This is a genomic window from Massilia brevitalea (genome assembly GCF_030711405.1).
In the GTDB taxonomy this organism is placed as follows: Bacteria; Pseudomonadota; Gammaproteobacteria; order Burkholderiales; family Burkholderiaceae_D; genus Telluria; species Telluria brevitalea.
Genome location: NZ_JAULSI010000015.1, coordinates 1 through 114,274 on the forward strand (window position 1 = coordinate 1; position 114,274 = coordinate 114,274).

Annotated in this window: 100 protein-coding genes, 1 tRNA gene, 1 pseudogene and 2 riboswitches (1 of these 104 cut by a window edge); of the genes and pseudogenes, 36 read left to right on the forward strand and 66 right to left on the reverse strand. The window is 65.9% G+C overall.

What is annotated here, in order from left to right:
• Positions 1-298: 298 nt before the first annotated feature.
• The 3 genes from QWL29_RS11240 to QWL29_RS11250 all read right to left on the reverse strand — a co-directional run bounded on the left by QWL29_RS11240 (position 299) and on the right by QWL29_RS11250 (position 3,434).
• Positions 299-772, reverse strand: coding sequence for a chemotaxis protein CheW (locus QWL29_RS11240; RefSeq protein WP_305822982.1), 474 nt, complete (start codon positions 770-772; stop codon positions 299-301).
• Positions 773-870: 98 nt separating this feature from the next.
• Positions 871-2,763, reverse strand: a complete 1,893-nt coding sequence (locus tag QWL29_RS11245) for a flagellar assembly protein A (protein ID WP_305822983.1) — start codon at positions 2,761-2,763, stop codon at positions 871-873.
• Between the two features lie 251 nt (positions 2,764-3,014).
• Complete coding sequence (locus QWL29_RS11250; protein WP_305822984.1) at positions 3,015-3,434, reverse strand: hypothetical protein; 420 nt, start codon at positions 3,432-3,434, stop codon at positions 3,015-3,017.
• A 189-nt stretch (positions 3,435-3,623) separates the two neighbouring features.
• Between QWL29_RS11250 and ompR the strand changes: the two genes are divergently transcribed.
• The 4 genes from ompR to QWL29_RS11270 all read left to right on the forward strand — a co-directional run bounded on the left by ompR (position 3,624) and on the right by QWL29_RS11270 (position 7,350).
• On the forward strand, positions 3,624-4,391 hold the full coding sequence (ompR, locus tag QWL29_RS11255; RefSeq protein WP_305822985.1) for an osmolarity response regulator transcription factor OmpR: 768 nt from the start codon (positions 3,624-3,626) through the stop codon (positions 4,389-4,391).
• 35 nt (positions 4,392-4,426) lie between these two features.
• Positions 4,427-5,761, forward strand: a complete 1,335-nt coding sequence (locus QWL29_RS11260; protein WP_305823095.1) for a sensor histidine kinase family protein — start codon at positions 4,427-4,429, stop codon at positions 5,759-5,761.
• 22 nt (positions 5,762-5,783) lie between these two features.
• Positions 5,784-6,761: a threo-3-hydroxy-L-aspartate ammonia-lyase gene (locus tag QWL29_RS11265; RefSeq protein WP_305822986.1), complete on the forward strand. Its 978-nt coding sequence runs from the start codon at positions 5,784-5,786 to the stop codon at positions 6,759-6,761.
• A 148-nt stretch (positions 6,762-6,909) separates the two neighbouring features.
• Entirely contained in the window at positions 6,910-7,350 is a 441-nt protein-coding gene (locus tag QWL29_RS11270) for a DUF4124 domain-containing protein (protein WP_305822987.1), read from the forward strand.
• A 39-nt stretch (positions 7,351-7,389) separates the two neighbouring features.
• Here QWL29_RS11270 and QWL29_RS11275 read toward each other — a convergent pair whose 3' ends face one another.
• The 4 genes from QWL29_RS11275 to QWL29_RS11290 form a co-directional block, all read right to left on the reverse strand.
• Complete coding sequence (locus tag QWL29_RS11275; RefSeq protein WP_305822988.1) at positions 7,390-10,377, reverse strand: EAL domain-containing protein; 2,988 nt, start codon at positions 10,375-10,377, stop codon at positions 7,390-7,392.
• Positions 10,378-10,475: 98 nt separating this feature from the next.
• Complete coding sequence (locus QWL29_RS11280) at positions 10,476-11,246, reverse strand: GNAT family N-acetyltransferase (RefSeq protein ID WP_305822989.1); 771 nt, start codon at positions 11,244-11,246, stop codon at positions 10,476-10,478.
• 177 nt (positions 11,247-11,423) lie between these two features.
• Positions 11,424-12,362: a PhzF family phenazine biosynthesis protein gene (locus QWL29_RS11285; RefSeq protein ID WP_305822990.1), complete on the reverse strand. Its 939-nt coding sequence runs from the start codon at positions 12,360-12,362 to the stop codon at positions 11,424-11,426.
• A 58-nt stretch (positions 12,363-12,420) separates the two neighbouring features.
• Entirely contained in the window at positions 12,421-13,326 is a 906-nt protein-coding gene (locus tag QWL29_RS11290; RefSeq protein ID WP_305823096.1) for a pirin family protein, read from the reverse strand.
• Between the two features lie 207 nt (positions 13,327-13,533).
• Positions 13,534-13,724, forward strand: a riboswitch (yybP-ykoY riboswitch).
• 31 nt (positions 13,725-13,755) lie between these two features.
• On the opposite strand from QWL29_RS11290, the gene mntP reads away from it, so the two are divergent.
• Positions 13,756-14,328: a manganese efflux pump MntP gene (gene mntP, locus QWL29_RS11295; RefSeq protein ID WP_305822991.1), complete on the forward strand. Its 573-nt coding sequence runs from the start codon at positions 13,756-13,758 to the stop codon at positions 14,326-14,328.
• Between the two features lie 13 nt (positions 14,329-14,341).
• Here mntP and QWL29_RS11300 read toward each other — a convergent pair whose 3' ends face one another.
• Positions 14,342-14,818, reverse strand: a complete 477-nt coding sequence (locus QWL29_RS11300) for a VOC family protein (protein WP_305822992.1) — start codon at positions 14,816-14,818, stop codon at positions 14,342-14,344.
• 167 nt (positions 14,819-14,985) lie between these two features.
• The gene (locus tag QWL29_RS11305; protein ID WP_305822993.1) at positions 14,986-15,882 is read right to left on the reverse strand and encodes a LysR family transcriptional regulator; all 897 of its coding nucleotides are present in this window, start codon (positions 15,880-15,882) and stop codon (positions 14,986-14,988) included.
• Between the two features lie 104 nt (positions 15,883-15,986).
• Between QWL29_RS11305 and QWL29_RS11310 the strand changes: the two genes are divergently transcribed.
• Together QWL29_RS11310 and dkgB are read left to right on the forward strand one after the other, a co-directional pair.
• Entirely contained in the window at positions 15,987-17,198 is a 1,212-nt protein-coding gene (locus QWL29_RS11310) for an MFS transporter (protein WP_305822994.1), read from the forward strand.
• A gap of 21 nt (positions 17,199-17,219) precedes the next feature.
• The gene (dkgB, locus tag QWL29_RS11315) at positions 17,220-18,020 is read left to right on the forward strand and encodes a 2,5-didehydrogluconate reductase DkgB (protein WP_305822995.1); all 801 of its coding nucleotides are present in this window, start codon (positions 17,220-17,222) and stop codon (positions 18,018-18,020) included.
• A 6-nt stretch (positions 18,021-18,026) separates the two neighbouring features.
• Here the strand turns inward: dkgB and QWL29_RS11320 are convergent, their stop codons facing one another.
• Entirely contained in the window at positions 18,027-18,725 is a 699-nt protein-coding gene (locus QWL29_RS11320) for a glutathione S-transferase (protein ID WP_305822996.1), read from the reverse strand.
• Between the two features lie 260 nt (positions 18,726-18,985).
• On the opposite strand from QWL29_RS11320, the gene QWL29_RS11325 reads away from it, so the two are divergent.
• Both QWL29_RS11325 and QWL29_RS11330 read left to right on the forward strand, forming a co-directional pair.
• Positions 18,986-19,957: a DUF535 family protein gene (locus QWL29_RS11325; RefSeq protein ID WP_305822997.1), complete on the forward strand. Its 972-nt coding sequence runs from the start codon at positions 18,986-18,988 to the stop codon at positions 19,955-19,957.
• 210 nt (positions 19,958-20,167) lie between these two features.
• A riboswitch (TPP riboswitch) is annotated at positions 20,168-20,266 on the forward strand.
• Between the two features lie 79 nt (positions 20,267-20,345).
• The gene (locus QWL29_RS11330; RefSeq protein WP_305822998.1) at positions 20,346-22,478 is read left to right on the forward strand and encodes a TonB-dependent siderophore receptor; all 2,133 of its coding nucleotides are present in this window, start codon (positions 20,346-20,348) and stop codon (positions 22,476-22,478) included.
• On the opposite strand, the gene QWL29_RS11335 is transcribed toward QWL29_RS11330, so the two are convergent.
• Positions 22,475-22,984: an AAA family ATPase gene (locus QWL29_RS11335; protein WP_305822999.1), complete on the reverse strand. Its 510-nt coding sequence runs from the start codon at positions 22,982-22,984 to the stop codon at positions 22,475-22,477. The two genes, QWL29_RS11330 and QWL29_RS11335, sit on opposite strands and share 4 nt — an antisense overlap.
• Entirely contained in the window at positions 22,981-23,574 is a 594-nt protein-coding gene (gene pnuC, locus QWL29_RS11340) for a nicotinamide riboside transporter PnuC (protein WP_305823000.1), read from the reverse strand. The genes QWL29_RS11335 and pnuC overlap by 4 nt, the downstream gene beginning before the upstream one ends.
• 240 nt (positions 23,575-23,814) lie before the next feature.
• On the opposite strand from pnuC, the gene QWL29_RS11345 reads away from it, so the two are divergent.
• Genes QWL29_RS11345 through QWL29_RS11375 form a run of 7 tightly spaced genes read left to right on the forward strand, consistent with a single transcriptional unit; the run spans position 23,815 to position 31,029 of the window.
• Positions 23,815-25,062 carry an efflux RND transporter periplasmic adaptor subunit gene (locus QWL29_RS11345; protein ID WP_305823001.1) on the forward strand — a complete coding sequence of 416 codons (1,248 nt, stop codon included), beginning with the start codon at positions 23,815-23,817 and terminating at the stop codon, positions 25,060-25,062.
• Positions 25,063-25,097: 35 nt separating this feature from the next.
• Positions 25,098-25,760 carry an ABC transporter ATP-binding protein gene (locus tag QWL29_RS11350; RefSeq protein WP_305823002.1) on the forward strand — a complete coding sequence of 221 codons (663 nt, stop codon included), beginning with the start codon at positions 25,098-25,100 and terminating at the stop codon, positions 25,758-25,760.
• Between the two features lie 9 nt (positions 25,761-25,769).
• Entirely contained in the window at positions 25,770-27,017 is a 1,248-nt protein-coding gene (locus QWL29_RS11355; RefSeq protein WP_305823003.1) for an ABC transporter permease, read from the forward strand.
• Positions 27,017-28,216 (forward strand): ABC transporter permease, encoded by a 1,200-nt coding sequence (locus QWL29_RS11360; protein WP_305823004.1) that lies wholly within the window; start codon positions 27,017-27,019, stop codon positions 28,214-28,216. The genes QWL29_RS11355 and QWL29_RS11360 overlap by 1 nt, the downstream gene beginning before the upstream one ends.
• Before the next feature lie 30 nt (positions 28,217-28,246).
• The gene (locus tag QWL29_RS11365; RefSeq protein ID WP_305823005.1) at positions 28,247-29,317 is read left to right on the forward strand and encodes a sigma-54-dependent transcriptional regulator; all 1,071 of its coding nucleotides are present in this window, start codon (positions 28,247-28,249) and stop codon (positions 29,315-29,317) included.
• Positions 29,318-29,638, forward strand: a complete 321-nt coding sequence (locus tag QWL29_RS11370; RefSeq protein ID WP_502572776.1) for a helix-turn-helix domain-containing protein — start codon at positions 29,318-29,320, stop codon at positions 29,636-29,638.
• A complete protein-coding gene (locus QWL29_RS11375) occupies positions 29,635-31,029 on the forward strand; it encodes a sensor histidine kinase (RefSeq protein ID WP_305823007.1) in 1,395 nt (464 codons plus the stop codon). Before QWL29_RS11370 ends, QWL29_RS11375 begins: the two co-directional genes overlap by 4 nt.
• Before the next feature lie 823 nt (positions 31,030-31,852).
• Here QWL29_RS11375 and QWL29_RS11380 read toward each other — a convergent pair.
• Together QWL29_RS11380 and QWL29_RS11385 are read right to left on the reverse strand one after the other, a co-directional pair.
• Positions 31,853-33,988, reverse strand: coding sequence for a S46 family peptidase (locus QWL29_RS11380; protein ID WP_305823008.1), 2,136 nt, complete (start codon positions 33,986-33,988; stop codon positions 31,853-31,855).
• 150 nt (positions 33,989-34,138) lie between these two features.
• On the reverse strand, positions 34,139-34,942 hold the full coding sequence (locus tag QWL29_RS11385; protein WP_305823009.1) for a PEP-CTERM sorting domain-containing protein: 804 nt from the start codon (positions 34,940-34,942) through the stop codon (positions 34,139-34,141).
• A 164-nt stretch (positions 34,943-35,106) separates the two neighbouring features.
• Here QWL29_RS11385 and QWL29_RS11390 point away from each other — a divergent pair, with 164 nt between their 5' ends.
• Both QWL29_RS11390 and QWL29_RS11395 read left to right on the forward strand, forming a co-directional pair.
• Positions 35,107-36,129 (forward strand): bile acid:sodium symporter family protein, encoded by a 1,023-nt coding sequence (locus QWL29_RS11390; protein ID WP_370663691.1) that lies wholly within the window; start codon positions 35,107-35,109, stop codon positions 36,127-36,129.
• Positions 36,130-36,287: 158 nt separating this feature from the next.
• Entirely contained in the window at positions 36,288-36,959 is a 672-nt protein-coding gene (locus QWL29_RS11395; protein ID WP_305823010.1) for a hypothetical protein, read from the forward strand.
• A gap of 15 nt (positions 36,960-36,974) precedes the next feature.
• On the opposite strand, the gene QWL29_RS11400 is transcribed toward QWL29_RS11395, so the two are convergent.
• Positions 36,975-37,346, reverse strand: a complete 372-nt coding sequence (locus QWL29_RS11400; protein WP_305823011.1) for a hypothetical protein — start codon at positions 37,344-37,346, stop codon at positions 36,975-36,977.
• 160 nt (positions 37,347-37,506) lie between these two features.
• Here QWL29_RS11400 and QWL29_RS11405 point away from each other — a divergent pair, with 160 nt between their 5' ends.
• Positions 37,507-38,112 carry a hypothetical protein gene (locus tag QWL29_RS11405; RefSeq protein WP_305823012.1) on the forward strand — a complete coding sequence of 202 codons (606 nt, stop codon included), beginning with the start codon at positions 37,507-37,509 and terminating at the stop codon, positions 38,110-38,112.
• Positions 38,113-38,265: 153 nt separating this feature from the next.
• Here the strand turns inward: QWL29_RS11405 and QWL29_RS11410 are convergent, their stop codons facing one another.
• Together QWL29_RS11410 and QWL29_RS11415 are read right to left on the reverse strand one after the other, a co-directional pair.
• Positions 38,266-41,847 carry a M1 family aminopeptidase gene (locus tag QWL29_RS11410; RefSeq protein ID WP_305823013.1) on the reverse strand — a complete coding sequence of 1,194 codons (3,582 nt, stop codon included), beginning with the start codon at positions 41,845-41,847 and terminating at the stop codon, positions 38,266-38,268.
• Positions 41,848-41,856: 9 nt separating this feature from the next.
• Complete coding sequence (locus tag QWL29_RS11415) at positions 41,857-42,780, reverse strand: ABC transporter ATP-binding protein (protein ID WP_305823014.1); 924 nt, start codon at positions 42,778-42,780, stop codon at positions 41,857-41,859.
• A 304-nt stretch (positions 42,781-43,084) separates the two neighbouring features.
• Here QWL29_RS11415 and QWL29_RS11420 point away from each other — a divergent pair, with 304 nt between their 5' ends.
• Positions 43,085-43,951, forward strand: coding sequence for an SPFH domain-containing protein (locus QWL29_RS11420; protein ID WP_305823015.1), 867 nt, complete (start codon positions 43,085-43,087; stop codon positions 43,949-43,951).
• A 27-nt stretch (positions 43,952-43,978) separates the two neighbouring features.
• Complete coding sequence (locus QWL29_RS11425; protein ID WP_305823016.1) at positions 43,979-44,164, forward strand: type II toxin-antitoxin system antitoxin; 186 nt, start codon at positions 43,979-43,981, stop codon at positions 44,162-44,164.
• A 143-nt stretch (positions 44,165-44,307) separates the two neighbouring features.
• Here QWL29_RS11425 and QWL29_RS11430 read toward each other — a convergent pair whose 3' ends face one another.
• Together QWL29_RS11430 and QWL29_RS11435 are read right to left on the reverse strand one after the other, a co-directional pair.
• The gene (locus QWL29_RS11430) at positions 44,308-45,150 is read right to left on the reverse strand and encodes an autotransporter domain-containing protein (RefSeq protein WP_305823017.1); all 843 of its coding nucleotides are present in this window, start codon (positions 45,148-45,150) and stop codon (positions 44,308-44,310) included.
• Positions 45,151-45,268: 118 nt separating this feature from the next.
• Positions 45,269-46,261: an ATP-binding protein gene (locus QWL29_RS11435; RefSeq protein ID WP_305823018.1), complete on the reverse strand. Its 993-nt coding sequence runs from the start codon at positions 46,259-46,261 to the stop codon at positions 45,269-45,271.
• Positions 46,262-46,463: 202 nt separating this feature from the next.
• Between QWL29_RS11435 and QWL29_RS11440 the strand changes: the two genes are divergently transcribed.
• Positions 46,464-47,426: an SDR family oxidoreductase gene (locus QWL29_RS11440; protein WP_305823019.1), complete on the forward strand. Its 963-nt coding sequence runs from the start codon at positions 46,464-46,466 to the stop codon at positions 47,424-47,426.
• A 1-nt stretch (position 47,427) separates the two neighbouring features.
• Here QWL29_RS11440 and QWL29_RS11445 read toward each other — a convergent pair whose 3' ends face one another.
• The 9 genes from QWL29_RS11445 to QWL29_RS11485 all read right to left on the reverse strand — a co-directional run bounded on the left by QWL29_RS11445 (position 47,428) and on the right by QWL29_RS11485 (position 62,959).
• Positions 47,428-47,601, reverse strand: a complete 174-nt coding sequence (locus QWL29_RS11445) for a hypothetical protein (protein WP_305823020.1) — start codon at positions 47,599-47,601, stop codon at positions 47,428-47,430.
• A 195-nt stretch (positions 47,602-47,796) separates the two neighbouring features.
• Positions 47,797-49,197: an efflux transporter outer membrane subunit gene (locus tag QWL29_RS11450; RefSeq protein WP_305823021.1), complete on the reverse strand. Its 1,401-nt coding sequence runs from the start codon at positions 49,195-49,197 to the stop codon at positions 47,797-47,799.
• 8 nt (positions 49,198-49,205) lie between these two features.
• Positions 49,206-52,496, reverse strand: coding sequence for an efflux RND transporter permease subunit (locus tag QWL29_RS11455; RefSeq protein ID WP_305823022.1), 3,291 nt, complete (start codon positions 52,494-52,496; stop codon positions 49,206-49,208).
• A complete protein-coding gene (locus QWL29_RS11460; protein WP_305823023.1) occupies positions 52,493-55,591 on the reverse strand; it encodes an efflux RND transporter permease subunit in 3,099 nt (1,032 codons plus the stop codon). Before QWL29_RS11460 ends, QWL29_RS11455 begins: the two co-directional genes overlap by 4 nt.
• A 25-nt stretch (positions 55,592-55,616) precedes the next feature.
• Entirely contained in the window at positions 55,617-56,963 is a 1,347-nt protein-coding gene (locus tag QWL29_RS11465) for an efflux RND transporter periplasmic adaptor subunit (protein WP_305823024.1), read from the reverse strand.
• Positions 56,964-57,244: 281 nt separating this feature from the next.
• Positions 57,245-59,101 (reverse strand): signal peptide peptidase SppA, encoded by a 1,857-nt coding sequence (gene sppA / locus QWL29_RS11470; RefSeq protein WP_305823025.1) that lies wholly within the window; start codon positions 59,099-59,101, stop codon positions 57,245-57,247.
• Between the two features lie 53 nt (positions 59,102-59,154).
• Entirely contained in the window at positions 59,155-60,624 is a 1,470-nt protein-coding gene (locus QWL29_RS11475) for a sodium:solute symporter (protein ID WP_305823026.1), read from the reverse strand.
• Between the two features lie 240 nt (positions 60,625-60,864).
• Entirely contained in the window at positions 60,865-61,308 is a 444-nt protein-coding gene (locus QWL29_RS11480) for a hypothetical protein (protein ID WP_305823027.1), read from the reverse strand.
• 97 nt (positions 61,309-61,405) lie between these two features.
• Entirely contained in the window at positions 61,406-62,959 is a 1,554-nt protein-coding gene (locus QWL29_RS11485) for an NYN domain-containing protein (RefSeq protein ID WP_305823028.1), read from the reverse strand.
• Between the two features lie 193 nt (positions 62,960-63,152).
• Between QWL29_RS11485 and QWL29_RS11490 the strand changes: the two genes are divergently transcribed.
• Positions 63,153-64,832 carry a phosphoethanolamine transferase family protein gene (locus tag QWL29_RS11490; protein ID WP_305823029.1) on the forward strand — a complete coding sequence of 560 codons (1,680 nt, stop codon included), beginning with the start codon at positions 63,153-63,155 and terminating at the stop codon, positions 64,830-64,832.
• Between the two features lie 4 nt (positions 64,833-64,836).
• Here QWL29_RS11490 and QWL29_RS11495 read toward each other — a convergent pair whose 3' ends face one another.
• Entirely contained in the window at positions 64,837-65,256 is a 420-nt protein-coding gene (locus QWL29_RS11495; protein WP_305823030.1) for a DUF1810 domain-containing protein, read from the reverse strand.
• 61 nt (positions 65,257-65,317) lie between these two features.
• Here QWL29_RS11495 and QWL29_RS11500 point away from each other — a divergent pair, with 61 nt between their 5' ends.
• Both QWL29_RS11500 and QWL29_RS11505 read left to right on the forward strand, forming a co-directional pair.
• A complete protein-coding gene (locus QWL29_RS11500) occupies positions 65,318-65,539 on the forward strand; it encodes a DUF3820 family protein (RefSeq protein ID WP_305823031.1) in 222 nt (73 codons plus the stop codon).
• An 86-nt stretch (positions 65,540-65,625) separates the two neighbouring features.
• On the forward strand, positions 65,626-66,018 hold the full coding sequence (locus QWL29_RS11505) for a response regulator transcription factor (protein ID WP_305823032.1): 393 nt from the start codon (positions 65,626-65,628) through the stop codon (positions 66,016-66,018).
• On the opposite strand, the gene QWL29_RS11510 is transcribed toward QWL29_RS11505, so the two are convergent.
• The gene (locus tag QWL29_RS11510; RefSeq protein WP_305823033.1) at positions 65,954-66,499 is read right to left on the reverse strand and encodes a hypothetical protein; all 546 of its coding nucleotides are present in this window, start codon (positions 66,497-66,499) and stop codon (positions 65,954-65,956) included. The two genes, QWL29_RS11505 and QWL29_RS11510, sit on opposite strands and share 65 nt — an antisense overlap.
• Here QWL29_RS11510 and QWL29_RS11515 point away from each other — a divergent pair.
• From QWL29_RS11515 to QWL29_RS11525, 3 genes are read left to right on the forward strand one after another with little or no spacing between them, the layout of a single operon-like run.
• The gene (locus QWL29_RS11515; protein ID WP_305823034.1) at positions 66,498-67,079 is read left to right on the forward strand and encodes a HEAT repeat domain-containing protein; all 582 of its coding nucleotides are present in this window, start codon (positions 66,498-66,500) and stop codon (positions 67,077-67,079) included. The two genes, QWL29_RS11510 and QWL29_RS11515, sit on opposite strands and share 2 nt — an antisense overlap.
• The gene (locus QWL29_RS11520) at positions 67,076-68,569 is read left to right on the forward strand and encodes a glycosyltransferase family 2 protein (protein WP_305823035.1); all 1,494 of its coding nucleotides are present in this window, start codon (positions 67,076-67,078) and stop codon (positions 68,567-68,569) included. The genes QWL29_RS11515 and QWL29_RS11520 overlap by 4 nt, the downstream gene beginning before the upstream one ends.
• Positions 68,566-70,257 (forward strand): hypothetical protein, encoded by a 1,692-nt coding sequence (locus tag QWL29_RS11525; RefSeq protein WP_305823036.1) that lies wholly within the window; start codon positions 68,566-68,568, stop codon positions 70,255-70,257. Before QWL29_RS11520 ends, QWL29_RS11525 begins: the two co-directional genes overlap by 4 nt.
• Positions 70,258-70,275: 18 nt before the next feature.
• Here the strand turns inward: QWL29_RS11525 and QWL29_RS11530 are convergent, their stop codons facing one another.
• Positions 70,276-70,917 (reverse strand): TetR/AcrR family transcriptional regulator, encoded by a 642-nt coding sequence (locus QWL29_RS11530; protein WP_305823037.1) that lies wholly within the window; start codon positions 70,915-70,917, stop codon positions 70,276-70,278.
• A gap of 73 nt (positions 70,918-70,990) precedes the next feature.
• On the opposite strand from QWL29_RS11530, the gene bdcA reads away from it, so the two are divergent.
• Positions 70,991-71,704, forward strand: a complete 714-nt coding sequence (gene bdcA / locus QWL29_RS11535; protein ID WP_305823038.1) for an SDR family oxidoreductase — start codon at positions 70,991-70,993, stop codon at positions 71,702-71,704.
• 96 nt (positions 71,705-71,800) lie between these two features.
• On the opposite strand, the gene QWL29_RS11540 is transcribed toward bdcA, so the two are convergent.
• Positions 71,801-74,110, reverse strand: coding sequence for a sensor histidine kinase (locus QWL29_RS11540; RefSeq protein ID WP_305823039.1), 2,310 nt, complete (start codon positions 74,108-74,110; stop codon positions 71,801-71,803).
• Between the two features lie 139 nt (positions 74,111-74,249).
• Between QWL29_RS11540 and ribA the strand changes: the two genes are divergently transcribed.
• From ribA to QWL29_RS11555, 3 genes are all read left to right on the forward strand, one after another.
• Positions 74,250-74,900, forward strand: coding sequence for a GTP cyclohydrolase II (gene ribA / locus QWL29_RS11545; RefSeq protein WP_305823040.1), 651 nt, complete (start codon positions 74,250-74,252; stop codon positions 74,898-74,900).
• 108 nt (positions 74,901-75,008) lie between these two features.
• A complete protein-coding gene (locus QWL29_RS11550) occupies positions 75,009-76,454 on the forward strand; it encodes a S1 family peptidase (protein WP_305823041.1) in 1,446 nt (481 codons plus the stop codon).
• The gene (locus QWL29_RS11555) at positions 76,451-77,422 is read left to right on the forward strand and encodes an FHA domain-containing protein (protein WP_305823042.1); all 972 of its coding nucleotides are present in this window, start codon (positions 76,451-76,453) and stop codon (positions 77,420-77,422) included. The genes QWL29_RS11550 and QWL29_RS11555 overlap by 4 nt, the downstream gene beginning before the upstream one ends.
• A 138-nt stretch (positions 77,423-77,560) precedes the next feature.
• Here the strand turns inward: QWL29_RS11555 and QWL29_RS11560 are convergent, their stop codons facing one another.
• The 27 genes from QWL29_RS11560 to QWL29_RS11690 all read right to left on the reverse strand — a co-directional run bounded on the left by QWL29_RS11560 (position 77,561) and on the right by QWL29_RS11690 (position 101,406).
• Positions 77,561-78,184 carry a phasin family protein gene (locus QWL29_RS11560; protein WP_305823043.1) on the reverse strand — a complete coding sequence of 208 codons (624 nt, stop codon included), beginning with the start codon at positions 78,182-78,184 and terminating at the stop codon, positions 77,561-77,563.
• A gap of 249 nt (positions 78,185-78,433) precedes the next feature.
• Entirely contained in the window at positions 78,434-78,988 is a 555-nt protein-coding gene (locus QWL29_RS11565; RefSeq protein WP_305823044.1) for an NADPH-dependent FMN reductase, read from the reverse strand.
• 82 nt (positions 78,989-79,070) lie between these two features.
• Positions 79,071-79,379: a hypothetical protein gene (locus QWL29_RS11570; protein ID WP_305823045.1), complete on the reverse strand. Its 309-nt coding sequence runs from the start codon at positions 79,377-79,379 to the stop codon at positions 79,071-79,073.
• A 2-nt stretch (positions 79,380-79,381) separates the two neighbouring features.
• Positions 79,382-80,626 (reverse strand): MFS transporter, encoded by a 1,245-nt coding sequence (locus QWL29_RS11575; protein WP_305823046.1) that lies wholly within the window; start codon positions 80,624-80,626, stop codon positions 79,382-79,384.
• Positions 80,627-80,945: 319 nt separating this feature from the next.
• Positions 80,946-81,458 carry a 2-C-methyl-D-erythritol 2,4-cyclodiphosphate synthase gene (gene ispF / locus QWL29_RS11580; protein ID WP_305823047.1) on the reverse strand — a complete coding sequence of 171 codons (513 nt, stop codon included), beginning with the start codon at positions 81,456-81,458 and terminating at the stop codon, positions 80,946-80,948.
• A gap of 7 nt (positions 81,459-81,465) precedes the next feature.
• Positions 81,466-82,170, reverse strand: a complete 705-nt coding sequence (gene ispD / locus QWL29_RS11585) for a 2-C-methyl-D-erythritol 4-phosphate cytidylyltransferase (RefSeq protein WP_305823048.1) — start codon at positions 82,168-82,170, stop codon at positions 81,466-81,468.
• Positions 82,167-82,859 (reverse strand): hypothetical protein, encoded by a 693-nt coding sequence (locus QWL29_RS11590; protein WP_305823049.1) that lies wholly within the window; start codon positions 82,857-82,859, stop codon positions 82,167-82,169. The genes ispD and QWL29_RS11590 overlap by 4 nt, the downstream gene beginning before the upstream one ends.
• A gap of 15 nt (positions 82,860-82,874) precedes the next feature.
• Positions 82,875-83,441, reverse strand: coding sequence for an NUDIX domain-containing protein (locus QWL29_RS11595; protein WP_305823050.1), 567 nt, complete (start codon positions 83,439-83,441; stop codon positions 82,875-82,877).
• Positions 83,442-83,471: 30 nt separating this feature from the next.
• Positions 83,472-83,774, reverse strand: a complete 303-nt coding sequence (locus tag QWL29_RS11600; RefSeq protein WP_305823051.1) for a DUF2818 family protein — start codon at positions 83,772-83,774, stop codon at positions 83,472-83,474.
• On the reverse strand, positions 83,775-85,274 hold the full coding sequence (gene nuoN / locus QWL29_RS11605) for an NADH-quinone oxidoreductase subunit NuoN (protein WP_305823052.1): 1,500 nt from the start codon (positions 85,272-85,274) through the stop codon (positions 83,775-83,777). It abuts the gene before it with no gap.
• A 15-nt stretch (positions 85,275-85,289) separates the two neighbouring features.
• Positions 85,290-86,780: an NADH-quinone oxidoreductase subunit M gene (locus QWL29_RS11610; RefSeq protein WP_305823053.1), complete on the reverse strand. Its 1,491-nt coding sequence runs from the start codon at positions 86,778-86,780 to the stop codon at positions 85,290-85,292.
• A 22-nt stretch (positions 86,781-86,802) separates the two neighbouring features.
• Positions 86,803-88,920 (reverse strand): NADH-quinone oxidoreductase subunit L, encoded by a 2,118-nt coding sequence (gene nuoL / locus QWL29_RS11615; RefSeq protein WP_305823054.1) that lies wholly within the window; start codon positions 88,918-88,920, stop codon positions 86,803-86,805.
• 40 nt (positions 88,921-88,960) lie between these two features.
• A complete protein-coding gene (nuoK, locus tag QWL29_RS11620; protein WP_056333562.1) occupies positions 88,961-89,269 on the reverse strand; it encodes an NADH-quinone oxidoreductase subunit NuoK in 309 nt (102 codons plus the stop codon).
• Complete coding sequence (locus QWL29_RS11625; protein ID WP_305823055.1) at positions 89,266-89,937, reverse strand: NADH-quinone oxidoreductase subunit J; 672 nt, start codon at positions 89,935-89,937, stop codon at positions 89,266-89,268. Before QWL29_RS11625 ends, nuoK begins: the two co-directional genes overlap by 4 nt.
• A gap of 23 nt (positions 89,938-89,960) precedes the next feature.
• On the reverse strand, positions 89,961-90,449 hold the full coding sequence (nuoI, locus tag QWL29_RS11630) for an NADH-quinone oxidoreductase subunit NuoI (protein ID WP_305823056.1): 489 nt from the start codon (positions 90,447-90,449) through the stop codon (positions 89,961-89,963).
• A 14-nt stretch (positions 90,450-90,463) separates the two neighbouring features.
• Positions 90,464-91,549, reverse strand: a complete 1,086-nt coding sequence (nuoH, locus tag QWL29_RS11635) for an NADH-quinone oxidoreductase subunit NuoH (protein ID WP_305823057.1) — start codon at positions 91,547-91,549, stop codon at positions 90,464-90,466.
• Positions 91,549-93,885 (reverse strand): NADH-quinone oxidoreductase subunit NuoG, encoded by a 2,337-nt coding sequence (nuoG, locus tag QWL29_RS11640; RefSeq protein WP_305823058.1) that lies wholly within the window; start codon positions 93,883-93,885, stop codon positions 91,549-91,551. The genes nuoH and nuoG overlap by 1 nt, the downstream gene beginning before the upstream one ends.
• Positions 93,886-93,906: 21 nt before the next feature.
• A complete protein-coding gene (nuoF, locus tag QWL29_RS11645) occupies positions 93,907-95,202 on the reverse strand; it encodes an NADH-quinone oxidoreductase subunit NuoF (protein WP_305823059.1) in 1,296 nt (431 codons plus the stop codon).
• Complete coding sequence (nuoE, locus tag QWL29_RS11650; RefSeq protein WP_305823060.1) at positions 95,199-95,687, reverse strand: NADH-quinone oxidoreductase subunit NuoE; 489 nt, start codon at positions 95,685-95,687, stop codon at positions 95,199-95,201. Before nuoE ends, nuoF begins: the two co-directional genes overlap by 4 nt.
• 35 nt (positions 95,688-95,722) lie before the next feature.
• Complete coding sequence (locus QWL29_RS11655; RefSeq protein ID WP_305823061.1) at positions 95,723-96,976, reverse strand: NADH-quinone oxidoreductase subunit D; 1,254 nt, start codon at positions 96,974-96,976, stop codon at positions 95,723-95,725.
• Positions 96,976-97,569, reverse strand: coding sequence for an NADH-quinone oxidoreductase subunit C (locus tag QWL29_RS11660; RefSeq protein WP_305823062.1), 594 nt, complete (start codon positions 97,567-97,569; stop codon positions 96,976-96,978). Before QWL29_RS11660 ends, QWL29_RS11655 begins: the two co-directional genes overlap by 1 nt.
• Before the next feature lie 16 nt (positions 97,570-97,585).
• Positions 97,586-98,062: a NuoB/complex I 20 kDa subunit family protein gene (locus tag QWL29_RS11665; protein WP_020654624.1), complete on the reverse strand. Its 477-nt coding sequence runs from the start codon at positions 98,060-98,062 to the stop codon at positions 97,586-97,588.
• A 3-nt stretch (positions 98,063-98,065) separates the two neighbouring features.
• Positions 98,066-98,425, reverse strand: a complete 360-nt coding sequence (locus QWL29_RS11670; protein ID WP_305823063.1) for an NADH-quinone oxidoreductase subunit A — start codon at positions 98,423-98,425, stop codon at positions 98,066-98,068.
• Between the two features lie 174 nt (positions 98,426-98,599).
• Positions 98,600-98,684: transfer RNA gene (locus QWL29_RS11675), tRNA-Leu, on the reverse strand.
• 188 nt (positions 98,685-98,872) lie between these two features.
• Positions 98,873-99,364, reverse strand: coding sequence for a preprotein translocase subunit SecG (gene secG / locus QWL29_RS11680; RefSeq protein ID WP_305823064.1), 492 nt, complete (start codon positions 99,362-99,364; stop codon positions 98,873-98,875).
• A 58-nt stretch (positions 99,365-99,422) separates the two neighbouring features.
• Positions 99,423-100,172 carry a triose-phosphate isomerase gene (tpiA, locus tag QWL29_RS11685; protein WP_305823065.1) on the reverse strand — a complete coding sequence of 250 codons (750 nt, stop codon included), beginning with the start codon at positions 100,170-100,172 and terminating at the stop codon, positions 99,423-99,425.
• Positions 100,173-100,425: 253 nt separating this feature from the next.
• A complete protein-coding gene (locus tag QWL29_RS11690) occupies positions 100,426-101,406 on the reverse strand; it encodes an NAD(P)H-quinone oxidoreductase (protein ID WP_305823066.1) in 981 nt (326 codons plus the stop codon).
• Between the two features lie 285 nt (positions 101,407-101,691).
• Between QWL29_RS11690 and QWL29_RS11695 the strand changes: the two genes are divergently transcribed.
• Together QWL29_RS11695 and QWL29_RS11700 are read left to right on the forward strand one after the other, a co-directional pair.
• Complete coding sequence (locus QWL29_RS11695; RefSeq protein ID WP_305823067.1) at positions 101,692-103,074, forward strand: SGNH/GDSL hydrolase family protein; 1,383 nt, start codon at positions 101,692-101,694, stop codon at positions 103,072-103,074.
• Positions 103,075-103,547: 473 nt separating this feature from the next.
• A complete protein-coding gene (locus tag QWL29_RS11700) occupies positions 103,548-104,012 on the forward strand; it encodes a hypothetical protein (protein ID WP_305823068.1) in 465 nt (154 codons plus the stop codon).
• Positions 104,013-104,042: 30 nt separating this feature from the next.
• Here QWL29_RS11700 and QWL29_RS11705 read toward each other — a convergent pair whose 3' ends face one another.
• Positions 104,043-104,651, reverse strand: coding sequence for a tetratricopeptide repeat protein (locus QWL29_RS11705; RefSeq protein ID WP_305823069.1), 609 nt, complete (start codon positions 104,649-104,651; stop codon positions 104,043-104,045).
• 87 nt (positions 104,652-104,738) lie between these two features.
• A complete protein-coding gene (locus QWL29_RS11710) occupies positions 104,739-105,506 on the reverse strand; it encodes a GIN domain-containing protein (RefSeq protein WP_305823070.1) in 768 nt (255 codons plus the stop codon).
• Between the two features lie 260 nt (positions 105,507-105,766).
• Between QWL29_RS11710 and QWL29_RS11715 the strand changes: the two genes are divergently transcribed.
• A complete protein-coding gene (locus tag QWL29_RS11715) occupies positions 105,767-107,134 on the forward strand; it encodes a M16 family metallopeptidase (protein ID WP_305823071.1) in 1,368 nt (455 codons plus the stop codon).
• 11 nt (positions 107,135-107,145) lie between these two features.
• A complete protein-coding gene (locus tag QWL29_RS11720) occupies positions 107,146-108,564 on the forward strand; it encodes a M16 family metallopeptidase (protein WP_305823072.1) in 1,419 nt (472 codons plus the stop codon).
• Between the two features lie 210 nt (positions 108,565-108,774).
• Here the strand turns inward: QWL29_RS11720 and QWL29_RS11725 are convergent.
• The 5 genes and pseudogenes from QWL29_RS11725 to QWL29_RS11745 form a co-directional block, all read right to left on the reverse strand.
• Positions 108,775-110,129: pseudogene (locus tag QWL29_RS11725) on the reverse strand (BCCT family transporter).
• 117 nt (positions 110,130-110,246) lie between these two features.
• Complete coding sequence (locus QWL29_RS11730; protein WP_305823073.1) at positions 110,247-111,209, reverse strand: hypothetical protein; 963 nt, start codon at positions 111,207-111,209, stop codon at positions 110,247-110,249.
• A 324-nt stretch (positions 111,210-111,533) separates the two neighbouring features.
• Positions 111,534-112,988, reverse strand: a complete 1,455-nt coding sequence (locus QWL29_RS11735; protein WP_305823074.1) for a cytochrome P450 — start codon at positions 112,986-112,988, stop codon at positions 111,534-111,536.
• Positions 112,954-113,841, reverse strand: a complete 888-nt coding sequence (locus QWL29_RS11740; protein ID WP_305823075.1) for a helix-turn-helix domain-containing protein — start codon at positions 113,839-113,841, stop codon at positions 112,954-112,956. The genes QWL29_RS11735 and QWL29_RS11740 overlap by 35 nt, the downstream gene beginning before the upstream one ends.
• Positions 113,842-114,100: 259 nt before the next feature.
• Positions 114,101-114,274, reverse strand: partial view of a hybrid sensor histidine kinase/response regulator gene (locus QWL29_RS11745; protein WP_305823076.1) — the final stretch only. The gene runs 1,716 nt beyond the window's last position; 174 of the gene's 1,890 nt are visible here — the last part of the coding sequence; the start codon falls outside the window, past its right edge; the stop codon is at positions 114,101-114,103.

The window sequence follows — 114,274 nt, forward strand, 5'->3', positions numbered from 1 at the left end:
TCAATCTTCTTCTTGCAAAACGGGTGGAGTCCATAGATACGGTTCTCTATTTCTGCATGATGTTCGAATGATTTTGCGCTGTACCGCGTGGGCTCGAGAGCCCACCCTACGTAAAATCTATCTGTGCATGATGTTCGAATGATCTTGCGCTGTACCGCGTGGGCTCGAGAGCCCACCCTACAGAATCCCGATTGACGTAGGGTGGGTATTCATACCCACCAGGTTTCACCGCCGAATCGGTAGGGTGGGCACTTGTGCCCACGCGGTACCACCGGATGATCAAGGGCAAAGCCGGCAATCAAGCCACCTGCCGCCGCGCTCCGTTATTAATCGACATCAGCCTGTCGATATCCACCAGTATCAGCCGCCGCCCATTCGTCACCCCCAGCCCGATCAGGTAATCGATCGCGCCGCCGTCCGCGCCGGGGATCGGCGAAATCTGTTCCGCCCCCAGGGTAACGACATCGGTCACGCCATCGACCACCATCCCCATGACGCAGGTCGAGAGTTTCAGGATAATGACGTCGGTCGTCGGCGTGGTGGCCACCGGGTGGCCGCAGAAGGCGGCGCGCATGTCGACGATCGGCATGATGACGCCGCGCGATACCGCCACGCCTTCGACGATCTCGCGGCCTTCGGCGAAGCGCTCGAGCGACTTGAGCACGCGCAGTTCCTGCACCTTGCCGAAATCGAGCCCGTATTCCAGGCCGCCGAGGGTGAAGCTGAGGAAGTCCTTGCCCGTTGGGCGGTGCAGCATGATGTCCTTGTGCATGATGGTCCCCTGTCGATCCAGCCACCATGCTACGTCGCGCCGGCTGCTCCCTTGTTGAGAGCAGTCAACATTTCCAAGCATCATTTTTTACTGCAACATCAAGTTGCCTGCACAGCCTCGCCATTGTTCCATTGGTAGCCGCTGCCGACGCCGGCATGCAGGCGCGTGCCCTCGGCCCCGCGCAGGCGCAGCTTGATCTCGCGCGGCGCCAGGTGGTAGAAGCAGGCGCCGTCCGGATCGTAGGGCAGCATGCGCACCTGCGTGTCGCCGGCCAGGTGGCCGATGTGCACGCGCGTAAAGGCGGCGCGTTCGGAGCGCTGGGCCTCGAAGCGTCCCAGCAGGGCCTGCCCTTCGGTCTGCTCGGCCTCGGCGGCCTTGCGCGCGTTCGAGACTTCGCCGATCTTCTGCAGGTCCGGCGCCACCACCTGCCCCATCTGGCGGAACTGGGCGTTCTGCGCCGGGTTCAGGCTCATCTCGCCGCTGCGCACCTTGCCGGCGATCTCCAGGTACTTGCGCACCTCGGGGCGGGCGCACAGGTGCGCCAGTTCGGTCTTGTGGTGGTGCACGACGCCGGCAATCTGCGCCAGGCGCGCGCGCACCTGGCCCAGCACCTCGTCGATGCGGCCGCAGTCGGCGGCCATGGCGTAGACCAGCATCTCGCTGTCGCGCCACGGCGCGGTGGCGTCGATGCGGATGTTGCGCGCGGCCAGTGCGCAGCCTTCGGCGCGGCCGAGGTGCAGTTCGTCGGCGATGATCTCGCAATTTACCGCATGCTCGATGCGCACCCGGGTAGCGGAGATCACACAGTTCTCGGCGCGCTGCAGGGTGACCGTGCCGGCCAGGGTCGCGATCTGCGCCGACGACGCCACGCCGTCGACCACGATGTCGCCGGCCTTGCTGGTGGCGCGTCCGCCGACCAGGTTGGCGCGCAGGCGCACGGTGCCGCCGCGCGAGACCAGTTCGCCGTACACGTCGCCGTGCACCGTGATGCTGGTGCCTTCGATGACGCGCTTTTCCTGGACGTCGCCGAATTCCTCGTAGTCGCCGGTCAGTTGCAGGTTGCCGGTGGTCCTGGCGCTGACACCGTCGCGGCTGACGATCTTGTCGCCCACCGAGATCTGGCGCGTCTTCGCGTCCACGTTCAGGAAACCGGTGCGGGTGGCGACCAGGTATTCGCCGTCGCGCCCCTTGTCGATGCTGGTGCCGTCGCCGGCGTAGGTCGAAAAATCGAGGTCGCGCGGGACGGCCGGCTCGATGCGCGCGCCGGACAGCTCGAAGCCCGCCGTGCCGACCTTGGGCGGCAGTTTTTGCAGCAGGCGCGTGCCGCCCTTTACCTGCGGGAAGCGGTTCTGGAAGCACATCAGGTCGAGCTTGCCGTTGGCCAGCTGGCGCGGCGCATTGCTGCGGTGGATATCCTCGGAGACCTCGATCACGGTAGCATCGTCGCCCGGCACCGGCTCCAGGCGCCGCGCAACCACGACGCGGCCGGCATTGCCGCTGGCGATGGCGCTGCGCACGGCGCCGATGTCGATGCCGAAGCGGATGCCCTTGACCCACATGTCGGCCACGAATTCGTCGATGTCCAGGCGCACCGGCACTTCGGGCTGGCCGTCGGCGCCGCCCAGGTGCACCGGTTCGAACATGTACTCGGCCTCGGCACCGGCAATGCGCACTGAGCGATACAAGGGGCGGCGCTGCAGGTTGAAGGGCACGATGTCGTCGGCCAGGCGCACCAGCGGCACGCCGTCGGGGCCGAGCGGCAGATTGGGTCCGGTATCGAACAGGGCTTTCAGCAGGACCGGGTAGTTCAGGCCGGTGAAGTAGCGGCCGGAGCGCAGCACGCTGTCGACTGCGGCCAGGACGGTGGTGCCGAGCACGGCGGGATCGGCAAAGACGCCGTCGGGGCGGCGCTCGAGGCAGTGTTCGGGACCGCTGGATGCAAAGCGCGTCACCGGCGCGGCGGGAGAAGTGGCAACAGCAGAATCGGACACGTTCGCGCTCCAGGTGAATGACCTGCCCTTAACAAAGCGTCAAGGGTTAAACGCAAAGCCTACCATGTTGTTAGTCATTAATGAATAACAAACGGCAATCTTTTGGATAACGAACGGCAATGTTTCGCCTAAACACAACATCGGGTTCGGCGTCAATACGTAGTGACCGCAATCGACAGGCCAGGCGAGCCGTTTGGCGCTACCAATGAAAAAGCCGGGCAAGCCCGGCTTTCTGTCCAACGCAAGCAGCCTCAGCGGCGGCGCGCATTCGGGTAGATGTCCGCCCCGGCCTCGTTGATCTGGCGCCGCAGGTCGCGCCGCTCGTCGGGCGTCAGGCGCCCTTCGCGCCGGCCTTCGCGCGACGACTGTTCCTGCATCTGCTGGCGCCGCTGCTGCTGGTCGTCCATCATGCGCTGCTGCTCGCGCTGCTGGTCACGCATGTGATCATATCCGCGCTGTTCGCGCCCGTCGATTTGCGGCGCCGGATAACGGTCGGCACGTGCCGGCGGCGGTGGCTGAATGTCGTCGCGGCGGCCTTGGCCCTGTGCATGCGCGGCGCCGAGGCCGACGCAGGCAAGCATGCAGACGGCGAGACCACGGCGCGCCAGGCGGGCGAACCGGGAGCCTTGGCCCCGGGCTGCTGCATTGGTTTTAGTGAGCGCGTTTGTCATGGTGTTCCTCTTCCGCGATGCCGGATAAACAGATAAGCTTCGATGGGTCCCAGTGTATGTGGAATGCCCGATGGGTATAAGACCAATTGGGTAAAGTTTGTAACACAATGTAATGCCCTGCCCGTAACACCTACCTCGAAGCGGCAGTGAAGTTACCATAGCGATACGAATCTGACAAATTGACAGCATATGAATACATCGTCCAACCCGAACCCGGCCACCCCGGTCAGCACCGGCAGCCATAGCGCAAAGATCATGGTCGTCGACGACGACGTGCGCCTGCGCGACCTGCTGCGCCGCTACCTCACCGAACAAGGCTTCCAGGTCGTCACCGCCGAAAGCGCGCCGGCCATGAACAAGCTCTGGCTGCGCGAGCGCTACGACCTGCTGGTGCTCGATTTGATGCTGCCGGGCGAAGACGGCCTGTCGATCTGCCGCCGCCTGCGCGGCGCCGGCGACCAGACCCCGATCATCATGCTCACTGCAAAGGGCGAGGACGTCGACCGCATCGTCGGCCTGGAAATGGGCGCCGACGACTACCTGCCGAAACCCTTCAACCCGCGCGAGCTGGTGGCGCGCATCGGCGCCGTCCTGCGCCGCAAGGGCCCGGACGAAATCCCGGGTGCGCCGTCGGAAACCCCGCAGACCTTCGAGTTCGGCCAGTTCGTGCTCGACCTCGGCACCCGCACCCTGAAAAAGAACGGCGAAACCGTGCCCCTGACCACCGGCGAATTCTCGGTGCTGAAGGTGTTCGCGCGCCACGCGCGCCAGCCGCTCTCGCGCGAAAAGCTGATGGAACTCGCCAGAGGCCGCGAATACGAAGTCTTCGACCGTTCGCTCGACGTGCAGATCTCGCGCCTGCGTAAACTCATCGAACCCGATCCATCGAGCCCGCTCTACATCCAGACCGTCTGGGGCCTGGGCTACGTGTTCATCCCTGAAGGACAGCCGCGCTAGTGTTCGCATCGCCTTCTTCGTCGCGTCCGGGCCGCATGCCCTGGACGCGCAGCGGCCTGTTCTGGCGCACCTTCTTCCTGATGTCCCTGCTCACGGCGCTGTCGATGGGCTCGTGGATCGGCATGCTGAACGTGTTCCAGCGCGGGCCGCAGGTGCAGCAGACCGCCGAACTGGTGGTTTCGGTGGTCACCATCACCAAGGCGGCGCTGACCCACTCGGCGCCCGAGCTGCGCCGCGAACTACTGCTGGAGCTGGTGTCGAACGAAGGCATCCGCATCTTTACGCTGGAGGACACCGACCAGGTCGACCCGCCGCCGGCGAACGCGCTGATGCCCGACATTGCCGCCGCCGTGCGCGAAAAACTCGGCCAGCAGACGCGCTTTTCCAGCCGCGTGAACGGCTCGGCCGGCTTCTGGATCAGTTTTAATATCGACGACGACCAGTACTGGCTGATGCTCGAACGCGAGCGCCTGGCCGGTCTGACGCGCGTGCAGTGGCTGGGCTGGGCCAGCGTGGTGGGCCTGCTGTCGCTGCTCGGTGCGGCGCTGATCTCGAGCCTGATCAACCTGCCGCTGGCGCGCCTGACTGCCGCCACGCGCGCCTTTGCCAAGGGCGAGCGCCCGGCGCCGCTGCCGGAAAAGGGCCCGCAGGAGATCATCGAGGCCAACCGAAGCTTCAACCAGATGGTCGAGGATCTGGCCCAGGTGGAGAAAGACCGCGCCGTGATTTTGGCCGGCATTTCGCACGATTTGCGCACGCCGCTGGCGCGCATGCAGCTCGAACTGGAGATGGCGAACCTGTCGCAGGATGCGCGCGAAGGCATGCAGTCCGACATCGCCCAGATGGACGCCATCATCGGCCAGTTCCTCGACTACGCCAAGCCGACCGAAGCCGCCAGCTTCGTCGCCATCGATCTCTCCGGCCTGCTGGCCGACAGCGCCATGCACGCGGCGCGCATGCCCGACGTGCGCACCCATACCGACATCGAAGAAGGCGTCGTCGTGCTCGGCAACGAGACCGACTTGCGGCGCGTGTTCAACAACGTGGTCGAGAATGCGCGCCGCTACGCCCGCACGCCGGACCAGGACCATACCGATATCGACTTCGCCTGCCACATCCGCAGCACGCCGCAGGGCCGGCGCGCGGTGGTCGAGATCGGCGACCATGGCCCCGGCGTCCCCGAGGACCAGATCAACCAGCTGCTGAAGCCCTTCACGCGCCTGGACACGGCGCGCGGCCAGGCGAACGGCGCCGGCCTCGGCCTGGCGATCGTCGAGCGCGTGGTCAGCCGCCACAATGCCGAACTCACGGTGCGCAACCGCGAAGGCGGCGGCCTGCTGGTGCAGCTGGCCCTGCCGCTGGCTTCCTGATGTTCTTTTTCCCTTACCTGACATGACCACTTCCCTGCAGTACAGCGACGTCGAACAGGCCGCCGCACGCCTCGAAGGCGCCGCCCACCGCACGCCGGTGCTCACTTCGACCACCTTCGACGCGCGCGCGAATGCGACCGTGTTCTTCAAGTGCGAAAACTACCAGCGCATGGGCGCCTTCAAGTTCCGCGGCGCCTTTAACGCCATCGCGCGCTTCACCGATGCCCAGCGCGCGGCCGGCGTGCTGACCTTCTCGTCGGGGAACCACGCCCAGGCCATCGCCCTGTCGGCGCGCCTGGCCGGCATCCGCGCCACCATCATCATGCCGAAGGATGCGCCGGCCCTGAAGGTGCAGGCGACGAAGGAATACGGCGGCGAAGTGATCTTCTACGACCGCTATACCGAAAACCGCGAAGAGATCGGCCGCCGCCTGGCCGAAGAACGCGGAATGACCCTGATCCCGCCCTACGACCACCCGGACGTGATCTGCGGCCAGGGCACGGCGGCGAAGGAACTGTTCGAAGAAGCCGGTCCGCTCGACGTGCTGCTGGTGCCGCTCGGCGGCGGCGGGCTGCTGGCGGGCAGTGCGCTGGCCGCGTCCGGCCTGGCGCCGGATTGCAAGGTGATCGGCGTCGAGCCGGAAGCCGGCAACGACGGCCAGCAATCGCTGCGCAAGGGAGAAATCGTGCACATCGGCGTGCCGGATACGATTGCCGACGGCGCCATGGTCACCCACATCGGCGCGCACAATTTCGAGGTCATTCGCCGCCGTGTGGACGACATCGTCACCGTCAGCGATGCGCAGCTGGTGGAGACCATGAAGTTCTTCGCCGAGCGCATGAAGATGGTGGTCGAGCCGACCGGCTGCCTGGGGGCGGCGGCGGCCCTGCACGGCGTGTACCCCGCGGCCGGCGCTCCCGTAGCCGGCAAGCGCGTGGGCGTCCTGATCAGCGGCGGGAATGTGGACCTGTCGCGCTTTGCCCAGCTGGTAGGCGCCTGACGGCGTTGATCCAGCCAGCCGGGCTGCCGGCGCCGGCCGGGCTAACTCATCCGTGGTTTTTTTGACAATTTTCCACCCACGGTGAGTCACCTAACAGAGACAGGCGGCCTCGGCCGGGAGAATGGCTCCATCGAACAAGGAGCCAATCATGAAACACCTGGCCACGCTGAGCTTGACCCTTGCCGCCCTGGCGGCCGCCCCTGCCGCGCTGGCAGGATCCGAGATCCTGAAGTGCGTCGACCGCGCGGGCAACGTCACGCTGACCGACCAGCCATGCGAAAGCGGCGCCCGCGCCACGCGCATGGTCAGCACCGCCGCATCCGCTCCTGGCGCCGTTTCCACTGCGTCACCCGCTGCTGTCCAGGATGCCGCCTACGACATGCAGGCAGCCCCGAGCGCCGAGCAGCCGCAAGCCGAGCCGGTCCAGCGCTTCGCTGCGTCGCCGCGCATGCAGCAGCAGCACGACTGGCGCCCGCGCATGCCGCAACGCGACCGTCCGCTGGCGCGCGACGTCGCCACCCTGAAGGCGGCGCGCGCGCAATTGTTGCTGAGCGACGCCGACCGCACCCAGCTGGTGACCAGCCGCTAGCGTAAGCAGTTCTACCGGGCATGCATTGATGCAGCCGCGCTAGCCCATGCGCATGAATCCGCGCAAGTCCAGCGCCCCGCCCGCCCCCAGCGTCGGCAACATCTCCAGCAACTCCTCGTCCTGGATGAAACTGGCCGAGGACGGCGCCCCCAGCATGCGTTCCGGCGCCAGCGAGCGCGACACGGCCCAGCCCTGCACGTAGTCGACGCCGATCTCGGCCAGGGTCTGCACCGTGGCCGCGTCTTCGGCCCATTCGGCAATCGTCTTCATGCCCAGGTTCACCGCCAGGTTGACGATGGCCTCGACGATGGCCACGTTGGCCGGATGGGCGTTAATGTTGACAATGAAATTGCCGTCGATTTTCAGCACGTCGGCCGGCAATTCCTTCAGGTAAGAGAACGAGGTATAGCCGGCGCCGAAGTCGTCCAGCGCCACCTTCACGCCGAAGTTGCGCACCTGGTCGATGAAGCGGCGCGTGTTGTCGAGGTCGTGCAGGGCCACGCTTTCGGTGATCTCCATGCACAGGCGGCTGGTTACATGCACGTGGCGCGCCAAAATCTCCAGCGTGTCCTGCACGAAGCGCTCGTCGTTGAGCGAGGCGCCCGACAGATTCATGCACACGAAGCGGGTATGCGGCAGTTTCTGCACGTTTTCGGCAATCCAGGCCAGGGTGCTGGACAGCACCCAGCGGTCGATCACGCCGGCGCGCCCGCACTTCTCGGCCGCGCCGATCAGCGGGCCGGCCGGCAGCACGCTGCCGTCAGGACCGCGCATGCGCAACAGCACCTCGAAGTTGAGCGAATCGTGCGGGTTCTTCAGGGACATGATCGGCTGCATCTCGAGGAACAGCCCTTCGGTCGCCTGCGGTCCCTGCAGCTTGGCCACCAGGTTCAGCTCGGCCTCGCGCTCGTGGAAGGCGCGCGCGTTGCGCTCGTACACCACCAGGCCGTCGCTCGATTCCTTGGCTTCGCGGCAGGCGCGGTCGGCAGTGGAGATGGCGTCCTTCATCGGCATGCCGTGCGACACCTCGATCAGGCCGACCGAGCCGCGCACATGGAAAGCCTTGTCGCCGACGCGGTAAGGCGTGCCGCCGATGCGCTCGACGATGCCGCTGCAGATCAGGGACGCCAGCGGAATGGCCGTGTCCGGCATGACGATCACGAATTCGTCGCCGCCAACGCGGCCGATCTGCTGGCCGCCGGCCAGCATCATCGCCATCCGTTCGCAGACCTGCTTCAGGACTTCGTCGCCGGCCGCGTGGCCGAACAGATCGTTGATCAGCTTGAAGCGGTCGAGGTCGATGTAGGCCACCGACAGGGGCTTGCCCGAGGCCAGCGACGACGCCGCCCCCTCGAACGTCTTTTCGATGCCGCGCCGGTTGAAGACCTTGGTCAGCGGATCGTTGTTGGCCATGAAGCGCAGTTGCTCGGTGGCCTTGGTCTTTTCGGTGATGTCTTCCAGCACGCCTTCGATTCGGCCATGGGCCAGGGTCGCGCGCACCAGGAAGCGGCGCTCGCCGTCGCGGCTGGCAAGTTCCATCTCGATATTCGTCTGCAGGTGCACCTGTTCGCGCAGGTGGAACCAGGACTGGTCGTCGAAGAACTGCTGCCACAGGATACGGCTGCGATCGGCCTGCGGACCGGACTCGAACCCGGACGCCGAGGCCGAGGCCGACCCGGGCAGCGCGCAATCGAGCATGCGGCACAGGGCAGGATTGGCCGACAGGAAGCTGCCGTACAGATCGAGCGTGAACAGGCCCACCGGCATCGCCTCGTAGGCGTGTTCCAGCTCGGCCTGGACCGCAATCCGTTTTTGCGTCTCGAGACGCATTTGTTCGGCCACCGCCAGCGCCGCCAGCAGGCTCGACGCCAGGGCGGCAGTGACGCTGTTGACCACGCCCAGCATTTCGCGCAGGCCGACGGCGGCGGAAATCACCTCGGCCAGGGTCGACATGAAGGTGACGGCGAACGATGCCGCGAACCACATCGCCACCCGCGCCTGGGCATTGCGCATGATGCCGAACAGGCCGACCGTCATCAGGGCCAGGCCGGGGGCGACCAGCACCCACATCGCCGGCAAGTAAATGCTGAAAGGCAGCAGCAGCGCCATCGGCAGCAGGCACAGGCACAGGCCCTGCGCCACCCGCAACGGCACGGCCACGCGGCTGCGCGCGAGTTCCTCGCCGAACAGCTTGAAGTACAGGGCCATGGTGGCGATCCCGTACAGGGCCGTGGTCACGGCGCGGCTCGGCGCCAGCCAGGCTTGCGGCAATTCCTGGCCCAGCCACTGGATATCCCAGCCGGCGGAGATGGCGCCGACGCGCAGGTTCAGGATCAGCCAGACCGCAAATTGCAGGTACAGCAGCTGGCGGTTGATCAGGGCCGTGATCAGGATGAACAGGCTCAACACGATCATGCCGCCGTCGAGCAGGCCGGACTTGCGGTGGAATTGCTGGACCGAGAGGGTCATCTCGGCGGCCGGCCATTGCACGGCGCTGACGCGCGCCGGGCCGGTGAAGCGGGCGCGGCAGACGATGTCGGCCGGCATGGCCTGGGGCCTGAGCACGAAGCCGGCCTTGGCCGGGCTCATGGCGCCGCTCGAGGCTTCATGCGAGGCAAAGCCCAGGGCTTGCCCGCTGGCGCCGTCCCAGCAGCGGATATCGATGGCGTGGCGCGAAGGAAATTCGATGACTTGCGGTCCCTCGCCCTGGACCTGCGGGCGCAGGGCGAACCAGAGCGGGGCTTCGGAAAGGTGGGTGTCGTAGCGCTCGACCGCATGGCGGTGGGCCAGTTGGCGCAGGGCTTCTTCGGGGGACAGCGCCGGACCGCGCTCGGCCAGCACGCGCAGCGGCAGCACCACATCACCCCTGGCGACGTAATGGCTGTTCCAGGAAGCCAGGGCCAGGATCGACACCAGGGCCACGCCGATCGGCACCAGGTAGACCGACAGCAAGTGCATGCCCGCCGTGAACAGGCGGTCGAGATACACGGATAAAGAAGGTCGTGCGGGCGTGGACGGCTGGGGCATAGGCTGGACGAATCGGACGGACAAGCGCCAGCCGGCTGCCAGCGCGCTTCACCTGGTCAGGATACAGCCTGGACTACATGCCGTCATGCAATATTTGCTCAGGCAGCGGCCAGCTGGCCCAGCGAAGCCGAAATCGGCGCCTGCGGCACGGCAGGTGTCGCCTGCACGCCACGCCCCGGGTTGACCCCACTTGCAACGCCGACATGAATATCTGGGTGATGCGTATGGCGGAAGAACTTCAGCAACGGGTGCCTGGCGGCGCTCCAGCGCGCTTCGCCACTGGCGATCTCGAAGGCCATCACGCGGTGCGGCATGTTGCCGGCATGGCGCAGCGGCACCATTTCCTTGTCGCCAAAGACGTCGGTGAACAGCAGCTGCTCGTAGTGGCGGTCGACCGGAGCGCGGCCGGCGATCACGGCGTATTCGATGCCGGTCTTCTCGAAGTACTCGAAGAAGGCTTTCACCAATGCCACCTTCACCATGTGGCCGATGCGGCCCTCGCCCACGCCGAGGCGCTCGACCTCGCCCAGGCTGCGGCCCTGCAGCCACTCCGGCAGCACCACCGATTCCTCGATGTGCAGAGGGTGGTGGATGTTGGTGCGGATGCGCGCCGTGCCCAGCGGCGTGCCGTCGAGGCGGGACTCGGCCAGCAGGACCACGGTGTCTTCTTCATAGTCGCAGGCTTCCGGCAGGGCCAGCGAACGCGCGAACTCGGGCACGTGGCGCGCATAGGCGGCGTGGCGGATGGCAACGGCTTTCTTCAGGCTGTCCTCGTTCTCGACCCGGCGGATCGTAAACGGCAGGCGCTCGGTCGGCATTTCCGGGCGCGAGGGAGTTGCGGAAAACATTGCTGGGGTACGCATTTCCATGACAGGACATTCCTTGAGAAGTGATGTTGGCTAACGGCTGTTATTGACCATTATCAATCTTCCGAATGTAAGCAAAACGTCAATAAGAAGCACTTTTTGCCTTCTATTCAATATTCTTGGAATGTCTGTGCTAACTACCTGCTAATACCCACGCTCGTCAATACTCGGGTATACGTCTCACATGGAACGTGCCGTGCCGGACACGCGAATCGATCCGCCCGGGGTGTTATCGAAACCGGCGCGCAGGCGCGAGCGCATGCCCATGTCTTCGCCCTGCACCACGTCGATCTGGCCGCCGTGCGGCCACCCCAGGTCGCGCAGGTAGCCGGCCAGGGCCGCGGTGCCGGCGCCGGTGGCCGGGTCTTCATACACGCCGCCGGCGGCGAAGGGATTACGCGTGTGAAACAGCGTGTCGGTCTCGGCCCAGGCCAGCACCACGGTCACGATGCCGAGTTCGCGCATGAAGATACGGCCCGCATCCAGCTCGTACTGCATCGCCGCCAGCAGCGCACGGCTGCGCAGGGCCAGCACCAGGTGGCCGGCGCCGGCGTGGGCCAGGGCCGGCGGGATGCGCGGATCGAGGTCGTCCTGGCGGTAGCCGAACAGGGCCAGGGCGCGTTTGACGACGTGTTGCGGCGCCGGCGCGCTGCGCGTGGGCGGCGACTGCAGGGCGGCCGAGACCAGGCCGGATGCACCCTGCCCCTCCCCGCCCGCGCCACTTTCGCCACTGTGCCCGGCGTGGCGCCGGCCTTCGACGGTGATGCGGGCGTCGTTCAGCGCCAGCGGATACACGCCGTCGCCACGCGCGGCTGCCAGCGCGGCGCCGAGGGCGATGGTGGCGTGGCCGCAGAACGGCACCTCGGCTTCGGGCGAGAAATAGCGGACCCGGTAGCCGCCCTCTGCTGATGCAGTGTCCAGCGGCGCGGCAAAGGCGGTTTCGGAAAAGCCGATGGCGTGGGCGATACGCTGCATTTCGGCCTCGGGCGGCAGCGCGGCGCCGATCCAGACGCCGGCCGGGTTGCCGCCTTCGAGACCGTCGGAAAAGGCGGCGATGCGCAGAACCTGCGACGTATCGGCAGGCTCTTGGCCTTGGGCGGAGTGTGCGGAAAGTTGCATGATTGACTTGTGTGGTCCGGTAAGGGTGCTGCCTTGATGTCAAGGTCAGTGGTTTGGGTCAGGGATAGTGCACCGGCTTGCCCACTGTATCCGGCAGCGGGATGAATTCGGCTTCGCCCGGTACCTGCGGAAAGGCGCCGTTGCGCCAGTCTTCGCGCGCCTGTTCGATGCGCTCGGCGGAACTGGCGACGAAGTTCCAGGACAGGTAGCGCGGGCCGTCCATCGGTTCGCCGCCGAGCAGCATGGCGCGCGTACGCCCCGGCCCCGGTGCGCGCAGGATGACTTCGGTTTCGGGTTTGAGCACCACCAACTGCCCGGCCTCGAACACGCCATCGCGGCCGAGATCGATGCTGCCCTCGACGATGTACAGGGCCTGCTCGTGGTACTCGGCCGGCATGGCGATGCGTGCACCGGGCTGCAGGGTCAGGTCGACGTAGAACATGTCGGAATGGGTCGGTACCGGCGCCTTCTTGCCCCAGTAGCTGCCGGCGACCACGCGCGCGCTGACGCCGCCGTCCTCGATGAAAGGCAGCTCGCCCTTGCCGATGTGGGCAAAGGCGGGATCGCTTTCCTCGACAGCGCGCGGCAGCGCCACCCAGCATTGCAGGCCGAACAGGTCGGAACCCGCCTGGCGGCGCTCGGCCGCGGTGCGCTCGGAGTGGACGATGCCGCGCCCGGCCGTCATCCAGTTGACCGCGCCAGGCTGGATTGCCTGCACGCTGCCCAGGCTGTCGCGGTGCAGGATTTCTCCGCTGAACAGGTAAGTGACGGTGGCCAGGCAGACGTGCGGGTGCGGACGCACGTCCAGGCCCTGGCCGGGCGTGAACACGTGCGGGCCCATCTGGTCGAGGAAGACGAAGGGACCGACCATGCGCCGCTGGCGGCTGGGCAGCGCGCGGCGTACCTTGAAGCCGTCGCCGAGGTCGTGCGTGGGCGGAACGATGACGATGTCGATGTCGTGCATGCCGCTGTCGTGGTCAATGGTGTCCAAACTGCCTCCTGTGCATCGGTGAGTGGCGCTGCAGTTACCGCGTTTGCCGCGTTTGCCGCGTTTGCCGCATGAGCTGCATGTGCGACGGCGACCGGCGGCCGCCTGCCCCATAGTTTAGCTGCTTGTGCAAATGTTCACATCGGACGCGCTGATGGATGAGCTTGGGGCTCGGTTATAATGTCGGCTCCCATTGGGGAGTAGCCTGCTTCCTCTCAGGAAGTTCCTGTATCAACATACTCGGCCAGCAAACACACAGGGCCGTGGTACAGGCAGCCAAGCGCGCGTGTTCACCATCTTGTCCATGAGCCCGTGCCCTGTCGGTTGGCAAGACCTTTGGCAAGCCTGCGTGCGTGTTCGGGCCGCGCGGGCCTGCCTTTGCGTTCGCCCGACAGAAAGCTTTCCATGAATGTCGCCGCCACCGCCTCGCTCGCCCTGGCCATGTCCACCGATGCCTTTGCCGCCGCTGTCGGCAAGGGTGCTGCACTGCAGCGTCCGCAGCTGCGCGAAGCCTTGCGCACCGGCCTGATCTTCGGCGTGATCGAGGGCCTGACGCCGCTTCTTGGCTGGGTGCTCGGCAATGCGGCGGCGCCCTACGTCCAGGCCTGGGACCACTGGATCGCCTTTGTCCTGCTCGGCCTGCTCGGTTTGCGCATGATCCGCGAAGGCTTCAGCGCGCCCGACATCGACGACGACAAGCCGTCGAGCCACGGCTTCTGGCGCCTGGCCCTCACCGGCGTGGCGACCAGTATCGACGCCCTGATCGTCGGCGCCGGCCTCGCCTTCGTCGACGCCAACATCGTCGTTACCGCGGCCGCCATCGGCTTCGCCACCTTCGTGATGGTGACGATTGGCGTGATGCTGGGCCGTGGACTCGGCGCACTGGTCGGCAAGCGCGCCGAGATCATGGGCGGCGTGGTGCTGATCGTGATCGGCAGCCTGATCCTGTACGACCACCTGAGCGCGGCAGCGGCGTGACGGCGTCAGGCCATCAGGCGCACATGTTTTTCATGGCCTCCTGGATTTCTTCTTCCGATACGTCGCGGATGTGCTGGGCCAGCGACCAGCGGTGGCCGAACGGGTCCTCGATCTGGCCGTAGCGGTCGCCCCAGAACTGGTCGGCCAGTTCCATCTTGACGGTGGCGCCGGCGGCCACGGCCTGCTCCCATACCGCGTCGACATTCGGCAAGGCCAGGTGGATGTTGACGGACGAGCCTTTCAGCGCCAGCGGGCCGAAGGCGCCGTAGTCGGGAAACTCGTCCGCCAGGAACAGCGGCGAGTCGCCGATGCGCAGCATGGCGTGGCCAATTTTCCCGTCGGGCATGAGCGAGCGCATGACTTCGCGTGCGCCAAAGGCCTTTTTGTAGAACTCGATGGCCTCGTGACAGTTGGCGCAGGTCAGGTGGGGGGTGATGGTGTGCATGCCGTCTTCGACGGGTTGAACGGTCGAACTCGATTCCGAACTCATGTTGCGCGCTCCTTTCAGGATGGGTGACCACTGGGGTGGGTTCTTGTACTACGCCGCTCGCTGTTTCTTTCCACTGCTGTTCGAGCGTAGCGCCAGCTTGAAGTTCGTGCAACAAGCGGCTGTGCTGCGTTGCGCCAAACGAACGCGGCATTCTTCTCGCTCCCCCGCTAGTTTTCCAGCACCGGCGCCAGTTCGCGCGCCAAAAAATCCACCAGCGCCGTCACCCGCGGCGCCAGCGCACCCTGCTTGTAGAACACGGCCCACACCGGCTGGTCCCAGGGCAATGCCGCTTCAGGCAGCACCGGCACCAGGCTGCCGGCCGCGATGTCGGCGCGGGTGAGGAAATCCGACAGCGACGCAATGCCGGCGCCGGCCAGCGCCAGGTGGCGCACCGTCTCGCCACTGGACGCGGTGACGGCGGGCGTGATCGTATAGCCCTCGGCCCCCTCGTGCGCCAGCGGCCAGGTATTCAGCGTCGCCGGCCTGGTAAATCCCAGCAGGCGGTGATGCGCCAGCTCGGCCACATTCAACGGCGTGCCGTGGCGCTCCAGGTAGCCTGGCGCCGCCAGCACGCGGATGCGGCTGCTGCCGAGGCGGCGCGCGTTCAGCGTCGAGTCCGGCAACTGGCCGATACGGATCGCCAGGTCGGCGCGCTCCTCGATCAGATCGACCACGGTTTCGCCGCTGGTCAGTTCCAGCTGTACCAGCGGGTAGGCGTCGAGAAAGGCCGGCACCAGCGGCGCCAGCAGATGGTCGAGCGCGGGCGTGGCTGCGTTCACGCGCACCAGGCCGGACGGTTGCGAGCGGCGTGCTGCGGCCTCCAGTTCGGTGTGCTCGAGGTCGGCCAGGATGGCGCGCGCACGCTCGAGCAGCCAGGCGCCCTCGTCGGTGAGCTGCAGGCGGCGCGTGGTCCGGTGCAGCAGCGTCATGCCAAGGTGCTTTTCCAGGCGCGCAATAGTGCGCGAGACACCCGACGGCGTCTGCCCCAGCCGCTCGGCGGCGCCCGAAAACGAGCCCACATCCATGACTGCGGAGAATGCAATCAATGCCTCTACGTCGATCATTCGTGACTCCCAGTCAAAAGTGTATTGTAGGGCAAAGGATTTTTCTCCGCGTCCGTAACGCTCACACTGCAGCCTATTCACAAACACTGGCTACAGGAGAACATATGCCACTCGCTTTATGGGCGCTAACGCTCAGCGCCTTTGCCATCGGGACAACCGAATTCGTCATCGTCGGCCTGATTCCCGACGTTGCCGCCAGCCTCGGCGTCTCGCTGCCCTCGGCCGGCCTCTTGGTCAGCCTGTACGCATTGGGCGTGGCCATTGGCGCCCCGGTGCTGACCGCCCTCACCGCGCGCGTGCCGCGCAAGCGCCTCTTGATCGGCCTGATGCTGCTGTTCACGGCCGGTAACCTGGTTGCCTCGGTCGCGCCCGGCTATGCCGCGCTGATGGCGGCACGCGTGCTGACCGGTCTCGCGCACGGGGTCTTCTTCTCGATCGGTTCGACCATCGCCACCAGCCTGGTCCCAAAAGACAAGGCGGCGCGGGCGATTGCCCTGATGTTCACCGGCCTCACGGTTGCCCTGGTCACCGGCGTGCCGCTCGGCACCTGGATCGGCCAGCAATTCGGCTGGCAGTCGACCTTCCTGGCCGTTGCCCTGCTCGGCGTGATCGCCATGGTCGGCAGCATGCTGCTGGTGCCGGCCTCGATCGGCGCCGGCAAGCCGGTCAGCCTGGCGGCGCAGTTTGCGGTCTTGAAGAAGCCGCGCCTGCTGCTGGTGTATGCGATTACCACGCTCGGCTATGGCGGCTCGTTCACTGCCTTCACTTACCTGGCGCCGATCCTGCAGGACGTCGCCGGCTTCGCAGCCTCGAGCGTGGGCCTGGTGATGCTGGTGTATGGCGTGTCGGTGGCGGCCGGGAATATCTGGGGCGGGCGCCTGGCCGACCGCAAGGGGCCGGTGCGCGCGCTGCAGGTCGTGTTCGCGCTGCTGGCCATCGTGCTGGGCGTGCTCACCTTCACTGCGCCGCACCCGGTGCTGGTGGTGGTCACCGTGCTGGCCTGGGGCGCCGTCGCCTTCGGCAACGTGCCGGGCTTGCAGCTGTACGTGGTGCAGCGCGCCGAACGCGATGCGCCGCAGGCGCTGGACATGGCCTCCGGCCTGAACATCGCCGCCTTCAACCTCGGCATTGCACTGGGCGCCTGGGGCGGCGGGCTGATCGTCGAACACGTGGGCCTGATGGCGACGCCGCCGATCGGCGCAGCGGTCGTGCTCGGCGCCCTGGCCCTGACCACGCTGGCCGGCCGCCTCGACCGGCGCGATGCGCAAGCGGCAGCAGCAGCAACACATCCGCAACGTGCAGCAGAACTCGTTTAACCCATCCAAAAGGAGCATCACATGAACATGCCCAACATCGGCGCCGGCACCTTCCGCCTGGGAGGCCAGCAAGCGGTCGACAGCGTCGCCAACGCCCTCGACCTCGGCTACCGCCACATCGACACCGCCCAGATCTACGGCAACGAAGACGAAGTCGGCCAGGCGCTGGCAGCCAGCGGCGTGCCGCGCGGCGAGGTCTTCGTCACCACCAAGATCTGGACCGAGCATCTGTCGCGCGAGGCCCTGCTCACCAGCCTGGAAGCGAGCCTGCGCAAACTGCGCACGGATACGGTCGACCTGACCCTGATCCACTGGCCTTCGCCCGGCGCCGCCGTCCCAGTGGCCGAGTCGATGGAAGCGCTGATGGCAGCACGCGAACGCGGCCTGACCCGCGCCATCGGCATCTCGAATTTCACGATCCCGCTGATGCGCGAAGCCATTGCCGCGGTCGGCGCGCAGAACATCGCCACCAACCAGGTCGAGCTGCATCCGTATTTGCAGAACCGCGCGGTGGCGGCCTTTGCCCGCGAACACGGCATCCACGTCACCGCCTACATGCCGCTAGCGTATGGCAAGGCGATCGACGATCCGGTCATCCGCGCGATTGCCGCGCGTGTGGACGCGACGCCGGCCCAGGTGACCCTGGCCTGGCTGCTGGCCAAGGGCTACGCCGTGATCCCGTCCTCGACCCGGCGCGCCAACCTTGCCGGTAACCTGGCCGCTGCAGGTCTCGTGCTGGACGCGACGGACGTCGCCGCCATCGACGCCCTCGAACGCGGCGAGCGCCTGGTCAGCCCGGACTTCGGGCCGCAGTGGGATTGAACGGACTTACGTGTCCAGCTCCGGATAATGCCGGAAGATGCCTTCCTCGTTGAAGGGAATGCGCCGCTCGGACCCGAGGTAGGCAGCGATGCGCGGGCGCTCGGCCACGCGGCGGCGCAGCGCCTCCAGTTGCGGATGCTCGGCCAGCACGCGCGCCGTCGCTTTCGGGAAGGCGTAGTTCAAGCCTTCCAGCAGTTGGAACAGCGACAAGTCGGCGTAGGTGACGTCCTGCCCCAGCAGGTACTCCTTCTCGTCCAGCACGCGCGCGAAATAGCCGAGGAACTTCGGAATGCGCGCGGACGTGAATTCCTGCGCGCGGCGCAAAGCCTCGGGCTTCTGGTCCTCGTAATACAGGTTCATGCCGGCCGGATGGTGGGTCTCGTGGGCCTCGGCCACCACGTCGGCAATCGTCAGCTGCAATTGCTGGGTCCAGAGCCGCCCGGCCGCATCCTGCGGCGCCAGTCCGTGGCGCTCGCCGAGGAACATCAGGATCGTCGAGGTCTGGCCGATCGTCAGGTCGCCGGCGCGCAGGAAAGGCGGCGCGAACGGGGGCGTCGGACCTTCCTTCAGCGCCGCCATCAGCTTGTCGACGCCGTGCGGGCCGCGCGCCACATCGGCATAATCGATGCCCGCTTCTTCCAGCGCCAGCCGGACGAATTCGCCGCGGCCCTGCAGGCTGGGCCAGTAATGCAGTTCGTAAGCCATGGTTCTCTCCGAGGATAAACCGGCAGTATCGAGCAAAAACCGGAGGGAGCGCGCGCGGCTCATGTTATTCTTGTAAGAAACATGTCATTACGTTTGACAAGAATCAGAGCCGAAGGAGCATAAACGTGTTCGCTATTTCCCGTCATGGCGCCGGAAAGATTGCACCAAAGAATTTATTTCCCTTGAGCAATCTCACCGCCCGCAGAAGGCAGCTGAGCCACCATGAGTTTGCCTGACACCGCCACCTATGGAATGCGACCATGATCTTCGCCCACCTCGCCAAGCATTGGACGGCCCCTCGTGGCCAGGTTTCCTTCACCTCGCGCCTGATGGCGGTGCTGCGCAGCGCGCGCGTGCTGCGCTACTGGCGCGACCATGCCTCGCTGTGCCAGCTCGACGTGGTGCGCAACTACGTGGCGGCGCCCGCCAACACCGACCTGTTCCATCACCTGAGCCACCGGCATTACCTGGCCAAGGGCCTGTCGGCGCGCCAGCGCGTGCAGTGCGTGCTGTCGCACTACCGTTTCGAGGAAACCAGTTTCAATGCCGCCTACAAGCAGGCCGTGTACGCCAGCGGCGGGCTGGCGCTGTGGCAGCATGAGGCAGGCGGCAGCCAGTTCCTGATCCGCCTGGAGATGGCATCGCGCATGAACGCCGAGGGCGACCTGACGCTTGCCCTGGTGGCCGACCGCAAGGTGCTGCACCGCTTGTCGTTCTCCTGGGTCGACGGCGCGGTGGCCGGCCTGCCGCCGGGGCTGGTGCCCGAGTTGATACCATTCGTGACCCGCAACCAGGGCCGCTGGACCGATTCGGGCGACGCCTTCGAGGCCTTCGAGAACGCTTTCCCGAACAACTCGCCGAGCTTCTTCTGCTTCGCCGCGATGCAGGGCGTGGCCCAGGCGGTGGGCATGGAGCAGGTGGCGGGCGTGAAGTGCACCGCGCACCCGGCCTACGATTCGCAGGACGCCAAGCATTTCGCGAATGCCTACGACGGTTTCTGGAAGATCCTGGGTGGGGTCGAGCTGCCCGGGGATACGTGGCTGATTTCGCTGCCCTTTTATCTCAAGCCGCTGGCCGACATGCCATCCAAGCACCGCAAGCGCGCGGCGCAGCGGCGCGACTACTGGCGCGCGATCGAGACCTCGGCGAAATCGACCTTGCAGCGCCACCTGCTGCATGCGCGTGCGCACCATGAGCATGCCGCGCCGGTGCGCGAAGCCGCCGAAGTTTGATTTGTTTTTCGTAGGGTGGGCACAAGTGCCCACGCGGTCGTACCCATGAACACCGCACCGTTTCACGCATCGCGTCCGATCACACGGTGAGACCGCGTGGGCACAAGTGCCCACCCTACAAACCCTCCACACGTCGGAGCCGACATCCGGTGGGTTCGAGAACCCACCCTACAACGTCGTTGACAAACCAACCACTGCGCCATACACTCGCGCCTTCGCTAGGGGTCCTGGAATTCGCGTTCCGGGTGAGAGATACCCTTCGTACCTGATCTGGATAATGCCAGCGAAGGAAAGCGCAACGCAGTTCCCCATTTGTTTGCCCTTCCCCCACGTTGGCTCCGGTTTTTTCAAAAGCGGCGCCCGTGCGCCGCTCGAATCCGAGCACACAATGAAACCAGTTTTGCAGCACTCCCTCCTCGCCTGCGCCGTGGCCCAGGCGTTCGCCGTTCCTGCCTTTGCACAAACTGCACAAACGAACGACGCCATCCCCTCGGTCGTCGTCAGCGGCAGCAAATGGACCACGAGCGACCGCGCCAGCGTCGGCGGCTTTGCCGACATGGCCATCGTCGACACCCCGGTTTCGATCAGCGCCTTCAGCCGCGAGCAGATGCAGGATTTGTCGATCCGCAGCGCCAGCGACGCCCTCGCCTACGACGCCTCGGTCGGCGACGCCTACAACGCGGTCGGCTATGCCGAGCAGTTCTCGGTGCGCGGCTTCATGCTGAACAATAACTCGGGCTACCGCAAGGACGGCATCGCGATTCCCGCCGACGCCCAGATCCCGCTGGAGAACAAGGAGCGCCTGGAACTGCTGAAAGGCGTGGCCGGAATGCAGGCGGGCCTGGCGGCGCCTGGCGGCATCCTGAACTTCGTCACGGAGCGCCCGACGAATACCGATCTGCGTTCCGTCACGGTCGAGGCGCGCGAGCGCGGCACCCTGTACGGCGCCGTCGACCTCGGCGGACGCTTCGACGACAAGCGCTTCGGCTACCGCGTGAACGCCGCCGCCGAGCGCCTGCGCTCCTACATCGACGGCGCCGATGGCAAGCGCCAGTTCGTATCCGGCGCCTTCGACTGGCAGATCAGCCCCGACGCCCTGCTGCAACTGGACGCCGACTTCCAGCACAAGGAACAGGTCACCGCCCCTGGCTACCAATTGATCCGCGGCGTGGAACTGCCGCGCGGCGTCAACCCGAAGACCCTGCTCAACGCCCAGCCCTGGACCAAGCCGGTCGACACCGACAACGCCAATTTTGGTGCGCGCTTCGACTACCGTTTGAACAGCGACTGGCGCGCCACCATTACCGCCAACAAGCACTGGTTCAAGCGCGACGACTACACCGCCTTCCCTTACGGCTGCAGCAACGAAGGCGACGGCTACTATCCGGGCTACTGCACGAACGGCGACTACGACGTGTACGACTACCAGAGCGTGGGCGAGCGCAAGACGCCGTTCGGCGTGCAGGCGCAGGTGCAGGGCCGCTTCGCCACCGGCGCCCTGCGCCACGTGCTCACCGCCGGCATCGGCTACGCCGAGCGCCACAACAGCTACGGCGACTACGTCTACGACTACGCCGGCTACAGCAACATCTACAACAACCTGGTCGTCGATCCGGCGCCGGGCAATCCGGCGACCGGCCCGGTCAGCGAGCGCTACACCGAGCGCGAACGTTCGCTGTTCGTGCAGGACATCGTCACGCTCACGCCGGAACTCGCCCTGCACGCCGGCCTGCGCTACACGAAGATCGACAGCACGCAAACGCCGGAACTGGAACTCGGCCCAACCGCGAACAAGGGCAACTGGCTGCTGCCGAGCGCCTCGCTGGTCTACAGCGTGACGCCGGGCTGGAACGTCTACGGCACCGTGGCCCATGGCCTGCAGTCGGGCGGCGTGGCGGAGATGGAAACCACCAACCAGAACCAGGACCTGGGCCCGAACCGCTCGAAGCAGTTCGAGCTCGGCGCCAAGGGCCGCATCGGCGACATCGGCCTGACGGCGGCGCTGTTCCAGATCAGTACTGGCCTGGAGTACGTCAACGAAGCGAACACCTTTGTCCGCAACGGCGAGCAGATGCACCGCGGCGTCGAGCTGGCGGCCCAGCGCAGCAGCGGCGCCCTGACCTACGGCGCGACGCTGATGGCGCTGCGCGCAAAGCAGCAGGACACCGGCGACGCCCTGTACGACGGCAAGCGCGCCACCAACGTGCCGGAACTGAAGACCACGCTGTGGGCCGACTACGCAGTGCCGGCCGTGCCGGGCCTGAAGGTGAGCGGCCAGTGGCAGTACGCAGGCAAGAAGGCCTTCGATCCGGAGAACACGGTGTATGTGCCGGGCTACCACGTGTTCGGCCTGGGCGCGGCGTATGGCCTGAAGACGGGTGCGACGAACGTGACGCTGCGTGCGCGCGTCGACAACCTGTTCGACAAGTTCTACTGGCGCGACGTCACCCAGCAACTGGGCGGCTACCTGCTGCCGGGCGCACCGCGCACCTTCCGCGTGTCGGCGCAGTTCGACTTCTAAAGCGCAGCCAGCGCATTCTCCACCTGGAGGATGCGCTGCGGCAGGTCGCCTTTCACCAGCAGGAACGGGATCCCTCGTTCCTGCAATTCCGTCAGCACCATCCGGTGCACCATGTCACGCACTTCTTCCGACTCTCGCTGCAGGCCGTCCGGCGTCCACGGCGTGTCGGTGGCCGCCACCAGCGTCAGGGCGTAGTCATGGGTGCGCGCCAGCTCCGTCAACTGGGCGTCGACGCGGCCCCAGTAGACGCGGCTGTACAGGGCCGTCATCAGCGGCGTGGTGTCGCAGAACAGGAAGTCACGCGCCAGAACCGCGGCCGCATCTTCGCGCGCACGCTGGGTGCGGGCAATGCCGAACTGGTCTTCCTCGAAGGGCACGCGCCCCATCGTGTCGACGAACTCGCGCAGGTATTCCGGCACCCACACGGTGCCATGGCGCCGCGCCAGCGCCTCGCACAGGGTCGACTTGCCCGAGGATTCCGCGCCGAGGATGGCGATGCGCTTCATCGGTCCACTCGCGCGATGTTGCCCCAGGCGCGCAGCCCGCGTGCGGCCAGCAGCACGAAGATCGCATACAGCACCGCCGTCACGTGCAGGTCTTTGAACAAATACAGGCCCACGTACAGCACGTCGACCACGATCCAGACCACCCAGTTCTCGACCTTCTTGCGCGCCAGCAGCAGCTGGCCGACCAGGCTGCCGGCGGTGAGGAAGGCATCCATGTGCGGGACGTCGGTGTTGGTGTAGGTCTTCAGGAACCACGACAGCAGCAGGAAGCCGAGCGCCCAGCCGGCAAGCGCCCAGGCCCAGCCGGCGCCATGCAAACGCGTGACCACCAGGCGCGTCTCCCCTGCCCCGCGCAGCCACTGGTACCAGCCCCACACCGACGCCGCGATGAAGACCAGCTGCAAGCCGCTGTCGCCGTACAGGCGCGCGTCGAAGAAGACCACGGCATAGGTAGCCGACGAGGTGATCGAGAACAGCCAGGCCCAGTGGTTCTGGCGCACGTTCAGCAGCACGGTGGTGACCGCAAGGGCAAACGAGATCAGTTCGAGGGGCGTGGTCGGGAAGCCGAAGATGGCAAGGGTATCGTTCATTGGGGCGGTTCTGCGCAAGCGGCGCACATGGGGTACTCGAAGCGGCGCGCTCGACAGCCGCCATCAGGTCAGCAGGCGATTATGCGAGTTGTGGCAGGAATGCGCAAGGCTGACTGTCCGGAACCGGACACCAGTGTTCGCAGGCGGTCAGCCAGCGCTGCCAAAGCTCCTTTCGTACGGGGCAAACCGGGCTGGCACGGCCCTTGCAACAAGGAAGACAAGAACAAGCACACACCGACCATGGACCAGGCCCTCGCTCCCGATTTCATCCGCCGCCGCCAGCGCATCCGCATCGCCCTCGGCATCCTGCTGTTCGCCGTCATCGTGGCCGCCTGCTGGGGCATCAACCGCCTGCTGCGGCCCAGCGTGGCCGCCGCCGACATCATCGTTTCCACCGTGCGCAAGGGCGACGTCGCCAGCACCGTGAATGCCGCGGGCGTCGTGATTCCCGTGCACGAGGAAGTGGTGGCCAGCCCGGCAGCCAGCCGCGTGGCCAAGGTCCATGCGAAACCAGGCCAGCAAGTCAAGGCCGGCGAGCTGCTGCTCGAACTCGACGACCGCGAAGTGCGCCTCGCACTCGATGCCCTGCAGGAGCAGCTGGCGCAGCAGGAAAACCGCGTCGCCCTGCTCAAGGTGGAGCTCGACCAGAAACACAAGGCGCTCGCCAGCAGCATCGAACTGCTGGAACTCGATTTGCTGTCGGCCAGGGCGCGCCAGGAGCGCAACCAGAAGCTGCGCCAGAGCGGCCTGGTGTCGGGCGAGGACTTATTGGCCTCGGAACTGAACGTGAAGCGCACCGAAATCCAGCTGCGCCAGCAGCGCGAGCAGATCGCCGACAGCCGCCGCGCCACCGCCGGCAGCATCGACGCCGCGAATTTGCAAAAGGCGATCCTGGCCAAGCAGATCGCCCAGCAGGAACGCCTGCTGGCACAGACGAAAGTGGCCGCGCCCTGGGCCGGCATGCTGACTTCGCTGGTGCAGGAAGAAGGCGCCAGCGTGGCCGCCGGCCAGCTGCTGGCGCGGGTATCGGAGATGAACAACTACCGCGTCGAGGCGACCCTGTCCGACTTCCATGCGCGCCTGCTGGTGCCCGGGCAGAAGGTGCGCGTCGAGCAGAACGGCGAGGTGCTGGCGGGGCGCGTGCACACCGTCCTGCCCGAAATCCAGAACGGCACCGTCAAGCTGCTGGTCGACCTCGATCAGCCGCACAACCCGCTGCTGCGCAACAAGATGCGGGTCGACGTCAACATCGTCACCGAACAAAGGACCGGCACCCTGGTGCTCGACGCCGGCGCCGCCTTCAACGGCAGCGGCCCCCAGCCCGCCTTTGCGGTGCTGGACGGCGTGGCGCGCAAGACCACGCTGCAGCTGGGCGGCGGCGACGGCAAGCTGGTCGAAGTGCTGTCCGGCGCGCGGCCGGGCGAGCGCTTCATCGTGTCCGACACCCGGGCCTTCAAGGACCTCGACAGCATCCGCATCATTGAATAACACGAGCGAACAACGCATACAACAAGGGGAAGACCATGATCCGACTGAACAAAGTCAGCAAGACCTACCGCACCGACAAGGTGGAAACCCTGGCCGTGAAGGAGATCGACCTGCACGTAAAGAAAGGCGAATTCGTCGCCATGATGGGCCCCAGCGGCTGCGGCAAGAGCACCCTGCTCAACCTGATCGGCCTGCTGGACCGGCCGGGCGAAGGCAGCATCGAGGTCGAAGGCATCCCGATCACGCGCTACCGCGACAAGCAGGTGGCCACACTGCGCAACAGCACCTTCGGCTTCATCTTCCAGAGCTTCCACCTGATCCCCGATTTGCGCGTGATCGACAACGTCGAGCTGCCGCTGCTGTACCGCGCGATGCCTGCCGGCGAACGGCGCCGCCTTGCACGCGAGGCGCTGGAAAAGGTCGGCCTCGGCGCACGCATGGACCACTTCCCGAACCAGCTCTCGGGCGGCCAGCAGCAGCGCGTGGCGATCGCGCGCGCCATCGTCGGCCAGCCGCAGGTGCTGCTCGCCGACGAGCCGACCGGCAACCTCGACAGCAAGATGGGCGCCGAAGTCATGGACATCCTGCTCGGGCTGAACGCCGAGGGCACGACCGTGGTCATGGTCACCCACGACGAGCACGAGGCGCGCCGCACCAGCCGCATCGTGCGCGTGTTCGACGGCCAGCTGGTCGCGTAAGGAGACGCCATGCTTCGCAACTACCTGCTCACCGCGTGGAAGGTCTTCATGCGCCGCAAGCTCTTCACTGCGATTAACCTGGTCTGCATCGTGCTCACCCTGGTGGTGCTGATGGTCGTGACCTCGCTGCTGGAAACCGCCTTCCGCCCGTCCGGGGTCGAGGGCAAGAGCGAGCGCTTCCTGCAGATCGTCATGATGCGCATGGACAGCCACGACGGCAATAGTGTCAGTACCACGCCGCTCGGCTACAAGCTGATCGAGAAATTCCTGAAGCCCATGCCTGGCGTCGAACGCGTTGCTGCCGCCACCCTGCCGAGCGGCGCTGCCGTCTATCAGGGCGAACGCGTGAGCGAGATGCAGATGCGCCGCGTCGATGCGGATTATTGGAAGATCCTCGACTTCACGCTGCTGGCGGGGCGCCTGCCGAACGCCGCCGACGACGCGGCCGGCCGCATGATCGCCGTGCTGAACGCCACCACGGCGCAGCGCCTGTTTCCCGGCCAGCCCGCCGCAGCCGTCGGCCAGCATATCGACGTCGGCGGCCAGAACTTCGAGGTCGTGGGCGTGGTCGAGGATGCGATGCACGTGAATGCGTTTGCCGACATCTGGGCGCCGATCAGCACCTTTGCCTCCTCGGACTACCGCAACGAACTGACCGGCATGTTCGTCGCCCTGATCCTGGCCGAACGCAGCGCCGACCTGCCGCGCATCCAGCGCCAGGTAGAGCAGATCGCAAAAGGCGTGGTGCAGGCAGATCCGAAGAAGTGGAAGACGACACGCTTCTGGGCCGACTCCAAACTCGACCTGTTTGCCCGCATGACGGTGGGCGGCAACGAGAAGCTCGACTCGGGCGCCGGCCTGCTGCTTGCGCTGATCGCCGCGGCGATGCTGCTCTTCATGCTGCTGCCGGCCCTGAACCTGGTGAACCTGAACACCGGCCGTATCATGGAGCGGCGCGTCGAGATCGGCGTGCGCAAGGCGTTTGGCGCCACCAGTTCCCAGCTGGCGATCCAGCTGGTAGTGGAAAACGTGCTGCTCTGCCTGGCCGGCGGCCTGATCGCCCTGGCCGCGACCGCCGGCTTGCTGGCCTGGCTCAAGCACATCCAGCTGATCGACTACATGCGCTACGACCTGAACCTGGCCGTGTTCGGCTGGGGCATGCTGATCGCCACCGTCTTCGGCCTGCTCTCCGGCGTACTGCCCGCCTGGAAGATGTCGCGCCTCGATCCTGTCCACGCCCTGAAGGGAGCCGCCTGATGTTCCGCCATTTGCTGAAACTGACCTGGAAGCGCAAGTCCAGGAACCTGATGCTGAGCCTCGAGATCCTGCTCGCCTTTGCCATCGTGTTCGGCGTCGCCGCCTTTGCTGCGCGCTACGCCCAGCTGTACCGCATGCCGCTCGGCTTCGATTCGAACGACGCCTGGTCGGTGACGATCCAGGCCGGCGACAATGGCAAGACGCGCTTCGACGCCGGCGTCTACGACAGCCTGCGGCGCGGCCTGGCCGAGCTGCCGGAAGTCAGTCGTATCGCCTTTGCCAGCTTCGAACCCTATGCGTTTTCTACGTATGCCTCGGACATGCGGCGCGACGCCAAGGCGCCGCAAGTGCACACGGAAATGATCGAAGCCGACGACGCCCTGGCCGGCGTGCTCGGGCTGAACCTGGTCGAGGGACGCTGGTTCTCCGCGCTCGACAACGGCAGCGCGGCGCGCCCGGTCGTGATCAACCGGCGCATGGCCGAGGCCATGTTCCCAGGCGTGCGCGCGGTCGGCCAGCAGTTCATCGACGGCGAAGGCGGCAAGACGACCGTTGCCTACCGCGTGGTCGGCGTGGTCGACGAATTTCGCGCCAAGGGCGAGTTCGAGGCGCCGGTCAACTTCGCCTTCCAGCGCTTTGAAGTGGGCAGACACGACGGCGACATCCGTACCATCCTGCTGAAGGTGAAGCCCGGCACCGCGCGCGACTTCGAACGGCGCCTGAATGCGCGCCTGAAGCTGATCCGCAACGACTGGGCGTACCAGATCACGCCGCTGTCCACACTGCGCAAGACCATGCTGCACACGCGCGCCACGCCGCTGGTGCTGGTGTCGGTGATCGCCGCCTTCATGCTGGTGATGGTCGCCTTTGGCCTGTTCGGCGCGCTGTGGCAGAACACCACCGCGCGCATTCCCGAGATCGGCCTGCGCCGCGCGATCGGCGCCAGCGCCGCAAGCATCTACCGCCAGATCGTGCTCGAACAGTTCATGCTCAGCTCGATTGCGATCGGGCTCGGCCTGGTCCTGCTGGTGCAGCTGCCGCTGACCGGCGTGTTCGGCGAGAGCCTGAACTGGGCGGTCTTCGCGGCGGCAGCGGGCCTGTCGATGGCGGTCATCTATCTGCTATCCTTGGTCTGCGCCCTGTACCCGGGCTGGCGCGCCAGCCGTCTGAGCCCGACCGAAGCGCTGCACTACGAGTAACAGAAAACGACAAGAAAGAGACTCACCGAGATGGAAGCATCACGCACTCCGCGCATCCTGGTCGTCGACGACGACGGCGCGGTCCAGGTGTCGCTGGCCCTGCTGCTCAAGCAATCCGGTTTCGACGCCGCCTGCTGCGACGGGCCGGCGCAAGCCCTGGCCCTGCTGGCGCGCGAACCCTTTGACCTGGTCCTGCAGGACATGAACTTTTCGCTGCAGACCAGCGGCGCCGAGGGCCTGGCGCTGCTGGACGCCATCCGCAAGCAGCATCCGCAGCTGCCGGTGCTCCTGATGACGGCCTGGGGCTCGATTGGGCTGGCGGTGAATGGCATCAAGGCCGGCGCCGCCAATTTCTTCACCAAGCCCTGGGACAACGCCCAGCTGGTGGAACTGGTGCGCGCCACGCTGGACCTGGCCGGTGCACCGGCCGGCGGCCTCACGCGCGGGGCGCTCGACAGCGGCTTCGACTTTTCCGCCATCGTCGGCGAGCACCCCAAGCTGCTGCGCGTGCTGGCGACGGTAGCCCAGGTGGCGAAGACGCGGGCGCCGGTGCTGATCCTCGGTGAAAGCGGCACCGGCAAGGAGCTGGTGGCCGACGCCATCCACCGCAACAGCCCGCGCGCGGGCGCACCCATCGTCAAGATCAACACGGGTGCGATCACGCCGACGCTGTTCGAAAGCGAGATGTTCGGCCACGTGCGCGGCGCCTTCACCGATGCGCGCAGCGATCGCAAGGGCCACATCGCCACGGCCGAAGGCGGCACCCTGTTCCTGGACGAGATCGGGGAGCTGAACCGCGGCGACCAGGTGAAACTCCTGCGCGTGCTGCAGGACGGCCGCTACCAGCCGGTCGGCGCCAGCCGCAGCGAGCAGGCCGACGTGCGTGTGGTGTCGGCCACGAACCGCGAACTGGCCGAGCTGGTGGCCGCCGGCGAATTCCGCGAAGACCTGTTCTACCGCCTGAACCTGATCACCATCCGCCTGCCGCCGCTGCGCGAGCGGCGCAGCGACATCCCCCTGCTGGCGAGGCACATCGCGGCAAGCGTGGCCGCCAGCTATGGCCTGGGCGAGGTCGGCCTGAGCGCCAGCGCGCTGGAGTAGCTGGGCGCCCAGCCCTGGCCCGGCAACATCCGCCAGCTCAAGCAAACGCTGGAACGCACCCTGCTCCTGGCCGGCAAGGCGCAATTGACAGGCGCCGACTTCGCCGCCGGCCAGCATGACGAGGCAGGAGGCGCACCGCGCCTGGGCGTGGACGGCATGACGCTGGAACAGGTGGAGCGCCACATGATCGAGCAGGCGCTCGACCAGCACGGCGGCAACATCACACGCGTGGCCAAGGCGCTCGGCCTGTCGCGCACGGCCCTGTACCGGAGACTGGAACGCCACGGCCTGGCCGAACCCGGCGCCGAGGACGGCGCGTGACGCTGCGCCTGCGCCTGGGCGCCTACCTGCTGGCGCTGCACCTGCTGCTGTTCGGCGCCGCGGCCTGGCTGCTGATCGACCGTCCGGTGTGGTTCGTCGCCGCCGAAGCGCTGCTGCTGGGCAGCCTGGTGCTGGGCTTCGCGCTGCTGCGGCGTGCGCTCGAACCGCTCGGCTACACGCGCCGCTTCCACGATCTGCTGCAGGACGGGCATTACGCGAACCGCCTTGCGGCGCCGGCCTCGCGCGAGCTGGAAGAACTGGTCGCCATGTTCAACACCATGCTGGCCGCCCTGCACCGCGAGCGCCTGGCCGCCGGCGAGCAGCAGGGTTTCCTCGACCGCCTGCTGGAAGCGACGCCGGGCGCGGTGCTGGTCTTCGATTTCGACGGCGCCGTCAGCCTGGTGAACGCCAGCGCCCTGGCCCTGCTCGGCATCGAACGGCCGCAAGGCCATGCGCTGCCCGCCTGGCTGGCCGGCACGGCGCCGCTTGCGCATGGGCTGGATGCACGGGGACGCGAACGCAGCCTCGATCTGATCGCCCAGCTCGACGCCCTGCCCCTGGGCGACAGCCGCCTGCTGACCGACCTCGAAGGCCGCCGCTACCGGGCCCAGCGCGGCCAGTTCTACGACCGCGGTTTTGCGCGCCACTTCCTGATGGTCGAGGAACTGACGGCGGAGCTGGAAGACTCGGAGCGCGCCACCTACGCCAAGCTGGTGCGGGTGCTGGCGCACGAGGTGAACAACACGGTTGCCGCGACCCGTTCCGTGCTCGATTCGCTGCTGTTCTACCGCAGCCAACTGGCGGAGTCGGACGCCGCCGATTTCGCCACCGCCATCGAGGCGGTCAAGCGGCGCAACCTGAGCCTGGGCGAATTCATCGACCGTTTTACGCGCGTGGTGAAGATGCCGGCGCCGGAGCTGCGGCCGGTGCGCATGAAGGAAATGGTCGACGATATCTTGTGGCTGAACCGCGAACTGTGCGCCAGCCGCGGCATCACGCTCCGCTGGCGCCGCTGCGACGACGTGCCGGCGGTGGCGCTGGATGCGCAATTGATGGAAGGGGCGCTGCTGAACATCGTGAAGAATGCGATCGAGGCGGTGGCGGCCAGGCAGGCAGCCGGGGTCGCGGGCGGGCAGGTGGAACTGTCGCTGGAGCGCGATGGCGATGGCGTGGTGCTGGCGGTGTTCGACTCGGCCGACCTGCTGGGCGAAGTGCCGCCAAGGCAGCTGTTCACGCCCTTCTTCAGCACCAAGCAGGGTGGCCAGGGGATCGGGCTGATGTTCGTGCGCGAGGTGTTGATGCGGCACGGGTTTGCGTATTCGCTGGCGTCGACCGGCCATGGCGAGACGCGGTTCGCTATCCGCTTCTCTATTACGGCCCGGGACGCGTGAATCGGCAACGGGACGCGTGATTCGGGCCCGGGACGTGTGACGTACGGTGGGCACCCCGTGCCCACGCGGTACGCACGTAAGCTTGCACCGCTGGCGGCACCGACTCGCTCGCGACATGCGCAACGGCCCGGACGCCCGTTCGATTGCCCTGTCCATCGCATGCTTCGCGAGCGAACATTCGCCGCTAGAGGTGCAAGGATGCGCACGTAACCGCGTGGGCACGGAGTGCCCACCCTACGTTGCTGGCGGCACCGACTCGCTCGCGACAGACGCAAAGGCTACGACATTTGTTCGATTGCCGTGTCCATCTCATGCTTCGCGAGCGAACATTCGCCGCTAGAGGTGCAAGGATGCGCACGTAACCGCGTGGGCACGGAGTGCCCACCCTACGTTGCTGGCGGCACCGACTCGCTCGCGACATAGGCAAAGGCTACGACATTTGTTCGATTGCCGTGTCCATCTCATGCTTCGCGAGCGAACATTCGCCGCAAAGGGTGCAAGGATACGCACGTAACCGCGTGGGCACGGAGTGCCCACCCTACGTTGCTGGCGGCACCGACTCGCTCGCGACATAGGCAAAGGCTACGACATTTGTTCGATTGCCGTGTCCATCTCATGCTTCGCGAGCGAACATTCGCCGCAAAGGGTGCAAGGATACGCACGTAACCGCGTGGGCACGGAGTGCCCACCGTACGTTGCTGGCGGCGCCGACTCGCTCGCGACACGCGCAACGGCCACGACATTTATTCGATTGCCGTAGCCGACGTAAAAAAACCGCGGCGGGATGGCTCCGGCCGCGGTTTTTTCCATGCTTAATCCCGGATTATTTTTTCGGGTATTTGATCGTCATTTCCTTAAGCAGGTTATCCGCTCCGTCGACTTCCTTCATCACCCACAGCATGTAGCGGATGTCGACGTGGATCGCGCGCGTGATTGCGGTGTCGAAGTACCAGTCCTTGGTGATCGACTCGTAGGTCGAATCGAAGTTCAGGCCCACCAGCTCGCCGCGCTTGTTCATCACGGCCGAACCGGAATTGCCGCCGGTGGTATCGGCGCTCGACAGGAAGTTCACCGGTACGGTGTTCAGCACCGGGTCCTTGAACACGCCGTAGCGCTTCTCCTGCACCGCCTTGGTCAGTGCCGCCGGGACCAGGAACGGGTCCTTGTCGGTGGCTTTCTCGACGATGCCCTCGACCGTCGTGAACGGACCTTTCACGAGACCGTCGCGCGGCGAATACGGCGCCACGGTGCCGTAGGTCACGCGCAGGGTCGAGTTCGCGTCAGGGTAGACCGGTTTGCCCTGCGACTTCTTCCAGGCGATGACGGCGGCCATGTACTGCGGGATGGTGCGGTCCAGGTTACCGTCGATGTCCTTGCGCGCGTCTTCCAGCTTGCCGGCGGCGTCGTTCAGGCGTACCGCCAATTGAATGAACGGGTCGTTCGACTTGCGGAAGGCGTCGGCGTCCTTGCCGATCCAGGCCAGCCGCTTGGCGGTGTCGGCCAGCTCGGTGTTCTTGTAGAACGTGTCCAGGCTGTCGGCCTTGGGCAGCAGCGCGTCCAGGCCCTGCGGGCGCAGCTTGGCGTCGATCTGCGCATAGCGGCCGAGGGCGGCAGCCCAGCGCGCCTGGTCGACGTTCGTCACGAACGACTGTTCCAGGCGGGTCAGGCGCGCCTTGATGAACGACAGGTCGCGTTCCTGGTAGCCGCTTTCGCGCTGGGCATCCGGCTTCTGGCGTTCCTGGGCCAGGCGGTACAGGGTGCGTGCGCTCTTGAGCAGGTCGCTGTTGGTGGCTTCCGCATAAGCGGCTTCCTGGCGCGACAGCGCCATGTCGGCGGCGATCACGGTGTCCAGCTGGCCCAGCAGATCCGAAGCGCTGCCGTTCTTCGCGTACCAGGCGCGGAACTCGGCGTCCTGCACGTCCTTGATGGCGGCGATGTCCTTGCGCGCGAAGCCGTCCAGCAGCCCCTGCGTTTTCTTGAGCACGTTGTTCAGGCTCTTGGCCACGCTGGCGTAGCGCACGTCCCAGGCGGCGTTACCCTTGGTAGCGGCGGCGATCACGTCGAGGTCGGCGGTGATGGTCTTCACCTTGGCCGGGTAGTCGACATCGCGTGCGAAGCGGATTTCCGACGGCAGCTTGTAGCGGCTGGTGCGGCCAGGGTAGCCGGCCAGCAGGATCGGGTCGCCGTTCTTCAGGCCTTCGCTTGATACCACCAGGAAGTCCTTCGATTTATAGGGCACATTATCCGGCGACGGGTCGGCGGGACGGCCATCCTTGCCGACGTAGGCACGCAGGAAGGTGTAGTCGCCGGTCTGGCGCGGCCACTCGTAGTTGTCGATGTCGCCGCCGAAGTTGCCGATCTTGTCCGACGGCGCGTACACCAGGCGCACGTCGCGGATCATCAGCTGCCTGATGCGGTAGTACTCGAGGCCGCGGTGGAAGGCCGGCACCGAGCAGCGGTAAGCCTTGTCGCTCTCGCATTCGGCGATCAGGGCCTTGATGCGCGAGGAGATGGTTTCGCTGCGTTCGCGACCGCTCATGTTCGCGCCCAGGTCCTTCAGCACGCGCTCGGTCACGTTCTCGACCTTCTCGGTCACGTACACCAGCGAGTTCGGGCCGCCCGGCAGTTCCTCGGCGCGGGTCCTGGCCAGGAAGCCGTCGACGATGTAGTTCTTTTCCGGGGTCGAGTTGCGCTGGATGGCGCCGTAGCCGCAGTGGTGGTTCGTGACCACCAGGCCGTCCGGCGACACGAAGGAAGCCGAGCAGCCGCCCAGCGACACGATGGCGCTCATCGGATGCTTCGACAAATCGGCCAGTTTCTCGGCCGGCATCGTGATGCCGATGCGTTTCAGTTCAGATTTCAGCTGCGGCAGCTGGTGCGGTTGCCACTGGCCTTCGTCGGCGACGGCGTGTGCCGCGACGCCAAGCAAGGCGACCGGCAGGACGATGGATTTGAACAAGGTAAGACCCCGGTGAATGAAAACAAGCGGCGAGTATAGCCGGGTTGCCGGGGCGGGAAAACGGTTTTTTGGCGCGAATGGAAGACGCGTAAAGACGACGGCACCGCCGGCCAGGCCTGGCGTGCCGCCGTCAAACGGCGCGGCGGCGAATCAGGCGCGCTTGCGCTTGCGGGCCGTGACGGCTGCCGCGATCCCCAGGCCCAGCAGCGCCAGGCTGGCCGGTTCCGGCACCTCGCCGGCAGCGGCGGTTTCGAAGTTGAAGCGCTGGCCGTCGGCGCCGAAGGCATAGTGCACGTTGTCGACGAAGCCGGTGAAGCTGCCGTTCCAGCCCGAGCCGATGCCGAACTCGATACCGAGGATGGCGCTGTTCGCACCCAGCACATCGGCCGGCGCGCCCGGACGCGGGCCGTTCATCCACTCGGCCAGCATGGTGCCGTAGTTTTCCACGGTGTTCCCCGGCGCGAACTGGCGCATCCAGAAATTGCCGCCGATGATGTCGCTGCTGGTCCAGGCGCCGTCGACCAGGCCGCCGCCGTTGTAGATCTGTTCCCAGATCAGGTAGCCGGTATCGTCCTGCGTGTCGATGTTGCCGTCGGCGTCGTACACCAGGCGCAGCGCCGGCTGCAGGTGGGCGGCGGCGGTGCCGCCGGCGGCGCGGTACCAGTCGTAGCTGAGGGCGCTCAGGTTGCCGAGCGTGCGTCCGGCAACGTAACCCCAGGTGAAGGCGAAGTCGGCCTTGCCGTTGCCGTCGGCCAGCGACATCTCGACCGAGCCGTTGCCGTCGCGGGCATTCGTATTGGTAATCGCCGCGCTGCTGTTGACGCGCACGTTGGTCACGTTCCAGTGGTTCAGGCCGGGGCCCATGTCCTCGGGCGTGACGGTGATGGCGGCGGCGTGGGCGCCGGTGCCGGTGACGGCAGCGGCCAGCAGCGCTGCGTGAAGTAGCGTTTTCATGTTCATCCCCTGTTTGGAAAGTTTCATTATTTTTAACTGCGGAAATATACTATCAGCATAGTGTTGCAAACAAGTACATATTTTATGGCTGAGTAGGCTGCCGGCAACAGCCGCGGACGCTTGCGGCTAGAATGGCCGCTTCACCGCTTCACTTCCGCACCGCCATGGACCGTTTCTCCGCCCTGATGCGCCGCCTGGCCATCGAACCCTATACCCTCGCCCTGCTCGGCATGGTCGTGCTGGCCAGCTTCCTGCCCGCCAGCGGCCAGGTGGCCGCCGCCCTCGGCAACGTCACCACCTTCGCCATCGGCCTGCTGTTCTTTCTGCACGGCGCCAAGCTCTCGCGCGAAGCCATCGTCGCCGGCATCATGCACTGGCGCCTGCACCTGCTGGTGCTGGCCTCGACCTTTGTCATGTTCCCGCTGATGGGCCTGGCCATCAAGCCGCTGGCGCTTGGCCTGCTCACGCCCGACCTGTACCTCGGCATCCTGTTCCTGTGCGTGCTGCCGTCGACCGTGCAATCCTCGATTGCCTTTACCGCCATGGCGCGCGGGAACGTAGCGGCGGCCGTGTGCAGCGCCTCTGCCTCGAACTTCCTCGGCATTTTCCTGACGCCGCTGCTGGTGGGCGCATTCATCGTCCAGGGCGCGGGCGACGCCGGCTTCGGCTGGGGGCAGGTACTGAGCATCGTCGAACAGCTACTGCTGCCTTTCCTCGCCGGCCAGTTGCTGCGCCCCTGGATCGGCGCCTTCATCGACCGCCACAAGCCGGTGCTGCGCTATGTCGACCAGGGTTCGATTTTGCTGGTGGTGTACACCGCGTTTTCCGAGTCCGTCACCGAAGGCCTGTGGCAGCACGTCTCCGGCGCCACGCTGGCCGCCCTGCTCGGCATCTGCGCCCTGATGCTGGCGATTGCCCTGGCGCTGGCCACCTGGACCAGCCGCCGCCTGGGCTTCTCGAAAGAGGACGAGATCACCATCGTCTTCTGCGGCTCGAAGAAAAGCCTGGCGACTGGCGTGCCGATGGCCAAGGTGCTGTTCGCGCCCTCGGCGCTGGGCATGATCATCCTGCCCGTGATGCTGTTCCACCAGATCCAGCTGATGGTGTGCGCTGTGCTGGCGCAACGCTGGGCGCGGCGGGCGCAGCAGGCTGGGGCTGTGCCTGCGGCCGAAAAACAGGGCGCCTGAGGCGATCCGCCTGGATTCCAATAGTTCCGTCAATGAACAGACGGGTCAGCGATTTGGCCCCGTGTCCTGAGAGAGCGCAAACAACCTATTGGCGCAAGTTGCCTTCCCTTTGAAACCTGTCACGCTTTAGCGAAGACGCTGACCAAATGGAGCAGGCAATGCCACGAGAACATGGCTCGCACGAGACCGAGGAAGAGCGGTTTGCCCAGATCACGCGCCGGGTCTGGAAGGCAGTATGGAAAATCGTCGCGCCCGGAGCGGCGCTGGGCCTGGTATTCATGCTGTTCGGCGCACAGTTGGCGGACCACAAGACCTACGGGGATGTCGCCGCATCCCTGCTCGGCGAAATCGGCACCGGCTTCATCGTCGCCTGCATTGCCGTGTTCGGCTACGAGTATCTGCGCGATGTGTCGGGCGTCATCGAGGAGCAACGTGAATTTCGCGACCAGGTCGCGTTGTTCAAGGAAATCAACGAACGCGCGGCCGACCAGGCACTCGGTGACGACCTGCTCAGGGTGCTCGAACATACCGACCTGACAAAGCAGTTGGTGGCGACGGTACAGCAGGCGGTGGACATCAAGGAACGCTCCAGGACCAGGAAAACCGATCCGGACAGGGCGCGTCCCGGGCTGCCGGTTTCCAGCCACACGCCCGACATTTTGCACGGCGACGCTTGCCTCAGCCTGATGGCGGACCTGGCGGTTGAATCCGTGAAGTTCGCCGAAACCCTGAATTTCTTCCACGAAGACGTGTCGAACCGGACCTTCGTGCCCGAGGGCCGGGAAACAACGGGGGTCAAGTCTGACATCCGGACACGAGCCCGGCCGTAGATACAGGCGGGCAGCCTAGACCGCGTATCCGGCGCCGCAATGGATGCAGGCAAAACGCTTCCTGCGCATCACGCTCGTCACCACGCCAGCCCAGCCCGCCGCGCGCGATTGCGACAGCGAGGCCGGATGCGGCGCCTTGAAGCCCTGGATCGTCGGGTGCTTGCCGCAGCCCGGACAGCGGTGCAGCAGGGCCAGCACGACGTGTACCCCGCCGCCCAGGAACATCCCCCACAAGGCCAGCCTCGTGGCGCCGCCAACCGCAGGAAGCATGAAGGCGCTGATCCACCAGAGCAATGCCGCCAGCGCCATGAACGACCAGGTCACGACGACGCTGGCGGCATCGGCGCGCAGCAGGCGCGCTTGCGGATACGGTGGCAAGGTATTCATGAATGATTCCAATAAAATCAGGCGGTTATTCATTACACCCAGAACTGAAAGCCGAGTCACCGCAGGTCTGGCGACCATCCCTTGTGTCCAGCCGTGCCGCTGGAACTGGATGTTCAAAGTATAGTCCTTACTCAACCATTGAAGAGAAGAAAGGCGAACCATGCGAACAACCCTCCTACTCGGCATGATCGCACTTCTGGCTGCGTGCTCGAAACAACCGGCGCCGCCTGCCGCATCAAACGATCAGGGCGTGGCGAGCTCCGCTCCCGCCACCACGCCGCCACCGACCGATGCCGAGGCCAGCGCGCCGGTGGCAGCATCGCCCACGGATGCAGCGCCGAACATGTTAAGCGCCGAAGGTTTCGGCGCCATCCGCTTCGGCATGACGCTGGAACAGGCGCAGCAGGCCGCCGGCAGCAAGGCCGCCCTGCCCGAGCCCTTCGACCCCGGCTGCAGCATGGTGCGCTTCCCTACCCTGCCCAAGCTGCGCTTCATGGTCGAAAACAATGTCGTCACGCGCGCCGACGCCGAACCCGGTATCGAGAACGCCGTCGGCGTACCCTTTGGCGCCACGCTCACGCAGATCCGCGCCAGCCAGCCCGCGGCCGAGGTCACGCCGCACAAGTACGACGAGCACGGCCAGTACGTCACCTTCCCGAGCGCCGGCGGCCGTTCCGCCATCATCCTGGAGGTCACCGGCAGCAAGGTAACGAAGATGCGCGCCGGCCTGCAGCCGGCGGTCGCCTACGTCGAAACCTGCGGCTAGGCCGGCTGCACTGCGCAGGCCGGGGTGTGGCCCGGCCAGCCCGCATCCTTGTCCACCAGCTGGTGGCAACCGGCGGGGCAAGCGCGCTGCGATGCTGGAGCTAAAGCAGAGGCCGTGTCAGGATGGCAGACTTGACCCCTGTTGTTTTTTAGCTTAGTCGATACTGACTTCCTTGCGGTTGTCGCGCGAGACCCGGTCGATCATCTTGTTGTACGGGTCGACGCCGACTTCGAACGGCTGCTCCTTCACCGTCACGGTCACCACCGGGTTCTCGCCAGCGAGCGCACGCTTGTCCAGCAACAGGACTTTTTCGTCCGCTTCCTTGGCGCCCCTGGCGCGAGCGAAGATGCCGATTTCCACCGGCTCGTCGTAGGCGCGTACGGTTTCCTTGCCCTTGCCGTCGGCTTCCATCTTGGCCAGGTGCAGCTTCATGGTCACGTCCCACTGGCCGTCGCTGCGCTTTTTCGCACTCGCTTCGAGCACGCGGTTATCGTAGAAGACGATCTTCTCGAACAGGTCGGCAATCAGCGCGTGCTTGGCCGGCGGCGCTTCGGCGCGGATGTAGTCGAGCAGTTCGGCGGACGTCGTGAACGGCGACTCCTGGTAGCCCTTGTCCTGCAGGAAGCGCTTCAGGGCGCGGTTCACGGCTTCCTCGCCGATCTCGTCGCGCAGGCGGTAGAACACCAGGCTGCCCTTGCGGTAGTGGATGTAGGCCTGGTTCTCCACGCGCACGAGCGGCAGTTCCTCGATCAGTTCGCCGCCGCGCGAGCTCAGGTAGCGGTCGAGTTCATAGCGCAGGAACTGGCGCATCTGGCCGCGGCCGTATTCCTTCTCCATCACCATCAGCGCCGAGTACTGCGACAGCGACTCGATCAGCATGCTCGCGCCCTGCACGTTGGCGGCCGTCACCTGGTGGCCCCACCACTGGTGCGCCATTTCGTGGGCCGTCACGTAGAACACGTAGTCCAGGTCTTCCTTGTCGCGCAGGTCGGCGATGAAGCCGATCGATTCCGAGAACGGGATCGTGTTCGCGAACGACTGCGCAAAGCTCGCGTAGTTCGGGAACTCCAGGATGCGCACCTGCTTGTGCTGGTAAGGCGTGAACTGGGTCGTGAAGTAGTCCAGCGCCTTTTGCGTGCCGGCGATCATGCGGTCGACGTTATACGCATGCTTTTTGTCGTGGTAGATCTCGATCGGGATGCCCTTCCACTCGCCCTTCTTCACCTGCCAGTCGGCCGACAGGTAGGCGAAGAACGGCATCATCTTCTGGTCCATCTTGTACTGGTAGTAGTTGCGGCCGTTTTCCTTCCAGGTCTTTTGCAGGTAGCCCGGCGCCAGCGCAATCTGGCTGCCGGTGGTCGACACCGTGGTCTCGAAGTTGATCCAGTCGGCGTCGGCCCCGAACATCGAGTTGGCGCGCGCCGCCTTGTCTTCCAGCCTGGCCATGCGCTCGGGTTCGCCCAGGCCGCGCTTGCGGCGCTCGTTACGGTCGGTCAGCTCGAAGTCGCTCTGGTAGCCCACCAGCGGGAAGAAGGCGCGGTTGTTGAAGAAGGTGCCGTTCAGGTTGATCGTGTCGGGCGTGCCGCCGTTGGTGAAACCGGGACGGCGCACGTCGACCGCGAAGTCCAGCGGCAGGCGCGCGCCCGGCGCCATCGCCTGGGCCAGCTTGATGATCCGGAAGCCGAACTTCCTGTCGTCCAGCTCGACCTTGTGCGCAGGCAGGCCGACGAAGGTGGTCGTCACGTCGGCATTCGTCTGCAGGCGCAGGGTGTCGAGCGGCTGGCTGGTCTTGTTCTCGAGGACGTAGTGGCCGCGGATGGCGACGCGGCGCTCTTCCGGATAGATGTCGACCTCGGCGCGCACGTCGGTGATCTTCGCGTGCGGCAGGTCCTTGTACTTGCGGTAGGTCTTTTCGTAGTCGGCCTGCTTGTCCATCGCCACGTCGCCGGCTTCGTAACGCGCCAGGGTGTTCGTGTTGTGGAGGATCCAGGCGCCGACGCCGGCAAAGGCCAGCATGCATGCTGCCAGCGCCGCACCGGATGGACCCTTCAGGCGGCGGCCGGCAGTGCGCACGCGGGTGCGCCAGTCGAGCGACAGCCCGCGTACCCAGAAGGCCTGGGCCACGATCAGCGCGCCCACCACGAACAGGGTCCAGTACAGCGCAAACCAGGCCCAGCCCGCAAGGAAGTGGCCGTAGCCGTTCATGTCCGAATACGGCGTCGCCGGCAGGCCGGCGATGTTGTACAGGTTGTGGTCGAGGCGCATGACGCCGGCGACGACCTGCCACACCATGAACACGATCATCAGGCCATAGCCGATGAACTTGTTGTTGGTGACGACTTGCAGGACGATGGCGATCAGGCCCATCAGGATGAAGGGAACGCCCGAGATCAGCATGCCCTGCACGTACAGGCCGAACTCCACCGGCGCGCCGCCGCGCACCAGCTGGATCGCGATCGCGGCCAGGATGCCGGTGAACAGGAAGGCCAGCACCACGCCGGCCAGCGCCAGGCTCTTGGCCACCAGCGGCGCCCAGTTCGGCACCGGCATGGCGTCGTTCACGTCGGCGATTTTCACTTGCCGTTCCTTGAAAATCAGTTCGCCCGCGTAGAAGGTGACGATGATCAGGAGCAGGAAGGTGAAGCTGCTGTTCAGGACGCCCAGCATCATCGAGGTCGTCGCATACACGTCGGTGCCGAACATGCGTCCCATCTGGCTCGCACTGCCGACCATGTTCAGCACGCCGAGCAGCAGCATCACCAGGAAAGGCACGCTCCTGAAGACGGCGGCGGCATCAAACAGGAAGATGTGCCGGCACTGGGTCCAGCGCGTGGCGGCCGTGAAGCGCGGAGTCGTGCGCGGCAGCGCCAGATTGGCTGGTACGGGCGCGCTCGCAACCTGTGCCTTGGCTTTACCGAACAGGCGCTTGCCGGTGCCCGCACGCTGCGGCTTGAACAGCGCCAGGGTCAGGCCGAACAATGCCAGCGCCACGGCCGCCCACAGCGCGCGGTTGGCCAGGATGTAGCCGGCGAAATCGGGCAGGCCGGCATTCGCATCGGCGGTGGAGAAGTAGCGCGTGGCGCGGCTCAGGGCGCGTACGCCGAAGGGGTCGGTCAGCACGGCGACCCATTCGTTGTCGATGTTCGAGGTGAAGCTGCCGGCCACGATCCACAACACGAAAAAGGCCAGCACGCCCACGTACACCATCAGGATCGAGCGCGTGGTTGCGGCCAGCAGCATCAGGAAGGCGCCGATGAAGAACAAATTCGGCACCACGATCACGCCGAGCGACCAGAGGTAGGCGCCGCCGGCGAAGGGCCCGACGCGCGCGCTGTCGACCCAGGGCATCAGCGGGCCGAGCATCATGCCGCAAACGATGACGGCGAAGATGAACAGGCAGGCCACCAGGCCGGCGACGAAGCGTCCGCCCAGGTAGTCGTGCTTTTTCATCGGCGTGGCGAACAGCATGTCGGAGATGCCGACTTCGCTGTCGCGCAGCACGGTGCCGGCGATGAAGATGGTGACCACGAACATCGAGATCAAACTGAATACGCTCAGCAGCTGGGCGATGACCAGCGGCGCATTGCGGTTGACGTTGCCGATGGCGCCGCCGACCTGGATGGCGTCGGTGGTGGTGGCGCCAAAGGCGAATGCGCCGAACAGCAAGGCGCAGACCCAGAGCAGCGGCTGGCGCAGTTGCGTGCCCAGCTCGAATGTGAAGAATTCCCTGAACATGCCCGCTCCTTATGCCGTGACTGGTGCGTTCGCCATTGGCGCCGCAGCCTTGGACTGCGCGGCGCGCCCTGCGCTCCGGATCTGGAGGAAGTACACGTCTTCCAGGTCCGGCTCGACGCTGGTAAAACCGTCGTCCGGCTGCGACTCGGCATACACGTTGATCTGCGGCCGGCCGGCCACCAGGCGCGTCGACAGCACGTTGAAGCGATCCTGGTATTCCGCCAGCGCGTCCTGGCTGACGGTGCGGCGCCACACCCGGTTCTTCAGCGTGTCGATCGCGGCCTGCGGCTCGCCCTGCAGCAGCACGGTGCCCCTGGCGATCATCGCCATGCGCGGGCAGAGATCGGTCACGTCCTCGACGATGTGGGTCGACAGGATGACCACCACCTGCTCGCCGATCTTGGCCAGCAAATTCAGGAAGCGGTTGCGCTCGTCGGGATCGAGGCCGGCGGTCGGCTCGTCGACGATCACCAGGCGCGGCGCGCCGAGCAGGGCCTGGGCAATGCCGAAGCGCTGGCGCATGCCGCCCGAATAGGTGCCGAGGGCGCGCTTGCGTGCTTCCCACAGATTGGTCTGCTGGAGCAGCGCCTCGACCGCTTCCTTGCGCTCGCCCTTGTGCGTCAGCCCTTTCAGGACGGCGAAGTGGTTCAGCAGTTTTTCCGCACTCACCTTCGGATACACGCCGAAGTCCTGCGGCAGGTAGCCGAGCTGGCGCAGCAGCCCTTCTTTGTCCTGCAGGACGTCGATGCCGTTGAAATGGATGCTGCCGCTGTCCGGGTCCTGCAGCGTGGCGATGGTGCGCATCAGCGAGGACTTGCCGGCGCCGTTCGGACCGAGCAGGCCGAACATGCCGTTCGGGATATCGAGGCTGACATCGTTGATGGCCTTGACGCCGTTCGCGTAGGTCTTGTTGAGCTGCTTAATTGACAACATCGGCTGGTTCTCCAGGTAGTTTGGTCGTTCGGTGCCCGGTTCTTCAGGACGGACCGGGACTGTTATTTGTTATCGATAATGTAGCGTTAATAAAAAGCAATGTGTGGGGATTGTGACGGACTGCACAAAAGCGCAGCTGAGCCGCAGGATTCGCGGAATATGCATGCCTGCGCCTGCCGTGGCGGGCCGTCGAGGCGATCCAAAATCTTTCTTGACGAAAAAGAAAAGAGATCTTAAAGTGATATCACTTTTAGATCACATCGGAGACCAGCATATGTCCACCCAAGGAACGTCGCCCCAAGGAATGTCGTCCCACAAGCGTCACGAAACCCCGCTCGCGTCGCTGAACGGCTACATGGCCTTTGCCGGCGGCCTGCTGGCCATCGCAGCGGGCGGTTTGGTGCTGCGCGCGGCGGGGCCAATCGGCATTCTGCTGGTGGTGCTGGGCGTGGTCGTGCTGGCCGGCCTGTACATGCTGCAGCCGAACGAAAGCGTCGTGCTGACCCTGTTCGGCCGCTACGTCGGCACCGACCGCAGCGAAGGCCTGCGCTGGGCCTTCCCGCTATACCGCAAGCACAAGCTGAGCGTACGGGCGCGCAACCTGAACATCCCGACCCTGAAGGTCAACGACAAGCGCGGCAACCCGGTCGAGATCGCGGCCGCCGTGGTGTGGCGCGTGCGCGATACGGCGCAGGCCATGTTCGAGGTCGACAGCTACGAGCGCTACGTGGCGGTGCAGGCCGAAGCGGCGCTGCGCCACCTGGCCTCGCAATATGCGTATGACGAAGGCGAAGACCTCGCGCCCGGCGAGATGACCCTGCGCGGCGGCGCGTCCGAGGTGGCCCTGGCGCTGCGCACCGAGTTGACCGAGCGCTTCGAGGCGGCCGGTGTGGAAACGGTGGACGCCAAGCTGACCCACCTGGCCTACGCCCCGGAAATCGCCCAGGTGATGCTGCGCCGCCAGCAGGCGCAGGCGATCATCAGCGCACGCGCCCAGATCGTGCGCGGCGCGGTCGGCATGGTGGAAGAAGCATTGAAGGGGCTGGCCGAGCGCGGGATCGTCGAACTCGACAGCGAGCGCAAGGCGGCGATGGTGAGCAACCTGCTGGTGGTGCTGTGCTCGGACCGCGAGACCCAGCCGATCGTGAACACCGGCACCCTGTACCAATAAGGTCGGGGCACAGTAAAGGCAAACCGGATGGCAAGTCCCGGCAAAAAATCCTACCCGCTGCGCATCGACCCCGCCCTGTGGGAGCAGCTGCAGCGCCTGGCCGCCAACGACCTGCGCAGCGTGAACGCGGAAATCGAGTTCCTGCTGCGCGAAGCCCTGGCGCGGCGCGGCATCCGCGTCACGCCAATCGCGCCGCCTGACAGCGACGAATGAACACCTGTCGCAATAAACAAACGGGGGTCAAGTCTGCCAAGCAGACACGGCCTCAGCCGTAATACAGGTATTCGCCCGTATCAAGGCTGAGCTCGTGTCTGGATGGCAGACTTGACCCCGGTTGTTTGAAACAGACGCCGCTGTTAGAAGCGGACCTTGACGAAGGCCGATGGGCCGGTCAGTTTCAGGTCGAGGTCGGCGGTGCGTTCGCCGTTGCGGTGCAGGTCGATCTTCTGGATGCCGTAGTCGGCGACCAGGCTGACGTTCTTCGCGAACGCCCACTCGACGCCGGCAGAACCGTTGTAGACCTTGCCCTCGACGCGGCCGCCGTTCTTCTTGATGCCGCCGGCTTCGGCGAACACGCGCACCTTGTCGTTGAGGGCATGGCGCCACGACAGTTCGACGGTCGGCGCCCAGACGTTGTCGCTGGCCGAGCCCGAGCCGCTCCAGGAATAGTTTTCCACCGGCGCCGCGGCGCTCACGTTGGCATCGCCCGAGCCCGAGATCTTGGCGCGCAGGTAGGCCGCGCCCAGGCCGACGCCGAAGGCGTTCTTCTCTTTCCCGAACCAGTATTTGTAGGCCAGGCGCGCCATCTCCACGCGCAGGCTGGCGTTCGCGCTGATGGTGCCGCTGACCGGGCGGCCCTCGTACTCGGTGTCGCCGTCGACCGTGGCGCCGTAGCCTTTGCTGAAGCGGAAGTAGTCGAACGACAGGCCGTGGCTGTCGCCGAACAGCAGCTCGGCCTTCACGCGCGGCAGGGTGTCGTGGCCGATCTTTTCGTTGGGCGTGTCGAGGCGGCCGTAGCGGGTGTCGCCGCCGAGCTGGATCTTCGGATCGGCATAGAAGGCGCCGGCCGACAGGCTCATGCGGTCGAGCGCGGGCGACTGCTGGGCCTGCGCCATACCGGCCGCGGTGGCGCCGAACAGGATGGCGGCTTTCAGGATGGTCAGGGATGGACGGGCGGCGCGCGTGACGAGGCGGGACATGGATTCTCCGATGAATAAAGTGTTGTTCAGGATTGCCCGCCAGACTATGTCTTGACGCGGCAGTACTTTATTATCGCCAATATCAGAATAACAACGCGCACGATTGCTGACCCCGGGGTCAGTAGCTGGGATGCACGCCCTTCGCCAGCGGCAGTTGCAGTGTCAATTCGGTGCCCGTTCCCGTTCCGGTGACGATGTCCAGGCGGCCGCCTGCGAGCAGCGCACGCTCGTGCATGCCGGCCAGGCCCCAATGCCCCTGCTTCCCGGCCTTGAGCAGGTCGCTGCCGATCCCGATACCGTCGTCGCGCACCGCCAGCGTGAGCTCGTCGCCAGCACGGCCCAAGGTCATGGCGACATGCGCGGCGGCGCCATGGCGGCAGGCATTGCGCAGGGCTTCTTCGGCGATGCGGCAGCAGGTGTCGGCATGGCGGCGCTGCAAGAAGGGCTGGCGCGCATCGAGCTTGCCGACCGGGCCGGTGAAGCGCCGGGCGCCCGGCGCGCGCAGGAACAGGCCCAGTTCGCTGAGTACGGCGACCGTGCCGTCGGCCGAGACGAATACCGAGGACGCCTTGCGCGCACTGAAGCCCTGCTCCTCCCCGATGCGCTTCCAGGCGGTCCCGTCGAACCAGGCCAGGCCGTCCAGCCCCGCGGCCCACAGGCCCTGCCCGTCTTGCGCGAAACCCCAGATCGATCCATGCGGCAGGCCGTCCTTGGCGCTCCAGTTGCGTACAGCACCGTCGCGCAGGTGGCGGATGCCGCCGGTGCGCCATCCTATCCACAGGCCGCCGGCAGGATCGGCATGCAGGGCATACACGTCGGTGTCGGGAAAGCGCTGCGCGAACGCCGGCTGCACCTGCTCGAAGCGCATGCCGTCGAAGCGGAACAGCCCGCGCGGGGTGCAGAGCCACAGCCAGCCGTCGGCGGTCTGCGCAAAGGACGATACGCGCTCGGGTGCGCCGCTGCGTTCGGTCCAGGCGGTGTGCTCGCGCTGGGCCAGCGTGCGCTCCGGGCTTGCCGCACCGGCCTGCGCCGCCAGCAGCAAACAAAGAAAAACAGACAGGCAGCGCGCGACATGGCGCTTGTGGCGGGCGAACAGGGGAAACATCGGCATGCGGGGCGGAGAAGCGGTTGGACGGCGGTCGGGCTGTCAGGATGATACCAGCTGGGCTGGAGCGGTCCCGGGCGGCCGCGCCAGGGCAAGCCGTGCGACCCGTGCAGCGCAATCAAGGCACCATGCCCAGTAGCGAGCTCATCCCACCATGCCTGTGCGCCAGCGGAAGCGGCGTGCAGGCCTTCGAACAAGGACGGATACGATGAAACAGACACATCTCCGCGTCGTCATTACCGGCGCATCGAGCGGCATCGGCGCCGCCACCGCGATTGCTTTCGCGCGCCAGGGTGCGCGCCTGGTGCTCGGCGCGCGCGGCAAGGCAGGCCTGGAAGACATCGCCTGGCGCTGCCGCGAAGCCGGCGGCATGGTCGAGACGAAAGTCGTCGACGTCACCGACGCCGATGCCGTGGTGCGCTTCGCCGCCAGGGCGCACGAGACCCTGGGCGACATCGACCTCTGGTTCAGCGACGTCGGCATCGGCGTGGTCGGCAAGTACCACGACGTGCCGCTGGAAGACCACCGGCGCGTGGTCGAGACCAACCTGCTCAGCCACATGCACGACGCCCACGCCGTGCTGCCGATCTTCCGGCGCCAGGGCCACGGCATCTGGGTCAACATGATCTCGGCCGGCGGCTTCATCGCCTCGCCGTACGCGGCGGCCTACTCGGCCAGCAAGTTCGGCCTGCGCGGCTTCAGCGAAGCCCTGCGCGGGGAATTGCGCGACCAGCCGCACATCCACATCTGCGACGTGTACCCGACCTTCGTCGACACGCCCGGCTTCGAGCATGCGGGGAATTACACCGGCGCCCGGCTGTCCTATCCGCCCGGCGTGCTGGACCCGGAAACGGTGGCCGATGCGGTCGTCAAGCTGGCCAGCAAGCCACGCGCCACCACCGTGATCGGCGCACCGGCCTCGATGCTGAAGCTGGGCGAACTGGCTTCGCCGGCCACGACCTCGCTGATGGGCCGCTTCCTCGACAGCTGGAGCCGGCGCGCCGACCGCGCCGGGAATACCACCGGCAGCATGTACAAGCCGCCGCGCAGTGCGGACGGCCTGCGCAGCCACGGGCTGCGGCCGCAGCCGCAGGGACACGCGAAGCTGGCGCTCGGCGCGGCGCTGGTGGCGGCCGTGGTCGGGGTGCAGCTGGCGCGCCGACGGTCCTGAGCTAGGCTTTGGTAGACGCGTTCGTGCCTGCCGTTGGCGGCACGGGCGCCGGTTCTGCCTTGGTGTCTACCACCAGCACGGTCGCCTGCGGCTTGGCGGCCTGCTTCTGCTGCACGACGTGCACCGCGACGGCGCGTCCGTCGACGACGGGTTTCGGATGGCGAAAGTTGAACACGGCAGGCCTTGGGTTGAGTGAATGTCAACGCTAGGTGGGCATGCGGACCGGCTTTTCAAGGTGTTGATTTTGCGGGGCGGGCCGGGCCGCGTAAGGCTCTTGAGCCCACGCGGTGCAGCGTATGCGTAGCGCTGGGGTGTGCATACGCCCTACCGCGTGGGCTCGAGAGCCCACCCTACGGTAAACCGCTGGTCTTTAAGGTTGGCTGCCCACCTGCCACCCGCCACCCAGCGACTGGATCAGCGACACCGCCACGGTCTGCCGATCCGCCTGCACCTGCAGCAGCGAGCGGCGTGCGTTCAGCGCCGTCACCTGCGCCTGCACCACTTCCGTATAGCTCACCTGCCCCGCCTTGTACTGGTTCAGGATCTGCTGCTCGACCAGGCTGGCCGCTTCGGCCGCCTGGCGGCGCAGGTCCTGCTGCTGGGCCAGCACGCGCGTGGCCGTCAACTGGTCCTCGACATCGGCAAAGGCCGTGAGCACCGTCTGGCGGTAGCGCGCGGCTGCCGCCTGCTGGCGCGCCTCGGCGCCGGCCACGCTGGCGCGGGTGGCGCCGGCGTTGAAGATGGTCTGCGCCGCCGACAGCCCGAAGGACCAGGCCGCGCTCGAGGCCGAGAACAGATCCGACACGCGGCTGCCCGCGGTGCCGCCCGAGGCCGACAAGCCGATGTTCGGGAAATAGGCCGCGCGCGCGATGCCGATGTCGGCGTTCGCCGCAGCCACGTCGCGCTCGGCGGCGGCGATGTCCGGACGGCGCTGCAGCAGGGTTGACGGCACGCCGACCGGCACCTCAGGCACCCGCACGCGCCATTCCGGCAGCGGCGTTAGCGTGAACTCGGCCGGCGCGCGGCCGAGCAAAATCGCGATCGCGTGTTCGGCCTGGGCGCGCTGGCGCACCACGCCCAGTTCATCGCTGCGGGCGCTGGCCAGCTGGGTCTGGGCCTGCAGCACATCGGTGCGCGCCACGATGCCGACGTTGAAGCGGTTCTGCGTGATCTGCAGCACGCGCTCGTAGCCGGCTACCGTGTCGGCCAGCAGCGCACGCGTGGCGTCGAGCTGGCGCACGGTGAAGTAGTTGGCCGCCAGTTCGCCCTGCGCCGACAGGCGCGCGCTGGCCAGGTCGGCTGCCGTGGCTGCGGCGCTGGCCTCGGCGCCGGTGACGCCGGCGCGCAGGCGCCCCCAGACGTCGGGCTCCCAGCTGCCGCCCAGGTTCAGGCGGTAGCCGGTATCGGCGCCCTGTCCGCGCACGCCGGAACGGTCGCCGCTCAATTGCAGGTTCAGCGACGGGAACAGCGCCGCGCGCTGCTGCGCCACCAGGGCGCGCGCCTGCGCGTAGTTGGCCACCGCCACGGCCACGTTCTGGTTCGAGACCTCGATGCCGGCGGCCAGTTCGTTCAGGATGGGATCCTCGAACAGCTGCCACCACGGTCCCCGTTCCAGCGCGTCGGCGGGCGCCGCCGGCACCCACCCGGCCAACTCCTTGAAGGCCGCAGGCTCGGGCGTGCCTGGCACCTGGTAGGCGGGGCCGACGCTGCAGCCGGCCAGGCCGGCGGCAAGGATCAGGAGGGACAGGCGGAGGAGCTTCGGTTCACGCATAGGCTTGGTCATTTCGATGGGGACGGGACAGCTTCTTCTTCGAGCGGATGGCGGGTCAGCTCGTGTTCTTCGGGGGTGCGGCGGCGCAGCTTGTCCATCAGGACGTAGACCACCGGCGTGGTCAGGAGCGTCAGCAGCTGGCTGGCGATCAGGCCGCCGATGATGGCGATGCCCAGCGGCTGGCGCAGCTCGGAACCCTCGCCGAAGCCGATGGCCAGCGGCAGCGCCCCCAGCGCTGCCGCCAGGGTCGTCATCAGGATCGGGCGGAAGCGCAGCAGGCAGGCTTCGCGTACGGCTTCCACCGCATTCAGCCCGCGCGCCCGTTCGGCTTCCAGCGCGAAGTCGATGATCAGGATCGCGTTCTTTTTCACGATACCGATCAGCAGGAACACGCCGATCAGGGCGATGATGGAAAACTCCATGTTAAACAGCAGCAGCGCCAGCACCGCGCCGACGCCGGCCGACGGCAAGGTCGAGAGCACCGTCACCGGATGCACCAGGCTTTCGTACAGGATGCCGAGCACGATGTAGATGACCACGATCGCCGCCAGGATCAGCAGCGGCTGCTCCTTGTTCGATTCCTGGGCGGCGCGCGCCGTGCCCTCGAAGCTGCCGCGCACGTTGGCCGGCATGGCGATGTCGGCTTCGGCCTGGCGCACGGCGGCCTGGCCATCGGCGAGATTGAAACCTTCGGCCAGGTTGAAGGAGACGGTGGTCGCCAGTTCGCCGTCCTGGTGGTTCACCGAAGTCGGCGTCGAGCTTTCGGCGAAGCTGGCAATCGCCGACAGCGGCACCATGTTGGCGGCGCTGCTGGACAGGGCCGAGCCGCTGGAGGCGTCGCGCGTGGCGGTCAGACTCGATGCCGGGGTCGGCGTGCCGTTGGCGCTGATGGCGCCGGTGGCCGAGACGCCGGAACCCGTGCCGGACGACGCCGCCGATGCGGTAGACGTGCCACTGTTGCTGGCCCGCGCCGGCACGTACACATCCTTCAGCGCTTCCGGCGACTGCGCATACTTCTGCGCCACGCCCATGATCACGTGGTACTGGTTCAGCTCATCGTAGATGTTCGCCACCTGGCGCTGGCCGAAGTTGTTGTACAGGGCGTTGTCGACGTCGCGCGTGCTGATGCCCAGGCGCGCGGCGCTGTCCTTGTCGATGGTGACGAACATCTCGACGCCGTTCTCGGCCTGGTCGGTATCCACATCCACCAGCGCCTTCTGCGCCTTCATGGCGTCGGCCAGCCGCGCTGCCCATACCTTGAGGTCGGTACTGCGGTCGCTCTTCAGCGTGTACTGGTAAGTCGAGTTCGAGGACCGCCCGCCCATGCGCAAGTCCTGCACCGGGTTCAGGAACAGCGACACGCCGGTGACCTTCGCCAGTTGCGGCCGCAGCCGCGCGATCACGGCCTGGCCCTTGACGTCGCGCTCGGACGCCGGCTTCAGGTTGATGAACATGAAGCCGCCGCCAGCGCGTCCGCCGCCGGTGAAGCCGACCACGGTGTCCACGGCAGGGTCGCGCTTGATGATGTTCACCAGCTGGCGCATCTTGGCCTGCATCGCCTGGAAGGAGATGCTCTGGTCGGCGCGGATGCCGCCGTTGATCTGGCCCGTATCCTGCTGCGGGAAGAAGCCCTTCGGCGCCGCCGAGAACAGATACACGTTCAGGGCCACCACGAAAGCCAGGATCAGCATCACCAGACCACGGCTGGCCAGGGCCCAGTCGAGCGCATGCTCGTAGGTCTTCAGCAGGCGGTTGAAACCATTCTCCGACCAGCGCGCCAGGCGTCCCGGCGGACGCTCGATGGTATGGCCCTTTTTCAGCAGCCAGGCGCACATCATCGGCGTGGTGGTGAGCGAAATCACCAGCGAGATCATCACGGCGCTTGATAAGGTCACCGCGAATTCGCGGAACAGCCGGCCCACCTGCCCGCCCATGAACAGCAGCGGAATGAAGACCGCCACCAGCGACAAACTGATCGACAGCACCGTGAAGCCAACCTCGCGCGCGCCGAGCAGCGCAGCCTGCATGCGGTCCATGCCCTTCTCGATGTGGCGCGCGGTGTTTTCCAGCACCACGATGGCGTCGTCGACGACGAAGCCGGTGGCCACCGTCAGCGCCATCAGCGACAGATTGTTCAGGCTGAAACCGAACATCCACATGACGCCGAAGGTGCCGAGCAGCGACACGACCGTCGCCACCGCCGGGATCACGGTCGCGCGCACGCTGCGCAGGAACACGCTCACAACCAGCACCACCAGCAAAATCGAAATGAGCAGCGTGAACTCGATCTCGTGCAGCGAGGAGCGGATCGAATTGGTACGGTCCGAGGCCACCTGCAGCGTGATGTCGCCCGGCAGCTGCGACTGCAGCGTCGGCAGCAGATCGCGCACGCCGTCCACGGTCTCGATCACGTTGGCGGCAGGCTGGCGCGTGATCAGCACGATCACGGCCGGCTCGCCGTTGAACAGGCCCAGGGTATTGATGTTCTCCGGGCCGTCGATGACGTTCGCCACATCAAGCAGGCGCACGGCGGCGCCGTTGCGCCAGGCGACCACCAGGTCGCGGTAGTCGGCGGCGCTGCGGCCATTGCTCGGCGTGTCGGCCTGCGAATAGATCTGCAGCCGGTTGCCGCCGCCCTCGATCGCGCCCTTCGGGCGGTTCGGGTTGCTGGCCTGGATGGCGGCGCGCACGTCCTCGGCCGACACGCCCAGCTTGTTCAGGGCGTAGGGATTGAGTTCCACGCGCACCGCCGGCAGCGAGCCGCCGCCGATCTCGACCTCGCCCACGCCCGGCACCTGCGCCAGGCGCTGCTGGATGATGTTCGAGACCGCGTCGTAGATCTGGCCGGGCGAGCGGGTTTTCGAAGTCAGCGCCAGGATGATCACCGGCGCGTCCGACGGATTGACCTTGCGGTAGGTCGGATTGCTGCGCAAGGTCGACGGCAGGTCGGCACGCGAGGCGCTGATCGCGGCCTGCACTTCGCGCGCGGCCGAGTCGATCTTGCGGTTCAGTTCGAACTGCAAATTGATGCGGGTCGAGCCGTTGCCCGAGTTCGAGGTCATCTCGTTGACGCCGGCAATCACGCCGAGTCTCCGTTCGAGCGGCGTGGCGACGCTGCTGGCCATGGTCTCCGGGCTGGCGCCGGGCAAGGACGCCGACACGGAAATGGCCGGGAAATCCACCTGCGGCAGCGGCGACACCGGCAGCACGAAGAAGGCGGCAATCCCCGCCAGCGCCAGCCCGAGCGTCAGCAGGACGGTCGCGATCGGGCGCTGGACGAAGGGTTTCGACAAATTCATGCGCCGACCTCTTTCGGCTTGGCCGGGGCTTTACCCGACCAGCGGCGCGCAGTGCGGTCGAACGCCAGGTAGATCACCGGCGTGGTGAACAGCGTGAGCAGCTGGCTGACGATCAGGCCGCCGAAGATGGCCAGGCCCAAAGGCCGGCGCAGCTCGGCGCCCTCGCCCCAGCCGAACATCAGCGGCACGGCGGCAAACAGCGCGGCCAGCGTCGTCATCAGGATCGGGCGGAAGCGCAGCAGCGCCGCCTGGCGGATCGCGTCATGCGGGCTCTTGCCCCCGTCGCGCTCGGCCTCGATGGCGAAGTCGATCATCATGATCGCGTTCTTCTTCACGATGCCGATCAGCAGGATGATGCCGATGATGCCGATCACGCCCAGGCCCTGCCCCGTCACCCACAGCGCCAGCAGCGCGCCGACGCCGGCCGACGGCAGCGTGGAGAGAATCGTCAGCGGGTGGATGTAGCTCTCGTACAGCACGCCCAGCACGATGTACACGCAGACCACCGCCGCCAGGATCAGCCACAGCTGGTTCGACAGCGATTTTTCATACGCCCCGGACGCGCCGAGGAAGGTCAGCGTGACGGCCGGCGGCAGCTTGATGTCGCTGGCCGCGGCGCGGATCGCATCGACCGCCTGGCCGAGCGAGGCGCCGTTCGCGGTGTCGAAGCCGATGGTGGTGGCCGGGTACTGCGCCACGTGGGTCACCTGCAGCGGCGCTTCTTCCTCGCGGATGGTGGCCACCGCCGACAATGGCGTCGGCTCGCCGGAACCGGTGCGCAGTTGCAGTCGCCCGAGGCTGGCCAGCGACATCGCCTCGTCCTGCTGGGCTTCCAGGATCACGCGGTACTGGTTGGTTTCGGTGAAGATGGTCGAGACGATGCGCTGGCCGTAGGCGCTGTACAGGGCGTCGTCGATGGCGGACGCGGTGATGTTCAGGCGCGAGGCGGTGTCGCGGTCGATGTGGACCACGGCCGCCGCCCCCATGGCGCCGGCGTCGGTGGTCACGTTGCGCAGCTGCTTCTGCCGCGCCATGCGGTCGACCAGCTTGTGCGCCCATTCGGTGACGGTGGCGTTGTCGGCCCCTTCCAGCGACACGCGGTACTGGGTCGGGCCGCTCTCGGCGTCGATGGTCAGGTCCTGGGTCGGCTGCAGGTACAGCGTCAGGCCTGCCACATTCGCCACGCGGTTCTTCAGGCGCGTCATGATATCGTCGACGTCGCCATCGCGGTCGCGCTTCAGGTTGATCAGCATGGTGCCGGCGTGCAGCAAAGTGTTGTTGGCGGCGTCCACGCCCACGTTCGAGGCCAGCGATTCGACGGCCGGATCGGCCAGAATTTCTTTTGCGGCGGCCTGCTGCATCTCGGCCATGCGCGCATACGAGATCGCCTGGCGCGCTTCCACGCGCGCCTGCAACTGGCCCGTGTCCTGGATTGGGAACAGGCCTTTCGGGATCACTACCCACAGCAAGGCGGTCAGCGCCAGTGTGGCCAGGGCGACGAGCAGGGTCAGTCCCTGGCGCGCCAGCACCCACTCCAGGCCGTGGTCGTACTTGACGATCACGCGATCAAAAAAGGCCTGGGTCTTCACGGCAAATTTACTCGGCTTTTCTTCCTCGTGGCTGCGCAGCCAGCGCGCCGACATCATCGGCACCAGGGTCAGCGAGACCACGCCGGAAATCAGGATGGTAATCGCCAGGGTGACTGCGAATTCGCGGAACAGGCGGCCGACCACGTCGCCCATGAACAGCAGCGGAATCAGCACGGCGATCAGCGACACGGTCAGCGAGATGATGGTGAAGCCGATCTGCGCCGCGCCCTTGATGGCGGCGGCCATCGGCTTTTCGCCTTCCTCGATATAGCGCGCGATGTTCTCGATCATGACGATCGCATCGTCGACCACGAAGCCGGTGGCGATCGTCAGCGCCATCAGCGAAAGATTATTCAAGCTGTACCCGAGCAAATACATCACGCCGAAGGAACCGATCAGGGAGATCGGCACCGCCAGGCTGGCGATCACGGTGGCGCGGATGCTGTGCAGGAAGGCGAAGATCACCAGCACCACCAGCACCACGGCCAGCAGCAGTTCGATCTGCACGTGCTCGACCGAGGCGCGGATGCCGGTGGTGCGGTCGCTCAGCACGTCCAGGCGCAAGGAGGCCGGCAGGCCGGCCTGCAGCTCGGGCAGGCGTTCCTTGATGGCGTCCACGGTGGCGATCACGTTGGCGCCGGGCTGGCGCTGCACGTTCAGGATGATGGCCGGCTTCAAATTGGCCCAGGCGCCGAGGCGCACGTTCTCGGCGCTGTCGACCACGGTCGCGACGTTTTCCAGGCGCACCGGCGCGCCGTTGCGGTAGGCGACGATCAGGTTCTTGTAATCGGGGACGGTGACCAGCTGGTCGTTGGCGTTGATGGCGTAGGCGCGCGAAGGGCCGTCGAAGCTGCCCTTGGCGCTGTTGGCGTTGGCGGCCGTGATGGCGGTACGCAGCGAATCGAGGCCCAGGCCGTAGGACGCCAGGGCCTCGGTATCGGCCTGGATGCGCACGGCAGGCCGCTGGCCGCCCGACAGCGACACCAGGCCCACGCCCGATACCTGGCTGATCTTCAGCGCCAGGCGGGTGTTGACCAGGTTCTGCACTTCGGTGAGGGGAATCGTGTCCGAGGTGATGGCCAGGGTCAGCACAGGCGCGTCGGCCGGATTCACCTTGGCGTAGACCGGCGGCGCCGGCAGGTCGGCCGGCAGCAGCGAGCCGCCGGCATTGATTGCGGCCTGCACTTCCTGCTCGGCCACGTCCAGCGTCTGTCCCAGGCCGAACTGCAGCGTGACGATCGAGACGCCGGCGGCGCTGGTGGAACTCATGCGCGAGAGGCCCGACATCTGGCCGAACTGGCGCTCCAGCGGCGCGGTAACGGTGCGCGACATGACCTCGGGGCTGGCGCCCGGGTACAGGGTCTGCACCTGGATGGTCGGGAAGTCGACCTGCGGCAAGGCGGAAAGCGGCAGGAACTTGTAGCCGACCAGGCCGGCCAGCACGATCGCCAGCATCAGCAGGGCCGTGGCGACCGGGCGGCGGATGAAGGGGCCGGACGGGCTCATGACAGCGCTCCCACAACAACCATCATCATTGCGCGTTTCCTTCACGCTGGCGGCGTGGACGTTCACCCTGCTGGCCCTGTCCTTGCGGACGTTCGCCCGGCAAGGTCACTTTTGCGCCATCCTTCAGGCGGTCGGCGCCTTCGGTGATCACGCGCTCGCCCGGCTTCAGGCCTTCGGTCACCTGGATCTTGTCGACCGTCGCCTGGCCGCGCTTCACGCTGCGCATGGCCACGGTCCTGACCTGCTCGTTCAGCACGAACACGAAGTCGCCGTTGGCGCCATGGCGCAGCGCGTTTACCGGCACCACGACGGCATTCTCGACCGTGCGTACCTGCAGGCGCAGGTTCACGAACTGGCTCGGGAACAGCTTGCTGTCCTTGTTCTCGAAGCGGGCCTTGGCGCGCACGGTGCCGGTCTGGACGTCGACCTGGTTGTCGAGCGCGGCGAAGCGGCCCTGGGCCAGCTCGACCGTGCGGGTACGGTCCAGCGCCACCGCCGGCAGCGTGGCATTCGCGACGATGCGGCCTTGCAGCTCGGGCACGCCGTCCTGCGGCACGGCGAATTCGACGTCGATCGGCGAGAACTGGGTGATCACGGCGATACCATTCGCGTCGCCGCTGCCGACCAGGTTGCCGATGTCCACGGTGCGCAGGCCGACGCGGCCGTCGATCGGCGCTTTCACCTGCGTGTAGCTCAGGTTCAGGCGCGCCTGGTTCTCGGCGGCGCGGTCGGTGGTGATGGTGCCTTCCAGCTGCTTGACCAGGGCCGCCTGGGTATCGACTTCCTGGCGCGCGATCGAGTCCTGCTCCAGCAGGGTGCGGTAGCGCGACAGCGTCAGGCGCGCGCTTTCGAGCTGGGCTTCATCGCGCTGGCGCTGGCCGGTGGCCTGCAGCAGGGCGATCTCGAAGCTGCGCGGATCGATGGTGGCCAGGACCTGGCCGGCGCGCACGACCTGGCCTTCGGTGAAGTTGATCTTTTGCAGGACGCCCGACACTTGCGGACGCACGGTGGCCACCGCCGCCGGCACCACGGTGCCCAGGGCTTCCAGCGTGACCGGCAAGTCGATCTGTTCGGCAGCGGCGACGCCGACCGTGGTGGCCGGTCCGCCGCGTCCGCCGCCAGGACCGCCCGGCCCGCGCGCACCCTGCCCGCCCGCCGCGCCGCCCTGGCGCGCACCGGCGCCGCCCTGGGCGCCGGGACCGCCCGCACCTTCCGGCGTGCGGTGGGTGAGGTACCAGGCCAGGGCGCCCAGCGCGATCATGGCCAGGATGGCGACGATGCTGCCCACTAAGCGGCTGCGCTTGGGACGTGGCGGAGGCTGGCGCTGTGGCTGAGTCAAGGCTGGCTTGTTGGGCGAAACGGGAGAATCCATGCTTATCCTTGTTGTACGAGGTCCTGCTGACAAATGCACAATGAATCTGCTTGGAATGTAGCATGGAGCAGTGCAAGTGAATGTTTCGTAACGTACATAGCTCAGCGTGGGGAATCGGCGTGCGCGGCCCTTGCCTGGTCTGTCTTTACGCGGTTTAACACAGATCGCCGAACGAAGCGCGAAGTTAGCCGCAGGCGTAAACGAAAACGGGCGCTGGAACCCCAGCGCCCGCCTCCTTCATTTGTAACAGCCGTTACAAATTCACTGCGAAGCTTACATGATCACGGCAGTTCGCACAGGCAGTGCGTAACGGCGGCAAACGGTTTCTTGCCGTCGGCCAGCTCGTTCAGCCAGCCCAGGTCCTTGGCCACGCCGGCGACCGCACCGGCCGGCAAGGCGTCCGGCAGCATCCCCAGCTTGACCTGGATGTTGAGGGCGGTCTGGGTCGAGGCGCCCATCATTTCCAGGAAGCGCTCGAACTTCGAGCCCGGACGCTCGACATACGAGATGCGGAAGTCGTCGCCCAGCCTGGCGCGCCTGGCGGCCGAGCGCAGCGCGTCGCCGTAGCTGCCCAGGGTATCGACCAGGCCGCGCTCCTTGGCCTGGGCGCCGGTCCAGACGCGGCCCTGCCCCACTTCGTCGATCTTCGCGGCGCTGGTCTTGCGCGCCACGGCGGCCTTGGTGGTGAACTCCTTGTACACGTGGTTGATGCTGGACTGGATCAGCTGGGTGAAGCGCGGGTCCATCGGACGCAGCGGATTGTAGGCGTCGGCCAGCCAGGTGGTGGTGTAGCCGCCGGTGCGCACGCCCAGCTTGTCGGCCACCTTGTCCGCCGTCGGCAGGATGGCGAACACGCCGATCGAGCCGGTGATGGTGGCCGGGTCGGCGATCACTTCGTCGGCCGCCATCGAGATCCAGTAGCCGCCGGAAGCGGCGACGTTGCCCATCGAGACCACGACTGGCTTACCGGCCGCGCGCGTGAGTTCCAGCTCGCGCCGGATCAGTTCCGACGCGTAGGCGCTGCCGCCGGGCGAATCCACGCGCAGCACCACGGCCTTGATCTGGTCGTCTTCGCGCGCGCGGCGGATCTGGTTGGCGGTCGAGACGCCGCCGACCACGCCGGGGCCGCCCTGGCCGTCGACGATCTCGCCTTCGGCCACGATCACGCCGACCGCGTCGCCCAGCACCGGCTGCGGGTTGCGTCCCAGGTAGTCGTTGAACGAGACCTGGCGGAACGAGTCGATCGACTCGTCGAAGACGCCGCGCTTGATCATCATGGCGCGCACTTCATCCTTGGTCTTGATGCCGTCCACCAGCTTCTGGTTCAGCGCCACCTGGGCGGCGCTGCCGCCGGCCGCTTCCATCAGCTGCGGCAGCTGGTCGATGCCGCGTGCGACGGCGCCTTGCGGCAGCTTGCGGTTCTTCTCGACCTGGGCTGTGTAGTTGTTCCACAGGTCGCCGTACAGATAGGTGTCCGCTTCCAGCGCCGCCTGCGACGGGGCGTTGGCGATATACGGCTCGGCCGCGCTCTTGTAGGTGCCGACCTTGATCAGGTTCACCGTTACGCCGAGCTTGTCGAGGGCATCGCGGTAGTAGTTGCGGTGGCGGCCGAAGCCTTCGATCATCACCATGCCCATCGGGTGCACATACACCTCGTTGGCGTGCGAAGCCAGCAGGTAGCGCTTCTGGTCGTAGGCCCCGCCCCAGGCCACCACGCGCTTGCCGGCCGCTTTCACGCGGTCGATCGCGGCGCCGACTTCGCGCAACTGGGCCAGGCCACCGCCGTCCATCTCGTCGAGCAGCAGCACCACGCTGCCGACCTTGTCGTCCTTGGCGGCCGCGTTCAGCACGGTGAGCAGATCGCGCAGCTGGATGGTGCGGCGGGTTTCGCCGCCGATGCTGCCGACCAGGGTATCGCTGAAGCTGCCGGTGTTCTGCTCGGCCAGGTCGCCGCGCAGTTCCAGCACCAGCGCCGTCTTGGCCGCCAGCGGCTTGGAACCGCCGCTGAAGATGGCGATCAGGAGCACGATCACGAGCAGCAGGAAGAAGAAATTCAGCACGAAGCGGCGCGTGGCGTCGAGGCCGCGCCAGAGCGCGCCGATACCGCGGCGCAGGGAAGACAGGGGCTTGAAGGACATCGGAACTCCGCTAAAAGGGTTGGTATGCGCTTGGGACAGGTGCGGTTAAGACATTACGCTGCGACAGCCGTCTTGTTCAGCGACTCCCTGCGGGAGATCGCGAACAAACCGGCGAAGACGAGTATGCCATTCAGGATCAGCAGTTCAAGGCCCAGGCGATAATTGCCCAGCAGATACTGTTGATAGTGCTCAAGCAGTGCACAAAGAATCGGAGCGCCGATCGTCACCCAGGGCACCAGGCGGTCGACCAGGGTGCGGCGCGTGAGCATGCCAAAGGCGAACAGCCCGAGCAGCGGGCCATAGGTGTAGGCAGCCAGCTTCAGGATGATCACGATCATGCTCGGCTCGTCGATCCACTTGAAGCCCATCACCAGCACCAGGAACAGCGCGGCAAAGCCGAGGTGGACGTGGCGGCGCAGCGCTTCCTGGCGCTCGACGCTCAGGTCCGGGCGGCGCTTGATGCCGAGGATGTCGATGCAGAAGGTCGAGGTCAGCGCGGTAATCGCGCCGTCGGCGCTGGGAAACAGGGCCGAGACCAGGGCGATCAGGAAGATGATCTGCACCGCGGCGGGCAGGTGTCCCATCACCACGGCTGGAAAGATCTTGTCGCCGGTCGCCAGCACGCCCACGCTTGGCGCGTACAGGTAAAGCAGCCCGCCCAGGAACAGGAAGATCGAGAGCACGACCACCAGCACCGCGGTCAGGCTCAGCAGGTTCTTTTGCGAATCCTTCAGGGTTTTCACCGAAATCGTTTTCTGCATCATTTCCTGGTCCATACCGGTCATGGTAAGCACGATGAAGATGCCGGCCACGATCTGCTTCAGCCAGTAGTTCGGGCTATCGAAGTCGGTGGTGAAAATGCGCGCCAGGCCTTGCGACTGCATCGCGGTCAGGCTTTCGGTCATCGACATGCCCAGCCCGTCGAGCAGGAACCACACGCAGGCGAACAGGCCGAACAGCATGCAGCTCGTTTGCAGGGTGTCGGTCCAGACGATGGTCTTCACGCCGCCCTGGTAGGTGTACATCAGGATCATGCCCAGGATGACCAGGGTGGTCAGCCAGAACGGGATGCCCAGACTGTCGAGGATGATGGCTTGCAGAATGTTCACCACAAGGTACAGCCGTGCGGTCGAGCCGAGCAGGCGCGAGACGATGAAGAACCCGGCCCCGCTCTGGTAGGCGCGGCGGCCCAGGCGTACGTCGAGGTAATGGTAGATCGAGGTGAGTTTCAGGCGGTAGTACAGGGGCAGCAGGATGTACGCAACGGCGATATAGCCGATCACGTAGCCGATCAGGATCTGCGCATAGCCGAAGGCATCCTTGCCGACCGCGCCGGGCACGCTGATGAAGGTGGCGCCGGACAGGGTGGTGCCGACCATGCCGAAGGCGACCAGCATCCAGTTGCTGCTTTTGTTACCGATGAAGAAGCTGTCGTTGTTGGCGTTGCGGGAGGTTGCCCAGGCCACGCCGAGCAGGAGCGCGAAGTAGCCGATCAGGATGCAGAACAGTAGAGCCGGTGACATGTCAATCCGAGGTGTTGTCGTTTCGCCCAGCAATATACACCCAGAACCATCAGCCGGTCACCTCGGCTTTTTGGTTGCGGGGGTGCGGGGGTGCGTAGGGTGGGCACTTGTGCCCACGCGGTACGGCGCTTGATCATCGATTGCCACGAGATCACGTGGCGCCCTGTATTAACCGGTGATACCGCGTGGGCTCGAGAGCCCACCCTACGGGATCCACAACAATTATAACGACCCGCCGTGTCACGCCTCTTCGCCCTCGACCCGCTCGAACGGCCCGATGCACGCCTCCATCGACTCGTCGGTACACATCAGGAACAAGCCGCCCGAGGGATGGAAGCGCACGAAATTGGTGGCCCGGGTGCCGACCTGCATGATTTCGCCAGAACAGTCCTTCTTGCCGTTGTCCTTCACGATGCGGTCTTCCAGCTTGTAGAAGCCTTTGTCGCTGGGCTTGTCGGGGATGCTGAATTCGCTTTCCGACACCTCTTCGGCGCTGGTGACGAGCGTGGTGCCGTCACCGCGGAAGCGGTAGGTTTCGGAGCAGCGCAAGGTGGGCAGCGCCAGCTTCCAGATACCGAGGATGGGGTGCGAAGACGCCGGCGCCGGCGGCGCAGCCGATGCAAGCGGCGCGCCGACGAGGAGAGAAACAGCGAACAGGGTCGGGAAACCGGCAGATACACGCATGGCAGGCCTTTCACCGCGAACGAACAAGGTTGAGCGCGGCGCCGCACCGGGTTGCCCCCGCGCGGCGCCGACCATGCTGTCGTCCGCCCGACCCGCCTTACGCGTCCGCCTTCGGCTTGGCCGGACGGCGGCTGCGCGTGGCCGGCTTGCGGGCTGGCGCCTTGTGCGCGGGCTTGCCGCCCTTCGTGCGCGCAGGCTTGGCGTCGTCGGCCGTTGCGTCGGCCGGGTCCGCTTCCACAGCATTGTCTCCATTCTCGCCGATTGCCGGAATCGCTGCTTCCGGCAAGAGTGCGCCCAGTGCCTCGGCGGCGGCGCCTTCCGCAGGCGGCAAGTCCTGCGGTGCATCCGGGGTGGCAAGGGCATCCTGCGCGACGCCCACCGGCGCCAGCTCGGCGGCTGCGGCATCGCCTTCGGCAGCGGCGGTCGCCTTCTTGGCGGCCGGCTTGCGCGGCGTGCGGCGGCGTTCCTTCGGCGGCTTGGCTGGTGCTTCTTCAGCTGGCTGCGCTTCCGCAGCCGCATCGGCTACCGGCTCGGCCGCCGGAACAGCGTCAACCGGCGCAGCAGTCTCGGCCGGTACCACCGCTGCAGGCTCGGGCCATGCCTGCGCACCCGTTTCCAGCTGGCCGACTTCATCCGGCGTCACGGCCACCACTGGCGCCTCGTTGCGGGCCGAGCCCTTGCGGCCACGGCCGCCACGGCGGCGGCCTTCGCCACGGGTGTCTTCGTGTGGCGCAGCCGATGCGACCGTTTCGCCAGCCTGGGCAGCCAGGTCCAGCGGGGTCTCGGCCGGCGCCGCCACGTCCGCCGCCGCGGCCGACGTGGCGCCGCTGCTGCGGTACACATAGGTGCCCGACTTCTCGTCGCGGCCGAATTCGAACAGGCCGCGCACCTGCGCTTCTTCCAGCAAATTGCCGAAGGTGCGGAAACCGTAGTACACCTCGGAGAATTCCGGACGGCGGCGCTTCAGGGTGTCCTTCAGCAGCGAGGCCCAGATCTTGCCGGTGTCGCCGCGTTCCGACACCAGGGCGTCGAAGGTCTCGACCACCATTTCCAGGGCTTGCACCTTGCGCACTTCGAGTTCTTCCTTGCGCTTGTCGTCGCTCGGGCGGCGCGATTGCGGCTGGGCCTTGCGCGCTTCCGATTCTTCCTTGCGCTTGGCGGCGGCGCGGCGCACTTCGCGCACCAGGTCGTCGTAGAAGATGAATTCGTCACAGTTGGCCACCAGCAGGTCGGAGGTCGACTGCTTCACGCCCACGCCGATCACCTGCTTGTTGTTCTCGCGCAGCTTCGATACCAGCGGCGAAAAGTCCGAGTCGCCGCTGATGATGACGAAGGTGTTCACGTGCGACTTGGTGTAGCAGAGGTCGAGCGCATCGACGACCAGGCGGATGTCGGCCGAGTTCTTGCCGGACTGGCGCACGTGCGGGATTTCGATCAGCTCGAAGTTCGCTTCGTGCATGGTCGACTTGAAGCCCTTGTAGCGTTCCCAGTCGCAGTAGGCTTTCTTGACGACGATGCTGCCCTTCAGGAGCAGGCGCTCGAGGACCGGCTTGATGTCGAATTTTTCGTAGTTCGCATCGCGCACGCCGAGGGCGACGTTCTCGAAGTCGCAGAACACGGCCATGCTGATGTTGTCGGAAGATGAAGCCATGAATTGTTGATTTCTAAAAATTGATGGATAGCTTCGCGGATTATACGCACAACAAGCTCCCTTTCCGCACGCATGTCAACGCGGCCATGTCCGCGAATATGTTCCGGGCTTAACGAAAACTTCACACCCATGCTTATAGACTCGCCGCCGAGAAAGAAATCTTCCCTGTTGCAAGCTTGAGTCCCGAGTCCGCATGAACCATTCGCAACGTGTTCCTTTGCGCCTGCGCCAGATTTTCCTGGCCTCCCTGCCCCCGCTGCCGTCCCAGCTGCTGCCGCCGCTGCTACCCCTTTTGCTACCCCTTCTGCTGCCCCTGCTGGCGCTGCTGGCCGCGATCAATGCCGGCCATGCCGGCGCCCGCGCCTGGCAAGTGCTGGTGCTGGCACTGCCCGGCTGGTTCTGGCTGTGGTGGCCGCTGCGCAGCGCACGCCGGCGCCGCCTGCAGGGCTGGCTCTGCTTGGCTCTTGGCCTGGCCTTCGTGCTCGACGGCGCCGTGCGCGGCTTCCTGCTGGCCTGCTACGACGCCCTGCCGAACAGTTCGATGGTGCTGAGCGCGGTCGCCAACACCACGCCGGGCGAATCGCGTGAATTCGCCGCCATGTACTGGCGCGACATGCTCGAATGGTCGCTGTTCGCCCTGCTCTGTTCAAGCCTGCTGGCCTGGGGGATACGCCTCTGGTGGCGCCATCCGCCGCGCCTGCCCGAGCCGCGCGGCTGGCGCATCGCGATCGCCGTGCTGATGCTGGCGCTGATCGTCGGTTCGCTCGCCAGCAAGCCCTGGCGCCGCCATCATCCGCTCCTGTTCTGGCCGCAGTGGGCCCAGGATATCGGCGACTTGCGCCGCGAATGGGGGCAGATGGACGCCCAGCGCCAGCGCCTGCTGGCGGCGGCGAAACAGCTGGCCCCGACCCTGGCCGCGGACAGCCCCGACACCCTGGTGCTGGTGATCAGCGAAAGCATGAACCGGAACAACATGAGCAGCTACGGCTACGCGCGCCCCACCTCGCCGCGCCTGTTCGCACGCCAGCGCGAACTGGGCGAGCGCATGGAAGTGTTCCGCCATGCCTGGTCGGTGAACGCGTCCACGGTCCCGGCCCTGCGCAATCTGTTCTATTTCGGCGCGCCGGAGTCCAGCAAGCGCGTGCACCTGCTGGCGCTGGCGCGTGCCGCCGGTTACCGCACCTGGTGGATCAGCAACCACAACGACCTCGCCATCGAGCAGGAACATGCGCGCCTGGCCGATACCGTCGAGATCCTGAACCGCAAGCCCGGACGCGGCTCGGAAGCGCTCGACGAACACGTGCTGCCGGTGATGCGCACGGCCCTGGCGGACAAGGCGCCGCGCAAGCTGATCGTGGTGCACATGCTGGGCCTGCACCCGGACTACGCGATGCGCCACCCGGCCGGCATGCGTCCCTTCCTCGATGCCGCCGACGGCGTCGATGCCCGCCTGCGCCGGCAAGGCCGCCCGGCCTGGCTGCGCGCCATGCGCAACCAGTACGATTCCGCGGTGCGCTACCACGACGCGACGGTGGCGGCCACGCTCGACCTGAGCCGCCACGCGCCGGGCAAGCAGGTGTGGGTGTTCCTGTCGGACCATGGCCAGGAAGTCGGCCACACCATCGACCGCGCCGGCCACAGCGCCACCACGCCCGACGGCTACCGGATCCCGCTGATGGTATGGAGCTCGTACCAGGACACGGCGCCGGGCGCGAGCTTGAACCTGCCGGTGCGCGGCGACTGGCTGGCGCACAGCCTGACGAATCTGCTCGGCATCGAGTGGCAGGGCGTCCAGCCGGGCCAGGACGTGTTCGACGCCCGCTACCGCTGGCGGCCGCCGCGACTTCCCGTGCGCATCGACTTCAATACGTAGATCGTCACACGCGGGCCATCGTCGCCGCGTCGGCCTCGCCATCGAAGAAGATGTCGAGGCAGCTCTGGAACACGGCTTCGTCGGGCGCCACGTCGGCGAACAAGGTCATCGAGGATTGGAACTTGCGGTCGTCGGGGCTGCCGAAGATGTCGCCGATGTCGCGGCCGGCGTGGGTGGCGACCAGGCGCGCGCATTCGCGCAGGCGCGGCCCCAGCACCGGGTGGGCGAGATAGGCGGCGGCTTCGTCTTCCGAACCGATGGCGTACCTGCGCGCCATCTCGCTGCTGCCCAGCCCTTCGATTTGCGGAAAGATGAACCACATCCAGTGCGTGTGCTTGTGGCCGGTGCGCAGTTCGGCCAGCACGTCGGAGTAGACCGGGTCCTGCGCGGCGACGAAGCGGTCGAGGTTGAAATCGGTATCCATGGCAATCTCCCAGTAGTTTTAATGCTACATCGTTACCAGGATTTGCTAAAGTGCCGCCACGATGAAACCCGAACACCTGTCCCTGCTGCTGACCCGAGAGATGCCCTACGGTAAATATGAGGGCCGCAAGATCGCCGACTTGCCCGGCCATTACCTGGGCTGGTTCGCGCGCGAAGGCTTTCCGCGCGGAGAATTAGGGCAATTGCTGGAACTGATGTACGAGCTCGATCACAACGACCTGCGCAGCCTGCTCGATCCGCTGCGCCAGCGTCCGCGTACCTGACCTATAGTCATTGCCGTGCCCGGCCTCCGCCTGTACCGGAGCGCGCTTCGATATAATTGCTCCCACTCAAAGCTTTCCGATCTAGCATGCAGACCGACACCCTTAGCGCCAGCATCCTCGTCGTCGAGGACGACGACCACATTTCCCAGGTCCTGCGCTTCATGCTGGAACGCCAGGGCTACCGGGTCACGCACATGGCCGACGGCCGCGCCGTCAGCGACTACATCGCCGCCAACGGCCCGCCGAATCTGGTGCTGCTCGACGTGATGCTGCCGTATGTCGACGGCTTCGAAATCGTGGCCCTGATCCGCGCCCAGGCCTCCTGGCGCGAAGTGCCGGTGCTGATGCTCACCGCGAAAAACACCGAACGCGACACCGTGCGCGCGCTCGACGCCGGCGCCAACGACTTCGTCATCAAACCCTTCCAGCCGCAGGAACTGCTGGCCCGCGTGCGCCGCTTCCTGCGCACCGGCGCCTGACGCCGCAAGGCGCGCTTTCGATACCGACGTGCAGGCGTCCTTCCTCACCCCCACGGGCCATTCCGACATCTTCATCACCGCCGCGATCTGGACCGGCCTCGCCGCGCTGCTGCTGACACTGCTGCTCGGCCTGCAGATCATCGCCATGCGCGTGGGCCTGCGCCGCCGCCAGCGCGGCGAAGCGCGCGCGCTGGCGCGCTGGCGGCCGGTGCTGAACGCCGCCATCGTCGGCGACATCCCGGACACCCTGCCGGCGCTGCGCCACGGCGAACGCCTGCCCTTCCTGCGCCTGTGGGCTCACCTGCAGGGGTCGCTGCGCGGCGAAACCAACGAAGCCCTGAACGAGGTGGCGCGCCGCGCCGGCATCGACGTCTACGCGCGCACCCTGCTGGCGCGCGGCGCGCGCCCGGCGCGCCTGCTCGCCGCGCTGGTGCTGGGCCCACCTGCACGACCACGCAGCCTGGCCGGCGCTGATGCGCATGGCCGAGTCGCCGGACGACACGGTATCGCTGACCGCCCTCTGGGCGCTGGTGCGGATCGACCCGCAGGCGGCGGCCGACTACATGGTCCCGCTGTTCATCGCGCGCGAGGACTGGGCGCTGTCGCTGGCGGCCGGCATCCTGCAGCAGGCCGGCGAGCCGGCCGGCGCCGCGCTGGCGCGCCACCTGCCGCAGCTCGACGCGGCGCACCTGCCGCGCGGCCTGCGCATTGCCGAAGCCCTGCACGTGACCCTGCCGGCCGGCCTGCTGGCCGGCGCCCTGCGCAGCGAGGCCATGCCGGTGGTGATCGCCGAGGTGCGCGCGCTGCTGGCGCACGAGGACTGGCAGGTGCGGGTGCAGGCCGCGCGTGCCCTGGGCCGGGTCGGCGAACGCTCCGACGCCGCGCGCCTGGCCGCCCTGCTCGGCGATGCCCAGTGGTGGGTGCGCTACCGCGCAGCCCAGGCGCTGCTGGAACTCCCGGCGCTGTCGCGCGCCGACCTCGAGGCCCTGCGCGCCTCGCTCACCGACCGCTTCGCGGCCGACATGCTGGGCCAGGCGATGGCGGAAAGCGGCGCGGCATGAACACCGACAGCCTGCTGGTCGCCTTTATCACCTGGTTCGTGCTCGCCTTTTTCGTGCTGCTGAACGGCGGCTACCTGCTGCTGAATCTGTTCTCGCTGCGCTCGCTGTACCGCAAGGGCCAGGAAGAATTCATCGGCGAGCTGCCGCGCGCCTATTCCGGCCTGGAGCCGCCGGTCAGCATCCTGGTGCCCGCGTATAACGAGGAAGCGACCATCGCCGCCTCGATCCGCTCGATGCTGCAGCTGACCTATGCCGAGTTCGAGATCATCGTCATCAACGACGGCTCGAAGGACAACACCCTGGAGGTGCTCAAGCGCGAGTTCGCCCTGCTGCCCTTCCCCGAAGCCTACCGGCGCCAGCTCGCGACGCAGGAGGTGCGGCAGATCTACCGCTCGACGCGCTACCCGAACGTGCGCGTAATCGACAAGGCCAACGGCGGCAAGGCCGACGCCCTGAACGCCGGCATCAACGCCTCGCGCTATCCGCTGTTCTGCGGCGTCGACGCCGACTCCATCCTGCAGCGCGACAGCCTGGCCAAGGTGACGGAACCCTTCCTGCGCGACCCGACGGTGGTGGCCACCGGCGGCACCGTGCGCGTGGCGAACGGCTGCGAGATCAGCGGCGGCTTCCTTACCCGCGTGGGCCTGCGGCGCAGCTTCCTGGCGCTGTTCCAGGTAGTCGAATACCTGCGCGCCTTTTTGTTCGGGAGACTGGGCTGGTCGGCGCTGAACGGCATGCTGATCATCTCCGGCGCCTTCGGCATCTTCCGCAAGGACGCGGTGGTGCTGGCCGGCGGCTACCGCACCGACACCATCGGCGAGGACATGGAACTGGTGGTGCGCATGCACCGCACCCTGCGCGCCAAACGCCAGCCCTACCGCATCGAGTTCGTGCCCGACCCGGTATGCTGGACCGAGGCGCCCGAAGACCTGGCCACGCTGAAGAACCAGCGCGTGCGCTGGCAGCGCGGCCTGGCCGAAAGCCTGCATGCCAACTGGGGCCTGCTGTTCTCGCGCAATGGCGGGATTCCCGGCTGGGTCGCCTTCCCCTTCATGCTGTTCTTCGAGTGGCTGGGGCCGGTGATCGAGCTGGGCGGCTACATCTACATGGTGTATGCCTTCCTCACCGGGCTGATTTCCTGGGAAGCCTTTGGCGCTTTCCTGTTCGTGGCGCTGGGGCTGGGCATTTTGCTGTCGGCCTCGGGGCTGATGCTGGAAGAGATGTCCTTCCACCTCTACCCGCGCGGCAAGCAGCTGCTGCTGCTCGGGCTGGTGGTGATCCTGGAAAACCTCGGCTACCGCCAGCTGAATACCTGGTGGCGCCTGATCGGGCTGTGGCGCTGGCTGGTGCAGAAGGAGTCCAGTTGGGGAACGATGAAGCGCAAGGGGGTCGATAGCGATGCGCGTGCGCTGCCCGGCGCGGCTGGGGTTCCTCCTCCGGTGGCGCCGGTTGAATCGCCGTCTGGCCAACCGCCGGGCGGTGCGCCATGAAATCCCTGTTCGCCGCGGCGCTGCTCCTGATGACGACTTCCGCCCACGCGGCCTGGCTGCAGGTCTGCCCCGCCGCCGCGGCGCCATCCGATGCGCCGCGCGCCGCCCTGCCCGGGCCTGGCGAGCGGGTGGTGGTGGCCAGCGCCAGGGCGCAGCTGCCCGGCTGCCGCGCGCTGCCGCTCGGCGTCGAGGCCAGCCAGGTCGAGGCCCTGTATCCGCTGGCGCCGGGCGACAAGCCGGCGCATACCATCCTGCTCCATGGTCCGCTTGACGGCAAACGCTTCGAGCCGGGCAGCCACGACCTGCCGCAGCCCGATCCGCCTGGGGCCACGCCGCGCCGCGAGATCATGCCGCTGCGGACCAACCTGCTGCCTGGCGCACGCGTGCGCACCTTCGGCATCGAGGAGCGGGTGAGCGTCGCGCATGCCAACGGCAAGCTGCGCCTCGTCTGCCGGCCTGGTACGCGCGCCGCCGGCGTGCTGCTGGACGGCGCCTGGCGCATGCCGCTGGCGTCGGTGTCGCTCGGCGTCAAGCATAGCGCCAGCGGCAGCTTCGCGGTTCAGGCGGCGGATGCCGCATCTGCCGCGCGCGAATCCTCGTACGACGTGGGCCATTTGGAAGCCGCCGCGGCGCCGCGCAGCGCCAGCCTGCCCCTGCCCCCGCGTCTCGACCGCGCCGGCTTTCGCCAATTTGTGATCCTCTGCCCGCAAGAGGCGGCAACGCTCGATCTCGACAGCCTCCACCTGGAGCCGGCGGCGGACCTGGCAAAGGCCAAGCCGGCGCCGCGCAGCACCTGGATCTGGGACCGCAGCGAATGGATGGAACGCGGCGACACGCTGCTGGCCTGGGCCAAGAGCGAAACCATCGGCGAGCTGTTCATCGTCGTCACGCTCGACGGGGCCAGGGTGCGCGATCCTGCCGGGCTGCGCGCTTTTATCCGCAAGGCGCATGCGGCCGGAATCGCGGTAACCAGTGTCGAGGGCGATCCGCACATGGCGCTGCCCGCTCACCGCGCCGCCACCGCCGACCGCGCGCGCGCCTTTGCCGCCTACAACCGCGAAGCTGCGCCGGAAGAACGCCTGCGCGCGATGCAGTTCGACGTCGAGCCTTACCTGCTGCCTGATACCGTGCTGGCGCCGTCAGACCGCGGCCGCGAGTACCTGGCGATGGCGCGCGCCCTGCGCGAAGCGGCGGGCGACATGGCGATCGAATACGTCGTGCCCTTCTGGTGGTGGGACAAGACCGCGCTGCTCGATGGGCTGGCAGGCCTTGCAGATGGCCTGGCGGTGATGGATTACCGCACAGCGCCGGATCAGATCTACAGCTTTGCCGCGCCCTTCCTCGACTGGTCCGCGCGGCATGGCAAGCGCGTGCACATCGCGCTGGAAGCCGGCCGCGTGGCGCCCGAACGCCAGCGCCGCTATGTGCGGACGGATGCGAACGAAGCCGGCGAGCTGCTGCTGGTGCAGGCGGAAGAGATGCCGGCGCCGCTGCTGGTGCTGCTGCGCCAGCCGGCCAGGGTGGCGAACGCTTCCCTGTACCGTTTCAGCAGCGAACGCACGCTGGACGGCAGCGCCACCAGCTTCCATGCCGACAAGGCGGCATTGCGCACGCTGTTGCCGGAACTCGAACGCGATCTTGGCGCCTGGCCGGGGTTTGCGGGGATTGCACTGCACGGCTGGCGTTGATACACCGCCGGGGTCACCTCACTCTTGATCGATGAAACCTGAGCGCGATCCTGACGCATGGCCTGATGGACCATCCGGAAGCGCCTGCGCAAGCGCCATGCCGGCAAGCTGCGCGGTGGCGACCAGGCGCTCCAGGCTTTGCCCGTGGCGCGCGGTGGCAGAGAGTCCAGCCATGGTGGTGCTGACGAAATCGGCGAGCCGGTCCGCCTCCATCGGATAGCGCGCGGCAATCGCACGTCGAAGTACATCCTGCGCTTCAGCATGGAAGCTGGCCGCGGCTGCGCGTGCCTCCGGGTCATTGCAGTGCGTGCCTTCCAGGACCATGCAACCGGTGGCGGCTGCGTCGGCCACGTAGTACCTGGCCGCCTGCACCAGCACCTCGCCAAGCGACGCCGCCAGTGGCCGCTCAGCCTGCAATATCTCCTGCAATGGCACGGCCCCGGTGCTGGCGTAACGATCGAGCACCTGCGCATACAGGCCGCTCTTGCTGCCAAAGGCAGCATAGAAACTCGGCGGGTTGATACCGAGCTCCCTGGTCAGGTCGGCGACGCTCAGCGCATCGTACCCTTTTGTATGAAACAGGCGCTGGGCGGTGGCCAGTGCCTTGTCCAGGTCAAATTGCCGGGGGCGGCCACGGGTCGCTATAGTTTTTGTAGTCATGATTACAGAAATACCTTGACAGCGGAGATGATGAATATTGTATCATCCGCTACATTAATCGAAAGGAGTCGTCATGACGGATTTTACGAACAAATCGGTATTGGTACTGGGCGGCAGCCGCGGCATTGGCGCGGCAATCGTGCGCCGCTTTGCGGCAGACGGCGCAAGGGTTGCATTCACTTACGCCGGGTCGCCCGACGCGGCGCAGCGCGTGGCAAGCGAAACGGGCAGCACCGCCTTCCTGGCGGACAGCGCCGACCGGGATGCCGTCATCGAACGGGTGCGCGCAAGCGGTCCACTCGATGTGCTGGTGGTGAATTCCGGCATTGCGATCTTCGGCGACGCGCTGGAGCAGGACCCGGACATGGTCGATCGCCTGTTCCGTATCAATATCCACGCTCCGTATCACGCCTCGGTCGAAGCGGCGCGGCAGATGCCCGAAGGCGGGCGGATCATCGTGATCGGCTCGGTGAACGGTGATCGCATGCCCTTGCCCGGCATGGCGTCCTATGCGGTGAGCAAGTCTGCACTGCAAGGCCTGGCGCGCGGCCTGGCACGAGACTTCGGCCCGCGTGGCATTACCATCAATGTCGTGCAGCCTGGACCGATCGATACCGACGCCAATCCGGCGGATGGGCCGATGAAGGACCTGATGCACAGCTTCATGGCAATCAAGCGCCATGGCCGTGCCGACGAGGTAGCCGCAATGGTGGCCTGGCTGGCCGGGCCTGAAGCGGGCTTCGTGACCGGGGCGATGCACACGATCGACGGTGCCTTCGGCGCCTGACCGATTCTGGTCCAATATGGTAGAGCTCGTGTCCGGATGTCAGACTTGACCCCGGCTTTGCGGCTTTGCGTAACCCCGGCTTTGCGGGCTTTGCCTTCAATCCTGCACCAGCGGCAAATCCACCATAAACGTCGTCCCCTGCCCCGCCGCCGTCTCGAACCCGATCCGCCCCCCATGCTCTTCGACCAGGCTCTTGGTGATACTCAAGCCCAGCCCAGTCCCGCCCTTCTGCCTGGTATCCGCCCCATCCGCCTGCGCAAAGCGCTGGAATACGCGCGCCTGGAAAGCAGGCGGAATTCCCGCCCCCTGGTCGCGCACGGCCAGGCGCGCGCATTGGCCGTGTTCGGCCAGCACCAGCGTCACCGTCCCGCCGCGCGGCGAAAACTTGATGGCGTTCGACAGCAGGTTGGTCAGCACCTGCACCAGCCGGTCGCGGTCGATCGCGGCGGCGAGGTCGCGCGCGGGTTCGCTGCACTCGAGTTGCAGCTGCACGCCGAGTTGGCCGGCATAGCCTTCCATCGAGTCGAGCGCATGTTCCGCCACCGGCAACAGCAGCTGCGCGCGCCGTTCGAACTGCATGCCGCCGGCCTCGATCTTTTGCAAATCGAGCACGTCGTTCACCAGCCGCACCAGGCGTTCGCTGCTGTCGTTGGCCAGGTTCACCAGCTGCGCCACGTCGGGCGGCAGCTCGCCGGCCATGCCGTCGGCCAGCATCGATAGCGAGGCGCGGATCGAGGTCAGCGGCGTGCGCAGTTCGTGCGAGACGGTGGAGACGAACTCGCTCTTCATGCGGTCCACCTTCTTGCGCTCGGAAATATCGTGCAGGAAGACGGCGAAGAAGACGCCGTCGCTGCCGCTGGCCAGGGCCGCCGTCATCTCGATCGGGAACTCGACGCCCTGGCGGTTGATCACGATGCGCTCGGCGCGCTTTTCCAGCAGCACGCTGTGGCCGGTGGCGCGGAACTGGTCGATGGCGCGCACCGTGCTGGCGCGAAAGCGCTGGGGCACGATGATCTCGGGCATCGGCCAGCCCAGCACTTCGCTGCGCTTCCAGCCGAACATGCGCTCGGCTGCGCTGTTCCAGTCGGTGACCAGGCCGCGCAGGTCGACGCCCAGGAAGGCATCCTGGGCCGCCTCGACGATGGCTCCGACGCGCTGCTCGCTGGCCTGCACCGCCGCCAGCGCGCGCTCCAGTTCGGCCGTGCGCGCCTCGACCCGTGCTTCCAGGGTCGCGTTCAGGCCCTGCAGGTCGGCGCGTCCGCGCACCAGGTCGCCCACCAGGGCGTTCAGGGTGTCCGACAGGCGCTCGACCTCGAGATAGGTGCTGCTTGCGCTGTCGAGCCGGACGCTGGCGCCGCGCCGGATGCGGTCGGCCTCGCGCACCAGCTGGCCCAGCGGCTGGGTGATGTAGCGCGCCACCAGCACGCCGACCACCGAGACCAGCACCGCCAGCGCGATGCCGCTCCACAGCGCACGCTCGCGCAGGCGCAGCGCCGGGGCATAGGCGTCGTCCACGGCCTGGCGCACCAGCACGGTCCAGCCCAGGCCCGGATACGTTTCGAAACCCTTGCTGCGCGCATAGGCGACCAGGTAAGAATGGCCGTCCGGCCAGCGCTCGACCAGGAAGCCGGCGTCCTGCTTTTGCGCGGCGTGGAAGCTCGGCAAATCGAGGGTCTGGCCCTGCACGTCCTTGGGCCCCAGCAGGACGACGCCGGCGCTGCTGACGATCAGGGCCTCGACCCGGCCGCCGCGCGCGGCCAGCGGCGCCATCACCGAACGCTCGACGGCGCGCGCCCACTGCCAGGAGAGGTGGGCGCCGAGTACGCCAATGGTCTTGCCATCGCGGTCGAGGTAAGGGAAAGCGACATCGACGAAGCGGCGCGGCTCGCCGTCCTGCTTCGGCAGGATGCGCGCCAGCAGCGCCGCTTCGTGGACGTCGCCGACGTTCACGCCGCGCAGGGCATTGCGGAACCAGGGCCGCTGCGTGACATCCGCTCCTTCGAGCAGCCCGCGCCCCGCCACCTGCACGCGGCCGTCGAGGCCGGCGATGCCGATCCAGTCGTAGAAGCCGTAGGTGTCCTGGATGGCGTCGAGCACGGCGCGGCGCTCGGCCTGGGACGCATTCCCGGGCGCCAGGTCGCGGCGCTGGGCCAGCAGGCGCACTTCACGGTAGCGTTCGAACATGCCACGGTCGAGTTTGTCCGACGTCTGCAGGGCCAGTTCGCGCAGGCCATGGCCGATGCTGGTTTCCACCTGGCCGGTGGCGGCGATGTCGACCACTTCCACCAGCAGCAGGGTCAGCACGATGGACAGCAGCGAAAAGGCCATGGCCAGCCAGGTGCCGAGCGAGCGGCGCCGGCTTCGGGGCGGGCTGACTGCCGGGAGGTCGTTCGTTGCGCGGTCCATGGTCGATAGTATTGGTTGTTTCGCAAGCCTACCATGGCGCATGGCTGCCCGGCCATACCGCTCGTGGCCGCTTCAGCGCACGGGATGGCGCGAAATCTTCTATACTTACCGGTTACCACTTACCGCACCAAGACCCAGCATGTCCGAGAACACCGCAACCGCCGCCGCACCATTGCTCGACTACGTTACGTCCTGCGCCCTGCCCACGCCCTGGGCCCAGTTCACGCTGCACGCCTTTGTCGAGCACAGCACGGGCAAGGAACACCTGGTGATGGCGCTCGGCGACATCGGCAACGGCGAGCCGGTGCTGGCGCGCGTGCACTCGGAATGCCTCACCGGCGACGTGCTGTTCTCGCAGCGCTGCGACTGCGGCGCCCAGCTCGAAGGCGCACTCAAGCGCATCGCAGCCGAGGGCCGCGGCGCCCTGCTCTACCTGCGCCAGGAAGGCCGCGGCATCGGCCTGGTGAATAAAATCCGCGCCTACCGCCTGCAGGAAGCCGGCGCCGATACGGTCGAAGCCAACCTGCAGCTGGGCTTCCATGCCGACGCGCGCAATTACGAGCTGTGCCGCCCGATGCTGGAACAGTTCGGCATCAAGCAGGTCAAGCTGATGACCAACAACCCGCGCAAGATCGACGCCCTGACCCGCCTGGGAATCGACGTCACCGAGCGCGTGCCGCTGCTGGTCAACCGCAACGCCTTCAACAACAGCTACCTGAACACCAAGCAGGCCAAGCTCGGCCACATGATGACGCCCGCCGAAACCGTGGCGGAAGATGGCGAATTGTAGAATTGTAAGGTCGTGCACGTTGGCTGGTCTGGTGGCAGAATAGGTTCACCCTAGCCACCGATGTGCGCGGCAGCGGCCGCTTGTCGGCTGCTGCCGGCGCCGACAGCCATGCGACGCGCCGCCAGCTTCTTCCTGCTGTCCTGCCTGAGCACGTCCCTCGCCGCAACTGGCGACAGGCCCGCTGCGCCCTTGAAACAGACGGCCGCGCAGCCGGCAGCCAGGCCGGACACGCCGCCTCCGACCGCACCACCGCTGGTCACCCCGCCGGCTACACCTCCCGCCGCCACGCCGCAGGCGCCCGGCCCCGGCGAAACCGATACCACCACGACCTTGCCCCAGCCCTCCTCGGCGGCCCAGGAACTGTATTCCTCGGCCCAGGGCGATCTGCTGCAGATCCGCATGCTGCTCAGGAACGGCCGCACTCAGTCCACGGTCGGCTCCGGCTTCCTGGTCGGCGACTCGAACCTGGTGCTGACGAATTACCACGTGGTGTCGCAGATGGCGCTCGACCCGGACGTCTACGCCGGAGAGTATGTCGACACCGACGGCAACCGCGGGCCGATCGAGCTGCTGGCGGTCGACGTGCTGCACGACCTGGCGGTAGTGCGTGTCAACCGGCAAGGCAGCGGCTTTTTTATCGTGCCCGAGAAGCCTGTCAAACTCACGCAGGGCCAGCCGCTGTACTCGCTCGGCAATCCGCTCGACCTCGGCTTTGCCATTTCCGAAGGCGCCTACAACGGCGTGGTCAGCCGCAGCTTCTATGACCAGCTCATTTTCAGTGGCCCGATCAATTCCGGGATGAGCGGCGGGCCGAGCGTGACGGCCGGCGGCACCGTGGCCGGGATCAATGTATCGAAGCGGCGCGACGGCGAGGCGGTCAGCTTTTTGGTACCCGTGAAGTATGCGCAGGACTTGCTGAAGACGGTGGCGCTGCAAGGCGCGCCCCCCAGGGATTTCAATCCGCTGATCGCCGCGCAATTGCTGGCGCACCAGAGGGCGATGGTGGCGCGCCTGCTCGACACGCCGCTGGCGATCAAGAACATGGGGCCCTACCGGGTGCCGGTGCGCGAATCCGGCCAGGTGCGCTGCTGGGGGCGCTCGAACGTGAAGGCCGAGACGTCCTACAGTGCCGACACCCTGAGCTGCGCGATGGAGTCGGCGATCTACGTCTCCGACACCCAGCAGACCGGGCACGTGTCGATGACCCACCAGTACCTGCGCTCGCCTTCGCTGCACCCGCTGCGCTTCGCGGCCCTGGCCAGCAGCCAGTTCCGCATCGACCGCCTCGGCAGCACGCGCGACACGCGCCTCACCGGGCCGCTGTGCAGCGAGCGCTTCGTGCATACCAACACCCTGCCGCTGCGCGCCGTCACCTGCGTGCGCGCCTACCGCAAATTCCCTGGCCTGTACAACTTTACGTTGCTGACGGCCAGCACCGACAATCCGCAAGCCAGCCTGCAAAGCCGGCTCGACGTCACCGGCGTGTCCTACGACAACGGCATGCGCGTCACGCGCGCCTTCCTGAATGCGCTCGGGCGCAGCGGGAAACTATGACGGGCCCGTGGTTCATCGAAACCCTGGCGCGCAACGGCGACGTGCTGCACCGCCACCGCGTCGACACGCTGCCGATCCGCATCGGGCGCGGCTACGACAACGACTACATCCTCGACGACGCCTACGTGGCGCCGCGCCACGCGCAGGTGGAGCGTGACGGCAACGGCGGCCTGCTGCTGCGCGACCTCGGCACGCGCAACGGCGTGGTCCACCGCGGCAGGCGCACGGCCACGCTGGCGCTGGACGGCGACACCGTGGTGCGCCTCGGGCATACCAGCCTGCGCGTGCGCGCGGCGGATTTCCGGGTGGCGGCCGAACTGCTCGACCGCACCCGGCACGGCTGGGAAGGCATCCTGCCCGGCCTGGCCGGCACGGCGCTGATCGCGCTGGTGGCCCTGTTCACGATGTGGCTGGCCGATACCCAGCCGTTCCGCCTGTTCCGCTACCTGGCGGCGCTGGCCTACGGCATCGGCGCCGGGCTGGTCTGGGCCGGACTGTGGGCGCTCGGCAACCGCCTGTTCGGGCGCCATGCACGGCTGGGGCGGCATCTGTTCATTTTCGGCTGCGGGGTGGCGGTGCTGATGCTGTTCCGGCTGGTCTCCAGCGCCATCGGCTACTCCTTGTCGATCGAGGTGTTCACGCGCTATGGCTCGCACGTGGCGATCGTGCTGGTGGCGGGCATGGTGTACTTCCACCTGACGACGGTAGCGCCGCGCCCGCGCCGGCGCTTCACGGCGCTCTGCGCGCTGCTGGCCCTGCTTGGATCCGGGCTGGTACTCATCAGCAACGAGGGGCGTAACGGGCGCCTGGCCGACGAGCTCTACATGTCGGTGCTGCTGCCACCCGACATGCGCGCCACGCCGGATGCCTCGGTGGATGAGTTCATGGACGACGTGGCGGCGATGAAGGCCGAGCTGGACCGGGAGCGGGCCGAGGACGAGGATGCGCGGGAAGACAGCGCGCACTGAAAGTACGCGTTGCCGCAGCTTGTACCGAATGCTTGCGCAACCCGGTTTACCTTGCGCATCAAAGTACGCATCCGTCTGCATGTGGTGGGTTCGAGAACCCACCCTACAGAACCGACGCTGACTCAAACGCCAGGTGCCCTATGCGCCGCGGCCGGCCTGGGAGCCGGCAGGATTGCCATCGCCGCGCCCGATGCCGGCGCCCTGGCCAGCCTGCACGTGCGCACCGGTATTACCCTGCGAAGCCTGCGAGGTTTGCGCGTCGCCCCCGGCGCGGCGCGGTTCGGCCTGGCCATTGCCGGTATAGCCGGAACGCACGAACGGATCGGTGAAGCACTCCACGGTTTCCTGCGACTTGCGCAGGCCCCGTTCGGTCTCTTCGCTTGCCGTGCGCGACACTTCGTCGGCCAGGGCGCGGGCGGTACGCGAGGTGTTCTGTACGTGCTGTTCGGTGACGCGGGCCAGTTCGACCTGGGCGTCGGCCGCCAGGCGCGAGATGTGCTGTTGGTAGGCGCGCAGCTTTTCGCTGGCCGGCTGGGCGCGCGCTGCCGCGGCGCTGATCACCTCGCTCTGGCGGTCGGCCGTGATCAGTTGCTGGCCGGCGATGGTGCTTTCCTCGAGCATGGTTTGTACCAGCTGGATGTTCAGGTCGCACATCTGCTGGAAGGATTGGAAGAAGGATTTCGACACGTCGTTCAGGAAAGCGGTCTGCGCGTCCAGGTGGGTGCGCACCGCCGGATGCACGGATTGGGAAAATGGGTACATTCTTCGCCTCGTTAGGTGTGGTTGTTGGTCGATGTTCCCGATGCCGTAACAAGCACCGCATGCGGGAAAGCCGTGGGAAGCGGACCGGTCCTTCCCGACCGGGGAAAGCCGCCCTTCACACGAGCTACAAGGCTAAGGGGGCAGCGACCTGCGCGTTTGCGGCTTGTCAAAAGTGCGCGGCTGGGGCGATGAATGAAAATCGCCGGCACTGGCCGGCGATGTGGAGGACAGCGGCAGGCGCGGCCGCGTTCAGGCGCTGTGTTTTTCGACCCAGCCGGCAAAGGTGTCGACGAAAGTTTGCAGGAAGTCGCGCAGCGAGTCGTCGGTGAGCCGGTCGCCGTCGAACTTGGTGGCGATGCCGCCGAGGTAGGCTTCCGGCGCCGGCATGGCCGGCATGTTCAGGAAAGGCAGCATCTGGCGCAGGTGGTGGTTGGCGCCGAAGCCGCCCAGCGCACCCGGCGACTGGCTGACGATGGCGCAGGGTTTGTTGGTCCAGGCCGCCTTGCCGTAGGGACGCGAGCCAACGTCGATGGCGTTCTTCAGCGCGCCCGGCACCGAGCGGTTGTATTCGGGCGTGATAAAGAGCACGCCGTCGGCGGCGCGGATGCTGTCGCGGAAGGCGGTAAAGGCCGGCGGCGGCGTCTCGGTGTCGTCGTCCTGGTTGTAGATCGGCAGGTCACGGATCTCGACGATTTCCATGTCGAGCTTGCCGGCGGCGAGCCCGATCATCGTCTTGGCGATCTTGCCGCTGAACGAGTCCTTGCGCAGGCTGCCCACCACGATGGCGATTTTCTTGGTTGCCATTTACTCCCCTTTCTTCTTCGTTAGCAAAGTCCCGATAGTAAACATTTTTGTATCGGGATGTGCGCAGCGACGAATTGGGGAGTTATATCCGACCGCGGCGGAAGGCGGCCAGGAACTTCTTCGCCTTCGCCGCATCGAGCACCTGCACCGGGTCGCCGTGCCAGGCGTACAAGAAAGGTTCGCCGCCGAGGCGGTCGGTGAGCTTGGCCTGCAGCAGGAAGCGCGTCCCTGCCGGATATTGCTCTGGGTCGCTCAGGGCCCTGGCGCACTGCACCCGCATCGATGGCGCAAAGGCTTGTCCAGGCATGGGCCGGATGCACAGCTTGCCGCTGCGCGGGTCGACCACCGAGTGCACCGCCACTTCGCGGTAGGCCCAGGTATCGCGCGCCATGCTTAAGCTTTCGCCAGTGCGCCGGCGCGCGCCACCGGCGCCTCGCGGATCGGCAGGTTGATCAGGGCCGCGGCAATGGCCAGCGCGATGTCGGCGTACCACATCCAGCTGAAGTCACCGAAGCGCACGAACGCCAGGCCGCCCAGCCAGGCGCCGAAAAAGCCGCCGATCTGGTGCGACAGCAGCGTCAGGCCGAACAGCGTGGCCAGGTAGCGCGTGCCGAACAGCTTGCCGACCAGGCCGGCCGTTGGGGGCACCGTGGCCAGCCAGGTGAAGCCGAGGGCGGCGGCGAAGATGTAGAAGGTCAGTGCGGTCTTCGGCGCGAGCAGGTAGATGCCGATGATGACGGCGCGGCTGGCGTACATCAGGGCCAGCAGGTTTTTCATGCGGTAGCGCGTCGAGAGCGCGCCGGCCGTCAGGCTGCCGGCGATGTTGAACAGGCCGATCAGGCCAAGCGCGGTGCCGGCCACGCCCACCGGCAGGCCGCACAAGGCGACTTCGCCCGGCAGGTGGGTGACCAGGAAGGCGATGTGGAAGCCGCAGGTAAAGAACCCTGCGTGCAGGAACAGGTAGCTGCGGTCGCGCATGGCCTGGCGCAGTTGTTCGGTGAGGCCGATGCCGATGACGGGGGCGGCGCCGGCGGCGGCCACGCTCGGCGCCGATGCAGGCTTCTTGCGCAGGAACCAGGCCAGCGGAATGGTGAGCAAGGTGGTGGCGGCCATGGTGAGCATGGCGAGTATCCAGCCGGGGCCGGCGATCAGCGCCTGCATCAGCGGTGCGAAGACGAACTGGCCGAAGGAGCCGCCGGCGTTGATGAAGCCGGAGGCAAAGGGGCGGCGCGTGGCGGGCAGGCGCTGGGCGGTGGCGCCGATCAGGATCGAGAAGCTGCCGGCGCCGGCGCCTGCCGCCGAGAGGATGCCGAGGGTCAGCATCAGGCCCCATTCCGAGCTGACGAAAGGCGTAGCGGCCAGGCCGGCGGCCAGCAGCACGGCGCCAAGGACGATCACGCGCGCGGGGCCGTATTTGTCGGCCACGGCGCCGAACACGGGCTGCGAGGCGCCCCACATGAATTGGCCGATGGCCATGGCGAAGCTGATGCTGGCGATGCCGAGGCCGGTGGAGGTGTTGATCGGCGAGAGGAACAGGCCGGTGGTCAGGCGCGCGCCCATGGTGATCATCAGGATGGCGCTGGCGGCCAGGATCAGCACCCAGGCGGCGCGGGGGGACATCTCGGTTTGCGTTGTCATTGTTATTCCCCGGAATGGACGCGTTGGACACGCGTGGGTCAGGGATGGTATTTTAGCAACGATGTGCGGGGCGTGCAGAGGGTTGGCAGTTTTTGCCGATGATTTGGCTGGTGAGGTGTCGGCCGCGGTGGGGTGTGTTGCCGTACGACCGCGTGGGCACGAGTGCCCACCCTACGTGGAGCGGGTTTTCGTAGGGTGGGCACTTGTGCCCACGCGGTGCGGCGCATGCAGGTCGAAATGCCAGCTCAATCCGCCGACATCTTCATCAACACCCCTCCGACTGCCGTGCCGGTCGTGTTTCCCGATATGGGCGAGGTCGTTAGGCCGCGGCGCGGATCAGCATCGCCACCGCTTCCGCCGCCATGCCTTCTTCGCGGCCGAGGTAGCCCAGCTTCTCGTTGGTCTTGGCCTTGATGTTCACCTGTTGCGGCGACACGCCCAGGTCTTCGGCGATGCGCGAGACCATTTGCGGGATGTGCGGCGCCATCTTCGGCTGCTGGGCAATGATGGTGGCGTCGACGTTGCCGATGGTGTAGCCGGTGGCAAGGACACGGGTCGCCGCCTCGCGCAACAGCGTACGGGAATCGGCGCCGGCGAACATCGGGTCCGTATCCGGGAAATGCTTGCCGATGTCGCCCAGCGCCGCGGCGCCGAGCAGCGCGTCGATGATCGCGTGCAGCAGAACGTCGGCGTCGGAATGGCCGAACAGGCCGAGGCGGTGTGGGATGGTGACGCCGCCGACGATCAGCTTGCGGCCTTCCACCAGGCGGTGGCAGTCGTAGCCGGTGCCGATGCGAAACGGTGGGGTCGGGTTATAAGATGCAAGTGCCATGGTTCGTTTACAGGAATGCGGGTTGGGTCGTTGCCAGGTACATCTCGGCAATGCGTACGTCGCCGGGCAAGGTGACTTTCAGATTGCGCGGATCGCCCTCGACCAGTTTCGGCGACAGGCCCAGCGCTTCGACGGCCGAGGCGTCGTCGGTGATCTGCTTCATGTCGCGTGCAGCGGCCAAGGCCTCGCGCAGCAGCTTGTAGCGGAACATCTGCGGCGTCTGCGCCAGCCACATGCCTTCGCGCGAGACGGTGCCGACTTCGCCGGCGATGCAGCGCTTGACGGTGTCCACCACCGGCAGCGCGAGCACGCCGCCGACCGGGTGTTCGCCGGTATGGGTAATCAGTTTTTCGATCAGGGCTTCGTCCAGGCCAGGGCGGGCGGCGTCGTGTACCAGCACCCAGTCGTTTTCGCGCAGGGTGCCGTTCAGGGCGGCCAGGCCGTTCTGCACCGATTCGGCGCGTGTTGCGCCGCCGCATCGGAGCACGGTCACGCCGTGGCTGGGGACGATGCTGTCGATGACAGGATCGTCGGCGCTGACCACGACATAGGTATGCGCGATCAGTTCGCTGAACAGGAAAGCGTCGATGGCGTGGCGCAGCATCGGCTTGCCGCCGATCTTGACGTATTGCTTCGGTCCGCTTGCGGCCATGCGCGCCCCGACGCCGGCTGCGGGGATCAAAGCGAAGTAACGTGGAGCTAAGGAATTCATGTGTTGTTTTTTCGTTTTGCCGGTCTAATAAGAGACTGTACCTCACCTGCACAAACTTTGCCGAGACGCGCGTATTCCTGCGGAGTATCAATTGCTGCCTGCAAGGCCTCTACTTTCGCCATCTCGTTCTTGATGAAGCGCATCCAACCAGTGTCTATCTCGCGCTGCAACAAATTGCGCGCTTGCCCCGCCGGCGCGTACAGCGGCTTGCCGGCGAAACGCGCCTCGAGCGCTGCCCGCACCACCTTTTCCGCACGCGGCAGGAAATCCATGTAGGCGTTCAGGTGGCGCATCTCATGTGTGAGGATTTCCTTGTACGCGCAGGTGCCCGGCGTAAACTCGCGGCCCACGTAGACGATGATCGGGAGATAGGTCAGGTTGACGTCGAGGCGTGGCGCCACGCATTCGTAGCCGGTGGCCGGGTCGGACAGCATGCGCCCCTTCACGCCGATCGACACGTGCGACTCGGCCCGCGTCAGCCCAAGCACATAGCTGCCGGGGGCGCGGTTGCCTTTCAGCCGGGTCAGGCCGTGGAAAGAATAGGAATTGTCGACGCGGTAGCCGTTCTGGCGCAGCGTAAACACCGAGATGCTGTCGCCGATGGTGTCTTCGCATCGGGCCTGGAACGGCGTGCGCGCGCTCGCGGGGGCCAGCGTGAACAGAGAGGCCAGCGCAAGCGCGATTTTCATTTCGGCGGGGGAGTCTCAGGCGGCGGGGGTCCAGGTTCCGCTGACGATTTTCTCCAGCCAGAACGCGCCGATGATGGTCTTCACGTCGGTGATCTCGCCGCTTTTGACCATCTCCATCAACTCCGGCACGGTGACGGTGAAGGTTTCCAGGAACTCGCCGTCGTCGAGCTTCGGCTCGCCGGCGGTGAGGCCGCGCGCCAGGAACAGTTCCAAATGTTCGTCGGAATACGCGATGGCGTTGTGGATGGTGCACACGAAGCGCCAGTCGCTGGCGGTGTAGCCGGTTTCCTCTTCGAGCTCGCGCCGGGCGCAGGCCAGGTGTTCTTCGCCGAGGTCGATCTTCCCGGCCGGGAACTCGATGAAGACTTTGTCGTTCGGGTAGCGGAACTGGCGTTCGAGCAGCACGCGGCCATCGTCGAACAGGGGCAGGATGCAGACGGCGCCGGGATGGCGGATGTACTCGCGGTGGGTGATTTTACCGTCGGGCAGCTGGATGCGGTCGCGCGAGACTTTTAAAAACTTGCCGTCGTAGGCGACTTCGCCGTCGAGGCGAATTTCCTTCAATTGCGATTGCGAATCCATTGGACTCCCAGGTTGACCCTACGTTGACGATCAGCGGCGCTTGCGCAGGTTACGTAGGACAAACCCTGGAAACGCCAGCACGACGAACAGGCAGCCCGTGATCGCATAGAACTCCCACCCCTGGGCAAACACGTTGCCGATGGCGTATTCCAATGCGTAGGCCAGTGCGCCGACGATGAAGTATAAGACAAGCAGCTCGAGCAGGCGCACGAAGAAGGGTTTCGTGCGCGCGCTCATGGGAATCAACCCAAACAACTTATCGTTCGCGAACGGCAGGTTGGCGGCGGCGAGCGCCACCGCCACCACCAGCCAGCCGGCCAGCGAAACGTCCAATCAAGCCGCCAGGGTAGCGCGGATCGCCTGCAGGCAGGTGCCCAGCAGTGCGCCCGGCACGATGCCCAGCACCAGCACGGCGATGCCGTTGATCGACAGCGCCAGGCGCATGTCGGCCGGGGTAGCGATCGGGGTGGTGTCGACCGCTTCGTCGAACCACATGGTCTTCACAACGCGCAGGTAGTAGAAGGCCCCGATCAGCGAGAACAGCACGGCCACCACGGCCAGCCAGATCATGCCGGTGTTGGCGACGGCCTGCAGGACGGCCCACTTGGCCATGAAGCCCATCATCGGCGGCACGCCGGCCAGCGAGAACATCAGCACCGTCATGACGATCGCGAACCACGGGCTGCGGCGGCCCAGGCCCTTGAAGTCGGCGATCTGCTCGGCTTCGAAGCCCGAACGCGCCAGCATCATGATCACGCCGAAGCTGCCCAGGGTGGTCAGGACGTAGGTGATCGACGAGTACATGGCGGCGCTGTAGGCGGCTGGCATGTTGCTGGTGTCGCCGCCGACCACGCCGGCCATCATGGCCAGCAGGACGAAGCCCATCTGGGCGATCGACGAGTAGGCCAGCAGGCGCTTGATGTTGGTCTGGGCGATGGCGGTCAGGTTACCGATGGCCAGCGACAGCACGGCCAGCACCATCAGCATCTGCTGCCAGTCGGCAGCCATGCTCGGCAGGCCTTCGACCAGCACGCGCATCAGCATGGCGAATGCGGCCAGCTTCGGCGCACCGCCCAGCAGCAGGGTCACCGCGGTCGGCGCGCCCTGGTAGACGTCCGGCGCCCACATGTGGAACGGCACCGCGCCCAGCTTGAAGGCCATGCCGGCCACCACGAACACCAGGCCGAAGGTCAGGATGGTGCTGTCGGCGTTGATGGCGCGGGCGGCGATCTCGTTGACGTCGAGCGAACCGGTGGCGCCGTAGATCATCGAGATACCGTAGAGCATGAAGCCCGAGGCCAGCGCACCCAGGATGAAGTACTTCATCGAGGCTTCGGTCGAGGTCGCGTGGTCGCGGCGCAGCGCCACCAGGGCGTACAGCGACAGCGACATCAGTTCCAGGCCCAGGTAGATCGACAGCATGCTGTTACCCGAGATCATGATCATCTGGCCCAGCATGGCGAACAGCGCGAGCACATAAAACTCGCCGCCCAGGTTACCCGAGAGCATGCCGCGCTCGGTGGCGTACTGGCGCGAATACACCAGCGTGATGGCGACCGCCAGGTAGGTAAACAGCTTGAGCAGGTTGCCCATCGGGTCCGACACGTACATGTGGTTGAACGTGTAGACGGTGGCGCCGTCGACGAAGTCGGCGCCGGTGAGCACGGCGCAGCCGATCACCGTCAGCAGCGACAGGTAATAGGTCACGTTGCGGTTCGACTTCTTCAGGTAGAGGTCGATCAGCAGGATCGCGGAAGCCGCGATCAGCAGGAAGATTTCGGCATAGACCGGCACCAGGTTGGTGTCGGCCGCCGCGAGCAATGGGTTGGTCATCTCGTTCATATCGATTTATTGAGGCAGCTTGGACACGGACACGTGTTGCAGCAGGTCGGCAACCGAAGTCTGCAGGGTATCTGCAATTGGCGCCGGGTACAGGCCCATGTACAGCGTGGCAATCGCCAGCACGGCCAGGATGGCGAACTCGCGCTTGTTGAGATCAACAAGTTTGGCCACGTGGGCGTTGCCCACGGGACCAAATACCACGCGCTTGACCATCCACAGCGAGTAGGCCGCGCCCAGGATCAGGGCGGTGCCGGCAGCCAGGCCGGTCCAGAAGTTGAACTGCACGGCAGCCAGGATCACCATGAATTCGCCGATGAAGCCCGAGGTGGCCGGCAGGCCGGCATTCGCCATCGAGAACAGCACGGCAAAGGCGGCAAACTTCGGCATCGTGTTCACGACACCACCGTAGTCGGCGATTTCACGCGAGTGCATGCGGTCGTACAGCACGCCGATACACAGGAACATCGCGCCCGACACGAAGCCGTGCGAGATCGCCTGCATGATGCCGCCCTGCACGCCCATCTCGTTGAAGATGAAGAAGCCCAGGGTGACGAAGCCCATGTGCGCGATCGACGAGTAGGCGACCAGTTTCTTCATGTCCTTCTGGACCATGGCCACCAGGCCGATGTAGATCACGGCGATCAGCGACAGCACGATGACGACCGGCGCCAGGTAGTGCGAAGCGTCCGGCGCGATCGGCAGCGAGAACCGCAGGAAGCCGTAGGCGCCGAGTTTGAGCATGATCGCGGCCAGCACGACGGAACCGCCGGTTGGCGCTTCCACGTGGGCGTCCGGCAGCCAGGTGTGCACCGGCCACATCGGCACCTTCACGGCGAAGGCCATGAAGAAGGCGATGAAGATCAGGATCTGCTCCTTCATGCCCAGCGCCTGGGTATGCCATTTCTGGATCTCGAAGGTGCCCGAGACGTTGTACAGGTAGATGATCGCGATCAGGGTCAGCAGCGAGCCGAAGAACGTGTACAGGAAGAACTTGAAGGCTGCGTACACGCGGTTCGGGCCACCGAAGACGCCGATGATGATGAACATCGGGATCAGGGTCGCTTCGAAGAAGAAGTAGAACAGCACGCCGTCCAGCGCCGCGAAGACGCCGATCATCAGGCCCGACAGCAGCAGGAAGGAGCCCATGTACTGGGCCACGCGTTCTTCGATGACTTCCCAGGCGGCCGCCACCACGATGATGGTGATGAAGGCGGTCAGCGGGATGAACCACATCGACAGGCCGTCGACACCGAGACGGTAGAAGATGTTGAAGCGCTCGATCCACGGCGCGACTTCATAGAACTGCATGCCATGCGCGGCGTTGTCGAACTGCGTGATCAGCGGGATCGTCGGCAGCAGGCTGACGACGGCGCCGACGAGCGACAGCACGCGGACCAGTCCGCGGTTGCTGTCGCGGCCCACGGCGAGCACGAGCACGCCGAACAGGATCGGGAGCCAGATTGACAGGCTCAGGTAATGAGAGGTGTTCTGCATCATTTGTCTTTTTCTTTGCCTGTAATTAGCGCCAGAACGGGAAGAAGTACAGCAGGGTCGCAGCGATACCCGCAATCATCACGAACGCGTAGTGGTAGATGTAGCCGGTCTGGCCCTTGCGGGTCAGCAGCGCGAACCAGCCGACCGCCTTGGCCGAGCCATTGACGATGAGGCCGTCGATCAGCGCACGGTCGCCCACTTTCCACAGGCCGCCGCCGATGGCGCGTGCGCCGCCGGCAAACACTGCCTGGTTGAACTTGTCCATGTAGTACTTGTTGTCCAGCAGCGTGTGCAGCGGCTTGAACTTCGCGTAGAACCAGGCCGGGACGCGCGGGTTGATCATGTAGCAGTAGTAGGCCACCACCACGCCAGCCAGTGCCAGCCAGAACGGTGCGGTCGTCAAACCGTGGATCGCCATGCCGACGGCGCCGTGGAATTCCTCGCGCAGGGTTTCCATCGCGGTGTGGTTCTCGCCGACGAAGATGACGCCCTTGAAGAAGTCGCCGTGCAGCATCGGGCCGATGGCCAGGTAACCGATGATGACCGACGGGATCGCCAGCAGGACCAGCGGCAGGGTCACGACCCATGGCGATTCGTGCGGCTTCTGGCCCGGGGCCAGGCCGTGGTGGCCGTGGTCGTCGTGCTCTTCCTCATGATGCGCGTCCGAATCATGGGTCGCGTGCGGATCGGCGTGGCCGTGGCCCGCTGCAACCGCTTGTTTGTGATCGTCATGCGCATGATGGTCGTGGGCGTGTGCCTTGCCGAAGCGCTCTTCCCCGTGGAACACCAGGAAATACATGCGGAACGAGTAGAAGGCAGTCACGAAGACACCAGCCAGCACGGCGAAGTAGGCAAAGCCCGCACCCGGGATGTTCGAGGCGTGCACCGCTTCGATGATCGAGTCCTTCGAGTAGAAGCCGGCGAAGAACGGGGTACCGATCAGGGCCAGCGAGCCCAGCAGCGAGGTGATCCAGGTGATCGGCATGTACTTGCGCAGGCCGCCCATGTTGCGCATGTCCTGGTCGTGGTGCATGCCGATGATGACCGAACCGGCGCCAAGGAACAGCAGCGCCTTGAAGAAGGCGTGGGTCATCAGGTGGAACACGGCCACCGAGTAGGCCGAGGCGCCCAGGGCGACGGTCATGTAGCCCAGCTGCGACAGGGTCGAGTAAGCGACCACGCGCTTGATGTCGTTCTGGATGATGCCGAGGAAGCCCATGAACAGTGCGGTAATCGCGCCGATCACGATAACGAAGCTCAGCGCGCCGTCCGACAGTTCGAACAGCGGCGACATGCGCGACACCATGAAGATGCCGGCGGTAACCATGGTCGCGGCGTGGATCAGTGCCGAGATCGGGGTCGGGCCTTCCATCGAGTCCGGCAGCCAGACGTGCAGCGGGAACTGCGCCGACTTGCCCATCGCGCCGATGAACAGGCAGATGCAGGCGGCGGTCAGCAGCGGCCAGCCGATGCCGGGCACGGTCATGCCGACCAGCTTGTCGGCCTGGGCGAAAGTTTCGCCGTAGTGCATGGTGCCCGAGGCCGCCAGCAGCAGGCCGATACCGAGGATGAAGCCGAAGTCGCCGACGCGGTTGACCAGGAAGGCCTTCATGTTGGCGAAGATCGCGGTCGGACGGGTGTACCAGAAGCCGATCAGCAGGTAGGACACCAGGCCCACCGCTTCCCAGCCGAAGAACAGCTGCAGGAAGTTGTTCGACATGACCAGCATTAGCATGGCGAAGGTGAACAGCGAGATGTACGAGAAGAAGCGGTTGTAGCCTTCGTCCTCGGCCATGTAGCCGATGGTGTAGATGTGGACCATCAGCGAGACCGAGGTGACCACGCACATCATCATCGCCGACAGGGTGTCGATCTGGAAGCCGACCGCCAGCTTGACGGTGCCGACCGTCATCCAGGTGTAGATGTCCTGGTTGAAGACCGGTGCGCCGTCGAGGATGGCCATCAGGGTCTGGACCGAGATGATCAGTGCGATCAGGACGCCCAGGATGGTTGCCGTGTGGGAGACCTTGCGGCCGACCACGTTACCGAGAAACTTGGTACCGAGCAGGCCGGCAATCGCCGAGCCTGCGAGCGGCGCCAGAGGCACCGCCAGTAACATTGAGGAAGAGAGTTGCCCCGCCATGTTGAACCTTAATCGTTATTAATTATCAGCCGAGACCGGATCAGCCCTTGAGGCTGTCGAGGTCTTCCACATTGATCGTGTCCAGGTTACGGAACAGGACCACCAGGATCGCCAGGCCGATCGCCGATTCGGCGGCCGCGACGGTCAGGATGAAGAACACGAAGATCTGCCCCGCCGCGTCACCGAGGTAATGCGAGAAGGCGATGAAGTTCAGGTTCACTGCCAGCAGCATCAGTTCGATGGCCATCAGCAGGATGATGATGTTCTTCCGGTTCAGGAAAATACCGACGATCGAGATCGCGAACAGGATCGCGCCCAGGACCAGGTAGTGTGCAAGCGATAAAGTCACGGGTTTTGCTCCTTGTTCTGCGCTGCAGCGGCGGCGGCGACATTCGCTTCGTCGATGGCGCGCTGGTTCACCGGCTCCATCTTGACGATGCGCAGGCGGTCGTTACGTTTCACGCGCACGGCGGCGCCCGGGTCGATGGCCTTGCTGTCCTTGCGCTTGCGCAGGGTCAGGGCGACGGCGGCGATGATCGCCACCAGCAGCACCACGGCGGCAATCTCGAAGCCGTAGATGTACCTGGTGTAGATCAGCAGACCCAGTTCCTTGGTGCCGCCCAGGTTCAGGGCGGCCGCTTCGGTGCTCAGGCCGACGGTGTTGAAGCCGTTCCACAGCACGAGGCCCATTTCCAGCACGATGAAGGCGCCGATGCCGAGGGCCATTGGGAGGTAGCCCCAGAAGCCTTCGCGCATGCGGTTGACGTTAATGTCGAGCATCATCACGACGAACAGGAACAGCACCATGACGGCGCCGACATACACCAGCACCAGCACGATGGCGAGGAATTCGGCCTTCAGCAGCAGCCAGATACCGGCGGCGTTGAAGAAGGCCAGCACCAGGAACAGCGCGGCGTGGACCGGGTTCTTGGAGGTAATGACCAGCAACGAGGACACGACCATGACGGCCGCGAACACGTAGAACAGGATCGTGGGAAAAATCGTAGTAAGTTCCATGACTGACGGGGACCTTTTTCTTGTTAACGGTAAGGCGCGTCAGCCGCGCGTGCCGCAGCGATGTCGGCTTCGTAACGGTCGCCCACGGCCAGCAGCATCTCTTTGGTGTAGTAGAGATCGCCACGCTTTTCGCCGTGGTATTCCAGCACGTGGGTCTCGACGATCGAATCGACCGGGCAGGACTCTTCGCAGAAGCCGCAGAAGATGCACTTGGTCAGGTCGATGTCGTAGCGCGTGGTGCGGCGGGTGCCGTCCTCGCGCTGCGCCGATTCGATCGTGATGGCCATGGCCGGGCAAACTGCTTCGCACAGTTTGCAGGCGATGCAGCGTTCTTCCCCGTTGGGGTAGCGGCGCAGCGCATGCAGACCGCGGAAGCGGTTCGACATCGGGGTCTTTTCTTCCGGGTACTGCACGGTGATCTTGCGCGAGAAGGCATACTTGCCGGTCAGCGCCAGACCCTTGAACAGTTCGGTCAGCATCAGGCTGCCGAGGATTTCTTTAATTCGGTTCATGTGAATATGCTCTCTTACTTCCAGATATTCCAGGACGTCTGCATGACGCCGGCGATCAGCACCAGCCAGACCAGGGTCACCGGGATGAACACTTTCCAGCCCAGGCGCATGATCTGGTCATAGCGGTAACGCGGGAAGGTGCCGCGGACCCAGACCATGGCCGAAACCATCAGGAACATCTTCAGGAACAGCCAGAAGAAGCCGCCGAAGGCGCCGCCGAATTCCAGGAAGCCGAACGGTGCGCTCCAGCCGCCCAGGAACATGATCGAGGCCAGGGTGCCGATCAGGATCATGTTGGCGTATTCGGCCAGCATGAACATCGCGTAGGACATGCCCGAGTATTCCACCATGTGGCCGGCCACGATTTCCGATTCGCCTTCGACGACGTCGAACGGGTGGCGGTTACATTCGGCCAGGCCGGAAATGAAATAGATGAAGAACAGCGGCAGCAGCGGCAGCCAGTTCCACGAGAACAGGTTCAGGCCATGCGACGCGGCCATGCCGACCTGCTGGCTCTGGACGATGTCGGTGAAGTTCAGCGAACCGGTGACCATCAGCACGACGACCATCACGAAGCCCATCGGGATTTCGTAGGAAATCATCTGGGCCGAGGCGCGCATGGCGCCCATGAAGGCGTACTTCGAGTTCGACGACCAGCCTGCGATGATGATGCCGTAGACTTCGATCGAGGTGATCGCCAGCAGCAGCAGCAAACCGGCGTTCACGTTGGCCAGCGCCGCATCCGGACCGAAAGGCACGACCGCCCAGGCGGCCAGGGCCGGCATGATGGTCATGATCGGGCCCAGGATGAAGAGCTTGGTGGTCGCCTTGGCAGGAATGACGATTTCCTTGACCAGCAGCTTGACCGCGTCGGCGATCGGCTGCAGCAGGCCTGCAGGACCCACGCGGTTCGGGCCGAGACGGATGTGGATCCAGCCGATCAGCTTACGTTCCCACAGGGTCGCATAGGCAACCAGGCCCATCAGCGGCAGCAAGACGCACAGGATCTTGATCAGGGTCCAGAGGACTGGCCAGACCGGCGCGATCGGGCTGGTAGCGCCGAGCTCGTAAAAACTATCGATAAAACCGGGCGTTGCCATTACTTGCCCTCCCCTGCTTTTTCAATGTTGATGGTGCCGAACATGGCGCCGAGGGTGGCGACGGCCGGGTGAGCGGCGGCAACGCGCACGACGTTCGCCGGCAGGCGGGCGTCGATGTCGGCAACCAGGATGGCCGAGCCACTGCCCTGGGTGACCTTCACCGTGTCGCCGGCTTTTACGCCGAGCTGTTCAGCCAGCTTCGACGGCAGACGGACCAGCGGTGCGTTGGCGTCGGCCGTGCGCAGCAGCGGTTCCGAACGGCGCGCGATGGCGTCGGCGAAATAGATCGGCACGTCGGTCAGGCGCTGCAGCGAACCGGATTCCTCGGCACGTGCGGCGGCGGTCGGAGCCAACTTGGCGATGTTGTTCAGCTTGGCCGAGTGATCAAGCACGCCTTTGCCCAGCGCTTCGTCGCGGATCGCTTCGGCGGTATCGTAATCGAAGCCTTGCAGGCCCAGCAGGTTGCCGATCACGCGCAGCACTTTCCACGCAGGACGGGTTTCGCCCAGCGGCTTGACGGTGCCGTTGAAGCTCTGTGCACGGCCTTCGCAGTTCACAAAAGTGCCGGCGGTTTCGCTGAACGGCGAGATCGGCAGCAGCACGTCGGCGTAGTCCATGCCGTGCTTGAACGGCGACATGGCGACCACCATCTCGGCGCCCTTCAGCGCGGCCAGGGCTTGCTGCGGGTTGGCCGCATCGAGTTCCGGTTCCGCGTTAAGCAGCACATAAGCTTTCTTCGGTACGCTGAACAAATCGGTGTTCGTGGTCGCGCCAACCAGGTGGCCGCCGACCGTGTTCGCCGCTTCGACGAAGTAACCGAATTTCGCGCCCGTTGCATCGGCGATCCACTGCGCGGCGGCGTGGATCTTCGAGGCTTCAGGATGGTGCAGGACCGAGTTACCCAGCAGCACAGCACCGGCAACGTCGGCGTCGATGGCGACCAGCGAAGCAGCGATGGCTTTTGCAGCGTCACCGGCTTGCACGTTCTCGAAGCCGGCAGGTGCGGCGGTTTCTTTCGAGGCAGCCACGGCCGACACGATCTCGCTCAGCGCAGCCAGCCAGTCGGTCGGCGCAGCGATGATCTTGTTCGCGGTAGGAATGAGGTTGTCCTCGTCCGAACCGTGCAGGATAGCCAGCTTGGCGCCGCCCTTGACTGCCTGGCGCAGGCGGGTCGCGGCCAGCGGGTGGTCCTTGCGCAGGAAGGAACCGATCACGAAGGCGCGCTTCAGGTTCGACAGTTCCGCGATCGGCATGCCCAGCCAAGGCGTGACGGCGCCGTCCAGGGCGAAGTCGCTCTGGCGCAGGCGGAAGTCGACGTTGTTCACGTTGAAGCCGCGCATGGCCTTGTTCAGCAGGTACAGCTCTTCCACGGTCGAGTGGGCGGTGGCAACAGCGGCGATGCTGTCGGCGCCGTGCTCGTGGCGGATGTTACGCAGGCCGTGGGCCACGTATTCCAGCGCGGCTTTCCAATTGGTTTCGATCCATTCGCCGCCCTGCTTGATCATCGGGTTGACCAGGCGGTCGGCGTTGTCCAGCGCTTCGTACGAGAAGCGGTCCTTGTCCGACAGCCAGCACTCGTTGATGTTCTCGTTTTCCAGCGGCAGCACGCGCATGACCTTGCCGCCCTTGACCTGGACAATGAGGTTGGTGCCGAGCGAGTCGTGGGGAGACACCGACTTGCGGCGCTGCAGTTCCCACGGACGTGCCGAATAACGGAAAGGCTTGCTGGTCAGAGCGCCGACCGGGCACAGATCGATCATGTTGCCCGACACTTCAGAGTCGACAGTCTTGCCGACAAAGGTCGTGATTTCCGAGTGCTCGCCGCGGCCCAGCATGCCGAATTCCATGACGCCGGCCACTTCCTGGCCGAAACGCACGCAACGGGTGCACTGGATGCAGCGCGACATTTCTTCCATCGAGATCAGCGGACCGGCTTCCTTCGGCGTGACGACGCGCTTTTCTTCGTTGTAGCGCGATTCGCCCTTGCCGTAGCCGACTGCCAGATCCTGCAGCTGGCATTCGCCGCCCTGGTCGCAGATCGGGCAATCCAGCGGGTGGTTAATCAGCAGGAATTCCATGACCGACTTCTGCGCGGCCACGGCCTTGTCGCTGTGCGAGCGCACCACCATGCCAGGCGAAACAGGCGTGGCGCAAGCCGGCATCGGCTTCGGCGCTTTTTCCACTTCGACCAGGCACATGCGGCAGTTCGCTGCGATCGACAATTTCTTGTGATAGCAGAAGTGCGGAATGTAGGTTCCGAGTTTGTTTGCGGCGTCCATCACCATGGAACCTGGTGCGACTTCGACTTTTTTGCCGTCTAATTCAATTTCAACCATTTGATCGTTACCTGACCTGGCTTAAAGGTACTCGGGCACGCAGCATTGCTTGTGCTCGATGTGATGAATGAATTCCTCACGGAAGTTCTTGATCATGGCTTCCACCGGCATGGCTGCCGCTTCGCCCAGGGCGCAAATCGTGCGGCCCTTGATGTTGAACGCCACGTTGTTCAGGAGCTCGATGTCTTCCGGACGGCCCTGGCCGTGCTCGATACGGTGCACCATGCGGTACAGCCAGCCGGTGCCTTCGCGGCAAGGCGTGCACTGGCCGCAGGACTCTTCGTAGTAGAAGTACGACAGGCGCAGCAGCGACTTGACCATGCAGCGCGTTTCGTCCATGACGATGACCGCGCCCGAACCCAGCATCGAACCGGCTTTCGCGATCGAGTCGTAGTCCATGTTCGTTTCCATCATGACTTCGCCGCGGATCACGGGAGCCGAGGAACCGCCAGGAATCACGGCCTTGATCTTCTTGCCGCCGCGCATACCGCCGGCCAGTTCGAGCAGGGTCGCGAACGGCGTGCCCAGCGGAATCTCGTAGTTGCCCGGACGCTCGACGTCGCCCGAGATCGAGAAGATCTTGGTGCCGCCGTTGTTCGGCTTGCCCATGCCCATGTAGGCTTCCGGACCGACGTTGAAGATGAACGGCACCGCGGCAAAGGTCTCGGTGTTGTTGATCGTGGTCGGCTTGCCGTACAGGCCAAACGAGGCCGGGAACGGCGGCTTGAAGCGCGGCTGGCCCTTCTTGCCTTCCAGCGACTCGAGCAGCGCGGTTTCTTCGCCGCAGATGTAGGCGCCGTAGCCGTGGGCTGCGTGCAGCTGGAAGTTGAACGTGCTGCCCATGATGCCATCACCGAGGAAACCGGCGGCGCGCGCTTCTTCCAGCGCTTCTTCGAAGCGCAGGTATTCCTGGAAGATCTCGCCGTGGATGTAGTTGTAGCCCACGGTGATGCCCATCGCGTAGGCGCCGATGGCCATGCCTTCGATCAGCGCGTGCGGGTTGTAGCGGATGATGTCGCGGTCCTTGAACGTACCCGGCTCGCCTTCGTCGGTATTGCAGACGAGGTATTTCTGGCCAGGGAACTGGCGCGGCATGAAGCTCCACTTCAGGCCGGTCGGGAAACCGGCGCCGCCGCGGCCGCGCAGGCCGGATGCCTTCAGGTCGGCGATCACCTGTTCCTGCGTGATGCCGCCTTCGAGGATCTTGCGCAGGGCCGAATAGCCGCCGCGCTTGACGTAGTCTTCCAGGTGCCAGTTCTCGCCGTCCAGGTCCTTCAGGATCAGCGGGTTGATGTGACGGTCGTGCAGGCTGGTCATCGCTTCTGTTCCTTCAGTTCATCCACCAGGGCGTCGATCTTGTCGTTGCTCATGAACGAGCACATGCGGTGGTTATTCACCAGCATCACCGGCGCGTCGCCGCAGGCGCCCATGCACTCGCCTTCGAGCAGGGTGAACTGGCCGTCGTCGGTGGTGCTGCGGAAATCGACGCCCAGCTTTTGCTTCAGGTGGTGAGCCGCGCGTTCGCCGCCCGACAGGGCGCACGGCAGGTTGGTGCACACGGTGATCTTGTGCGTGCCGACCGGGCGCGTGTTGTACATGTTGTAGAAGGTCGCGACTTCTTGCACGGCAATTGCCGGCATGCCGATGTAGTCGGCGATTTCCTGCATGGTTTCTGGCGACAGCCAACCCAGTTCGACCTGGGCATGGGCCAGCGCGGCCATCACGGCCGATTGACGCTGGTCGGCCGGGTACTTGCCCAGCTCGCGGTCGATCTTTTTATAGCACTGCTCGGATAACAACATAATATTTTTTCCTTCGGACTTATCGGACGCGCGCGTTACCGGTCAATAGAGCCGAAAACGATGTCTTGGGTACCGATGATCGTGACGGCGTCGGCAATCATGTGGCCGCGCGCCATCTCGTCCAGGCTCTGCAGGTGGGCATAGTCGGGCGTACGGATCTTCAGGCGGTAAGGCTTGTTGGCGCCGTCCGACACGATGTAGATGCCGAACTCGCCCTTCGGGTGCTCGACCGCGGCATAGGCCTCGCCCGGCGGGACGTGGAAGCCTTCGGTGAACAGCTTGAAGTGGTGGATCAGGGACTCCATGTTCGACTTCATTTCTTCGCGCGCAGGCGGGACCACCTTGTGGTTGTCGACCATGACCGGACCCGGATTCACGCGCAGCCAGTTGATGCACTGCTTGATGAGGCGGTTCGACTGGCGCATTTCTTCCACGCGCACCAGGTAGCGGTCGTAGGAGTCGCCGTTGGTGCCGACCGGAATGTCGAATTCGAGCTTGTCGTAGACGGCGTACGGCTGGGTCTTGCGCAGGTCCCAGGCGATGCCCGAGCCGCGCAGCATGGCGCCGGTGAAGCCCATGGCTTTCGCCGCTTCCGGCGACACCACGCCGATGCCGACCGTACGCTGCTTCCAGATACGGTTATCGGTCAGCAGGGTCTCGTATTCGTCGACGTAACCGTCGAAGCGCTTGGTAAAGGCCTCGATGAAGTCGAGCACCGAACCCTGGCGGTCTTCGTTCAGCTGGGCGATCGCCTTCTTGCTGCGGATAATCGACTCGCGGTGCTGCGGCATGGTGTCCGGCAGATCGCGGTACACGCCGCCCGGGCGGTAGTAGGCCGCGTGCATGCGCGCGCCCGACACCGCCTCGTAGACGTCGAACAGATCTTCGCGGTCGCGGAAAGCGTACAGGAAGGGGCCCATGGCGCCGATGTCGAGCGCGTGCGCGCCGAGCCACATCAGGTGGTTCAGCAGGCGGGTAATTTCGTCGAACATCACGCGGATGTACTGGGCGCGGACCGGCGCTTCGATGCCGAGCAGCTTTTCGACTGCCAGCACGTAGCCGTGTTCGTTGCACATCATCGACACGTAGTCGAGGCGGTCCATGTACGGCACCGACTGCAGGTAGGTGCGGGTTTCCGCCAGCTTCTCGGTGCCGCGGTGCAGCAGGCCGATGTGCGGGTCGGCGCGCTGGATCACTTCGCCGTCCAGCTCCAGCACGAGACGCAGCACGCCGTGCGCTGCCGGGTGCTGCGGACCAAAGTTCAGGGTGTAGTTCTTAAGCTCAGCCATTATTTCATCCCGTAGGTTTCTTCGCGGATCACGCGCGGGATGTTCTCACGCGGCTCGATCGTCACGGGTTGGTAGATCACGCGCTTCTGCTCGGGGTCGTAGCGCATTTCGACGTAGCCCGAGATCGGGAAGTCTTTGCGGAACGGGTGGCCGATGAAGCCATAGTCGGTCAGGATGCGGCGCAAATCGCCGTGACCGTCGAACAGGATGCCATACATGTCAAACGCTTCGCGCTCGTACCAGTTGGCGCCGCGCCAGATGCTTGTTACCGATTCGACCAGCGGCATGTCGTCGTCCGGGCAGAACACGCGCACGCGCACGCGCCAGTTATGCTCGATCGACAGCAGGTGCGAGGTGACCGCGAAACGCAGGCCATCCCAGGCGCCTTCGCCGTATTCGGAATAGTCGACGCCGCACAGGTCGATCAGCTCTTCGAATCGGAGCGACGGATCGTCGCGCAGGGCCTGCATCGAACGCAGGTAGTCGGCGGCCTTGACCACCACGGTCACTTCGCCGAGCGCCGCGGAAATGGCGGCGCCCTCGCCCAGTGCTTTTTCCAGGGCGAGTTGGAGGACTTCGAGTTTTGTCGTCATGGTGAATCCGGCTGGTTTAACGCGCGATGGTGTTGGTGCGCTTGATCTTGTTCTGCAGCTGCATGATGCCGTACAGCAGGGCTTCAGCCGTCGGCGGGCAGCCCGGAACGTAGACGTCGACCGGCACGATGCGGTCGCAGCCGCGCACCACCGAGTACGAGTAGTGGTAGTAGCCGCCGCCGTTGGCGCAGGAGCCCATCGAGATCACCCAGCGCGGCTCGGCCATCTGGTCATAGACCTTGCGCAGCGCCGGCGCCATCTTGTTGCACAGGGTGCCGGCCACGATCATCACGTCGGACTGACGCGGCGACGGACGGAACACGATGCCGAAGCGGTCGAGGTCGTAGCGGGCCGCGCCCACGTGCATCATCTCGACCGCGCAGCAGGCCAGGCCGAACGTCATCGGGAACATCGATCCCGTGCGCGCCCAGTTGATCAGCTTATCGGCTGTGGTGGTAATGAAACCTTCGTTTAATACGCCTTCAATAGCCATGGCTTATTCCCAATCAAGGGCACCTTTCTTCCAGATGTACCAGAAACCGACCACGAATTCGGCGATGAACACCATCATCGTGATGAAACCGGTCCAACCCAGCTCGCGCATCGAGACGCCCCATGGGAAGAAGAATGCCGTTTCCAGATCAAACAAAATAAACAGGATCGCCACCAGGTAGTAGCGAACGTCGAACTTCATGCGTGCGTCTTCAAAGGCTTCGAAGCCGCATTCGTATGGGGAGAGTTTGGCCGCGTCAGGGCGGTTCGGTCCGAGCAGATAGCCCAGCACCTGGGGAGCGACGCCAACGCCGATACCGACCAGGATGAAGAGAAGAACGGGGAAGTAATTTTCGAGGTTCACGATGGAGCCTAATTTGAACGATCGGTTAATGAAACCACTGCATGCCTGCAGCGCCGTATCGCGCAATCCTGGCTTCGTACCTGCCACCAGGACCGTACGACTGATCCTCGTAAAAAAGCCAGCTCAGGCTGGAGAGCGGTTGCTCATCGCCCTTGCTGGCTTTCTTTTATATCTTGGTGCCGACGGCGAGACTCGAACTCGCACAGCTTGCGCCACTACCCCCTCAAGATAGCGTGTCTACCAATTTCACCACGTCGGCTGGAGACCAGTATTATACCCTGCCTTAACACCTTCTTTCAATGCACAAATTGAGGTGTCTCAAGGAAAAGTAAGCTTTTTCTCAAACTTTCTTTTAGCTCATGCCGAAGCGTGATGCTGACAGAGTTGAGAAACCGGTGGCGCACCACTTGCGCACCACCTGCATACTGGGGAACTACTAACAACGCTTTACTGCTGGGTCGCCGGCACAGCTGGTGCGGTCGTGGCTGGAGCCGCTGGCGCCGGCGCCGCTGGAGCGGTGGTCGCCGGCGCGGTGGCTGCAGGCGCAGCAGGCACGTCCGCCGCCGGAGCCGTCGGCACGCCGGCGGTCGGGGCCGGCGCATCGGCCGGGGCGGTGGTTGCCGGCACGTTGGCGCCTGCACCTGCCGGCACGGTGGTCTGGCCGGCACGTTCCATCACGCCGCCGCCGGTGGCAACGGTGCGGTTGTTGCTCATCGAAGCCAGGCCCAGGGTCGAGGCAAAGAAGACCGCGGCGGCAACGGCCGTCGACTTCGACAGGAAGTTCGACGAACCGCTGGCGCCGAACAGGCTGCCCGAGGCGCCCGAACCGAAGGCCGCGCCCATGTCGGCGCCCTTACCGTGCTGCAGCAGCACCAGGCCGATGATGACCAGGGCAGAAATCACCTGCACGACAACTACGAGATTGAACAACACGTTCATTACAGTTCCATTCCAAGTTTAACTACGTTGCAAATTCTATTCAGGCAGCTCAGGCGGCTCAGGCGGCAGCGTCGATGATCGCCAGGAAGTCGGCCGCCTTCAGGGCCGCACCGCCGATCAGGCCGCCGTCGATGTCGGCCTGCGCCATCAGTTCGACCGCATTTTCCGGCTTCATGCTGCCGCCGTACAGGATGGCGACGCATTCGGCTGCTTCAGCGTTGCGTTCATGCAATTGCGCGCGCAGCTGGGCATGAACTTCCTGCGCCATCTCCGGCGTCGCCGTCTTGCCGGTGCCGATGGCCCACACGGGTTCGTAGGCGACCACGATACGCGCAAGACCGTCGGCGTCAAGCACGTCCAGCACGGCAGACAATTGTTGGGTGACGATAACATTTGTTTGACCGGCTTCGCGCTGCGCCAGGGTTTCACCCACGCAGACGATCGGGGTCAGGCCCGCGTTCAGCGCGGCCAGCGCCTTTTGCGCTACGGTCTCGTTCGTCTCGCCATGGTAGGCGCGGCGTTCCGAGTGGCCGACGATCGCGTACTGGCAACCGAGGTCGACCAGCATCGAGGCGGCGACCTCTCCGGTGTAGGCGCCGCTCACATGCTGCGACACGTCCTGCGCGCCCCAGGCCAGCGGGCTGCCGGTGAGCGTGTCGACGCATTGCTGCAAATAGGGAGCGGGAACGCAGACGGCGCAGGTGGCCTTTGCATTGCCCAGTCCGGCAACAATACCGGCCAGCAGCGACGCATTGGCCGCGCGGCTGCCGTTCATCTTCCAGTTACCTACGACGAGTTTGGGACGCATAAAACCCCACAGTCAAATAACCCGCTATTCTAGCCGCCGTTCTGGGGGTGGTCAAACAATGGCTGAGCGGGTGTGTTAAAAGCGTGGCAAGCATTTGTTCGTACAGATGCGCTTGATCGGGCTGGACGCGTGGGCACAAGTGCCCACCCTACGCACGCAACGGCCACTGGCTTCGAATACGTAGGGTGGGCCGGGCCGCGCTAGGCACTCGTGCCCACGCGGTTTCACCGGTCGATCATCGGCGCCCCATGCCTCAAACCACCTGCAACACAATCTTCCCGACGTGCGTGCTCGACTCCATCAACGCATGCGCCTCGGCCGCCTGCTCCAACGGGAAGGTCTTGTAAATCACCGGCTTGATCTTCCCCGCTGCAAGCAACGGCCACACATGCTCGCGCAAATTGTGTGCAATCGCCGCCTTGAACGCCACCGGCCGCGGCCGCAAGGTCGAGCCGCTGATCGACAGCCTGCGGCGCAGCACCTGCCCCAAATCGACATTCGCCTTCGCCCCACCCAGCAATGCAATCAGCGCGATCCGCCCGTCGTCGGCCAGGCAATCAATCTCGCGCGCCACATAATCCCCGGCCACCATGTCCAGCACCACGTCGACGCCCTTCCCGCCCGTCAAGGATTTGACGACCTCGACGAAATCCTCGCTCCGATAATTGATCCCGCGTTCGGCGCCAAGTTCCTCGCAGGCGCGGCATTTGTCGTCGCTGCCGGCGGTGGCGAACACGCGGTGCCCAAGCGCCGTGGCCAGTTGGATCGCCGTCACGCCGATGCCCGAGGTGCCGCCCTGCACCAGCAGGGTCTCGCCCTCCTTCAGGCCGGCGCGGTCGAAGACGTTGGTCCAGACGGTGAAGAAGGTTTCCGGCAGCGAGGCGGCCTCGACCGCAGTCAAGCCTTCGGGCATCGGCAGGCATTGCGCCAGCGGCGCCGCGCAGTACTCGGCATAACCGCCGCCCTGCACCAGCGCGCAGACCATGTCGCCTTTCTTGAGGCCGCTGTCGCCCAGGTCGCCATCGACGATCTCGCCCGCCACTTCCAGGCCCGGCAAGTCGGACGCGCCCGGCGGCACCGGGTAGTGGCCCATGCGCTGCAGCACGTCGGGACGGTTGATGCCGGCCGCGTGCACGCGGATCAGCACTTCGCCCGCCTTCAGTTCGGGCTGTGGCCGCTCGCACAGTTGCAGTACTTCAGGCTTGCCCGGTTGGGTGATTTCGATTGCGCGCATTCCGGCCTCCCTTGAGAAAACGGCAATTGTACGTCAGCGTTCGAAAGCCTGTTTTCTGCCATCGCCCGCTTGCCGCTTCCCCATGTGTTGCTCACAGGCCAAAGAATCTCGCTTTCTCGTGCTTCAACGCAAACAAATTCTTCAATGCATGAGCTTTTTCGGGAACTTTAGAGATCGCACAACGATCTCGTCCGCAGCCGTCTTGTTTGTCCCATGCCTGCAGCATAGATTGGAGGACCGAGCTCAGGCATATGAGCCGTTTCCACCATTCAAAGGAGCACGATTATGCTAGTGATTGCCAATGCCCTGTCCAGGCTGCTGCCCAGCAGGAAGTCCAGCCTGTCGTCGACGGCACTGCCCCGTCCCGCATTGCCGCGTCCCATTCCGACCCGGCGCCCGCGCTTCGGCCTCGTGCTGGCCGGCGCCGCCCTCGCCGCGATCCTGGCCTTGCCCGGCCACGGCGCCAACGCCCAGGGCTGGAACAGCGAGCGCTGGACCGGCACCTGGGGCACGGCCCCGGCCGGCCCGCCGGCGCCGGCCAGCCTGCAAACCTTTACCGACCAGACCCTGCGCCTGATCGTCCACACCAGCATCGGCGGCAACCGCGTGCGCATCCGCGTATCGAACGAATTCGGCGCCGTGCCGCTGCGCATCGGCGCGGCCCGCATTGGCGTGCGCGCAAGCGGTTCCGACGTCGCGCCCGGTACCGACCGCGTGCTCACCTTCGGCGGCCGTTCGGCCATCGTGATCCCGCCCGGCGCCCCGGTGCTGTCCGACCCGGTCGAGCTGAACGTGCCGGCCCTGAGCGACCTCGCCGTCAGCCTCTACCTGCCGGGCACGGTCGACGCCACCACGGTCCACAACACCGGCCTGCAGACCAACTACGTGTCGCTGCCGGGCGACTTCACGGCCTCCGCCACCCTGCCGGTGCAGCGCACCATCACGGCCTGGCCCTTCCTCACCGAAGTGGACGTCGACAGCGCCGGCCCGTCGATTGTCACCCTGGGCGACTCGATCACCGACGGCACCCGCAGCACGGTCGACACCAACAACCGCTGGCCCGACTGGCTGGCGCGGCGCCTGCAGACCGTGCGCGATCCTGTGTTGGGGATCAATGGACGCCTGGGTGTGGTCAACCGCGGCATCAGCGGCAACCGCCTCTTGAGCGATTCGCCAAACACCCTGGCCGGACGCAGCATCCAGGAACGTTTCGACCGCGACGTGCTGGCCACGGCAGGCGTGCGCTACATGACCCTGCTCATCGGCATCAACGACATCGGCAACAGCTCGGCCACCAATCCGGTATCGAGCGACGATCTGATCGCCGGCTACCGCCAGGTGATCGCGCGTGCGCATGCGAAGGGCATCGCCATCTTCGGCGCCACGCTCACGCCGTTCGAGGGTGCGGGCTATTACTCGCCCGAGAAGGAGGTGGTGCGCCAGGCGGTGAACAACTGGATCCGGTCGAGCGACGAGTTCGACGGCGTGATCGACTTCGACGGGGCCACGCGCGACCCGGCGCACCCGACGCGCTTCCTGGCGGCGTATGACAGCGGCGACCACCTGCATCCGAACGACCTGGGCTACCAGGCGATGGGGAATGCGGTGACGCTGACCTTGTTCCGCTCGCTGGCGGCGGCGAAGACGGTGCCTGGGCTGGAACGATAATCCCGCTTCTGCCCCGTCGCCGGGCTGGCGTGTGGCTCGACGACCGGCATCCTGGGGCAAGCTTCCCTGACCCAGGCCCGGCAGACTGGCCTGGGGGGCTCGACCGGTAGGATCTCCGGACAGCGGGGTAGGTGTCGTCTTCACCCTCACTCAATCGCACGATACGACACGATTCCGCACGATGTGCTCGCGAAAGCACACGACGCACGCACGAAAACGCGCGATCTCTTGACGCAAATGCACGATGGGCGCACGAAACCGAACGATACGAAAACTGAATGTCTAACTGACTATACAGCCGCCGCCGTGATCGCTCGAAAGCGTGCGCGCAGCGTGCGCGCAGCGTGCGACCTGGCGCGACTATCGCCCGAATTCGCGCGCTCCTCGTGTGTTTTCGCGTGCATGGCGTGCGATATCGTTCACTATCGTGTGAAAGCGAGCATATGAAGAGTAAACCTACCCCGGCTTCCGCCATGCCGATGCCGGTACCGCTTGAACTGCACCAGCAACTGCTGCTCGCGTCGATCCAGTCCGGCTTCACGCAGGAAGTCTGGGAAATCGGCGCCGCCGCCATTCGGGACTGGCTGGCGCGCAATGCGCCGGAATCGTTCGCCATGCCGGCAACGTCGGGCTACCAATGGAAGCATGTCTTCCTGCCGAAAGGAACGGTGCTCAGGACTGTATTCGACGGCAAGAACTTCCATGCGCACGTCGAGGGCGACCGGATACTGTATGAAGGAGCAGCCACCACGCCGAGCCGCTTCGCCAATGCCGCGGGCGGTGTCCGGCGCAATGCGTGGAAAGTGATCTGGGTGCTGTTACCGAACACGTCCACCTGGAAGCTTGCCGATGAGTTCAGGCCGCGGCGCTCACCAGGCAAGCAAATGCGCCGCAAGGCCTTGGCGCCCCTTACGGTCCAGCGCAATCCACGGCCTTGAGCGCTGGCCAGCACAGGCATGGCAGCCCCATCACCCGCCGCCCGTCTTCGACTGCCCCGGCAGCGCCGTCCCCACCTTCCAGGTGCGCGACAGCGCCTGCGCCTCCTCGATCTGCCCCTGGCTCATCTGCTTGGCCATGGCGGCGCGCTGGTTGACCGCATTCTGGTTGCCGCTCGCGGCGGCGAGGTTCATCAGCATGTAGGCGATGACCGGGTCGCCCGGCACGCCGGCCACGTGGTAGCGGTACATCAGCCCGAGCGCGTGCTGGGCTTCGGCATGGCCCTGCTCGGCCGCCTTGCGGAACCAGGTGACGGCGTGCTTCTGGTCCTGCGGCACGGCGTTGCCGGTGTAGTACATCGCGCCGACCACGTACTGGGCGTCGGCCTTGCCCTGCTGGGCCGCCTTGATGTGCCAGGCAAAGGCCTGCTTGTAGTCGCGCGGCACGCCGCGGCCCATGTAATACATCAGGCCCAGCAGGTGCTGGGCATCGGGATTGCCGGCGCGCGCCAGCGGCGCGATCTCCTTCATCGCCAGCGCGTAGTTGCGCGCGTTGTACGCGCTCGCTCCCTCGGGGAAACCCGCCTGCGCCGCCCCGTGCAGGCCGAGCGCAAGCAGGATCGCTACGGTAATTTTTTTCATTGTCTCGTGCGTGGAACCGGTCTTTGCCTACCTTGTTGTTCTCGCGGAGGACGCTGCCGCCCCTGCCCTCCCTTCCCACTTTGCCGCCTACCTCCAGCTGACCTTGCCCAGCCCGTCCACGCTCACCTTGCGGTTGAGCGGCTTGCCGTAGACGGTGACCGAGCCCATGCCCGACAGGTTCAGGTTCGCGCTGCCGTTCGCGGTGACGGTGGCGTTGCCCAGGCCCGACAAATCGAGCATGACATTTTCGGCCGTGAACTGGCGCGCATCCAGGCCGCCCAGGCCGCTCAGTTCGGCCCGCAGCAGGCGGCTCCGCCCGGCCAGCATCACATGCCCGGCCCCGTGCAGGTCGATGTCGATGCGTTCGCCCTGCACGCCGTCCAGGCGCATGCTGCCGACGCCGCCCAGGCTGGCGCTGATCAGGCGGTAGCGCACGTTCACCGTCATCGAGCCGGCGCCGTCGAGCGCCAGCGCGAGTTCCTCGCCGCTGAAGCCGCTGATGTCGGTGGAACCCAGGCCTTCGGAGCTGACTTCGCGCAGCGTCGGCAGCACCAGCTCGGCGCGCACCGGGTCCTGCATCAGGCGCAGGCCGCGCCCGCCGCCGCCGCCGATGTTGATGGTGTCGCCGCGCTGCAGGATCGTCAGCCCGGCCAGCCAGCGCGGGTCGCCGCTCAGGACCAGCATCGCCGGGCTGCCCTGGCGGATGCGCAGGTCGACCGCGCCGTCGAGCTGGACGCGGGCCACGCGCGCATCCACGCTGCGCGTTTCGCTGGCGGACTCGGGCGCGGCGCTGGCCAGGCGCACCAGCGCCAGCAGGCCTACGGCCGTCACCGCAAATTTCAACAGCTTGTGCATGCAATCTTCTCCATGTTCGATTCGTGTTTCGTGTCCGTGCTCTGGCAATATCGACACTATAGCGCGGCCTTGGCGGCCACCGGCCGGGAATGCGACAGACTGCGCCAGGCGCGGACAGGACGCAGAACGGCGCCGTCTTTTTCGGGCTACATGCATATGCGATAGATTACTTTTTGGCATGTCCATGCGTTAAGATAAACCGCGCCGCCTGTCGCGCGGCTCCTTTTTTGTCCAGCCATTCTTTGAGGTCATCAATGCGCATGCGCCAACTTCCCGTCCTGCTGGCCGGGCTCGGCTTGTCGATGTCCGCCCTTGCGGCGAGCAGCGACAAGTGGGACCTGCCGGTCCATGTGAAGAAACTCGACAACGGCATGACCGTCGTCGTCTCCGAAGACCACAGCTCGCCGACCGTCGGCGTCTCGGTCGTGTACCACGTGGGCATGCGCCTCGAGCCGAAGAACCGTACCGGCTTCGCGCACCTGTTCGAGCACCTGATGTTCCAGGGCACGCCGAATGCGCCGAAGGGCGTGTTCGACAAGACCATCACCGGCGGCGGCGGGCGCAACAACGGCTCCACCCGTCCCGACTTCACCAACTACATCGAGACCGCGCCGGTGTCCTCGCTCGAGCCCATCCTGTGGCTGGAAGCGGACCGCATGAAGACGCTCGACTTCAACGAGAAGACGCTGAAGAACCAGCAGGACGTGGTCAAGGAAGAGATCCGCGTGAACGTGAAGAACCAGCCCTACGGCGGCTTCATGTGGATCGACATCAGCCAGCACGCCTTCCAGAAATGGGAGAACAACCACGACGGCTACGGCAGCTTCCAGGACCTGGAAGGCGCCAGCCTGGACGACGTGCGCAGCTTCCACCGCGACTACTACGGCCCGAACAACGCCGTGCTGGCGATTTCCGGCGACGTCACGCCGGACCAGGGCTTCGCGCTGGCGCAGAAGTACTTCGGCGGCATCGCCGCGCGCCCGACGCCGAAGAGCGGCGACTTCACCGAGCCGCTGAACAAGACCGAAAAACGCGTCGAGCAGAGCGACGCCCTGGCCCAGGTGCCGGCGATCGCCGCCGCCTGGAAGATTCCCGAGCGCGGCAGCCGCGACCAGGCGCCGATGGCGGTGCTGGCCGAACTGCTGGCCGGCGGCGATGCCTCGCGCCTGTACCTGGGCCTGGTGAAGGGCCGCGAGATTGCGCTGAACGTCGATTCGCTGTTCGGCCTGGTCGACCCCTGGACCTACGACGGCCCGACCCTGCTGACCGTGTTCGCGCTCTACAAGCCGACCAGCAATGCCGACGCGGTGCTCACTGCCATCGACGAGGAAGTAGCGCGCATCGCCAAGGAAGGCGCCGACGACGCCACCCTCAAGCGCGTGAAGACCCGCATGCTGGCCGACTGGAACAATTCGCTCGAGTCCTTCATCAACCGCGCCGACACCCTGGCCAAGCTGCAGACCCTGTGGGGCGACGCGAACGTCGTCAACAAGATCCCCGGCTGGATCGAAGGCGTGACTTCCGCCGACCTGCAGCGCGTTGCCGCCACCTACCTGGTGAAGAACAACCGCATCGTCATTGACCGCAAGCCGGTAGCGCAAGCAGCCGCGCCTGCCGAGAAAAAATAAGGAGCGCATCGATGAAAAAACTGATGCTGACACTGGCCGTGACCATGGCCTTTACCCCGATGGCGTTTGCAGCGGATGCCCCGGCGGCGGCGAAATCGACGCCGATGCCGGCCTACGGCAAGGACAAGCCGATCCCGACGCCGAAGATCGCGAAGAAGACGCTGGCCAACGGCATGACCGTCTGGGTCGTGCCGCGCGACGGCCTGCCGCGCGTCGACTTCGTGCTGGCCGTGCGCGGCGCCGGCCTCGCCGCCGACGACAAGGCGCATCCGGGCTTCGCCAGCCTGCTGGCCGGCATGCTCAACGAAGGCACGGCCAAGCGCGATTCGCGGGCGATCGCCGAAGCGGCCCAGGGCATGGGCGGCTCGGTGGCCGCCAGCCCCGCCAACGACGGCATCCTGGTCTCGGCCAACGCCCTCACCTCGCACGCGGCCGACATGATGTCGCTGCTGGCAGAAGTCACGCGCGCACCCTCCTTCCCGGCCAAGGAAGTCGACCTGGCCAAGGCCAACGCCCTGCAGGCGCTGCGCGTGTCGGAAACCACGCCGCGCTTCCGCGCCGAACGCGCCATCAACGAAGCCGTGTATGGCAGCCACCCTTACGGCCATACCGAGCCGACCGTCGACGCCATCACCTCGGTCACGCAGGACATGCTGCGCACCGAGCACGCCCGGCGCTTCCGCCCCGACCGCGCGCTGCTGGTGATCACCGGCCGCGTCAGCGAAGCCGAGGCCATGAAGCTGGCCCAGGCCGCATTCGGCGACTGGAAGGCGCAAGGCCCGGCCCTGGCCGATGTGGCGCCCGCCCCCGTGAGCGCCAAGCCGGCGCGTATTTTGCTCCAGCGCGGCGGCAGCGTGCAGTCGACGATCCGCATCGGCGGTCCCGGCATCGCCGCCAGCGCCGCCGACCAGGTGCCGCTGCGCCTGGCCAGCACCATCCTCGGCGGCGGCTTCTCGAGCCGCGTGAACATCAACCTGCGCGAGGAAAAGGGCTATACCTACGGCGCCTCGGCCGGCGCCCGCATGAGCCGCGCGGGCGGCGCCATCGTCGGCGGCGCCGACGTGCGCAACGAAGTCACCGGTGCGGCCTTGACCGAATACTTCAACGAGTACAAGCGCATCGGCAGCGAGGCCGTGCCGGCCGACGAAATAACGATGAACAAGCGCTACGTCGCCGGCGGCTACCTGATCAGCAACCAGCTGCAGCGCGCCGTCGCCGCCACCCTGGCCCAGAACTGGCTGGTCGGCCTGCCGCCGGAATTCCTCGGCCAGTACGTGCCGCTGATCGAGAAGGTGACCCCGGCCCAGGTGCGCACGGTCTCCGCCAAGTATTTCGCACCGGAGAAGCAGTCGATCGTGGTGGTCGGCGACCCAGCTGCTGTTGGCGAGCAGCTGAAGCAGTTCGGCGAGTTCACCGTCAGCGACAAATAAGACGGCTGGAAGCCGCGTGGGCACAAGTGCCTAGCGCGGCCCGGCCCACCCTACGAACGTACACGTGGATGGCCGTAGGGTGGGCACTTGTGCCCACGCGGTATAGAACAGCCGATCATTCGTCACGTAGGATGGGTTCTCGAACTCACCCTACGAGGATTGTGCCCACGCGGTATGCCACCGCCGATCATCCACGGCGCCAAACGAAAATCACGACTCCTTCGCCGCCCACTCCTTCACCTTCCTGCGCATTTCCTTCTCCCTGCGCTCGCTCTGGCGCTGGTCATGCTGCATGGCGCGCCACAGCGACCACACCATCAACACGATCACCAGCGCAAACGGCAGCGCAAACACGATGATCGCCGTCTGCACCGCCTTCAGCCCGCCGGCCAGCAGCATGCTGATCGCAATCCCCGCCACCAGCACGCCCCACACGATCTTCACGCGCGGCGCCGGGTTCGGATTGCCGCCAGAGCTCATCATGCCCAGCACCAGCACCGCCGAGTCGCCCGATGTGACAAAGAACACCAGCACCAGCACGGTCGCCACCACCGACATCGCGGTCCCGAACGGCAACGCATCGAACAGCGTGAACAGCGCCGTCGACGCATCGAGCTTCACTGCTTCGCTCAGCGGCACATGCTGCCAGATCTCCATGAACAGCGCGGTGCCGCCAAAGATCGAGAACCACACGAAGCCCGCCAGCGACGGCGCCAGCACGGTGCCGACGATGAATTCGCGGATGGTGCGCCCACGCGACACGCGCGCGATGAACAGCCCAACGAACGGCGACCACGCAATCCACCAGGCCCAGTAGAACACGGTCCAGGCGCCGACCCAGTTACTGTCGCGGAAGGGCGTAGCGCGCAGGCTCATGCGCACCAGTTCGCTCAGGTAGCTGCCCAGCGTGGTGCCGAAGGTATCGACGATGGCCACCGTCGGGCCCACCACGAACACCGCCAGCGCCAGCAGCGCCGCCAGCACCATATTAAAGTTCGACAGGTACTTGATGCCGCGGTCGACGCCGCTCACCGCCGAGGTCACGAACAGCACCGTGGTGACGACGATGATCACGACCTGCGACAGCGGCGTGGCCGCAATGCCGAACACCGCCGCCAGCCCGCTGTTGATCTGCAGCGCACCCATGCCGAGCGATGCCGCCACCCCAAAGGCGGTGGCGACGGTGGCCAGCCCGATGAAGGCGCCGGCAAAGCGCCGCAGCGGCGCCCAGGGCAGCGCGCGGATCGATTCGCTGATCAGCGCGGGGCGGCCGTGCCGGTACTGGAAGTAGGCGATCGCCAGCGCCACGATGCTGTACACCGCCCACGGGTGCAGGCCCCAGTGGAAGAAGGCGTAGCGCATCGCCGCGCCGGCGGCTTCGGGCGTGGCGGCCGTCAGGCCCGGCGGTGCGGTGGTGAAGTGCGGGATCGGCACAGATAGAACCGGCCGAAATTGCGCGTGATGGAGGCCAGCAGCAGGTCGAACAGGGCCGCCATGCTGGCCGGGGAAAAGATCCCCCAGAGGACGATGAGGAAGATGAAGCCGGTTGTGAGGAGTAACTGCATGCACGGGAATCGGCAGCAAAAAGCCTTATCAGAAGTTCATCGCATGCACCCTCCTTTGTGCTCCACTGTCAGTTGCGGCGGTTCAGGCGTGCGCGCCCCGCACCGCCTCTCCGGCCCTCAATGGCGCAGCGAAATGCCGGGTTTGCGCCGCAATGCGCTGAGCACCTCGCGCACCGGCAGGTGCCAGTTCAGCTCCGTGTTCGTGTGGTGCCAGGCGTTGCGCGGCCGGTACTCGACGCTGATCACCATGTTCGAATTCATCTCCCCGAACCAGTCGACTTCGCCCATCACGTCGATGATGTTGCGGTAGCGCGGCGGCATGGCGATCGCTACCGAGATGGTGACGATGGCCAGGTCGCCCAACTCGTCGTCCTCCTGCTCGTCGCGCAGCGCATACAGCGCTTCCGAGATCACCAGGTTGCCTTTCGAATGCCCGGTCAAGAGGCCGAAGTGGAAGCGGCGGTCGGTCAGCAGCTGGCACAGCGTGCGCGTATCGAGGCTGCCGCGCGCCGGGTTCATCGGCTCGGCCGGCCAGGCGATCTCGAACCTGTTGCCGCGCGCCAGATCGTCGATCTGCTCGAACATGTGGCGCATGCGGTTCAGGGCGCCGAACCAATACCAGCCGCCGGCCGCTTCGGTGAACATGTCGGCCAGGCCGTAGCCCGACACCAGCGCCGCCACCGGCTCGCCAAAGGCATCGGCCACGTTGCGCGCAAAGGCCGCCGTGCCCAGCGCCGAACTGCCGACGCCGGCCACCGCCAGGATGCGCGTGTGGATGCCGCCATTGGTGGCGAAGTCCTCGATGTCGGGGCAGATGCGCAGCATGCCGGCGCCGGACGGCGGCACGATCAGCAGCGCCCCTTCGCGCGCCAGCCAGGGCGCCACCGAGGCCGCTTCGGCGGGCGTCACCACGCCGACGTCGTAGAAGATCGCGTCGAGGACGGCGTTGCGGCGCCGGTAACCCTCGAGCGTCGCCTCGCGCCAGGGCGCCTTGGCCTGCACCACCTCGGCCGCCGTATTGCGTTTCAGCTGGACGGACGCCAGCACCAGCGGCGCGCTGTTCCTGTTTTGCTGTGCCATGACCGACCTCCCACCGGGCATCGCGGCCACGCGATGCGTGGCCTCTCCGGGTAAGAGAGCGTGTGCGGCACAAAGTTCAGCGCCGGGGCCGGCCTTGGCCTGCTGCCTGGCCTTCGTACGGTGGGCACTCCGTGCCCACGCGGAACGATGCGTCATGTTGGCCTCATTGGAGCCGCAGTGCCTTCATTGAGATACCGTGTCTCAGGGCAGGCCACAACATTCAAACAAAGCCAACACAGCATCGCATTCCGCGTGGGCACTGGGTGCCTAGCGCGGCCCGGCCCACCCTACGGAGCCAGCAACTGGCGCCGTATTCGACAGGAGTCACGTTTTTGGATGGAAGGGACAGCCGGTCACCGCTGTCGTCACTGCCGTTGGCACATCCTGCGCCGCAGCCGACCCAACCGCCTGCAACGGCGCTCGCCGCGCCAGCACCAGCCGCAGCCCGCCTGCCGGACGCCGGGTAACCCCCATACGCGCCACCGGCTCGCCCTGCCCCGGCGCCGGCCGCAAGCTGAAACGCTGCAGCAGCATCGCCAGCGCCAGCGTCATCTCCATTATGGCAAAGCTGTTGCCGATGCAGACCCGCGGCCCGGCGCCGAACGGCAAGTAAGCGCCGCGCGGAATCGCCTTGCCGGCCTCGCCATCGAAGCGCAGCGGGTCGAAACGCGCGGGCTCGGGAAACCAGCGCGGATCGTGGTGCGGGATCACCGTCATGATCGACACTACGCTCCCCATCGGCAGCAGCCATTCGCCGATTTGCACGTCCTCGAGCGCGCGGCGCGCCAACAGGCCCGGCGACGGCGCGTACAGGCGCAGGACTTCCTTCGCCACCAGGCCGAGGTAGTGCAGCTGCGGCAGGTCGCCCCAGGCCGGTACGCGTCCGCCGAGCACGCGGTCGACTTCCTCCGCCGCCCGGCCAGCCACCTCGGGATGCGCCGCCAGCGCCCAGCCGGCCCAGGTGAGCGCGGCGGCCGTGGTCTCGTGGCCGGCCAGGAAGGTTGTCATCAACTGGTCGCGCACGCCGGTGTCGTCCAGGCTGGCGCCGCCCTCCTCGTCGGTCGCCTCCAGCAGCATGCCAAGCAGGTCGTCGCGCTCGCCGCCGCCGGCACGGCGTGCCGCAATCTGCGCGCGGATCAGCGTATCCAGCAGGCGCATGGCCTCGCGTTTGGCCGCCCGGCCGGGATACGGCAGCCAGGCCGGCAAGGCAAAAGGCAGGAACATCTCGCGGTAGCCGGCGTCCACCAGCGTGCGCACCGCGCGCTCGACGCTACGCGTTCCACCTTCGAAGCGCGTGCTGAACATGGTGCGCAGGATCAGGTCGGCGGTCAGCATGTTCATCGCGTGCTCGAAGTCCAGCGGCGCGGCATGCGACAAGGCAGCCGGCATCGCATCAAAGGCATCGGCCATGGCCGCCGTCATCTGCCGCGCATAGGCATCGAAGCGCTTCGGCCCGAAGGCAGGCTGCAGCATGCGGCGCTGGCGGCGCCAGGTGTCGCCTTCGGTGACCAGCACGCTCTGGCCATGCAGCTGGGCCAGTATGTCCACGTGGCGCTCCCAGCGGACAAAGGCATCCGCTTTCTCGACCAGCAGTTCGCGGATATGGTCCGGGTGGCGCAGCGCGTAGTAGTCGATGTGGCCGAACTTCACATACACGGTGTCGCCATGGCGCGCATGCGCGTCGCGCCAGAAGCCGAGGAAATCGCGCCCCATGCGCTGCAGCGAGCGCATGCCGAAGGCGTGGTCACGCGGTCCGGGTGGGCGGATGGTCTTCGTCAAGGGGAAACTCCAGGCGGTAGACCCAGTCTGCTTCCTCGTGCTGCACGTCGTGCACCAGTTGCAGCGGCGTGCGGCCGGTCTGGGCCTTGCAATCGCGGACCATGTGCGACTGGTCGGCGTAGTCGTTGGCAAGGGCGTGGTCTGCCATGTCGACCCGTCCGCTCGCCAGGTAAGCGCGCTGGGCGCGCAGGAAGCTGCGTTCGCCACGCCACAGGCGCAGCGTGGTCTGCAAACTGGCGCCGGCCTGGCGCCGGGCCACGCGCTGCAGCTGGCGCGGCTGCAGGCCGAGCAGGCGGCAGGCCAGGGTCAGCGTCAACTGTCCGCCGAGGCGGCGCAGGCGGGTCCAGCCCGGCAGCGCGTCGCCATGGCGGGCGATGTGGTCTTCGATGCAGCGGCAGCGCTCGGCATCGCTTTCCGCGGCGAATACCGCGTCAAGCAGCGCCTGGGCCGCTGCGGGCAGCACGCTGCGCGCGTCGAGGAAGCGGTCGTGCAAGGTGGCGAGATCGACGCCGAACAGGGCGTGGAAGGCGTCGGGATGGAACACGGCGATGAAGGCCTGCACCTCGCCGACGTTCTGCGACACCACCGGCGCGCCCTGGCAGCCGCCGACGGAGCAGCGCGCCAGCGGCTGTTGCACCTGCGCGCCGCCGCATTCGACCAGTTCGGCGCTGCCTGCCAAAAACCAGGTGATGGTGCAGTGGGCCGAGGCCGGGAAGCGGTTCAGTGCGGCAGCGCCTTCCAGCGGGCAGCCGCGGCCGTCGCGCGAGATGAAGGCGCGCAGGTGGCCGGCGGCGGCAGTGCCGGGCAATAGCAGGCGGGTGATCGGCGAGCGGGACGTGGGTGCGGAGCGCATGACACGTATTTTAGCCGTGTCTGTTTTGCAAGATAGAACAAAAACGACATTGCCAGAACCGGCAGCGTCAACCGTACGGTGGGCACCCTGTGCCCACGCGGAACGACGCGTCATGTTGGCTTCGTTGGAGCCGCAGGGCATTCATTGAGACACAGTGTCTCAGAGCTGGCCACGACATTCAAACCCGGCCAACGCAGTGCATCGTTCCGCGTGGGCACGGGGTGCCCACCGTACGGAATAGGTCCCGGGCCTGAAACGCTTATCCGCGCAGCGCCTTTTCCAGATCATCCAGCTCCGCCGGCTTGACCAGGTGCGCATCGAACCCCGCCTCCTGCGCCTTCCTGCGATCCTCGGGCGAACCGTAGCCGGTATGCGCAACCAGCCGCGTGTGCTTGAGCTCCGGATGCGCCTTGATCATGCGCGCCAGCTCGTA

Excerpts from the sequence above, each read along its gene's own strand:
- QWL29_RS11310 (WP_305822994.1), top strand. The coding sequence starts at position 15,987 with ATGCCACTCGCTTTATGGGCGCTAACGCTCAGCGCCTTTGCCATCGGG.
- QWL29_RS11475 (WP_305823026.1), bottom strand. The coding sequence starts at position 60,624 with ATGTCACCGGCTCTACTGTTCTGCATCCTGATCGGCTACTTCGCGCTC.
- QWL29_RS11385 (WP_305823009.1), bottom strand. The coding sequence starts at position 34,942 with ATGAAAACGCTACTTCACGCAGCGCTGCTGGCCGCTGCCGTCACCGGC.
- QWL29_RS11520 (WP_305823035.1), top strand. The coding sequence starts at position 67,076 with ATGAACACCGACAGCCTGCTGGTCGCCTTTATCACCTGGTTCGTGCTC.
- nuoE (WP_305823060.1), bottom strand. The coding sequence starts at position 95,687 with ATGTTGTTATCCGAGCAGTGCTATAAAAAGATCGACCGCGAGCTGGGC.
- QWL29_RS11740 (WP_305823075.1), bottom strand. The coding sequence starts at position 113,841 with ATGCGCTCCGCACCCACGTCCCGCTCGCCGATCACCCGCCTGCTATTG.
- nuoI (WP_305823056.1), bottom strand. The coding sequence starts at position 90,449 with ATGAACCGAATTAAAGAAATCCTCGGCAGCCTGATGCTGACCGAACTG.
- nuoH (WP_305823057.1), bottom strand. The coding sequence starts at position 91,549 with ATGGCAACGCCCGGTTTTATCGATAGTTTTTACGAGCTCGGCGCTACC.
- QWL29_RS11250 (WP_305822984.1), bottom strand. The coding sequence starts at position 3,434 with ATGACAAACGCGCTCACTAAAACCAATGCAGCAGCCCGGGGCCAAGGC.
- QWL29_RS11530 (WP_305823037.1), bottom strand. The coding sequence starts at position 70,917 with ATGACTACAAAAACTATAGCGACCCGTGGCCGCCCCCGGCAATTTGAC.
- QWL29_RS11240 (WP_305822982.1), bottom strand. The coding sequence starts at position 772 with ATGCACAAGGACATCATGCTGCACCGCCCAACGGGCAAGGACTTCCTC.
- nuoG (WP_305823058.1), bottom strand. The coding sequence starts at position 93,885 with ATGGTTGAAATTGAATTAGACGGCAAAAAAGTCGAAGTCGCACCAGGT.
- QWL29_RS11325 (WP_305822997.1), top strand. The coding sequence starts at position 18,986 with ATGATCTTCGCCCACCTCGCCAAGCATTGGACGGCCCCTCGTGGCCAG.
- QWL29_RS11625 (WP_305823055.1), bottom strand. The coding sequence starts at position 89,937 with ATGGAACTTACTACGATTTTTCCCACGATCCTGTTCTACGTGTTCGCG.
- bdcA (WP_305823038.1), top strand. The coding sequence starts at position 70,991 with ATGACGGATTTTACGAACAAATCGGTATTGGTACTGGGCGGCAGCCGC.
- ispD (WP_305823048.1), bottom strand. The coding sequence starts at position 82,170 with ATGAATTCCTTAGCTCCACGTTACTTCGCTTTGATCCCCGCAGCCGGC.
- QWL29_RS11430 (WP_305823017.1), bottom strand. The coding sequence starts at position 45,150 with ATGTCCCGCCTCGTCACGCGCGCCGCCCGTCCATCCCTGACCATCCTG.
- QWL29_RS11290 (WP_305823096.1), bottom strand. The coding sequence starts at position 13,326 with ATGCACGACATCGACATCGTCATCGTTCCGCCCACGCACGACCTCGGC.
- QWL29_RS11505 (WP_305823032.1), top strand. The coding sequence starts at position 65,626 with ATGCAGACCGACACCCTTAGCGCCAGCATCCTCGTCGTCGAGGACGAC.
- QWL29_RS11595 (WP_305823050.1), bottom strand. The coding sequence starts at position 83,441 with ATGGATTCGCAATCGCAATTGAAGGAAATTCGCCTCGACGGCGAAGTC.
- ribA (WP_305823040.1), top strand. The coding sequence starts at position 74,250 with ATGTCCGAGAACACCGCAACCGCCGCCGCACCATTGCTCGACTACGTT.
- QWL29_RS11720 (WP_305823072.1), top strand. The coding sequence starts at position 107,146 with ATGAAAAAACTGATGCTGACACTGGCCGTGACCATGGCCTTTACCCCG.
- QWL29_RS11360 (WP_305823004.1), top strand. The coding sequence starts at position 27,017 with ATGTTCCGCCATTTGCTGAAACTGACCTGGAAGCGCAAGTCCAGGAAC.
- QWL29_RS11560 (WP_305823043.1), bottom strand. The coding sequence starts at position 78,184 with ATGTACCCATTTTCCCAATCCGTGCATCCGGCGGTGCGCACCCACCTG.
- QWL29_RS11690 (WP_305823066.1), bottom strand. The coding sequence starts at position 101,406 with ATGCGCGCAATCGAAATCACCCAACCGGGCAAGCCTGAAGTACTGCAA.
- QWL29_RS11485 (WP_305823028.1), bottom strand. The coding sequence starts at position 62,959 with ATGGCTTCATCTTCCGACAACATCAGCATGGCCGTGTTCTGCGACTTC.
- QWL29_RS11345 (WP_305823001.1), top strand. The coding sequence starts at position 23,815 with ATGGACCAGGCCCTCGCTCCCGATTTCATCCGCCGCCGCCAGCGCATC.
- QWL29_RS11305 (WP_305822993.1), bottom strand. The coding sequence starts at position 15,882 with ATGATCGACGTAGAGGCATTGATTGCATTCTCCGCAGTCATGGATGTG.
- QWL29_RS11705 (WP_305823069.1), bottom strand. The coding sequence starts at position 104,651 with ATGAAAAAAATTACCGTAGCGATCCTGCTTGCGCTCGGCCTGCACGGG.
- dkgB (WP_305822995.1), top strand. The coding sequence starts at position 17,220 with ATGAACATGCCCAACATCGGCGCCGGCACCTTCCGCCTGGGAGGCCAG.
- pnuC (WP_305823000.1), bottom strand. The coding sequence starts at position 23,574 with ATGAACGATACCCTTGCCATCTTCGGCTTCCCGACCACGCCCCTCGAA.
- QWL29_RS11455 (WP_305823022.1), bottom strand. The coding sequence starts at position 52,496 with ATGAATTTGTCGAAACCCTTCGTCCAGCGCCCGATCGCGACCGTCCTG.
- QWL29_RS11415 (WP_305823014.1), bottom strand. The coding sequence starts at position 42,780 with ATGTTGTCAATTAAGCAGCTCAACAAGACCTACGCGAACGGCGTCAAG.
- secG (WP_305823064.1), bottom strand. The coding sequence starts at position 99,364 with ATGAACGTGTTGTTCAATCTCGTAGTTGTCGTGCAGGTGATTTCTGCC.
- QWL29_RS11395 (WP_305823010.1), top strand. The coding sequence starts at position 36,288 with ATGCCACGAGAACATGGCTCGCACGAGACCGAGGAAGAGCGGTTTGCC.
- nuoN (WP_305823052.1), bottom strand. The coding sequence starts at position 85,274 with ATGACCAACCCATTGCTCGCGGCGGCCGACACCAACCTGGTGCCGGTC.
- QWL29_RS11300 (WP_305822992.1), bottom strand. The coding sequence starts at position 14,818 with ATGAGTTCGGAATCGAGTTCGACCGTTCAACCCGTCGAAGACGGCATG.
- QWL29_RS11575 (WP_305823046.1), bottom strand. The coding sequence starts at position 80,626 with ATGACAACGCAAACCGAGATGTCCCCCCGCGCCGCCTGGGTGCTGATC.
- QWL29_RS11495 (WP_305823030.1), bottom strand. The coding sequence starts at position 65,256 with ATGGATACCGATTTCAACCTCGACCGCTTCGTCGCCGCGCAGGACCCG.
- QWL29_RS11425 (WP_305823016.1), top strand. The coding sequence starts at position 43,979 with ATGGCAAGTCCCGGCAAAAAATCCTACCCGCTGCGCATCGACCCCGCC.
- ompR (WP_305822985.1), top strand. The coding sequence starts at position 3,624 with ATGAATACATCGTCCAACCCGAACCCGGCCACCCCGGTCAGCACCGGC.
- QWL29_RS11390 (WP_370663691.1), top strand. The coding sequence starts at position 35,107 with ATGGACCGTTTCTCCGCCCTGATGCGCCGCCTGGCCATCGAACCCTAT.
- QWL29_RS11700 (WP_305823068.1), top strand. The coding sequence starts at position 103,548 with ATGCCGATGCCGGTACCGCTTGAACTGCACCAGCAACTGCTGCTCGCG.
- QWL29_RS11405 (WP_305823012.1), top strand. The coding sequence starts at position 37,507 with ATGCGAACAACCCTCCTACTCGGCATGATCGCACTTCTGGCTGCGTGC.
- QWL29_RS11525 (WP_305823036.1), top strand. The coding sequence starts at position 68,566 with ATGAAATCCCTGTTCGCCGCGGCGCTGCTCCTGATGACGACTTCCGCC.
- nuoL (WP_305823054.1), bottom strand. The coding sequence starts at position 88,920 with ATGGCGGGGCAACTCTCTTCCTCAATGTTACTGGCGGTGCCTCTGGCG.
- QWL29_RS11270 (WP_305822987.1), top strand. The coding sequence starts at position 6,910 with ATGAAACACCTGGCCACGCTGAGCTTGACCCTTGCCGCCCTGGCGGCC.
- QWL29_RS11715 (WP_305823071.1), top strand. The coding sequence starts at position 105,767 with ATGCGCCAACTTCCCGTCCTGCTGGCCGGGCTCGGCTTGTCGATGTCC.
- QWL29_RS11450 (WP_305823021.1), bottom strand. The coding sequence starts at position 49,197 with ATGCGTGAACCGAAGCTCCTCCGCCTGTCCCTCCTGATCCTTGCCGCC.
- QWL29_RS11280 (WP_305822989.1), bottom strand. The coding sequence starts at position 11,246 with ATGGAAATGCGTACCCCAGCAATGTTTTCCGCAACTCCCTCGCGCCCG.
- QWL29_RS11400 (WP_305823011.1), bottom strand. The coding sequence starts at position 37,346 with ATGAATACCTTGCCACCGTATCCGCAAGCGCGCCTGCTGCGCGCCGAT.
- QWL29_RS11695 (WP_305823067.1), top strand. The coding sequence starts at position 101,692 with ATGCTAGTGATTGCCAATGCCCTGTCCAGGCTGCTGCCCAGCAGGAAG.
- QWL29_RS11490 (WP_305823029.1), top strand. The coding sequence starts at position 63,153 with ATGAACCATTCGCAACGTGTTCCTTTGCGCCTGCGCCAGATTTTCCTG.
- QWL29_RS11665 (WP_020654624.1), bottom strand. The coding sequence starts at position 98,062 with ATGGCTATTGAAGGCGTATTAAACGAAGGTTTCATTACCACCACAGCC.
- QWL29_RS11330 (WP_305822998.1), top strand. The coding sequence starts at position 20,346 with ATGAAACCAGTTTTGCAGCACTCCCTCCTCGCCTGCGCCGTGGCCCAG.
- nuoF (WP_305823059.1), bottom strand. The coding sequence starts at position 95,202 with ATGACCAGCCTGCACGACCGTCACATCAACCCGCTGATCCTGAAGGAC.
- QWL29_RS11350 (WP_305823002.1), top strand. The coding sequence starts at position 25,098 with ATGATCCGACTGAACAAAGTCAGCAAGACCTACCGCACCGACAAGGTG.
- QWL29_RS11710 (WP_305823070.1), bottom strand. The coding sequence starts at position 105,506 with ATGCACAAGCTGTTGAAATTTGCGGTGACGGCCGTAGGCCTGCTGGCG.
- sppA (WP_305823025.1), bottom strand. The coding sequence starts at position 59,101 with ATGTCCTTCAAGCCCCTGTCTTCCCTGCGCCGCGGTATCGGCGCGCTC.
- ispF (WP_305823047.1), bottom strand. The coding sequence starts at position 81,458 with ATGGCACTTGCATCTTATAACCCGACCCCACCGTTTCGCATCGGCACC.
- QWL29_RS11465 (WP_305823024.1), bottom strand. The coding sequence starts at position 56,963 with ATGGATTCTCCCGTTTCGCCCAACAAGCCAGCCTTGACTCAGCCACAG.
- QWL29_RS11335 (WP_305822999.1), bottom strand. The coding sequence starts at position 22,984 with ATGAAGCGCATCGCCATCCTCGGCGCGGAATCCTCGGGCAAGTCGACC.
- QWL29_RS11365 (WP_305823005.1), top strand. The coding sequence starts at position 28,247 with ATGGAAGCATCACGCACTCCGCGCATCCTGGTCGTCGACGACGACGGC.
- QWL29_RS11265 (WP_305822986.1), top strand. The coding sequence starts at position 5,784 with ATGACCACTTCCCTGCAGTACAGCGACGTCGAACAGGCCGCCGCACGC.
- QWL29_RS11320 (WP_305822996.1), bottom strand. The coding sequence starts at position 18,725 with ATGGCTTACGAACTGCATTACTGGCCCAGCCTGCAGGGCCGCGGCGAA.
- QWL29_RS11275 (WP_305822988.1), bottom strand. The coding sequence starts at position 10,377 with ATGCCCCAGCCGTCCACGCCCGCACGACCTTCTTTATCCGTGTATCTC.
- QWL29_RS11590 (WP_305823049.1), bottom strand. The coding sequence starts at position 82,859 with ATGAAAATCGCGCTTGCGCTGGCCTCTCTGTTCACGCTGGCCCCCGCG.
- QWL29_RS11420 (WP_305823015.1), top strand. The coding sequence starts at position 43,085 with ATGTCGTCCCACAAGCGTCACGAAACCCCGCTCGCGTCGCTGAACGGC.
- QWL29_RS11285 (WP_305822990.1), bottom strand. The coding sequence starts at position 12,362 with ATGCAACTTTCCGCACACTCCGCCCAAGGCCAAGAGCCTGCCGATACG.
- QWL29_RS11610 (WP_305823053.1), bottom strand. The coding sequence starts at position 86,780 with ATGATGCAGAACACCTCTCATTACCTGAGCCTGTCAATCTGGCTCCCG.
- mntP (WP_305822991.1), top strand. The coding sequence starts at position 13,756 with ATGAATGTCGCCGCCACCGCCTCGCTCGCCCTGGCCATGTCCACCGAT.
- QWL29_RS11500 (WP_305823031.1), top strand. The coding sequence starts at position 65,318 with ATGAAACCCGAACACCTGTCCCTGCTGCTGACCCGAGAGATGCCCTAC.
- QWL29_RS11510 (WP_305823033.1), bottom strand. The coding sequence starts at position 66,499 with ATGCGCATCAGCGCCGGCCAGGCTGCGTGGTCGTGCAGGTGGGCCCAG.
- QWL29_RS11565 (WP_305823044.1), bottom strand. The coding sequence starts at position 78,988 with ATGGCAACCAAGAAAATCGCCATCGTGGTGGGCAGCCTGCGCAAGGAC.
- QWL29_RS11260 (WP_305823095.1), top strand. The coding sequence starts at position 4,427 with ATGCCCTGGACGCGCAGCGGCCTGTTCTGGCGCACCTTCTTCCTGATG.
- QWL29_RS11730 (WP_305823073.1), bottom strand. The coding sequence starts at position 111,209 with ATGGCACAGCAAAACAGGAACAGCGCGCCGCTGGTGCTGGCGTCCGTC.
- QWL29_RS11555 (WP_305823042.1), top strand. The coding sequence starts at position 76,451 with ATGACGGGCCCGTGGTTCATCGAAACCCTGGCGCGCAACGGCGACGTG.
- QWL29_RS11515 (WP_305823034.1), top strand. The coding sequence starts at position 66,498 with ATGGCCGAGTCGCCGGACGACACGGTATCGCTGACCGCCCTCTGGGCG.
- QWL29_RS11480 (WP_305823027.1), bottom strand. The coding sequence starts at position 61,308 with ATGCGTGTATCTGCCGGTTTCCCGACCCTGTTCGCTGTTTCTCTCCTC.
- QWL29_RS11655 (WP_305823061.1), bottom strand. The coding sequence starts at position 96,976 with ATGGCTGAGCTTAAGAACTACACCCTGAACTTTGGTCCGCAGCACCCG.
- tpiA (WP_305823065.1), bottom strand. The coding sequence starts at position 100,172 with ATGCGTCCCAAACTCGTCGTAGGTAACTGGAAGATGAACGGCAGCCGC.
- QWL29_RS11355 (WP_305823003.1), top strand. The coding sequence starts at position 25,770 with ATGCTTCGCAACTACCTGCTCACCGCGTGGAAGGTCTTCATGCGCCGC.
- QWL29_RS11550 (WP_305823041.1), top strand. The coding sequence starts at position 75,009 with ATGCGACGCGCCGCCAGCTTCTTCCTGCTGTCCTGCCTGAGCACGTCC.
- QWL29_RS11440 (WP_305823019.1), top strand. The coding sequence starts at position 46,464 with ATGAAACAGACACATCTCCGCGTCGTCATTACCGGCGCATCGAGCGGC.
- QWL29_RS11410 (WP_305823013.1), bottom strand. The coding sequence starts at position 41,847 with ATGTTCAGGGAATTCTTCACATTCGAGCTGGGCACGCAACTGCGCCAG.
- QWL29_RS11460 (WP_305823023.1), bottom strand. The coding sequence starts at position 55,591 with ATGAGCCCGTCCGGCCCCTTCATCCGCCGCCCGGTCGCCACGGCCCTG.
- QWL29_RS11660 (WP_305823062.1), bottom strand. The coding sequence starts at position 97,569 with ATGACGACAAAACTCGAAGTCCTCCAACTCGCCCTGGAAAAAGCACTG.
- QWL29_RS11435 (WP_305823018.1), bottom strand. The coding sequence starts at position 46,261 with ATGCCGATGTTTCCCCTGTTCGCCCGCCACAAGCGCCATGTCGCGCGC.
- QWL29_RS11540 (WP_305823039.1), bottom strand. The coding sequence starts at position 74,110 with ATGGACCGCGCAACGAACGACCTCCCGGCAGTCAGCCCGCCCCGAAGC.
- QWL29_RS11570 (WP_305823045.1), bottom strand. The coding sequence starts at position 79,379 with ATGGCGCGCGATACCTGGGCCTACCGCGAAGTGGCGGTGCACTCGGTG.